Annotated in this window: 103 protein-coding genes; 52 read left to right on the top strand and 51 right to left on the bottom strand. The window is 70.7% G+C overall.

All coding sequences use genetic code 11. The annotated features are described in order from the left end of the window. Positions 1 to 280: 280 nt before the first annotated feature. The 6 genes from ald to ACYVIP_RS30985 form a co-directional block, all read right to left on the bottom strand. Positions 281 to 1396, bottom strand: coding sequence for an alanine dehydrogenase (ald, locus tag ACYVIP_RS30960; RefSeq protein WP_460402738.1), 1116 nt, complete (start codon positions 1394 to 1396; stop codon positions 281 to 283). 130 nt (positions 1397 to 1526) lie between these two features. After that, entirely contained in the window at positions 1527 to 3074 is a 1548-nt protein-coding gene (locus ACYVIP_RS30965; protein ID WP_460402740.1) for a PucR family transcriptional regulator, read from the bottom strand. Between the two features lie 113 nt (positions 3075 to 3187). Then, positions 3188 to 3718 (bottom strand): hypothetical protein, encoded by a 531-nt coding sequence (locus ACYVIP_RS30970; protein WP_460402742.1) that lies wholly within the window; start codon positions 3716 to 3718, stop codon positions 3188 to 3190. A gap of 20 nt (positions 3719 to 3738) precedes the next feature. Next, positions 3739 to 5949: a diguanylate cyclase domain-containing protein gene (locus ACYVIP_RS30975; protein ID WP_460402744.1), complete on the bottom strand. Its 2211-nt coding sequence runs from the start codon at positions 5947 to 5949 to the stop codon at positions 3739 to 3741. A gap of 49 nt (positions 5950 to 5998) precedes the next feature. Then, complete coding sequence (locus tag ACYVIP_RS30980) at positions 5999 to 6799, bottom strand: SAM-dependent methyltransferase (RefSeq protein ID WP_460402746.1); 801 nt, start codon at positions 6797 to 6799, stop codon at positions 5999 to 6001. Positions 6800 to 6921: 122 nt separating this feature from the next. Beyond that, positions 6922 to 7509: an SACE_7040 family transcriptional regulator gene (locus ACYVIP_RS30985; RefSeq protein WP_460402748.1), complete on the bottom strand. Its 588-nt coding sequence runs from the start codon at positions 7507 to 7509 to the stop codon at positions 6922 to 6924. 188 nt (positions 7510 to 7697) lie between these two features. On the opposite strand from ACYVIP_RS30985, the gene ACYVIP_RS30990 reads away from it, so the two are divergent. The 4 genes from ACYVIP_RS30990 (at position 7698) to ACYVIP_RS31005 (ending at position 13347) form a co-directional block, all read left to right on the top strand. Beyond that, positions 7698 to 8489 (top strand): SGNH/GDSL hydrolase family protein, encoded by a 792-nt coding sequence (locus tag ACYVIP_RS30990; protein ID WP_460402750.1) that lies wholly within the window; start codon positions 7698 to 7700, stop codon positions 8487 to 8489. 126 nt (positions 8490 to 8615) lie between these two features. Further along, on the top strand, positions 8616 to 10229 hold the full coding sequence (locus ACYVIP_RS30995; protein WP_460402752.1) for a carboxyl transferase domain-containing protein: 1614 nt from the start codon (positions 8616 to 8618) through the stop codon (positions 10227 to 10229). 2 nt (positions 10230 to 10231) lie between these two features. After that, positions 10232 to 12190, top strand: a complete 1959-nt coding sequence (locus ACYVIP_RS31000) for an acetyl/propionyl/methylcrotonyl-CoA carboxylase subunit alpha (protein ID WP_460402754.1) — start codon at positions 10232 to 10234, stop codon at positions 12188 to 12190. Positions 12191 to 12192: 2 nt separating this feature from the next. Beyond that, the gene (locus ACYVIP_RS31005) at positions 12193 to 13347 is read left to right on the top strand and encodes an acyl-CoA dehydrogenase family protein (RefSeq protein WP_460402756.1); all 1155 of its coding nucleotides are present in this window, start codon (positions 12193 to 12195) and stop codon (positions 13345 to 13347) included. Here the strand turns inward: ACYVIP_RS31005 and ACYVIP_RS31010 are convergent. Then, a complete protein-coding gene (locus ACYVIP_RS31010) occupies positions 13333 to 13968 on the bottom strand; it encodes a hypothetical protein (RefSeq protein WP_460402758.1) in 636 nt (211 codons plus the stop codon). The genes ACYVIP_RS31005 and ACYVIP_RS31010 overlap by 15 nt on opposite strands. A gap of 190 nt (positions 13969 to 14158) precedes the next feature. Here ACYVIP_RS31010 and ACYVIP_RS31015 point away from each other — a divergent pair, with 190 nt between their 5' ends. The 4 genes from ACYVIP_RS31015 to ACYVIP_RS31030 all read left to right on the top strand — a co-directional run bounded on the left by ACYVIP_RS31015 (position 14159) and on the right by ACYVIP_RS31030 (position 19607). Then, the gene (locus ACYVIP_RS31015) at positions 14159 to 16030 is read left to right on the top strand and encodes a Xaa-Pro dipeptidyl-peptidase (protein ID WP_460402760.1); all 1872 of its coding nucleotides are present in this window, start codon (positions 14159 to 14161) and stop codon (positions 16028 to 16030) included. Further along, positions 16027 to 16863, top strand: a complete 837-nt coding sequence (locus ACYVIP_RS31020) for a hypothetical protein (RefSeq protein ID WP_460402762.1) — start codon at positions 16027 to 16029, stop codon at positions 16861 to 16863. The genes ACYVIP_RS31015 and ACYVIP_RS31020 overlap by 4 nt, the downstream gene beginning before the upstream one ends. Before the next feature lie 137 nt (positions 16864 to 17000). Continuing rightward, the gene (locus ACYVIP_RS31025) at positions 17001 to 18359 is read left to right on the top strand and encodes an FAD-binding oxidoreductase (RefSeq protein WP_460402764.1); all 1359 of its coding nucleotides are present in this window, start codon (positions 17001 to 17003) and stop codon (positions 18357 to 18359) included. Positions 18360 to 18377: 18 nt separating this feature from the next. Next, a complete protein-coding gene (locus ACYVIP_RS31030) occupies positions 18378 to 19607 on the top strand; it encodes a class I SAM-dependent methyltransferase (protein ID WP_460402766.1) in 1230 nt (409 codons plus the stop codon). A 1-nt stretch (position 19608) separates the two neighbouring features. On the opposite strand, the gene ACYVIP_RS31035 is transcribed toward ACYVIP_RS31030, so the two are convergent. The 3 genes from ACYVIP_RS31035 to ACYVIP_RS31045 all read right to left on the bottom strand — a co-directional run bounded on the left by ACYVIP_RS31035 (position 19609) and on the right by ACYVIP_RS31045 (position 22358). Further along, positions 19609 to 20418: an SAM-dependent methyltransferase gene (locus ACYVIP_RS31035; protein WP_460402768.1), complete on the bottom strand. Its 810-nt coding sequence runs from the start codon at positions 20416 to 20418 to the stop codon at positions 19609 to 19611. Positions 20419 to 20559: 141 nt separating this feature from the next. Beyond that, positions 20560 to 21708 carry a sensor histidine kinase gene (locus tag ACYVIP_RS31040; protein ID WP_460402770.1) on the bottom strand — a complete coding sequence of 383 codons (1149 nt, stop codon included), beginning with the start codon at positions 21706 to 21708 and terminating at the stop codon, positions 20560 to 20562. After that, positions 21705 to 22358, bottom strand: coding sequence for a response regulator transcription factor (locus ACYVIP_RS31045; RefSeq protein ID WP_460402772.1), 654 nt, complete (start codon positions 22356 to 22358; stop codon positions 21705 to 21707). Before ACYVIP_RS31045 ends, ACYVIP_RS31040 begins: the two co-directional genes overlap by 4 nt. 89 nt (positions 22359 to 22447) lie before the next feature. Here ACYVIP_RS31045 and dacB point away from each other — a divergent pair, with 89 nt between their 5' ends. Both dacB and ACYVIP_RS31055 read left to right on the top strand, forming a co-directional pair. Continuing rightward, a complete protein-coding gene (gene dacB / locus ACYVIP_RS31050) occupies positions 22448 to 23968 on the top strand; it encodes a D-alanyl-D-alanine carboxypeptidase/D-alanyl-D-alanine endopeptidase (protein WP_460402774.1) in 1521 nt (506 codons plus the stop codon). Positions 23969 to 23978: 10 nt separating this feature from the next. Next, a complete protein-coding gene (locus ACYVIP_RS31055; protein ID WP_460402776.1) occupies positions 23979 to 25166 on the top strand; it encodes a serine hydrolase domain-containing protein in 1188 nt (395 codons plus the stop codon). Here ACYVIP_RS31055 and ACYVIP_RS31060 read toward each other — a convergent pair. After that, complete coding sequence (locus ACYVIP_RS31060) at positions 25117 to 25704, bottom strand: GrpB family protein (RefSeq protein WP_460402778.1); 588 nt, start codon at positions 25702 to 25704, stop codon at positions 25117 to 25119. The two genes, ACYVIP_RS31055 and ACYVIP_RS31060, sit on opposite strands and share 50 nt — an antisense overlap. Positions 25705 to 25776: 72 nt before the next feature. Between ACYVIP_RS31060 and ACYVIP_RS31065 the strand changes: the two genes are divergently transcribed. Next, a complete protein-coding gene (locus tag ACYVIP_RS31065; protein WP_460402780.1) occupies positions 25777 to 26136 on the top strand; it encodes a hypothetical protein in 360 nt (119 codons plus the stop codon). A gap of 30 nt (positions 26137 to 26166) precedes the next feature. Here ACYVIP_RS31065 and ACYVIP_RS31070 read toward each other — a convergent pair whose 3' ends face one another. From ACYVIP_RS31070 to ACYVIP_RS31085, 4 genes are all read right to left on the bottom strand, one after another. Continuing rightward, entirely contained in the window at positions 26167 to 27369 is a 1203-nt protein-coding gene (locus ACYVIP_RS31070; protein WP_460402782.1) for an acyl-CoA dehydrogenase family protein, read from the bottom strand. Beyond that, positions 27366 to 28634 carry an acyl-CoA dehydrogenase family protein gene (locus ACYVIP_RS31075; RefSeq protein WP_460402936.1) on the bottom strand — a complete coding sequence of 423 codons (1269 nt, stop codon included), beginning with the start codon at positions 28632 to 28634 and terminating at the stop codon, positions 27366 to 27368. The genes ACYVIP_RS31070 and ACYVIP_RS31075 overlap by 4 nt, the downstream gene beginning before the upstream one ends. A gap of 119 nt (positions 28635 to 28753) precedes the next feature. Then, positions 28754 to 30154 carry an amidase gene (locus tag ACYVIP_RS31080; protein ID WP_460402784.1) on the bottom strand — a complete coding sequence of 467 codons (1401 nt, stop codon included), beginning with the start codon at positions 30152 to 30154 and terminating at the stop codon, positions 28754 to 28756. Then, positions 30151 to 31143, bottom strand: coding sequence for a D-2-hydroxyacid dehydrogenase (locus ACYVIP_RS31085; protein ID WP_460402786.1), 993 nt, complete (start codon positions 31141 to 31143; stop codon positions 30151 to 30153). Before ACYVIP_RS31085 ends, ACYVIP_RS31080 begins: the two co-directional genes overlap by 4 nt. Before the next feature lie 164 nt (positions 31144 to 31307). Between ACYVIP_RS31085 and ACYVIP_RS31090 the strand changes: the two genes are divergently transcribed. The 4 genes from ACYVIP_RS31090 to ACYVIP_RS31105 are packed head-to-tail and all read left to right on the top strand — an operon-like array spanning position 31308 to position 34027. Beyond that, positions 31308 to 31817, top strand: coding sequence for a DUF3830 family protein (locus ACYVIP_RS31090; protein ID WP_460402788.1), 510 nt, complete (start codon positions 31308 to 31310; stop codon positions 31815 to 31817). Positions 31818 to 31829: 12 nt separating this feature from the next. Further along, a complete protein-coding gene (locus ACYVIP_RS31095; RefSeq protein WP_460402790.1) occupies positions 31830 to 32600 on the top strand; it encodes a maleate cis-trans isomerase family protein in 771 nt (256 codons plus the stop codon). Between the two features lie 19 nt (positions 32601 to 32619). Continuing rightward, positions 32620 to 33342, top strand: a complete 723-nt coding sequence (locus ACYVIP_RS31100; protein WP_460402792.1) for a maleate cis-trans isomerase family protein — start codon at positions 32620 to 32622, stop codon at positions 33340 to 33342. A gap of 16 nt (positions 33343 to 33358) precedes the next feature. Next, positions 33359 to 34027: a GntR family transcriptional regulator gene (locus ACYVIP_RS31105; protein WP_460402794.1), complete on the top strand. Its 669-nt coding sequence runs from the start codon at positions 33359 to 33361 to the stop codon at positions 34025 to 34027. Here ACYVIP_RS31105 and ACYVIP_RS31110 read toward each other — a convergent pair whose 3' ends face one another. After that, positions 34028 to 34732, bottom strand: a complete 705-nt coding sequence (locus ACYVIP_RS31110; protein WP_460402796.1) for an ANTAR domain-containing protein — start codon at positions 34730 to 34732, stop codon at positions 34028 to 34030. 360 nt (positions 34733 to 35092) lie between these two features. Here ACYVIP_RS31110 and ACYVIP_RS31115 point away from each other — a divergent pair, with 360 nt between their 5' ends. Together ACYVIP_RS31115 and shbA are read left to right on the top strand one after the other, a co-directional pair. Continuing rightward, positions 35093 to 35317, top strand: coding sequence for a hypothetical protein (locus tag ACYVIP_RS31115; RefSeq protein ID WP_460402798.1), 225 nt, complete (start codon positions 35093 to 35095; stop codon positions 35315 to 35317). A 233-nt stretch (positions 35318 to 35550) separates the two neighbouring features. After that, a complete protein-coding gene (shbA, locus tag ACYVIP_RS31120; RefSeq protein ID WP_460402800.1) occupies positions 35551 to 36159 on the top strand; it encodes an RNA polymerase sigma factor ShbA in 609 nt (202 codons plus the stop codon). Positions 36160 to 36362: 203 nt separating this feature from the next. Here the strand turns inward: shbA and kstR are convergent, their stop codons facing one another. Further along, a complete protein-coding gene (kstR, locus tag ACYVIP_RS31125; RefSeq protein WP_460402802.1) occupies positions 36363 to 37007 on the bottom strand; it encodes a cholesterol catabolism transcriptional regulator KstR in 645 nt (214 codons plus the stop codon). Positions 37008 to 37127: 120 nt separating this feature from the next. On the opposite strand from kstR, the gene ACYVIP_RS31130 reads away from it, so the two are divergent. Genes ACYVIP_RS31130 through ACYVIP_RS31155 form a run of 6 tightly spaced genes read left to right on the top strand, consistent with a single transcriptional unit; the run spans position 37128 to position 43854 of the window. After that, on the top strand, positions 37128 to 39233 hold the full coding sequence (locus ACYVIP_RS31130; RefSeq protein WP_460402804.1) for an acyl-CoA dehydrogenase: 2106 nt from the start codon (positions 37128 to 37130) through the stop codon (positions 39231 to 39233). Beyond that, positions 39233 to 40234 (top strand): acyl-CoA dehydrogenase family protein, encoded by a 1002-nt coding sequence (locus ACYVIP_RS31135; RefSeq protein WP_460402806.1) that lies wholly within the window; start codon positions 39233 to 39235, stop codon positions 40232 to 40234. The genes ACYVIP_RS31130 and ACYVIP_RS31135 overlap by 1 nt, the downstream gene beginning before the upstream one ends. A 2-nt stretch (positions 40235 to 40236) precedes the next feature. Then, the gene (locus ACYVIP_RS31140; RefSeq protein WP_460402808.1) at positions 40237 to 41385 is read left to right on the top strand and encodes an acyl-CoA dehydrogenase family protein; all 1149 of its coding nucleotides are present in this window, start codon (positions 40237 to 40239) and stop codon (positions 41383 to 41385) included. After that, entirely contained in the window at positions 41382 to 42281 is a 900-nt protein-coding gene (locus ACYVIP_RS31145) for a bifunctional MaoC family dehydratase N-terminal/OB-fold nucleic acid binding domain-containing protein (RefSeq protein WP_460402810.1), read from the top strand. The genes ACYVIP_RS31140 and ACYVIP_RS31145 overlap by 4 nt, the downstream gene beginning before the upstream one ends. Next, on the top strand, positions 42278 to 42691 hold the full coding sequence (locus ACYVIP_RS31150; RefSeq protein WP_460402812.1) for a MaoC family dehydratase: 414 nt from the start codon (positions 42278 to 42280) through the stop codon (positions 42689 to 42691). The genes ACYVIP_RS31145 and ACYVIP_RS31150 overlap by 4 nt, the downstream gene beginning before the upstream one ends. After that, a complete protein-coding gene (locus ACYVIP_RS31155) occupies positions 42688 to 43854 on the top strand; it encodes a lipid-transfer protein (RefSeq protein ID WP_460402814.1) in 1167 nt (388 codons plus the stop codon). Before ACYVIP_RS31150 ends, ACYVIP_RS31155 begins: the two co-directional genes overlap by 4 nt. A 131-nt stretch (positions 43855 to 43985) precedes the next feature. On the opposite strand, the gene ACYVIP_RS31160 is transcribed toward ACYVIP_RS31155, so the two are convergent. From ACYVIP_RS31160 to ACYVIP_RS31215, 12 genes are all read right to left on the bottom strand, one after another. Continuing rightward, positions 43986 to 45224 carry an MCE family protein gene (locus ACYVIP_RS31160; protein ID WP_460402816.1) on the bottom strand — a complete coding sequence of 413 codons (1239 nt, stop codon included), beginning with the start codon at positions 45222 to 45224 and terminating at the stop codon, positions 43986 to 43988. Further along, positions 45224 to 46381 carry an MCE family protein gene (locus ACYVIP_RS31165; protein ID WP_460402818.1) on the bottom strand — a complete coding sequence of 386 codons (1158 nt, stop codon included), beginning with the start codon at positions 46379 to 46381 and terminating at the stop codon, positions 45224 to 45226. Before ACYVIP_RS31165 ends, ACYVIP_RS31160 begins: the two co-directional genes overlap by 1 nt. After that, the gene (locus ACYVIP_RS31170; RefSeq protein WP_460402820.1) at positions 46378 to 47571 is read right to left on the bottom strand and encodes an MCE family protein; all 1194 of its coding nucleotides are present in this window, start codon (positions 47569 to 47571) and stop codon (positions 46378 to 46380) included. The genes ACYVIP_RS31165 and ACYVIP_RS31170 overlap by 4 nt, the downstream gene beginning before the upstream one ends. Further along, on the bottom strand, positions 47568 to 48590 hold the full coding sequence (locus ACYVIP_RS31175; RefSeq protein ID WP_460402822.1) for an MCE family protein: 1023 nt from the start codon (positions 48588 to 48590) through the stop codon (positions 47568 to 47570). The genes ACYVIP_RS31170 and ACYVIP_RS31175 overlap by 4 nt, the downstream gene beginning before the upstream one ends. Beyond that, on the bottom strand, positions 48587 to 49621 hold the full coding sequence (locus ACYVIP_RS31180) for an MCE family protein (RefSeq protein ID WP_460402824.1): 1035 nt from the start codon (positions 49619 to 49621) through the stop codon (positions 48587 to 48589). Before ACYVIP_RS31180 ends, ACYVIP_RS31175 begins: the two co-directional genes overlap by 4 nt. Continuing rightward, positions 49618 to 50937: an MCE family protein gene (locus ACYVIP_RS31185; protein ID WP_460402938.1), complete on the bottom strand. Its 1320-nt coding sequence runs from the start codon at positions 50935 to 50937 to the stop codon at positions 49618 to 49620. The genes ACYVIP_RS31180 and ACYVIP_RS31185 overlap by 4 nt, the downstream gene beginning before the upstream one ends. A gap of 100 nt (positions 50938 to 51037) precedes the next feature. Next, positions 51038 to 51868, bottom strand: a complete 831-nt coding sequence (locus tag ACYVIP_RS31190) for an MlaE family ABC transporter permease (RefSeq protein WP_460402826.1) — start codon at positions 51866 to 51868, stop codon at positions 51038 to 51040. Positions 51869 to 51872: 4 nt separating this feature from the next. After that, complete coding sequence (locus tag ACYVIP_RS31195; protein ID WP_460402828.1) at positions 51873 to 52604, bottom strand: MlaE family ABC transporter permease; 732 nt, start codon at positions 52602 to 52604, stop codon at positions 51873 to 51875. A gap of 165 nt (positions 52605 to 52769) precedes the next feature. Then, a complete protein-coding gene (locus tag ACYVIP_RS31200) occupies positions 52770 to 53531 on the bottom strand; it encodes a glucose 1-dehydrogenase (RefSeq protein ID WP_460402830.1) in 762 nt (253 codons plus the stop codon). 7 nt (positions 53532 to 53538) lie between these two features. Continuing rightward, positions 53539 to 55053, bottom strand: coding sequence for an aldehyde dehydrogenase family protein (locus ACYVIP_RS31205; RefSeq protein ID WP_460402832.1), 1515 nt, complete (start codon positions 55051 to 55053; stop codon positions 53539 to 53541). A gap of 30 nt (positions 55054 to 55083) precedes the next feature. Then, a complete protein-coding gene (locus ACYVIP_RS31210; protein WP_460402940.1) occupies positions 55084 to 55971 on the bottom strand; it encodes a 3-oxoacyl-ACP reductase in 888 nt (295 codons plus the stop codon). Positions 55972 to 55986: 15 nt separating this feature from the next. Then, entirely contained in the window at positions 55987 to 57072 is a 1086-nt protein-coding gene (locus tag ACYVIP_RS31215; RefSeq protein WP_460402834.1) for a Zn-dependent alcohol dehydrogenase, read from the bottom strand. A 68-nt stretch (positions 57073 to 57140) separates the two neighbouring features. Here ACYVIP_RS31215 and ACYVIP_RS31220 point away from each other — a divergent pair, with 68 nt between their 5' ends. From ACYVIP_RS31220 to ACYVIP_RS31235, 4 genes are read left to right on the top strand one after another with little or no spacing between them, the layout of a single operon-like run. Then, entirely contained in the window at positions 57141 to 58319 is a 1179-nt protein-coding gene (locus ACYVIP_RS31220; protein WP_460402836.1) for an acyl-CoA dehydrogenase family protein, read from the top strand. 6 nt (positions 58320 to 58325) lie between these two features. After that, complete coding sequence (locus ACYVIP_RS31225; RefSeq protein WP_460402838.1) at positions 58326 to 59438, top strand: acyl-CoA dehydrogenase family protein; 1113 nt, start codon at positions 58326 to 58328, stop codon at positions 59436 to 59438. Positions 59439 to 59453: 15 nt separating this feature from the next. After that, entirely contained in the window at positions 59454 to 61097 is a 1644-nt protein-coding gene (locus ACYVIP_RS31230) for a long-chain-fatty-acid--CoA ligase (RefSeq protein WP_460402840.1), read from the top strand. Positions 61098 to 61101: 4 nt separating this feature from the next. Beyond that, positions 61102 to 61302: a DUF5302 domain-containing protein gene (locus tag ACYVIP_RS31235; protein ID WP_460402842.1), complete on the top strand. Its 201-nt coding sequence runs from the start codon at positions 61102 to 61104 to the stop codon at positions 61300 to 61302. A gap of 63 nt (positions 61303 to 61365) precedes the next feature. Here ACYVIP_RS31235 and ACYVIP_RS31240 read toward each other — a convergent pair whose 3' ends face one another. From ACYVIP_RS31240 to ACYVIP_RS31250, 3 genes are read right to left on the bottom strand one after another with little or no spacing between them, the layout of a single operon-like run. Beyond that, on the bottom strand, positions 61366 to 61854 hold the full coding sequence (locus ACYVIP_RS31240) for an NUDIX domain-containing protein (protein ID WP_460402844.1): 489 nt from the start codon (positions 61852 to 61854) through the stop codon (positions 61366 to 61368). A 56-nt stretch (positions 61855 to 61910) separates the two neighbouring features. Continuing rightward, entirely contained in the window at positions 61911 to 63020 is a 1110-nt protein-coding gene (locus tag ACYVIP_RS31245; protein ID WP_460402846.1) for an NAD(P)H-dependent flavin oxidoreductase, read from the bottom strand. Then, positions 63001 to 64635: an acyl-CoA synthetase gene (locus ACYVIP_RS31250; RefSeq protein WP_460402848.1), complete on the bottom strand. Its 1635-nt coding sequence runs from the start codon at positions 64633 to 64635 to the stop codon at positions 63001 to 63003. The genes ACYVIP_RS31245 and ACYVIP_RS31250 overlap by 20 nt, the downstream gene beginning before the upstream one ends. Before the next feature lie 59 nt (positions 64636 to 64694). Here ACYVIP_RS31250 and ACYVIP_RS31255 point away from each other — a divergent pair, with 59 nt between their 5' ends. Further along, entirely contained in the window at positions 64695 to 65480 is a 786-nt protein-coding gene (locus ACYVIP_RS31255) for a crotonase/enoyl-CoA hydratase family protein (RefSeq protein ID WP_460402850.1), read from the top strand. A gap of 48 nt (positions 65481 to 65528) precedes the next feature. Here ACYVIP_RS31255 and ACYVIP_RS31260 read toward each other — a convergent pair whose 3' ends face one another. Both ACYVIP_RS31260 and ACYVIP_RS31265 read right to left on the bottom strand, forming a co-directional pair. After that, complete coding sequence (locus ACYVIP_RS31260; RefSeq protein ID WP_460402852.1) at positions 65529 to 67082, bottom strand: acyl-CoA synthetase; 1554 nt, start codon at positions 67080 to 67082, stop codon at positions 65529 to 65531. A gap of 21 nt (positions 67083 to 67103) precedes the next feature. After that, entirely contained in the window at positions 67104 to 68144 is a 1041-nt protein-coding gene (locus tag ACYVIP_RS31265; RefSeq protein WP_460402854.1) for an LLM class F420-dependent oxidoreductase, read from the bottom strand. Between the two features lie 88 nt (positions 68145 to 68232). On the opposite strand from ACYVIP_RS31265, the gene ACYVIP_RS31270 reads away from it, so the two are divergent. From ACYVIP_RS31270 to ACYVIP_RS31300, 7 genes are read left to right on the top strand one after another with little or no spacing between them, the layout of a single operon-like run. Beyond that, positions 68233 to 68559, top strand: coding sequence for a DUF6247 family protein (locus tag ACYVIP_RS31270; RefSeq protein ID WP_460402856.1), 327 nt, complete (start codon positions 68233 to 68235; stop codon positions 68557 to 68559). A 2-nt stretch (positions 68560 to 68561) separates the two neighbouring features. Beyond that, on the top strand, positions 68562 to 68819 hold the full coding sequence (locus tag ACYVIP_RS31275) for a hypothetical protein (RefSeq protein ID WP_460402858.1): 258 nt from the start codon (positions 68562 to 68564) through the stop codon (positions 68817 to 68819). 44 nt (positions 68820 to 68863) lie between these two features. Further along, positions 68864 to 69823 carry a Zn-ribbon domain-containing OB-fold protein gene (locus ACYVIP_RS31280; protein WP_460402860.1) on the top strand — a complete coding sequence of 320 codons (960 nt, stop codon included), beginning with the start codon at positions 68864 to 68866 and terminating at the stop codon, positions 69821 to 69823. Next, on the top strand, positions 69820 to 70857 hold the full coding sequence (locus tag ACYVIP_RS31285) for a thiolase domain-containing protein (RefSeq protein ID WP_460402862.1): 1038 nt from the start codon (positions 69820 to 69822) through the stop codon (positions 70855 to 70857). Before ACYVIP_RS31280 ends, ACYVIP_RS31285 begins: the two co-directional genes overlap by 4 nt. Next, a complete protein-coding gene (locus ACYVIP_RS31290; protein ID WP_460402864.1) occupies positions 70858 to 72012 on the top strand; it encodes a thiolase domain-containing protein in 1155 nt (384 codons plus the stop codon). Beyond that, complete coding sequence (locus tag ACYVIP_RS31295) at positions 72009 to 72878, top strand: TIGR03619 family F420-dependent LLM class oxidoreductase (protein WP_460402866.1); 870 nt, start codon at positions 72009 to 72011, stop codon at positions 72876 to 72878. Before ACYVIP_RS31290 ends, ACYVIP_RS31295 begins: the two co-directional genes overlap by 4 nt. Further along, complete coding sequence (locus tag ACYVIP_RS31300; RefSeq protein WP_460402868.1) at positions 72875 to 73312, top strand: nuclear transport factor 2 family protein; 438 nt, start codon at positions 72875 to 72877, stop codon at positions 73310 to 73312. Before ACYVIP_RS31295 ends, ACYVIP_RS31300 begins: the two co-directional genes overlap by 4 nt. A gap of 16 nt (positions 73313 to 73328) precedes the next feature. Here the strand turns inward: ACYVIP_RS31300 and ACYVIP_RS31305 are convergent, their stop codons facing one another. After that, a complete protein-coding gene (locus tag ACYVIP_RS31305) occupies positions 73329 to 73970 on the bottom strand; it encodes an NAD(P)-dependent oxidoreductase (RefSeq protein WP_460402870.1) in 642 nt (213 codons plus the stop codon). Positions 73971 to 74032: 62 nt separating this feature from the next. Here ACYVIP_RS31305 and ACYVIP_RS31310 point away from each other — a divergent pair, with 62 nt between their 5' ends. Then, positions 74033 to 74509 (top strand): MarR family winged helix-turn-helix transcriptional regulator, encoded by a 477-nt coding sequence (locus ACYVIP_RS31310; RefSeq protein ID WP_460402872.1) that lies wholly within the window; start codon positions 74033 to 74035, stop codon positions 74507 to 74509. On the opposite strand, the gene ACYVIP_RS31315 is transcribed toward ACYVIP_RS31310, so the two are convergent. Continuing rightward, positions 74503 to 75726: a cytochrome P450 gene (locus ACYVIP_RS31315; RefSeq protein ID WP_460402874.1), complete on the bottom strand. Its 1224-nt coding sequence runs from the start codon at positions 75724 to 75726 to the stop codon at positions 74503 to 74505. The two genes, ACYVIP_RS31310 and ACYVIP_RS31315, sit on opposite strands and share 7 nt — an antisense overlap. A 111-nt stretch (positions 75727 to 75837) precedes the next feature. On the opposite strand from ACYVIP_RS31315, the gene ACYVIP_RS31320 reads away from it, so the two are divergent. The 5 genes from ACYVIP_RS31320 to ACYVIP_RS31340 are packed head-to-tail and all read left to right on the top strand — an operon-like array spanning position 75838 to position 80323. Further along, on the top strand, positions 75838 to 76956 hold the full coding sequence (locus ACYVIP_RS31320) for a steroid 3-ketoacyl-CoA thiolase (protein ID WP_460402876.1): 1119 nt from the start codon (positions 75838 to 75840) through the stop codon (positions 76954 to 76956). 34 nt (positions 76957 to 76990) lie between these two features. Then, positions 76991 to 77725, top strand: a complete 735-nt coding sequence (locus tag ACYVIP_RS31325) for an enoyl-CoA hydratase family protein (protein WP_460402878.1) — start codon at positions 76991 to 76993, stop codon at positions 77723 to 77725. Next, positions 77722 to 78561 carry a CoA transferase subunit A gene (locus ACYVIP_RS31330; RefSeq protein ID WP_460402880.1) on the top strand — a complete coding sequence of 280 codons (840 nt, stop codon included), beginning with the start codon at positions 77722 to 77724 and terminating at the stop codon, positions 78559 to 78561. Before ACYVIP_RS31325 ends, ACYVIP_RS31330 begins: the two co-directional genes overlap by 4 nt. Next, on the top strand, positions 78558 to 79262 hold the full coding sequence (locus tag ACYVIP_RS31335) for a CoA-transferase subunit beta (protein ID WP_460402882.1): 705 nt from the start codon (positions 78558 to 78560) through the stop codon (positions 79260 to 79262). The genes ACYVIP_RS31330 and ACYVIP_RS31335 overlap by 4 nt, the downstream gene beginning before the upstream one ends. After that, positions 79262 to 80323 (top strand): NAD(P)H-dependent flavin oxidoreductase, encoded by a 1062-nt coding sequence (locus tag ACYVIP_RS31340; RefSeq protein ID WP_460402884.1) that lies wholly within the window; start codon positions 79262 to 79264, stop codon positions 80321 to 80323. The genes ACYVIP_RS31335 and ACYVIP_RS31340 overlap by 1 nt, the downstream gene beginning before the upstream one ends. On the opposite strand, the gene ACYVIP_RS31345 is transcribed toward ACYVIP_RS31340, so the two are convergent. From ACYVIP_RS31345 to ACYVIP_RS31355, 3 genes are all read right to left on the bottom strand, one after another. Then, positions 80295 to 81674: a WS/DGAT/MGAT family O-acyltransferase gene (locus ACYVIP_RS31345; RefSeq protein ID WP_460402886.1), complete on the bottom strand. Its 1380-nt coding sequence runs from the start codon at positions 81672 to 81674 to the stop codon at positions 80295 to 80297. The genes ACYVIP_RS31340 and ACYVIP_RS31345 overlap by 29 nt on opposite strands. Positions 81675 to 81711: 37 nt before the next feature. After that, positions 81712 to 82482 carry an SDR family oxidoreductase gene (locus ACYVIP_RS31350; protein WP_460402888.1) on the bottom strand — a complete coding sequence of 257 codons (771 nt, stop codon included), beginning with the start codon at positions 82480 to 82482 and terminating at the stop codon, positions 81712 to 81714. Between the two features lie 75 nt (positions 82483 to 82557). After that, positions 82558 to 83700, bottom strand: a complete 1143-nt coding sequence (locus ACYVIP_RS31355) for an acyl-CoA dehydrogenase family protein (RefSeq protein ID WP_460402890.1) — start codon at positions 83698 to 83700, stop codon at positions 82558 to 82560. 42 nt (positions 83701 to 83742) lie between these two features. Between ACYVIP_RS31355 and ACYVIP_RS31360 the strand changes: the two genes are divergently transcribed. The 3 genes from ACYVIP_RS31360 to ACYVIP_RS31370 are packed head-to-tail and all read left to right on the top strand — an operon-like array spanning position 83743 to position 86668. Continuing rightward, positions 83743 to 84579 carry an enoyl-CoA hydratase gene (locus ACYVIP_RS31360; protein ID WP_460402892.1) on the top strand — a complete coding sequence of 279 codons (837 nt, stop codon included), beginning with the start codon at positions 83743 to 83745 and terminating at the stop codon, positions 84577 to 84579. Then, positions 84576 to 85715, top strand: a complete 1140-nt coding sequence (locus tag ACYVIP_RS31365) for an acyl-CoA dehydrogenase family protein (protein WP_460402894.1) — start codon at positions 84576 to 84578, stop codon at positions 85713 to 85715. Before ACYVIP_RS31360 ends, ACYVIP_RS31365 begins: the two co-directional genes overlap by 4 nt. Beyond that, positions 85712 to 86668 carry an acyl-CoA dehydrogenase family protein gene (locus ACYVIP_RS31370; protein ID WP_460402896.1) on the top strand — a complete coding sequence of 319 codons (957 nt, stop codon included), beginning with the start codon at positions 85712 to 85714 and terminating at the stop codon, positions 86666 to 86668. The genes ACYVIP_RS31365 and ACYVIP_RS31370 overlap by 4 nt, the downstream gene beginning before the upstream one ends. On the opposite strand, the gene ACYVIP_RS31375 is transcribed toward ACYVIP_RS31370, so the two are convergent. Then, entirely contained in the window at positions 86646 to 88112 is a 1467-nt protein-coding gene (locus ACYVIP_RS31375) for a serine/threonine-protein kinase (protein ID WP_460402898.1), read from the bottom strand. The genes ACYVIP_RS31370 and ACYVIP_RS31375 overlap by 23 nt on opposite strands. 132 nt (positions 88113 to 88244) lie before the next feature. Here ACYVIP_RS31375 and ACYVIP_RS31380 point away from each other — a divergent pair, with 132 nt between their 5' ends. Continuing rightward, entirely contained in the window at positions 88245 to 89231 is a 987-nt protein-coding gene (locus ACYVIP_RS31380; RefSeq protein ID WP_460402900.1) for an acyl-CoA dehydrogenase family protein, read from the top strand. 120 nt (positions 89232 to 89351) lie between these two features. Beyond that, positions 89352 to 90380 (top strand): RNA polymerase sigma factor, encoded by a 1029-nt coding sequence (locus tag ACYVIP_RS31385; protein ID WP_460402902.1) that lies wholly within the window; start codon positions 89352 to 89354, stop codon positions 90378 to 90380. A 7-nt stretch (positions 90381 to 90387) separates the two neighbouring features. Here ACYVIP_RS31385 and ACYVIP_RS31390 read toward each other — a convergent pair whose 3' ends face one another. From ACYVIP_RS31390 to ACYVIP_RS31415, 6 genes are all read right to left on the bottom strand, one after another. Then, entirely contained in the window at positions 90388 to 91248 is an 861-nt protein-coding gene (locus ACYVIP_RS31390; protein WP_460402904.1) for an alpha/beta fold hydrolase, read from the bottom strand. Between the two features lie 52 nt (positions 91249 to 91300). After that, positions 91301 to 95518 (bottom strand): S8 family serine peptidase, encoded by a 4218-nt coding sequence (locus ACYVIP_RS31395; protein WP_460402906.1) that lies wholly within the window; start codon positions 95516 to 95518, stop codon positions 91301 to 91303. A gap of 212 nt (positions 95519 to 95730) precedes the next feature. Continuing rightward, entirely contained in the window at positions 95731 to 96630 is a 900-nt protein-coding gene (gene hsaC / locus ACYVIP_RS31400) for an iron-dependent extradiol dioxygenase HsaC (RefSeq protein ID WP_460402908.1), read from the bottom strand. Then, positions 96630 to 97466 carry a 4,5:9,10-diseco-3-hydroxy-5,9,17-trioxoandrosta-1(10),2-diene-4-oate hydrolase gene (gene hsaD, locus ACYVIP_RS31405; RefSeq protein ID WP_460402910.1) on the bottom strand — a complete coding sequence of 279 codons (837 nt, stop codon included), beginning with the start codon at positions 97464 to 97466 and terminating at the stop codon, positions 96630 to 96632. The genes hsaC and hsaD overlap by 1 nt, the downstream gene beginning before the upstream one ends. Continuing rightward, the gene (hsaA, locus tag ACYVIP_RS31410) at positions 97457 to 98620 is read right to left on the bottom strand and encodes a 3-hydroxy-9,10-secoandrosta-1,3,5(10)-triene-9,17-dione monooxygenase oxygenase subunit (protein ID WP_460402912.1); all 1164 of its coding nucleotides are present in this window, start codon (positions 98618 to 98620) and stop codon (positions 97457 to 97459) included. Before hsaA ends, hsaD begins: the two co-directional genes overlap by 10 nt. A gap of 266 nt (positions 98621 to 98886) precedes the next feature. Further along, positions 98887 to 100470 carry an FAD-binding protein gene (locus ACYVIP_RS31415; protein WP_460402914.1) on the bottom strand — a complete coding sequence of 528 codons (1584 nt, stop codon included), beginning with the start codon at positions 100468 to 100470 and terminating at the stop codon, positions 98887 to 98889. A gap of 34 nt (positions 100471 to 100504) precedes the next feature. Between ACYVIP_RS31415 and kstD the strand changes: the two genes are divergently transcribed. From kstD to ACYVIP_RS31440, 5 genes are read left to right on the top strand one after another with little or no spacing between them, the layout of a single operon-like run. Further along, a complete protein-coding gene (gene kstD / locus ACYVIP_RS31420; protein ID WP_460402916.1) occupies positions 100505 to 102178 on the top strand; it encodes a 3-oxosteroid 1-dehydrogenase in 1674 nt (557 codons plus the stop codon). Beyond that, positions 102168 to 103298, top strand: a complete 1131-nt coding sequence (locus ACYVIP_RS31425; RefSeq protein ID WP_460402918.1) for a Rieske 2Fe-2S domain-containing protein — start codon at positions 102168 to 102170, stop codon at positions 103296 to 103298. The genes kstD and ACYVIP_RS31425 overlap by 11 nt, the downstream gene beginning before the upstream one ends. After that, positions 103295 to 103618, top strand: a complete 324-nt coding sequence (locus ACYVIP_RS31430; RefSeq protein WP_460402920.1) for a hypothetical protein — start codon at positions 103295 to 103297, stop codon at positions 103616 to 103618. Before ACYVIP_RS31425 ends, ACYVIP_RS31430 begins: the two co-directional genes overlap by 4 nt. Then, entirely contained in the window at positions 103611 to 104639 is a 1029-nt protein-coding gene (locus ACYVIP_RS31435) for a 2Fe-2S iron-sulfur cluster-binding protein (protein WP_460402922.1), read from the top strand. The genes ACYVIP_RS31430 and ACYVIP_RS31435 overlap by 8 nt, the downstream gene beginning before the upstream one ends. An 8-nt stretch (positions 104640 to 104647) precedes the next feature. After that, positions 104648 to 105514: a MaoC/PaaZ C-terminal domain-containing protein gene (locus tag ACYVIP_RS31440; RefSeq protein WP_460402924.1), complete on the top strand. Its 867-nt coding sequence runs from the start codon at positions 104648 to 104650 to the stop codon at positions 105512 to 105514. Here ACYVIP_RS31440 and ACYVIP_RS31445 read toward each other — a convergent pair. After that, positions 105498 to 106535, bottom strand: a complete 1038-nt coding sequence (locus ACYVIP_RS31445) for a dihydrofolate reductase family protein (protein WP_460402943.1) — start codon at positions 106533 to 106535, stop codon at positions 105498 to 105500. The genes ACYVIP_RS31440 and ACYVIP_RS31445 overlap by 17 nt on opposite strands. 30 nt (positions 106536 to 106565) lie before the next feature. Here ACYVIP_RS31445 and ACYVIP_RS31450 point away from each other — a divergent pair, with 30 nt between their 5' ends. Continuing rightward, entirely contained in the window at positions 106566 to 107039 is a 474-nt protein-coding gene (locus ACYVIP_RS31450) for a cupin domain-containing protein (protein ID WP_460402926.1), read from the top strand. Here the strand turns inward: ACYVIP_RS31450 and ACYVIP_RS31455 are convergent. From ACYVIP_RS31455 to ACYVIP_RS31470, 4 genes are all read right to left on the bottom strand, one after another. Next, positions 107036 to 107791: a sugar isomerase domain-containing protein gene (locus tag ACYVIP_RS31455; RefSeq protein WP_460402928.1), complete on the bottom strand. Its 756-nt coding sequence runs from the start codon at positions 107789 to 107791 to the stop codon at positions 107036 to 107038. The two genes, ACYVIP_RS31450 and ACYVIP_RS31455, sit on opposite strands and share 4 nt — an antisense overlap. Then, positions 107788 to 108426: a TetR/AcrR family transcriptional regulator gene (locus tag ACYVIP_RS31460; protein WP_460402930.1), complete on the bottom strand. Its 639-nt coding sequence runs from the start codon at positions 108424 to 108426 to the stop codon at positions 107788 to 107790. The genes ACYVIP_RS31455 and ACYVIP_RS31460 overlap by 4 nt, the downstream gene beginning before the upstream one ends. A 68-nt stretch (positions 108427 to 108494) precedes the next feature. After that, positions 108495 to 109847 (bottom strand): acetyl-CoA carboxylase biotin carboxylase subunit, encoded by a 1353-nt coding sequence (gene accC, locus ACYVIP_RS31465; RefSeq protein WP_460402932.1) that lies wholly within the window; start codon positions 109845 to 109847, stop codon positions 108495 to 108497. Positions 109848 to 109857: 10 nt separating this feature from the next. Then, a partial coding sequence (locus ACYVIP_RS31470) for an acetyl-CoA carboxylase biotin carboxyl carrier protein (RefSeq protein ID WP_460402934.1) occupies positions 109858 to 110141 on the bottom strand: 284 nt, incomplete at its 5' end.

Raw genomic sequence — 110141 nt, forward strand, 5'->3', positions numbered from 1 at the left:
GGGGCAGGGGATGGGTCGTGGTGGGGTTGGGGGTGGCTTGAGGGGGAGGGTGAGGTGGGGCTCATGGTGGGTGGGTGGCTGTCGTCTGGTGTGGGGCGCTGTGGACTGGTGCTGGAATCTGTGTGCGGATGCTATTTGTGTGGCAATAATTCTTGCTTTTCTTGTGCTTCTTTCGCTTCTGGGTGCACCTTTTAACTCTCGGGTTTTGTTGTGGGTGTGGGCCATTTGGGTGCGTCGGCCTGAGGTTGTGCTGTGGGTGGGTGGGGGTGGGGGGTGTTGATTAGTTGAGGAAATTGGTCAACGGGGTGTGGGGGAGGGTGTGGGCTTGGGCTACGGGGGCGTTGGTGAGGGTGGTGGCGTGGGTGTTGAGGCCGGGGGCGAGGGTGGGGTCGTCGCGGAGGGCCTGGTGCCAGCCCTTGGTGGCCAGGGCCATGGCGTAGGGGAGGGTGACGTTGGTCAGGGCGTAGGTGCTGGTTCGGGGGACGGCGCCGGGCATGTTGGCTACGCAGTAGAAGACCGATTGGTGTACTTCGTAGGTGGGGGCGTCGTGGGTGGTGGGGTGGGAGTCGGCGAAGCAGCCGCCCTGGTCGATGGCGATGTCGACCAGGACTGAGCCGGGTTTCATCTCTTTGACCAGGTCGTTGGTGATGAGTTTGGGGGCTCGGGCGCCGGGGACCAGGACGGCGCCGATGACCAGGTCGGCTTCGCGGGCGGCTTCCTCCACGGCGAAGCTGTTGCTGGTGATGGTGCGGAGGCGGCCGCGGTACTGGTGGTCGATCTGGCGTAGGCGGTCGACGTTGGTGTCCAGGACCTGGACGTCGGCGCCCATGCCCACGGCGATGGCGGCGGCGTTGATGCCGGCCACGCCGCCGCCGATGACCATCACGCGGGCGGGGAGGACGCCGGGGACGCCGCCGGGGAGCACGCCTCGGCCGCCGGAGGGGCGCATCAGGGAGAAGGCGCCTACCTGGGGGGCCAGGCGGCCGGCCACCTCGGACATGGGGGCCAGCAGGGGGAGGGCGCCGGATGCGGTCTGCACCGTCTCGTAGGCGATGGCGGTGGTGCCGGCTGCCATGAGGGCCCTGGTCAGGGGTTCGTCGGCGGCCAGGTGCAGGTAGGTGAAGAGGATCTGGTCCTGGCGGAGCCTGGAGTACTCCTCGGCGATGGGTTCCTTGACCTTGAGGACCAGGTCGCCTTCTGCCCAGACGTCGTCGGCGGTGGCCAGTACGCGGGCGCCGGCGGCGACGTACTCGTCGTCGGGGATGGCGGAGCCGAGGCCGGCGTTGGCCTCTACCAGGACTTCGTGGCCGTGGGTCACCAACTCGTGTACTCCGGCGGGGGTGAGGGCCACCCGGTACTCGTGGTTCTTGATCTCGCGGGGTACGGCGACCTTCACGACTTCCTCCCGAACTAGGCCACATGGGTGTCTAAGACCACAGTGGGGTAACGGTGTGTCATAGTCATCGTTGCGCTGGCACCATGATGGCGCCATTCGCTCGTGCCGCGGGCACAGAAATCCTCGAGTGCTACGTCCAGCGCAGGGCTGTCAGCTGGGTCAGCAGGGCCAACCGCACGTTCGGGTCGTCGAGGTCGATGCTGGCCAGTTCGGTCAGTTTCGCCATGCGGTACCGGAGCGTGTTGGGGTGGATCCGCAGTGCGCGGCTCGCTGCTCGTGGATCTCCTGGATGGCGCAGCCACTCGTACAGGGTGTCCAGGTACGCGGTGCCTGAATCGTCGTCCTGTGCGCGGAGAAGTGGCAGGGGGCCGAACTCGGTCGCGCCGGTGGCGGCCGCGGCGACGGCCGCCCGGTGCAGGACCAGGACCGGCCAGGCCTGTTCGTGGCTGGTCATCGGGCCTTCGGCCAGGCCGGCGCGGAGCAGGGAGAGCAGTTCCTCGGCCAGTGCTCTGGACTCGGGGAGGTCGGCCAGGCGTACCGGTGGGCCGGCGGCGACCAGGGGTGGGGTGCGGTCCTGGGCCAGTGCGGCGCGCAGGGCGGGCCAGCCGCCGTCGCCGTCGTGGTCGGGCACCACGGCGTAGAGCACGTCGTGCAGTTCGGCCACGGCGGGGCGACGGCCGACGCCGGTGGTGATCCGCTCCCACAGCGCGAGGCGCATGCCCTCGGCGCCGAGGGTGTCCATGGTCTGACTGGCGATGGCCACCACGCGGTGTTCCTCGTCGGCCAGGTGTAGTTCGGCGGCCGCCAGCCGGACGCTGCCCTCGCCGGCCAGGACCGAGCGCACCAGTTCGGCCGACCGGCGGCGTTCGGCGTCCTCGGTGGCGCGGCGGCGCAGCAGGTGCAGTGCGACCACCGGGGCGGTGTCGGCGAACGCGGCCGCTCGTTCGTCGGACACCGGGCCGGTGACCACCGCCCACATCGAGCCGAGCAACTCGCCGCCCATCCGGATGGGCACGATCAGCCTTGGCAGGGTGCCGTCACGCTGGGCGGGTACGAAGATCGTGGTCCGGCCGCGGGACAGCTCCCGGAAGACCCCACGCGAGCGGAACCTGGCCAGCACGTCGTCTGGCACGCGGCGGCCCATGATCGTGGACACCCGCGCGGGGTCGGTGCGGTCCTGGCGGGAGGAGTAGGCGAGCACCCGGGAGTTCGCGTCCTCGATGGTCACCGGGGCGTCGACCACCGCGGCCGCGACGTCGGCGAGCCGGAACAGGTCGCCGAGACCGTTGCGCGTGGTGTCGCCGACCTCGGACTCGTCGGCGGCCGCGTCCAGCACCGAGCGCAGCAGCCACACCACCTGGGCCCAGGCCGCGCTCGCGTGCACCTCGACCAGCGCCAGCTCGCCGGCCCTGGCCGCGGCCAGCACCGCGGCCCTGGTCGGCAGTGGTGGCTTGAGTGCCACCGCGGCCGCGCCCTGTGCCGCGCAGTGGCGGACCAGCTCGACCGCGTCCCGCGCGGTGTGCACCGAGACGCCGAGGACCAGGTCACCGTCGCCGACCTGGTCCCGGCGCCCCGGCTCGGCGATCACGACGTCGCTCACGTGCTGGGTCGTGCCGCCGAGCCGGACGTGCAGCAGCGTCGGACCCATCCGGTCCACCACACCCCGCACGGTGATCATCGCCAGCTCAGTCCCTGTCAGTCCGGTGTGCTCATCCTGCCTCGCCGGCGACCAGGTATGCCCTGAATGACTCATGGGGGACGGTCAACGTCCCGAATGAGTCATTCAGGGCTTCAGGACAGGGCGGTGGTGATCCAGGGGGCTACGGGGAGGTCGCGGGTGCCGCACTCCTGTGACAGCCGGATCGTCCAGCGCAGGGCCTGGATCATCAGCGTGACCATCTCCGCGGGTGCGGCGTTGGTCAGCGCGATCTCGATGTGCGTCCTGGCCGCCTCGCTGTCGCCGTGCACCTCGGCCAGCAACGTCCGCACGGCGGTGCGCACCGGCGGGTCGGCCTCGTCGATCGGGATCTCCTGGCCGTCGTCGTCGTAGACCTGCATCTTGATCGGGGCCGGGCCGCCGTCGGGGCCGATGCTGACCTCGTTCAGCCCGGCCACCATCGCGCTGCACTCCTGGAACAGGAGCAGCATCATCTCCTGCGCGTCTGTCCGGTTCGTCGGGTTCGCCGCGACAGCATCCGTCACCCGGTCGACCGCGCCCTCGTCCGAGCCGGCGTTCATCGCCGCGAGCGCACGGCTCGCGGAGTCGATGATGCGCTGCTGGCGCTCGGGTTCGGGTTGCGGGTCCACGGCCCCATCTTCCATCAGTGTCGGTCGAGCCGGAGTCAACTGGTCGGCACGCGTCTGCTCGGATCGGGCAGGTCGGTCAGGTCCGTCGCGCCGAGCGGCGCGCCGAACAGCCCGCCCTGTGCGGTGACCGCGCCCACCGAGGTCCACCAGCGGACCTCGGTTGGGGTGCTCGGGTCGAGCACCGAGCACTCCCGCCCGCTGGCCACGATCGTCTGCACGAGCCTGGCCACCTCCATCCGCAGCACCTCGCCGGTGCCCGGCTGGCCCGCCGTGCCAAGGCCCTCGGTCGCCAGGGTCACCGAACGCACCGGTGAGGAGGCCATCAGCTCCAGCTCGCGCGGCCCACCCTGGAACCCGCACAGCCCGGTCGACACGCCGATGTCCACCAGTACGTCCAGGTTGTCCCGCGCGTCGCCGACGTCGTCGAGCAACGCGCCGGTGTCCAGCGAGACCTCCAGCAGGCTCGGCGCCTCGACCCCGCGCAGTGCCCGGTCGACCGCGGCCGACAGGTCGGCGTCGGCGGACTGCGCGCGGCTCAGCTGCAGGCGCAGCACCGGCTCCCGCACTTCGGGAAACACCTTGCGCAGCACCGGAAGCTGGGCACACGCCTCCAGCAACATCAACGGCCCGAGCTGGACGGACAGCCCGGTGCGCTCGGCGAGCTCGGTGCAGAACCGGTGGTCGTAGGAGTTTTCCTCGTCCCGCTGCCACACCAGCACCGGCCGCGCGGCGATCGCCGGCCCGGTGCCGACCTCGGCCCCCAGCCGCACCACGGGCTGGTAGCCGACGGTCAGCTGGCCGGTCTCCCAGGCCGATGGCAGCTCCGCGGCCAGCGCGTCGCGCTGTCGGGCCTTGTCGTCCTCGCCCTTGTGGTAGCCGGCCCACTGCCGGCGTCCGGTCGCCTTCGCCTTGCGCAGCGCGGTGTCCGCCGCCCGGAACAGCTCCGTCGGCGACATGTCCGCCGCCCGGCAACGGATCGCGCCGACGCTCGCGCCGATGGCGACCCCGCGGCCGTCGATGTACTCCGGCTCCGCCAGCTCGTTGTTGATCTTCTCGATCAGCTTGCCGATGTCCGGGGTCACCGGCAGATCCTCGATCAGTACGGCGAACTCGTCGCCGCCGAGGCGAGCCACCATCGCCCGCTCGGCGGACATCGCGGTCTCCAGCCGCTGCCCGACCGTGCGCAGCAGCCGGTCGCCGAAGTCGTGGCCGAGACTGTTGTTGATCATCGCGAACCCGTCCAGGTTCACGAAGCACAGCGTGATCGACGCGTCCGGCGCCGACCGGCCGAGCGTGGTCTCCAACTTCGACTGGAAGTGCTGCCGGTTGGGCATCCCGGTGAGCGCGTCGTGCAGCAGCTGGTGGCCGAGCCGGTCGCTGAGCAACTGCAGCTCGCTGACGTCCTGCACCATCGTGACGAAGAACGCCGGCGCGCCGGAACCGTCGCGCAGCAAGGAGATCGCGACGTAGACCCACGCGGTCTCGCCCTCGCCGGTACGCAGCCTTCGCTGCTCGTGCACCCGCTCGACCTCACCGTCGAGCACCCGCCGGTAGGTCTCGGCGAGGTCGCCGGGCACCGGCCGCGGCCCGGCCAGCCCCGAGGTGGGCATCGGGTCCTCGGTGACGAAGAACTCCGGCAGCAGCCGGCCGGCGAGCCGACCCGGCGGGCAGGCCAGGATCTGGCTCAACGCCGGGTTGGTCTCCACGCACATGCCGTTGAGGTCGGTGATCGCGATGCCGACCGCCGAGGCGGTGAACACCTCGTGGAAGCGGTTCTCGGTGGCCCGCAGGTTGTGCTCGGCGCGCACCATTGCGTTGAACAGCGCCTGCTTGAGCCGTTCCTGCTGGGTGAGGGTGTAGTTGCGCAGCCCGTCGGCGTAGCCGGCGGACATCGCGCCGAGCAGGGCCACGGTCCGCCGCGCCAGCGCGGTGTCCGGCGACTCACGCAGGTCGTTGAGCAGGCCGGAGGTGAGCACGTCGATGCTGGCGCGCAAGGCGAACGGGTCGATGAAGCCCTCGTCGACCAGGCGGCCGCCGATGCTCGAGCCGACGGTCACCGGCGCGGTCGGGCTGTCGTCCTGGAGCGAGGTCAGCAGCTCGTCGACCAGTTCGAGCAGCGTCACCTCCAGGTCGTCGACCGACCGGGGGATGTAGGCCGTCGAGGTGGCCGCACTCGCCCATGCCCGCGCCAGTTCCTCCCGGCGCGTGGCCGGGGGCGGGGTGGCTGGCACTGGATTCCTGTCCATCAGTCTGTGATCACGACGATCCTCGGGCGACCAGGAATTCTCGACGGTCTCAACCCTTGCGGGCAACACCAGCGTAGAGCCCGTCGTTGACCGCCTCCGCGGTGTCGGACTCCCGCTCCGGCCGCCACTGGGAGGTGGTCACCAGTCCGGGTTCGACCAGTTCGAAGTCGCCGAACAGCTCGGTGACCTCGTCCCGATCGCGGGTCACGACGGCGTTCTGGGACTGCTTCATGCCTTCAGTGACTTTGCTCATATCGAGGAAGTCGTTGGTGAGGTGGGTGATCGCGAGATAGCTGCCGGGGACGACGGCGTCCCGATAGGTGGCGAACACCGCGCGCGGGTCGTACTCGTCGAGGATGTAGTGCCCGATGGTGATGGCCAGGATCCCGATCGGCTGGCCGAAGTCGAGTAACTCCCTGGTCGTCTGGTCCTGCAGGACCAGCAGCGGCTTGGTGATGTCCGCGTGCACCATCGCCGCGTTCTCGTTGTCCTCCAGGATGAGCTGGCTGTGCGCGACGGCGACGTGTTCGTTGTCGACGTACACGACCTTGGCGCCGGGGTCCACCGACTGGGCGATCTCGTGTGCGTTGCCGACGGTGGGGATGCCGGATCCGAGGTCGAGGAACTGGCGAACGCCCTGGTTGGCCATGAACAGCACCGCGCGGCGCATGAACGCCCGGTTCATGAACGCGAACCGCTTGGCCTCCGGCTGCGCGGCCAGCATCCGCTCGACGAACTCGCGATCGACGGCGAAGTTGTGGTTCCCGCCGAGCACGTAGTCATAAGCCCTGGCCGCACTGGGTTTCTCCAGGTCGACCGAGGTGGGGACCCAGTTGGTCTGTTGCGCCACCGTTCACCTCTCCGTTTGGATCTGTGACCGAAACACTACTGACCGGTTGGTGTCAGTCGGGCGCGGGTTCACCCGGATGTACCAGCATCGAACCGGCGTTTCCCGCGCCGGACCGCGGCGGCTCAGCTGGCCGTGGACAGGCCGGGTTCCGGCAGCCCGGCGCACACCCGAGCCAGCGCGCCCGCGGTCATTTCCCGCAGCATGGTCGCCATCCGGTCGCGCCCGAGGTGCCGGCTGTGCGGCGTGGAGTTGATCAGTCCGAACGCCGCGTGCGCGGCCGTGCGGGCGGTCGGCTCGTCGAGCACCGGCCAGGTGTCCCGGATGGCGCGCACCCAGACCTCGACGTAGCGCCGCTGCAACCCGCGCACCCGGCGCCGGTCGGGATCGGTGAGGTTGCCCAGGTTGCGTTCCTGGACGGTGATCAGCGCCGGGTTGTCCAGTGCGAAGTCGACGTGGAAGCCGATCAGCTCGTCGAGCACGTTGGCCGGGTCGGCGGCGTCGCGGCGTTGCTGGCCGCCGGTGAACAGGGTCTCGCTGATGGAGGTCAGCATCTCCCCGAGCATCGCGTCCTTGCTGCGGAAGTGCCGGTAGAGCGCCGGGCCGGACACCCCGACGGCGGCGCCGATCTCGTCGATGCCGACGCCGTGGAAGCCGTGGCGGGCGAACAGTTCCGCCGCGGCGGCGAGGATCTGTTCCCGGCGAGTGGTCACCCGGCAAGCCTACCCACTCGCTTAACGCTCGCTAACCCCCCTGGTTGACGGTCAGGTGCGGCTGGGCGGAGCAGTCGTCTGGGCTGTTCGCGTATATCTGGCAACGGTTAACGACTAACGAACTGATTTCGGATTTCGTGACTTACTGGTGTGATGAGGAGGTCGGGAATCCCTCCGCGGAGGTAAAAATGCGCCTCGCTCGTCCACTTGCCGTATCCCTGTTCGCCGCTCTTGCCTTTGTCGGAATTGCTTCACCGGCATCAGCGGAAGCGGCCGGAAAGTACGTCGCACTCGGTGACTCCTACGCCTCCGGCACCGGTGCCGGTAGCTACGGCGACTCCGGTGGCTGCAAACGCAGTGCCAACGCCTACGCCCAGCTGTGGGCCAACTCCCACGCCCCGTCCGCCTTCTCCTTCGTCGCCTGTTCGGGGGCGGTGACCTCGGACGTGCTGGCCAACCAGGTCAGCGCGGTCACCTCGGACACCGAGCTGGTCACCATCTCCATCGGCGGCAACGACGCCGGCTTCGCCGACGTGATGACTGACTGCAACCTCGGCTCCGACCAGAGCTGCGTCGACCGCAACGCCGAGGCGCAGGCCTTCGCCCGCGCTGAGCTGCCAGGTCGGCTCGACAGTGTGTACACCGCGATCAGCGACCGCGCGCCCGGCGCGCAGGTGGTCGTGCTCGGCTACCCGCACATCTACGAGCTCGACGGGGACTGCTCGGTCGGCCTCTCGGAGACCAAGCGGGCCGCGATCAACGGCTCGGCCGACGTGCTCGCGGACGTCGTCTCGAGCCGGTCGGGGGCGTTCGGCTTCACGTTCGTGGACGGGCGGTCGGCCTTCGCCGGGCACGAGATCTGTGCGAGTGGCGCCCAGTGGCTGAACAGCATCACCTGGCCGATTGACGAGTCCTATCACCCGAACGTGGGCGGGCACCGGGACGGCTATTACGCGGCATTGGTCGGGGCCATCGGCTGAGTCGCACCCGCATTTCCAGTACCGCTCGAACGAGGCTGGAGTCCACCCGTCACCGCGCTGGACGGTCAGGTTAGAGACCGCTAACATCGGCACCGTAGGTTAACGATGACTAACCTGTGGAGCGAGATGGACGCACCCGTCCTGCGTAGCACGGCCGACCCCGGCGACCCCGCGTTCCAGCGGTACGTCAAGGAGCATGCTGCCCTGGTCGACGACCTGCTTGGCTGTTCCGCCACCGCCGCACGCGGCGGTGGCGAGAAGGCCAGGAAGCGCCACGTCGACCGGGGCAAGCTGCTGCCGCGCGACCGGGTCGAGTCCCTGCTCGACCCGGGTTCGCCGTTTCTCGAGCTGTCCCCGCTGGCCGCCACCGGCATGTACGACGGCGAGGCGCCCGGCGCGGGGATCATCACCGGCATCGGCCGGGTCAGCGGCCGGGAGTGCGTGGTCGTGGCCAACGACGCGACCGTCAAGGGCGGCACCTACTACCCGGTGACGGTCAAGAAGCACCTGCGGGCGCAGGAGATCGCGCTGCACAACCACCTGCCGTGCGTCTACCTCGTCGACTCCGGCGGCGCGTTCCTGCCCCGCCAGGACGACGTGTTCCCCGACCGCGAGCACTTCGGCCGCATCTTCTACAACCAGGCCACCATGTCCGCTCGCGGCATCCCGCAGGTCGCCGCCGTGCTCGGGTCCTGCACGGCCGGCGGGGCCTACGTGCCGGCGATGAGCGACGAGGCGGTGATCGTGCGTGAGCAGGGCACGATCTTCCTCGGCGGCCCGCCGCTGGTGAAGGCCGCGACCGGGGAGGTGGTCAGCGCGGAGGACCTCGGCGGCGGGGACGTGCACGCGCGCCGCTCCGGGGTCACCGACCACCTCGCCGAGGACGACGCGCACGCGCTGCGCATCGTCCGCTCGATCGTGAGCACGCTCGGCCCGCGCGCGCCCCGGCCATGGGAGGTCGCGCCGGTCGAGGAGCCGGTGGTCGACCAGGCCGAGCTGTACGGCGTGGTGCCCACCGACTCGCGCACCCCCTACGACGTGCGCGAGGTGATCGCGCGGGTGGTCGACGGCAGCCGGTTCCGGGAGTTCAAGAAGGAGTACGGGACCACGCTGGTCACCGGCTTCGCCAGGATCCACGGCCACCCGGTCGGCATCGTGGCCAACAACGGGGTGCTGTTCGGCGAGTCCGCGCTCAAGGGCGCGCACTTCATCGAGCTGTGCGACCAGCGGTCGATCCCGTTGGTGTTCCTGCAGAACATCACCGGGTTCATGGTCGGCCGCGCCTACGAGGAGGGCGGCATCGCCAAGCACGGCGCCAAGATGGTCACCGCGGTGGCCTGTGCGCGGGTGCCGAAGTTCACCGTGATCATCGGCGGCTCGTTCGGCGCCGGCAACTACTCGATGTGCGGGCGGGCCTACTCGCCCCGGTTCCTGTGGATGTGGCCCAACGCGCGGATCTCGGTGATGGGCGGTGAGCAGGCGGCCTCGGTGCTCGCCACCGTCCGCCGCGACCAGTTCGAGGCGCGTGGCGAGGAGTGGTCCACCGCCGACGAGGAGTCCTTCAAGGACCCGATCCGCGCCCAGTACGAGGACCAGGGCCACCCGTACTACTCCACCGCCCGGCTCTGGGACGACGGCGTGATCGACCCGGCCGACACCCGGCGGGTGCTCGGCCTCGGGCTGTCGGTCGCGGCCAACGCGCCACTGGAACCGGTCCGCTACGGCGTTTTCAGGATGTGACGATGTTCTCCACGGTGCTGATCGCCAACCGGGGCGAGATCGCGGTGCGGATCCACCGCACCCTGCGCGACCTCGGCGTGCGCGCGGTCGCGGTGTACACCGACGCCGACGACGGTGCCCGGCACGTGCGCGCGGCGGACGCGGCGGTGCGGGTCGAGAGCTACCTGTCGATCGACGCGATCCTGGCCGCCGCCAGGGAAACCGGCGCGGAGGCGGTGCACCCCGGCTACGGCTTCCTGGCCGAGAACGCCGCGTTCGCCAGGGCCTGCGCGGACGCCGGGCTGGTGTTCGTCGGCCCGCCGGCCGACGCGATCGACGCCATGGGCGACAAGATCCGCGCGAAGCGGACGGTCGCCGCGGCCGGGGTGCCGGTGGTGCCCGGCCGGGTGCTGGCCGGCATGTCCGACGCCGACCTGATCGAGGCCGCCGCCGAGATCGGCTACCCGGTGCTGGTCAAGCCGTCGGCCGGCGGCGGGGGCAAGGGTATGCGGCGGGTCGGGGACCCGGCGGACCTGCCGGCCGCGCTGGAGTCCGCGCGGCGCGAGGCCAGCGGCGCCTTCGGTGACGACACGTTGCTGGTCGAGCGGTTCGTGACCAACCCGAGGCACATCGAGATCCAGGTGCTCGCCGACACCCACGGCACCGTGGTGCACCTCGGCGAGCGCGAGTGCAGCCTGCAGCGGCGGCACCAGAAGATCATCGAGGAGGCGCCGTCGCCCCTGCTGTCCGATGTGGACCGGGAGCGGATGGGCGCGGCCGCGGTCGAGGCGGCCCGCTCGGTCGGCTACACCGGCGCGGGCACGGTGGAGTTCATCCTCGCCGGCGACCGGCCGGACGAGTTCTTCTTCATGGAGATGAACACCCGCCTGCAGGTCGAGCACCCGGTCACCGAGCTGGTCACCGGCATCGACCTGGTGGCCGCGCAGCTGACGGTCGCCGCCGGCCAACCGCTCGCGTTCGGACAGTCCGATGTGGACATCAAGGGGCACGCGGTCGAGGCGCGGGTCTACGCCGAGGACCCGGCCCGCGACTTCCTGCCGACCGGCGGCACGGTGCTCGCGCTGGCCGAGCCTGCCGGCCCCGGCCTGCGGGTGGACTCCGCGCTGCTGGCCGGCACCGTGGTCGGCTCGAACTACGACCCCATGCTGGCCAAGGTGATCGCCTGGGGCCCCGACCGGGATACCGCGCTGCGCCGGCTGTCCGGCGGGCTCGCGCACACCACCGTGCTCGGTGTCGGCACCAACGTCGCGTTCCTGCGCGCGCTGCTGGCCGACGAGGACGTGCGCGCCGGCCGGCTGGACACCGGCCTGGTCGAGCGCAAGCTCGCCGATCTGACCTCGGGGCAGGTCCCCGACCTGGTGTTCGCCGCCGCCGCGCTGGCCGAGCTGATCGACCTGCGCCCGACCGGCGCGGTCGTCGACCCGTGGGCGGTGCCCGACGGCTGGCGCCTCGGCGGGGTCGCCGGCGTCCCGTTCCGCCTGGCCTGCGGCGACCGGCAGGTCACCGTCCTGGTCACCGGCACTCCGGCCGGGGCGACGGTCGCGGTCGATGGCGCCGAGCCGGTCCGCGCGGCCGCCAGCCACACCGGCGACCGGCTCGAGGTCACCTTCGCCGGGCGCACCACCAGCCTGCGCCACGCGCGGGCCGGCGGCATCCGCTGGCTGGCCGCCGACGGACATACCTGGGCGGTCGAGGAGCACTCGCTGCTGGAGGGCGAATCCGCCACCTCGGCGGCCGGTGGGCCGGTGACCAGCCCCATGCCGGGCACCGTGCTGGTGGTCAAGGCCGCCGTCGGCGACCAGGTGCTGGCCGGCGCGCCGCTGGTGGTCGTCGAGGCGATGAAGATGGAGCACACCGTCACCGCACCGGTCGACGGCGTGCTCACCGAGCTTTCCGTACGCGTCGGCCAACAGGTCGCGCTGAACCAACCCCTTGCCGTGGTAACCCCACCTGAGGAGTAGCCATGATCGACTTTCGCCTTGACGACGAGCACGAGGCGTTGCGCAAGACCGTCGAGCAGTTCGCGCGGGAGGAGGTCGCGCCGGTCATCGGCGAGTTCTACGTGCGCGAGGAGTTCCCCTACGAGCTGGTCGCCAAGATGGGCCGGATGGGCCTGTTCGGGCTGCCGTTCCCGGAGACCTACGGCGGCATGGGCGGCGACTTCACCGCGCTGTGCGTCGCGCTGGAGGAGCTCGGCCGGGTCGACTCGTCGGTCGCGGTCACCCTGGAGGCCGGGGTCTCCCTCGGCGCCATGCCGGTGTACCGCTTCGGCACCGAGGAGCAGAAGCGCCGCTGGCTGCCGGCGCTGTGCTCCGGCGAGCAGCTCGGCGCGTTCGGCCTGACCGAGCCGGGCGGCGGCTCGGACGCGGGCGCCACGCTCACCACCGCGCGCCTCGACGGCGACCAGTGGGTGCTCAACGGGACGAAGTCGTTCATCACCAACTCCGGCACCGACATCACCGGTCTGGTCACGGTGGCCGCGGTGACCGGCACGAAACCCGGTGGCGGCAAGGAGATCTCGGCGATCATCGTGCCGGCCGGCACACCGGGGTTCACCGTGTCGAAGAAGTACTCGAAGGTGGGCTGGAACGCATCGGACACCCGGGAGCTGTCCTTCGCCGACTGCCGCGTGCCGGCGGCCAACCTGCTCGGCGAGCGCGGCCGGGGCTACGCCCAGTTCCTGTCCATTTTGGACGAAGGGCGGATCGCCATCGCCTCGCTGGCGGTCGGGTTGGCGCAGGGCTGCGTCGACGAGAGCCTGCGCTACGTGCACGAGCGCGAGGCGTTCGGCCACAAGATCGGGGAGTACCAGGCGATCCAGTTCAAGATCGCCGACATGGAGGTTCGCGCGCACACCGCGCGGCTGGCCTACTACGCGGCGCTGGCGCGGATGACCCGCGCCGAGCCGTTCAAGAAGGAGGCCGCGATCGCCAAGCTGGTGGCCTCCAACGCGGCCATGGACAACTCCCGCGACGCCACCCAGATCTTCGGCGGCTACGGCTTCATGAACGAGTTCCCGGTCGGCCGCTTCTACCGCGACGCCAAGATCCTGGAGATCGGCGAGGGCACCAGCGAGGTCCAGCGCATGCTGATCGCCAGGGAACTAGGCCTTGGCTGAGCCGCCGTTGCCGGTGGTGAACCGGTCGTCGATGTCGGGCAGCCAGAAGCACAGCTCCAGGGTCTTGATGCTCGCCCAGTGCCCGTGTTTGCGGCCCTGGGTGACCAGCACGACCGAGGCGACCGCGAGCAGCACCGCGCAGCCGGCGGCGATCACCGGCCGGGACCCGGTGAAGATCTCCACGACGCCGGCCACCGCCGCGATCAGCAGCGGCGGCGCGCAGTTGCGCAGCATCAGCCCGGTCGCGCGTTGCCGGAGCACTTCCGTGCCGGCGTCGATGTCGTGCAGTTGCAGGGCGCCCAGCAGCAGGAACGGGTCGGCCCGCACGTAGGCCCGGTCCTTGGCCGCCGGCGTGCGGCGGACGAACTCGACCCTCGGGTGGTCACGGCGGCGGCGCCGGGGCACCAGCCGGTTGGTCACCGCGCCGAGCGGATAGGACAGGTAACCGAGTAAGAAGCTGAACAGCACGGCGCCGATCAGCAACAACACGCCGGGGACGCCGAACACCGCTGCCGGCTCGGTGAGGTTGAACCGGAACGCCAGATAGCTGAGGAACGTGAGGTAGAGGGACCCGGGGACGGTGTAGGCGAAGAGATCGAAGATGCCGACAGCGATGTTCACCCGGTTGACGATATGTGGGCCCCGGCGGTGGCGGCCGCCGAGGCCGGCGCACCCCCGCCGGCTCGCGCCAGCGGGTTTGCGTTGGCAATGGTAGACCACCCGGACCAATTGACCAATGGTTGACCGGGATCTGGGCGATCCCGACATAGGATGACCTTCCTCTGCCCCGCGCGCTCCCCCGGAGGCCCTGATGCGCCGGTCACGTCGGATGCTCCTGCTCACCGCGATGGTGGCCCCGTTGGTCGGCACGGTGCTCGCCGCGCCGGCCGGTGCGGCCCCGCCGGCGGACGCGCTGCCGGAGACCCCGTCCTGGCTGAAGGTCGAGGACGGCGTGAGCCAGCCCCAGTTCGCCCTGGCCGACGCCATCGAGGAAACCCTGTTCGTGCAGACCGAGGTCGACAGCGACCTCGACGGCAGGCGCGACCGGGTGCGGCTGCGGCTGTCGCGGCCGGGGGAGACCGAGTCGGCCGGCATCAAGGTGCCGGTGGTCTTCGAACACAGCCCCTACCGGTACAACCCGGGCTCCGGGCAGAACCACAACGTCGACTTCCCCGTGCTGCCACAGGAAAGCCTGCAACCAAGGGGTGCGGTCGACGCGCTGAGCGGCCCGGTGCGCGGCCCGAGCCCCGGGCCGGACCTGCCCGGCTCGCTGGACAACTACTGGGTGCCGCGCGGCTACGCGGTCGTGCTCGGCGAGAGCATCGGCACCGGCTTCTCCGACGGCTGCCCGACCATCGGCGACATGAAGGAAACCCTTGGCACCAAGGCGATCATCGACTGGCTGAACGGCCGCGCGCCGGCGTGGAACGAGGCGGGCGAGCCGGTCACCGCGGACTGGACCACCGGTGACGTCGGCATGACCGGCGTGTCCTACAACGGAACCCTGCCCAACCAGGTCGCCACCACCGGGGTCGACGGCCTGCGCACGATCGTGCCGGTGTCCGCGATCTCCAGCTGGTACGACTACTACCGGGCCAACGGTCTGGTCAGGGCGCCGCACTCGAACCGCTCCGGGGTGGGCGAGAACGCCTTCCAGGGCGAGGACCTCGACGTGCTCGCGTTGATGATCGACGCCGACTTCGCGGACTGCCGCTTCCTCACCGACCCGATGCTCCAGTACAGCGACCGCGCCACCGGCGACTACAACGCCTACTGGCACGAGCGGGACTACCTGCACCGCGCGAAGGACGTCGAGGCCAGCGTGTTCGTGGTGCACGGGCTGGAGGACTACAACGTGATGCCCCGGGCGTTCGCGTCCTGGTGGTCCCAGCTCGAACGCCACGACGTGCCGCGCAAGATCTGGCTGCACAAGGACGGCCACGGCGGGCCCGGCGGCGCCACCGACTACCAGCGCACGCTCAACCGCTGGATGGACCACTGGCTGTTCGGCGTGGACAACGGGATCATGACCGAGCCGACGGCCGACGTGCAGCGGCCGGACGGCACCTACGAGAAGTACGCCGACTGGCCGGCCCCCGGCGCTCGGGACACCACGCTGCGGCTGGGCGCGCGCAGCGCCACCGAACCCGGCACGCTCACCACCCGCCCGGCGCCCGGTCCCCGGCCGCGGCAGTCGTTCGTCGACGCCGGCCGGGAGCTGGACACCGACGTGTCGCTGGTGCCCGCCCCGGACACGCCGAACCCGAACCGGCTGGTGTACACCTCCGCGCCGCTGGCCGAGGCGGCGCACCTGAGCGGCACGCCGTCGGTGTCGCTGCGGGCGTCGGTGGACAACCGGTACGCCGCCAACCTCACCGCGGTGGTCGTCGACTACGGGCCGGTCGGGTCGACCGACGCGCCGGTGACGGTCACCCGAGGGTGGACCGACGTGCAGAACCGGGTGTCGGCCGCGCGCAGCACGCCGATCCAGCAGGGGCAGGAGTACACGTTCACCTGGGACCTCGAGCCGGACGACTACGTGTTCCCGGCCGGGCACCGGATCGGCCTGGTCGTCGTGTCCACCGACCTGCACTACACGCTGCGGCCGGCGCCGGGCACCGAGCTGACCGTCGACCCGGCGCGCAGCTCGGTGTCGCTGCCGATCGTCGGCGGCCTGCGGTGAGGCGGCGCTGGCCGCTGGTGCTGGTGTTCGCGCTCGGCCTCGGCGTGGTCTCGCCCGCGGCCGCGCAGCCGGTGCGCACGCCAGCCGAGTGCGCGGCCGAGCTGGACTGCACGGCCGAGGACATCGACCTGATGTCGATGGCCGAGCGGCTGGAGTTCGTGCGCGCGCTGCAGGCCGGGCCGGGGGCCGAGCTGGGGGTCGCGGACCGGTGGCGCAACATCGAGGGCGTCATCACGTTCTTCGGTGACCGGGGGCTCGGCGCCCCCGGCAGCTGGGTGTCCTATGTGGACGCCGGGATCGTGGAGGGGATCGAGCGCGGCCTCGCGATCGCCGGCGGCCGCTCGACCGACGACTTCGGCAACCCGGGCTCGCGGTTGTGGGCCGACTACATCCGGGGCGTGGCGGCCGGCACGTTCCCCACCCGCGCCGCGCACGACCGCGCGTGGAGCCTGGCCGAGCAGGCGTCGACCGAGCACGGCACGGCGATCGCGGCGAGCCACGGCCAGCAGGCGACCGCGGTGGAGCGCCGGTTCTTCCAGTTCTCCGAGGTCTATCGCTGGACGCTGCGCAACCGCCCGGTGGCCATCGACCTGCTGGCCGTCTACGGCGGCCTGATCCACCCCGACCTGGCCCGCCAACGGGTGTCGTTCTACGACTGGTTCACCGACGTCCGCGAGTCCGCCCCGTCCTACCACGGCTGCGAACTCGCCTTCGGCTTCGCCCAACTCCACCCGATCGAGGGAGTCTTCGGCACCGCTGCCCTCTTCCTCGCCTACGTCACCGAACTCTTCGACGCCTACACCCACCCCACCCCGCGAGTCCAACCGTCGTGACACACGCGTGCCCAGCCATCTCGTACGTCCGCGAACGTGCGTAGGTGTCGCGAGCGTTGGACTCGCCGGGCAGGAGCGTTGGACTCGTGAGTGGTTAGCGACGCGAACTTTCTGGTGATCGGGGTTAGCATCGGGGTGTGAGCCGCTCACCTGCACTGATATCTCATGACCAGGCGCTGCGTGTGCTGCGGGCGCAACTCGTGGCGCTGCCGGACGGCAGTCCGATCCGGCTCGCCAAGCCCACCTCCAACCTGTTCCGCTTCCGCGACCCGGCGCCGGCCGCCGCGCTGGACGTCAGCGCCTTCACCCGGGTGCTGCACGTCGACCGGCAGGCGCGGGTCGCCGATGTCGGCGGCATGACCACCTACGAGGACCTGGTCGACGCGACCCTGCCGTACGGCCTGATGCCGACCGTCGTGCCGCAGCTCAAGACCATCACCCTCGGCGGCGCGGTCGCGGGCCTCGGCATCGAGTCGACGTCCTTCCGCGCCGGCATGCCGCACGAGGCCGTGCTGGAGATGGAGATCCTCACCCCCGACGGCGAGATCGTGCTGGCCAGGCCGGACAACGAGCACCGCGACCTGTTCTACGGCTTCCCCAACTCCTACGGCACCCTCGGCTACGCCCTGCGCCTGCGCGTCGACCTGGCGCCGACCCGCCCCTACGTCGCCTTGGCGCACGTCGGCTACGGCTCGGCCGCCGCGTGCGCCACGGCGATCGAGCAGGTCCGCGACGACCCGGCGGTCGACTTCGTCGACGGCACGGTCTTCGCGAACAACGAGCTGTACCTGACCATCGGCACCTTCATCGACTCGGCACCCAGAGTGTCCGACTACACGGGCAGTCAGATCTACTACCACTCGATCCGGGACCGTGCCGAGGATGTGCTCACCATCCGTGACTACCTCTGGCGGTGGGACACCGACTGGTTCTGGTGTTCGAAGGCCCTCGGCGCGCAACATCCGCTCGTCCGGCGGTTCTGGCCGCGCCGGTACCTGCGCTCGGACGTCTACCGCCGGGTCGTCGCGTTGGACCGCCGCTACGGGCTCTCCGCCAGAGCCGACCGCCTGCTCGGCCGGCCGCCGCGCGAGCCGGTCATCCAGGACATCGAGGTCCCGGTCGAACGGCTGGCCGAGTTCCTCGACTTCTTCGACGCCGAGATCGGCATCAGCCCGGTCTGGCTGTGCCCGGTCCAACTGCGCGACTCGCGCGGCTGGCCGCTGTACCCGATGCCGCCGCGGCGGCTGTTTGTCAACGTCGGATTCTGGGCAACCGTGCCACTAAGGCCAGGTCAGGAGCCTGGCCATCACAATCGCCTGATCGAGGCCAAGGTTACCGAGCTGGGTGGTCACAAGTCGCTGTACTCCGATTCGTACTTCGCCGAGGATGAGTTCTGGCTTCGGTACGACGGGGAGACCTATCGGAAGCTGAAAGAGACCTACGACCCACGCGGTCGGCTCCCTGATCTGTACGCGAAGTGCGTCGGCAACCAATAAGACGAGAAGGGAACGACCATGCAGCTGGCCGAGATCTTCGAGCACGCGATCGGCCGCGATGCTCCGCTGGAGTTCAAGGCCTTCGACGGCAGCCAGGCAGGCGACCCGGGCGCCCCGGCGAGGGTGGTCGTGCGCTCGCCGCTGGCGATGTCCCACCTGGCCTCGGCGCCCGGTGAGCTAGGCCTGGCCAGGGCGTACGTCACGGGCACCCTGGACATCGACGGGGACATGTACCAGGTGTTGCAGAGCATGTCCGCCGCGACGCTGGAACACATCCCGGTGTCGTTGCGGCTGGAGATGGCCGCCCGGCTCGGCGGCTACCGCCTCTGGTGGCCGACAAGACGACCGGCGGCCGAAGCGCGGATCCACGGCCGCCGCCACTCCAGGACCCGCGACCAGGACGCGATCGCCCACCACTACGACGTGTCGAACAAGTTCTACGAGTGGATCCTCGGCCCGTCGATGGCCTACACCTGCGCGGTCTACCCCTACGCCGACTCCTCCCTGGAGGAGGCGCAGTGGACCAAACACGACCTAGTGGCCGGCAAGCTCGGCCTGCGGGAGGGCATGCGCCTGCTGGACGTCGGCTGCGGCTGGGGCGGCATGGTCATGCACGCCGCCAGGCACTACGGCGTACGCGCGCTCGGGGTCACGCTGTCACGCAAGCAGGCGGAGTGGGGCCAGAAGGCGATCGCCGAGGCGGGCCTCACCGAGTTGGCCGAGATCCGCCACCTGGACTACCGGGACGTCGCGGAGACCGGCTTCGACGCGGTCAGCTCGATCGGCCTGACCGAGCACATCGGCAAGGCCCAGCTCGGCGAGTACTTCCGCGCGCTGCACGACAAGCTCCGGCCTGGCGGCCGGCTGCTGAACCACAGCATCACCCGCCCGGACAACGACCAGCCGGCCAAGGTCGGCGGCTTCCTGAACCGGTACGTCTTCCCCGACGGCGAGCTGGAGAGCCCGGGGCACCTGGTGTCGGCCATGCACGACAACGGCCTGGAGGTGCGGCACGAGGAGAACCTGCGCGAGCACTACTCCAGGACGCTCGAACAGTGGTGCGCCAACCTGGACGAGCACTGGGACGAGGCGGTCGCCGAGGTGGGGCTGCAACGGGCGCGGGTGTGGCGGCTGTACATGGCAGGCTCCCGGCTCGGTTTCGAGCGCAACACCGTGCAGCTGCACCAGATCCTCGGCGTTCGGCTGGATGGCACGGAGTCCGGGATGCCGCTGCGGCCGGCCTGGTGACTCAGGGTTTGCGGCCGACCCCGGCGTAGAGCAGCGAGTCCTCCGGGCGTTCGTCGACGTCGTCCGGTGACTCCGGGCGCCACTGGGTTGTCCACAGTAGACCGGGCGGGACGAGTTCGGTGCCGGTGAAGAACGCGGTGATCTCCTCGGGCGTGCGCCCGACGCCGGGGCTGGCGCTGCGGTCGTAGAGCTCCCCGGCCGCGACCGTGCTCGCGGTGAGGACCTTGACCGCGTGCGAGACCACCAGATGGCTACCGGGCGCCATGGCGTCGACGTAGCGGGCGACGGCTTGGTGCGGCTCGGCGCTGTCCGGGATGAAGTGCAGCACGGCGACCATCAGCACGGCCACCGGCTGGCTGAAGTCGATCAGCCGCGCGGCGGCGTCGGAGCCAAGGATCGAGTCCGGGTCGGTGAGGTCGGCGCGGATCGCCTCGGCGTTGTCGATGCCGCGCAGGATCAGCTCGCTGTGGGTGACCGCGACCGGCTCGCTGTCGACGTAGAGCACGCGGGTGTCCTGGTCGAGGCCCTTGGCGATCTCGTGCACGTTGCCCGCGGTCGGGATGCCGGAGCCGATGTCGATGAACTGCCGGATGCCCGACTCGACGCAGAAATGGACCGCGCGGCGCAGGTACGCCCGGTTCAGCCGGGCGGCGGTGCGGGCCTGCGGCATGACCTCGAGCACCTGTTCGGCGAACACCCGGTCCTGTGCGAAGTTGGCCGCCCCGCCGAGCAGGTAGTCATAGACGCGAGCGGCATTCGGTCGATCCAGGTCGATGGACTCCGGCGCCCAGTTGGGTCGCTCCGTTGACATGCACGCATAGTAGACACTTGTCTCGCGCGTGGAGGACGGCCCGGCGTGTTTTGTTTCCGTTGACAAAGATTTCCGATATGCCAACTCATCTTGTTTGTCAGCGGCGAAAAGATCGCGCCCGAATTTCCCGGTGTGCTTCGGTTAGGAGTCCGGGAATCTGACTGTGACGGCGAGTCCGCCACCAGGCCGTGGGCACGCGTCGAGCTGCCCGTCGTGCGCGCTGACGATCGCCGCGACGATGGGCAGGCCGAGCCCGAGACCCTCGCCGGTGCGTTCGGCCGCCAGCCGGGTGAACGGCGTGAACAGCTGGTCCAGTTGGTCCGGCCGGATCACCGGGCCGGTGTTGGTCACCGTCAGCGTCGCCACGCCGTCCCCGGTGCCCGTCCGCACCTCGACCCAGCCGGACTCGACGTTGTGCCGGACCGCGTTGTCCACCAGGTTGACCACGAGCCGCTCGGTGAGCCGGCCGTCGCCAAGGGCGGTGGCCGGATCCAGGCGCGTCCGCACGTCCCGGCCAACCGCCCCGACCACCGCCCCGGCGATCGCCCGCAGGTCGACGGGCACGCGCCGGTCGAGGCCGCGTTCGCTGCGGGCCAGCGTGAGCAGGGCCTCGATGAGACGTTCCTGCTGTTCGCCCGCCGCGAGCACGCGCCGGCAGGCCGCCCGCAGCCCGGCGACGGTCGGCGCCGGATCGGCCAGCGCCACCTCCATGACGGTGCGCTGCCTGGCCAACGGCGTGCGCAGCTCGTGCGACGCGTTGGCCACGAACTGGCGCTGCGCGGTGAACGCGGCGTCGAGCCGGCCGAGCAGACCGTCGAACGTGTCACCGAGCTCGGTCAGCTCGTCGCGCCCGCCGGTCATGGCCAGCCGCTGGTGCAGGTCGCTCACGGAGATGCGCCGGGCGGCCGCCGTGATCACCCGCAACGGCCGCAACACCCGCCCCGCCACCAGCCAGCCGAGGCCGACCGACACCACCGTCATGATCGCGAGCGCGGCCCCGGACTGGACCAGGAACCGCCGCAGCATCTCGGCCTGTTGGTCGACCAGCATGGCTCGCGCCTGGTCGGCGCACGCGGCGAAGTCGTCGCCGATGGCGACCGAGCCGTCCAGCCGGGCGCAGATCTCGCCGAGGCCAGCGGTGTCCGCGCCCGGCTGCCGGGTCCGGACCACCGGGAACCCGCCGGCCAGCAACAGGTAGACGATGAACAGCAACGCGGCCCCGGAGACCAGGAACAGCCCGCTGTAGAGCAGCGTGAGCCGCGACCGCACGGTCCGGCGGTGGGTCCTCATATCCGGTAGCCGGCCTGCGGCACGGTCTCGATCGGCGACGGCTCGCCCAGCTTGCGCCGCAGCCGGCTGACGGTCACCTTCACCACGGTCGTGAACGGGTCGGCCATCTCGTCCCAGACCCGCTCCAGCAGCTCCTCGGCCGACACCAGCCGCCCCTGCGCGGCGAGCAGCAGTTCGAGCACGCCGAACTCCTTGGGCCCGAGATCGAGCGGCCGGCCGTCGTGGCTGGCGATGCCACGCGCGGAGTCGAGCACCAGACCGCCGTGGGTCAGCACCGGCGGCACGGCGGGTTGGGCGCGCCGGAACAGCGCTCGCAGCCGGGCGACCAGCTCGGCGAAGGCGAACGGCTTGGGCAGGTAGTCGTCGGCGCCCAGCGCCAGCCCGTCGACCCGGTCGTCGATGGTGGCCGCCGCGGTCAGCATGAGCACCCGGCAGCGGTGTCCGTCGGTGGCCAGCTGCGCGCAGACCTCGTCGCCGTGCCGGCCGGGCAGGTCGCGGTCGAGCACGAGGACGTCGTAGTCGTGCAGCTGGGCGCGCGCGAGCCCGGTGGCGCCGTCGAACACCACGTCGACGGCCATGCGTTCGCGGCGCAGCCCGATCCCGATGGCCTCGGCCAGCTCGACGTCGTCCTCGATCACCAGTACCCGCATGGCGGCAGTGTGCCGACATGCGGGTTGCGTCGCGGTGACACCGCCGGTGTAACCGCAGTGCAACCACGCGGTGGGTACTTCTGGTGATCATGACCAGTTACCCACGCCGCACCGTGCTCACGCTGCTCGGTGCCACGCCGGTCGCCGCGGCCGGGCTGTGGTCGCCGGCCCGCGCTGACGACACGCTCGAGACCAGGATCGCCGCGATCACCGACAGACCCGAGTTCGCCGGTGGCCGGTGGGGCATGCGGTTCCAGGTGCTCGGCCAGGAGCCCGTCTACGCCAGGAACACCTCGGCGCGGTTCGTGCCGGCGTCCGCGGTCAAGGTGTTCATCGCGGGTTCGGCCTTCGCCGCGCTCGGCGCCGATCACCGATTCCGCACGACGGTGCGGCGTACCGGGCCGATCGTCCGCGGTGTCCTGCGGGGGGATCTGGTGGTGGTCGCGGGCGGTGATCTCCTGCTGGGGCCGAGGATCCGGCCGGATGGCACGCTCGCGCTGCCGGTGCCCGACCACACCTACGGCAGCGCGACCGAGCCGGTGCCCGGTGATCCGCTTGCGCCGTTGCGACACCTCGCCCGGCAGGTGGCGCGTCGTGGGGTGCGGCGGATCGAGGGCCGGGTGCACGTCGACGCTGCACTGTTCCGGCAGGCACAGGAGGGCATTCCGCAGGGCAACACGCGGATCGCGGTGTCACCCATGATGCTCAACGACAACGTCATCGACGTGGTGGTGACGCCCGGCGGTCGTGCGGGGGCGCCGGCGGGGCTGCGGGTGTGGCCCGACGTCGGTCACGTCGTCGTGGCCAACGACGTCACCACTGTGGCGAACCCCGTGCGGCGGTTGACGTTCACCGAGTTGTCGACCGGTCCCGACGGTGTGCATAGCGTCCGGCTCACCGGTGACGTGCGGCTGGGTGGTCCGCCGGTCGTGTCCCCGTACTTCCTCCCGGACCCGATCGGTTTCGCCGAGGCCGCCTTCGGCCACGCACTACGGGAATCGGGCATCGAAGTCCGCAATGGACACTCCAGCTCGGACCACCAGCGACCGCTGACAGAGCACGTGTCCCCACCGCTGTCCGAACAGGTGAAGGTCATGCTCAAGCTCAGCTCCAACGTGCACACCATCTACTTTCCTTACCTGGTAGGCGCCATCGCCGGCCGCGACGCAGATACCCCGAAGGCAACCGGGGAGCGATACCAGCGAGCACTGTTCGAACAGGCCGGCCTGAACCCGGACGAGCCGACGGCAGGGGAGTACACAGCGGACTTCTTCGTCCAGTTCCTCAGCCACATGGCACACCAGCGGTACTTCACCGACTATCGCCGCGCGCTGCCGATCATGGGCCGAGACGGCACCCTGGCCGACATCCTGCCCGACTCACCGGCGGCGGGCAGGGTGTTCGCCAAGACCGGCACCGGCAGCCTGGGCACCAGCCTCCACAAGGCGATGGCCGGCTATGTCGTACTGCCGGACGGCAGGTTGGTGGTGTTCGCGGAGTTCCTCGACCAGCCCGTCGCCTCGGTCGAGGAAGCGATGGCGCTGCAGCAGACCGCCGGCATCGCCCAGGGCGAGATCGTCACCGCCGTCTACGAATCACTCGCGAACTGAGGGGAACATCGTGTCCATTGTCCAATCACGACGGTCGATCCTCGGCCTGCTCGGTGCGGCGCCCGCCGGCCTGCTCCTCACCTCTGGCGCCGCGGAGGCCAGGCCAGCCGACTTCCTGCCGGGCGGACGCTTCGACCAGTTCGTGGCCGACCGAGCCGCCGCCGGCGAGTTCTCCGGCACCGTCCTGGTGGCCCGCAAGGGAAAGCCGGTACTCACCAGCTCCCACGGCATGGCCGACGAAGCCAGCGGCATCGCCAACCACCCGAACACCAGCTTCGACCTGGCATCGATGACGAAGTCGTTCACCGCGGTGGCGGTGGCCAAACTCGCCCAGGAGGGCCGGATCGCGTTCCCCGAGCGACTCGGCACCTACCTTGAGGGCTTCCCCCCAGAGGTAGCCGAAGTCACCGTGCACCAACTGCTCACCCACACCGCGGGCGCCGGGCGACCGGGCCTGAGCCACCAACGCCCACCCGGCGAGGACGAGTGGGACAGCGAGGACGACATCTGGCAGGGCATGTCCGCGTACCTGCGCACGCTGCCGCTGCGGTTCACCCCGGGCAGCCAGTTCGGCTACAGCAACGACGGCTACTTCATCCTGGGCGCCATCGTGGCATCGGTGTCCGGACAGTCCTACTACGACTATGTGCGCCAGCACGTGTTCACCCCGTCCGGCCTCACCGACACGGACTTCTACCCCAAGCCAACGGTCATCGCCGACCCCGGCATCGCGCACGGCTACCTGACCCAGCCCGACGGCGAACGGGTGGACATCACGACCACCCCGATGCTGCCCTACCTGGGAAGCCCGTACCACGGGGCGTTCTCCTCAGCCAGGGACGTACTCCGCTTCGCCAACGCGTTACACGGCAACAGCTTGCTCAACCCCGCGTTCACCCGCGTCGTCACCAGCGGCAAACATCCGCTGAACCAGACCGACCGGCCACCGGTAGACGGCGAACTCCAGTTCTACGGCTACGGCCACATCGAGGCGGTAACGGCGAACCACCGCGTCGTCGGACACTCCGGCAGCGGCCCCGGCCGCATGACGAACCTGGACATGTTCCCGGACGCGGGCTGGACGGTGATCGTCCTCAGCAACCGCGACACCACCATCCGCCCCATAGTCGCATTGGGACGGCAGTTGGTCACAACATCCCCGCCGCACGGAAGATCCGGTCATAAATCTCCCGGATGACGTCCTGCTTACGTGCGTTGTAATCCATGACATGCCCCCCACCGGGGATGGCCGCCCGTTTCGCACTCTCGTAGTACGCCCGGTCCTCCGGATGCGCCCGCAACCAGTCCCGAAACATCCGTTGCCGGATGGCCTCCGGACAGTCCGGCCCAAACACATGCAAGTTCACCCGAGGCTCGGCGAACCGCAGGCACCGATGCTCATGAAAGGACGGCTCCCGAATAGTAAGCACATAACCAAGCCGCTCAAGAGCGGGAACGTACAGGTCCTCAGCGCGAGGATCGGCGACCGTGAGATCGATGTCGATGACATCCTTCGCCGCCAACCCTTCGACAGAGGTCGACCCAACATGCTCGACGTCCATGGCCACATCCCCCAACACCGCGCGAATCGCGGACGACATGGCCTGGTAGCGACGCGGCCACTCAGGGTTGTACGGCATGATGACGACCGTCTCGGGCGCGGGCGGCCCGTTGACCCAGGGGTTCTCGGACGGGTCGGAGTCGCTGTGTCGAGTGATCTCCGCAAAGCTGGCCACCGGAGCAAGATAGCGACACCCGATGGAACCGTCGATCCCATTAGGTTCACCGTCCCGTCGGAAGGAGGAAGCGTGACGACGACACGTGTACTGGTGGTCGGTGTCGACCCCGCCAAAATCGAGGGCTGGGACCCCGAGCCGGTCCAGGCGGCGATAGCCCGGGGCCAGGCACGTTTCGGCCACTACGACCTCGAAGCCGACTGGTGCCTGGTCACCCTCGACGACAGGCCCGAGGAAGCGGTCACCGAGGCGCTGACCCGCGAGAACTACGCCTGCGTCGTGATCGGGGGCGGCATCCGCACCCACGAGCCAGCGCTCCTGTTCTTCGAGAACGTGATCAACATCGTCCGCCAGCAGGCCCCCGACGCGGCCATCGCCTTCAACAGCACCCCCGAGGACTGCGCCGACGCCGCTCTGCGCTGGCTGCGCTAGCTAGGTCCCAGCTGGAGGGGCCGGGCGACCTCATTTGAGTTCTGCGCTGGTCTTCCCAAGCAACCGACGGGCGATGATGAGCTGCTGGATCTGTTGGGTCCCCTCGAAGATGTCCATGATCTTGGCGTCTCGGGACCACTTCTCCAGTAGTGCGTGTTCGCCGTACCCGACGGTGCCGCACAGTTCCACGCAGCGCAGCGTGATCTCCGTGGCGCTCCGCCCGGCCTTCGCCTTCGCGTACGACGCCTGGAGGGAGTTCGGCTGGCCGTTGTCGGCCATCCACGCCGCCTGCAGCATCAACAGGTACGCCGCCTCGTAATCGGCCTCCATCTCGATGAACGCGGCCGCGGCGGCGGGTTGGGTGTTCGGCGGTCGGTCATAGTCGATCTCCACGCCGGCCTCGGTCAGCAGGCGGCGGGTTTCCTCCAGCGCCGCCCTGGTGATCCCTACCGCCATCGCGGCGACCAGTGGGCGGGTGTTGTCGAACGTCTGCATCACGCCGGCGAAGCCCTGATCCGTCTTGATTTCCGGGCTGCCAAGGAGGTTCGCGGCCGGGACCCGGGCGTTGTCCAGGCGGAAGTGGGCCGTGTCGGACGCACGGATACCCAGCTTGTGCTCCAGGCGGACCAGCTCGAAGCCCGGCGTACCCCGATCGACCACAAAGGACTTGATGGCCGCTTTGCCCTTACTGCGATCGAGCGTCGCCCAGACCACCACGCAGTCGGCGCGTTCGCCGGACGTCACGAAGATCTTCTCGCCGTTGAGCACGTAGTCGTCGCCGTCGCGGACGGCTGTGGTGCGGATCGCTCCCGAGTCCGAGCCGGTGTCCGGCTCGGTGATCGCCATGGCCGCCCATTTTCCCTTGTATCTGGCCACTTGCTCGTCGTTGCCCACCGACGCGATGGCGGCGTTGCCCAGGCCCTGTCGGGGCATCGCCAGCAGCAGGCCGGCGTCTCCCCAGCACATCTCCATCGTGCCCAGCGCCAATGACATGTTGGCGCCGTTGACCACGCCGGCCTTGGCCTTGGCGGCGCGGCGGACACCCCCCGCGCCCGCCCCACCACCCGACGCGCTCAGGCCGTCCAGCAGCGCGGCCAGCGTGTCCAACTCCTTGGGATAGGTGTGTTCCGCCTGGTCGTACTTGCGCGAGTTCGGTCGCAGGAACGCCATCGCCGCCTGCCTGGCCTGGTCGACCAGCGTCGTCAGCTTCTTCGGCACCTCAAGGTTGATCACACCAGCACCGCACCTTCCAGCACGCCGACTGCCCGCAGGTCCCGGTACCACCGCTCCACCGGGTGCTCCTTCACATACCCATGCCCGCCGAGCAACTGCACGCCGTCGCTGCCGATCGCCATTCCCTTGGTGGCGCACAGCTTCCTGGCCAGCGCCGCCTCCCTGGCGAACGGTTTTCCCTGCTCGGCCAGCGCCGCTGCCCGGTAGGTCGCCAGGCGCATGCCGTCCAGCTCGGTACCGATGTCGGCGACCTTGAACGCGACGCCCTGGCGGTGGGACACCGGCTCACCGAAGGCCACCCGGTCGTTCACGTAGCCGGTCACGTATGACAACACGGCCGCGCCGGTGCCGACCGCCAGCGCGCACCAACCGATTCTGGCCAGGCGCACGCAGTCGGCGTATGCCGAGGCGTCGCCGAGCAGTGCGGTCGAGGGCACCGTCACCTGGGACAGGGTCAGGCGTCCGGTGCCGGCGGCGCGTAGGCCCATGGCGGGTTCTGGCTCTACCGAAAGGCCCGCGGTGGATGACTCCACAATGAACAGTGCGGGTCCTCGGCCCTCCAACTCCGCGGCCACCACGAACAGTTCGGCCGACGACGCCAGTGGGACCATCGACTTCTCGCCGGACAGCACGAATCCGGCTGAGGTGCGGTAGGCCTTGGTGTGCAGGGAGAACGGGTCGAACAGCGGGCGCGCCTCCTGGATCGCCAGCGCAGAGGGCGGCACGTCCTCGCCGACGAACGCCGGCAGGTACGTCGCCTGCTGCGCCTCGTCCCCCCACAGCACCAACGCGTTCGACACCGCGGCGGGCGCGAGGCAGGCCACGGCGAGGCCCATGTCCCCGTGTGCCAACGCCTCGGCCACCAGCACGTTGGTCACCGTCGAGCGTTCGGTGGCCACGCCGCCCAACTCCTCCGGCACGCCGATCAGCGTGATCCCGAGCGACGCCGCGGTGGCCAGCAACGCCGGTGGCGCCGCGCACTTCTCGTCCGCCGCCGCGGCCGAGGGGCGCAGGTGGTCGCCGGCGAACTCGCGGACCGTGTCCGCGATCATCGTCTGCTCCTCGGTCGGCGTCAGGTCGAACACGCCGCGGTCGGTGGCCGGCGGCAGGCGCCGTGGACGGCTGAGCTTCCTGGTGGCCGCGAACGTGCGGTTCACCGCGGTGAAGCCGGCCTTCGTCACCTGGAACAGCGCGCGGTCGACGGGCGCCTTGACGCCGAGCCTGGCCACCAGCCTCGACCCGGCGACCCGGTTGAGCACCGCCATCGTGACGCCAAGCGCGCCCTGCCGGTGCGGTCTCGCGCCAAGCCCCTCACCCGACACGCGCATCACCTCTACCTACTCGGGAGTAGTTACGTTAGCTACTCTAGAGTAGGGTAGCGCAGTCACCCGAGGGCGGGGCGCTTTCCCTGCCAGGGCTGGGCCTGCTCGAACGCGTAACACGCGGTCAGCACCCGGGCGTCGGCGTATTTGGGGCCGACCACCTGCAGCCCGACCGGCAACCCGGCGGCGGTGAACCCGCACGGCACGCTCGCCGCCGGCTGCTGGGTCATGTTGAACGGGTAGGTGAACGGCGTCCAGCCGGTCCACCGGCGCACCCGCGACCCCGGCGGCACCTCCACCCCGGCGTCGAACGCGGCGATCGGCATCGTCGGGGTGATCAACAGGTCGAAATGGTCGTGGAACTCGCCCATGATCCGGCCGACGTCGGCACGCACCGCGGTGGCCGCGACGTAGTCCAGCGCCGACCGGCTCGCGCCTTCCTCGCAGATCTCCAGCAGCCCGGGGTCGAGTTGGGCTCGCCGCTCCGGCGACAGCGCGGCGATCGAGGCCGCCGCGCCGGCGAACCACAGCACGTGGAAGGCCTCGACCGGGTCGTCGAACTTCGGGTCCACGATCTCCACCCGCGCACCCAGTTCGGTGAACGTGCGCACCGCCGTGGCCACGATCGTGGCCACCTCCGGGTCGACCGACGCGAAGCCGAGCGTCGGGCTGAACGCGATCCGCATCCCGGCGACCCCAGCGTCCAAAGTAGACCGAACGGGCCGCTCCGGCCGCGGTCCGGAGGTCCAGTCCCGGTTGTCCGGCCCGGCAAGGACATCCAGCGCGATCGCGCTGTCCTCGACCGTCCAGGACAACGGGCCGACATGCGCGAGCGTGCCGTACGGGCTCGCCGGGAACAGCGGCACCAGCCCATAGGTCGGCTTGATGCCGAACACTCCACTGAACGACGCCGGGATGCGCACCGACCCACCACCGTCGGTGCCGATGGAGATCGGGCTGGTCCCGGTGGCCACCGCCGCGGCCGCCCCACCGCTGGACCCGCCGGCGGTCCTGCCGACATCCCACGGGTTCCTGGTGATCCCGGTGAGCGGGCTGTCGGTCACGCCCTTCCAGCCGAGCTCTGGCGTGGTCGTCTTGCCCACCAGCACCGCGTTGTGCTCCCGCAGCCGCGCCACCGCCGGCGCGTCCACGTCCCACGCCTGGTCGGGGTCGACGGTCAGCGAGCCACGCAGCGTCGGCCAGTCCCGGCTGAGCAGGATGTCCTTGATGGACACCGGCACCCCGTCGAGCAGGCCGCGCTGCTCGCCCCGCCGGTAGCGCTCCGCCGACTCGGCCGCCCAGGCCAGCGTCCGCTCCCGGTCGATCAGGCAGTAGGCGTTCACCGCGCCGTTGACCGCCTCGGCGCGGTCCAGCGCCTCCCGCGCGACCTCCACCGGCGAGAGCCGCCCGGCACGGTACTCGGCCATCAGCTCGGTCGAGGACAGCTCCGCCGTGCTCGTCATGGTGCTCCTTCCCGGACGTAACCGTGCTGCTTGTCCACCACGTTGCGCAGCGGCCGGTCGTCCAGATACCTGGTGAGGTTGTCCAGGAACAGTGCTACCAGTTCCGCCCGCCACCCCACCACGTCTCCGGACATGTGCGGCGAGACGATCACGTTCGCGGTCGTCCACAGCGGGGAGTCGGTCGGCAGCGGCTCGTTGGCGAACACGTCGAGCGCCGCGCCCGCGATCTCGCCCGCGCGCAACGCCGCCACCAGGTCGTCCTGCTCGACCAGCGGCCCCCGGCCGACGTTGATCAGCCGGGCGGTCGGCTTCATCGCGCGCAGCGCGGCGGCGTCGATCATGCCGCGGGTGCCGTCGGTGAGCGGGGCGGCGAGCACCACGTAGTCGGCCGGGGCGAGCGCGTCGGGCAGCTGGTCCATCGCCAGCACCGAGCCGAGGTCGGGGTCCTCGGCGCGTGGCGTGCGGCCGATGCCGGTCACGTGCAGGCCGACGGCGGCGAGCTTGCGGCCGATCGCCCTGCCGATCGGTCCGGTACCGGCCACCAGCGCGCGCCGGCCGCCGAGGCTCTCGGTCTCGCGGTGGCGCCACTGGCGCTCATGTTGCAGTCGAATCGTGGTGGGCAGGTCCTTGGCGAAGGCGAGCACCAGCGCGAGCACGTACTCGGCCATCGGCTCGTCGAACACTCCCCGTGAGTTGGTGATGACGACGTCGCTCACCTTGACAGAATCCGACAACAGGTGGTTCACCCCGGCGCTCGCCGCGTGCACCCAGCGCACCGAGTCGCTCGCCGCGATCGCCCTTGCCGCCGACTGCGCGCGGAAGTCCCAGGCCAGGAGCACGTCTGCGCCGGGAAGTGCCTCGGCGAGCCCGTTCTCGGTGACGTAACGGACCTCGGCCAGCGCCTCGAGCTGGTCGGTGGCGGGCGGTTTGCCGGTGTCGCCCGAATCGGCGTGCAGGACCACCACGGTTGCGGAACGTGTTCGCGTCATGGGGTGATGCTCCCCTCTTCGAATGAAGCTTGCGCGGGGAGCCGCGAGGGATTGACACGCTAGAAGTCGCTCGTATGATTGTCAACAATCGGCGCGGTTGCTGCAGCCCGCGGGAGAGCTAGACCATGAGAACTACAGGTGCTGCATGACCGTGGAGAATGCTGATGTCCAGGTTGATGACGATCACGTTGGAGCGCCGCGGCGTCTCCTGCGTCGCCCAGCTCCTAGACAAGGACGCGCCGCGCACATGTGAGGCCGTGTGGCAGGCCCTGCCGCACGCGGGCCCCGTCCACCACGCCAAGTACGCCCGCAACGAGGTGTACACCATGGTGGAGCGGTTCATCGACGAACCGCTCGGCCTGGAGAACCCGACGGTCACCCCGATCCCCGGGGACGTGGTCTTCTTCGACTTCCATGGCGGCATGCTCGACCGGGCCTTCAAGGAGGAGAAGGGTCTGGAGACCCTGCCCGGCGTGATCGACCTGGCCCTGTTCTACGGCCGGAACAACATCCTGCTCAACGGGGACGTCGGCTGGGTCCCCGGCAACGTCTACGCGACGATCATCGAGGGCCTGCCGGCCATGGCCGAGGCGTGCAACGACGTCTGGCGCTCCGGCAGCGTCGGTGAACGGCTGATCTACCAACGGCACCATTCGTCTCCCGACGCCGGCTGACGGGCGGGCGGCATGTCGGACTTCAGAGACAGGGCCGTGGAGATCATCGGCCCGGAGTTGGTCACCCAGCGCGGGGTCGGTGTGGTGGCCCCGTTCGACTTCGCCCTCGACCGCGAGCTGTGGCGATGGGCCCCCGACGACATCTCGCTCTACCTGACCAGGCTGCCGTTCGTGCCGGTGCCGGTGACCATCGAGATGGCCACCGAGCTCAGCGACCCCGACCGGGTGCGCCGGGCCACCACCGACGTGCTCGCACCAGAACCGCTGGTGGTCACCTACGCCTGCGCGTCGGGCAGCTTCATCGACGGCGCCGCCGGCGAGCAGACGCTGACCGGCAGCATGCTCGCCGCCGGCGCGCCGCTGGCGACCACCACCTCCGGCGGGCTGATCGCCGCCATCCGCGCGCTCGGGCTGCGCCGGATCGCGGTGGTGACCCCGTACATCGACAGCGTCACCCAACGCCTGCTGGCCTTCCTCGACGAGCACCGGGTGGAGGTCGTCTCCAGCGTCGGCCTCGGCCTGCTCGACCACATCTGGAAGGTGGGCTACGCCGAGATCGTGCAGGCGGTCACCGCGGTCGACGTCGCGGAGGCCGAGGGCCTGTTCATCAGCTGCACGAACGTGCCGACCTACGACATCATCGGCCCGCTGGAGCGCTGGCTTGGCAAGCCGGTGCTGACCGCCAACCAGGTCACGATGTGGTCGGCGCTGTCCGCGATCGACTCCCCGATGATGGCCACCGGTCAATGGTTGGCGGAGACCACCCGCACGCACGCCGCCTGACGGTAGGATTGTCGAACACATGAGTCACATCGTTGGTTTCCTCTATCCGGGCTACAGCGCGGAAGACGAGTACCCGACCATGGAGCGCCTGCTGGCCTCCGCTGGTCGGGCCGCGAGCCTGCCCGTGGTGCACACCCTGATGCGCGAGGACGCCCACCGGGTGGACGCCCTGCTCGACATCGGCGGCGAGGACGTCCTTGGCGATGGCGCCAGGGCGTTACGCGAGCTGGGTGCGCAGGCCGCGGTGTGGGCGTGCACCAGCGGCAGTTTCGTGTTCGGTTGGGACGGTGCGACGGCCCAAGTGGACGGTGTGCGGGCCGCGGCGGGGGTGCCGGCGTCGAGCACGTCCTTCGCCTTCGTCAACGCCGTCAAACATCTCGGCCTGCGCCGGGTGGCCGTCGCGGCGACCTACCCACAGGATGTCGCCGACCGCTTCGCGCAGTTCCTGGCCACCGCCGACATCGAGGTGGTCTCCTTGTCCTGCAAGGGAATCATCACCGCGGCCGAGGTCGGCACGCTCGGCCGCGCGGACGTGCTCGACTTCGTCGCGGCCAACGACCACGCCGACGCCGACGCCGTGCTGGTGCCCGACACCGCACTGCACACGGTCGCGTGGCTGCCGGAGCTGGAGCAACGTGTGGGAAAGCCCGTGCTGACCGCCAATCAGGTCAGCGTGTGGGAAGGTCTGCGGCTGGTCGGCGACACCGGTCCGCGTCCAGGGCTGGGCACCTTGTTCGCCTGAACGGAGGACTCTGGGGATGAGTGAGCTCGGCGAGTTGGAACCGGTTGCCAGACAGTCGACCGCGGAGCTGATCGCCGACCAACTGCGCTCAGCGATCATGTACGGCGTGTTCGCGCCGGGCACCCAGCTCGGCGAGGCGGAGCTGGCGGCGCGCTTCGAGGTGAGCCGGGGGCCGCTGCGGGAGGCGATGCAGCGGCTGGTGCAGGAGGGCCTGCTGCGCGGCGAGCGGCACCGCGGCCTGTTCGTCATCGACCTCGACGCACAGGACGTCCAGGACATCTACCTGGCTCGGCTGGCGATCGAGCGGATGGCCTGCGAGCTGATCATGCACGGCAACCGGGGCGAGGCGGTCGCCCACCTGACCGAGGCGCTGACCGAGCTGGTGACCGCCGCGGAGTCCGGCGACCGGCAGGCGATGAGCGACGCCGACCAGGCCTTCCACCTCGCGTTGGTCACCTGCTCCGGCAACTCCCGGCTGGAGCGGATGGCCCAGACCCTGCTGGTGGAGACCAGGATGTGCCTGGCCGCCTTACAGGATCACTACCCGGAGGCCGGCGACCTGGTGGCTGAGCACCGGGTGCTGGTGGACGCGATCGCCGACGGCGACGAGGCGCAGCTGCTCGGCCTGATCGAGACCCACATGCGCGACTCGATCGACCGCCTGAAGCCGAAACCGGCCGAGTAGCTACCGGAGCCGGTCGACGTCGAACTCGCCGGCCACGATCGACGTGGAGAGCTCGGCGATGCGGCTGTTGGCGCTGCGGGCGTAGGTGCGTAGCGCGGCGAAGGCCTCCTCCACCCCCATCCCGAGCCGTTCGCCGATCACCCCCTTGGCCTGCTCGATCACCACCCGGCTGGTCAGCGCGTGCTGCAGTTGGGCCGTCGTCCTGGCCTGCCGGCGCAGCGACCGCGCCTGGGTCAACCCGATGGCCGCCACGTCGGCCAGCGCCTGTGCCACCCGCACCGTGGCGTTGTCGAGTTCGCCTGGTTCTGTGCGAAAGAGCGCCGTCGCGCCAAGCACCTCGTCGCGCATTCGCAGCGGCAGCGTGTGCACCGAGACGAACCCGGCCGCCTTGGCCGCCGCCGCGAACTCTGGCCACCGATCGGACGTGGCGAGCTCGACGGCCGGGATCGGACCGCCCGCCCGGGAACACTCCCGCAGCGGCCCCTCGAGCGAACAGAGCTCGGCCACGTGTTCGTCGGACGCGCCGGTCGCCTGCGGCTCGCCGGCATGGTCCACCAGCAGCAGCCCGGCCGCGGTGATGTCCAGTAGCTGGACCGACCGGTCGGCCAACAGGCCGAGGACGTCGCCGGGATCGAGCTGGTCGGCCACGGCGTCGGCGAGCTCCACAAAGGTTTCCGCCAGCTCTTCCACTGGTGTGCTGGTCACGGGATAAGCCTACGTCCGGCACTATGAGTTATGTGCGTTGTTTGAGATGGCGCGCGGAAACAAGCAAAAACGCAACCAGTGGGGCGACCATCTCGCAGGCAATTTTCCAAAAGTGACCGACCGGATGTGAAGGCGTTGAGACGCAATCGGTCCACTGTCGTCAGCGGAATTCCGCGGGTCCGTCGCGTCGCCGCGACCGGGTGCCAACCGGGTCGTGTCCGGCCGCGGCGGTCGGGCGCGACCGTCGGCGAACCATCGCTGCCGCACGGGGTTGCGCGTCGCCGAGCACGATCGGACGGTGGGTGGACAAACCGAACAGTCCGGTACTGACAGTGGCGACCGGTGGGGCGGGGGTGACCGGTGTCCGATTCGCGGCTGTCCGCGCTGGTGCAGTGTGTGTCGGTGGCGGCCGGCCGGCCGGCGACGTGGTCCGGTGGCGGGCGGTTGCCGGTGTCCCGGTGTGCCTGGTGGTGGTCCGCGCAGGTCCGCGTCTCGGTCACCGATCGGATCGATCGCATACACCAGATGGCGCAACGGGTTCGGTGCCCGAAGCGGGGTGCGGTCCGGCGGCGGGTGCCGGGTTGACCGAGTCGTGTGCGCCGGAAGTCCGGTGATCGACGGCGTACTCTGCGACACATTGCCGGATGCGTACTTTTCGATAGTGGATCACCGTGCTTCAATTCAGATGAGCCGGTTCGGTGGCCGGTGGTGTTTCCCGGAGCGGGCATCTTTCCGGTGTCGGCCTCGGCAACAGTGCTATCCACGTAGGGCCTTTGGACCCTGGCGGAGATCCGGCCCAATTCACGAGTATCACTCACATGCAGGCCATCTCGTCTGATGCCACGGAAATCTTCGCGCGGCTGAAGAGCGCGGCGTTCCATGAGCTCGTCATCTCCTCCATGGCGGGTGAACGGGACGCGATCGCGACCCTCTTCACCTGGATCCGTCCGGCGATTGTTCGTTACTGTCGGTCACGCATCGGTCGCAGCGGATCAGCGTATTCGTCCGCCGATGACGTGGCCCAGGAGATCTGCGTGGCCGTGCTCGGCGCGCTGAGCCGCTACGGCGACGAGCCGGAGTCGTTCCTGCCGTTCGTGTACGGCATCGCCGCGCACAAGGTCGCCGACCACTATCGCCGTGCCGGGCGGGACCGGTCCGACCCGGCGGCCGACGTGCCGGACGGGGTCGACGTGAGCGCGAGTCCAGAGCAGCAGATCATGGCCTCGGACCTGCGGACCCGGCTGGGGAAGCTGTTGGACACGCTGCCGCCTCGGCAGCGGGAGATCCTGCGCCTGCGGCTGATCGTCGGGCTGTCGGCCCAGGAGACCGCGAACGCCGTCGGCCTCACGCCGACGGCCGTGCGGGTGACCCAACACCGCGCGCTCGCGAAGCTGCGCGCCGCGCTGCAACCCACCGAGTGGGTCTGATCCGCACACGGTGGGTTCAGTCGGTCGCGCGGTCGGGTAGGTAGCGCCGCACGTCGGTGCGGTTCAGTTCGGCCGCGGCGCTCTCGGTTCCCACGCCTGCATCGTGCCCGGTGCCCGATGCCCCGTCCACCGACCGTTCGGGTGGTCCGGGCCCCATGCCCTGAATGCCCCATTCAGGACGTTGAACGCCCCCAATGCCTCATTCAGGGCATGGGGGCGGGGGGTGTGGGGTGTTGGATCAGTAGGCGGACGGTCAGTTCGAGTCGGGTGCCGACGTCGCTGGCGGACGCGCGCCGGGTCACCCAGGCGACCAGGTTGGACAGCCACACGTCGCCGATCACCCTGGCGATGGCGCGGTCCTCCTCGGTCGGCTCGCCGTCGTGCAGCGCCCGGGTGAACATCCGCTCGATCTGGGTGGCCACGGTGTCCACCTCGGAGGACGCGGACGCGTCGGCGAACATGAACGCCCTGGTCATCGCCTCGGTGAGGTTCGGGTCGCGTTGCATGGCGCGGGTGATCCGGCCGAGGACGAACAGCAGCCGGTCATACGGCGTGTCGCCGGGGATGGCCGCGCGCTCGGTCCGCTCCTGGCCGCGTTCCAGCTCCCTGGCCAGCCCGGAGACCAGCAGGTGGATCTTGGACGGGAAGTACCGGTACAGCGTGCCGAGCGCGACGTCCGCCTTCTCCGCGACGGCCCGCATCTGGACGGCCTCGAAGCCGCCCTTGGACGCGAGGGTGATCGTGGCGTCCAGGATGCGTTTGCGGCGGTCGCGCTGGGCGGCCGAGCCGAGCTCGTCGTCGGTCAGCACGTTGAGCGCGTTGGCTCCCGAGGTGCGCGGTCTAGCCATGGATCTGAGTCCCCTGTCGAAACATGTTCCAGCCTGTTTTCCCCAGCTTACCGAACCGGAAGCGCAGTACGTCGCTGTATGGCCGTAGCCAAAACTGGAACACGTTCTATAATCAACATCGTGTCCATCGCGCTCACCGGGGAGCAACAGGCTATCCAGGACTCCGTGCGGGAGGTGGCAGTACGCGCCGGTCTGCCGGCAGCGGTGCGTGCGCTCGAGCCGGGGGCGGGCGGCGACTGGCGCACGTACTGGACCGAACTGGCCGCACTCGGGCTGTTCGGGATCGCGGTGCCGGAGCGGCTCGGCGGCCTCGGCGGCAGCCTGGTCGAGGCGGCCGCGGCGGTGGAGCGGGCCGCCGAGTACCTCGTGCCGGGGCCGGTCCTGCCGACCGTGCTCACCGCGCTGGCGCTGGTCGACACCCCGGCGGAGGATCTGGTTCCCCGTCTGGTCGACGGGCGCGCCACGGCCGGGTTCGCGTTGGATCCGGGCACGCTGACGGTCACCGGGGACCGGGTCAGCGGCCGGGTCGAGGTCGTGCTCGGCGCGCACGCCGATGCCCACCTGCTGCTGCCCGCCCGTGCGGGGGACAGCACGGTCTGGGTGGTGCTCGAACCCCGTGCCGTCGAGCCGTTGCCGCCGCTGGACTTCTCCCGGCCGCTGGCCACGGTGACCGTCCTCGACACGCCGGCGATCGTGCTGCGGGGTGTCGACGTGGCCGGGCTGGCGGCGACGCTGTTCGCCGCCGAGGCGGCCGGGGTCGCGCGCTGGTGTCTGCGCACGGCCGTCGCGCACGCCACCGTGCGCGAGCAGTTCGGCCGGCCGATCGGGGCGTTCCAGGCGGTCAAGCACCTGTGCGCGGAGATGTTGTGCCGGGCAGAGCAGGCCGGGGCGTTGGCCTGGGACGCCGCCCGCGCACCGGAGTCGCTGTCCGCGCCGGCCGCGGCGGCGGTCGGGCTGGCCGCGGCGGTGGCCAACGCCAAGGACTGTGTCCAGGTGCTCGGGGGCATCGGCTTCACCTGGGAGCACGACGCGCACCTCTACCTTCGCCGGGCGCTGGCCGCGCGGCAGGTCGCGGGTGGCACCTCGGCCTGGCGGCTGCGGGTGGCCGACCGGGCACTGGCCGGCGAGCGCAGAGGGCTGGGCATCGACGCCGACGACGAGCAGGTCCGTGCCTCGGCGCGCGCGTTCTTCGACGACCTCAGTGGACTGTCCGAACAGGACATCCGGGTGCGGCTGGCCGAGTCCGGTTACCTGGTGCCGCACTGGCCACTGCCCTACGGGCAGGACGCGACCCCCCTGGCGCAGCTGGTGATCGACGAGGAGCTGGCGCGGGCCGGAATCCGCAGGCCGGACCTGGTGGTCGGCGCATGGGCGGTGCCGACGATCCTGCGGCACGGCACGCCGGCGCAGCGGGAGCGGTTCGTACTCGCGACCCTGCGCGGGGAACTGCGCTGGTGTCAGCTGTTCTCCGAGCCCGACGCCGGCTCCGACCTGGCCGCGCTGCGCACCAGGGCCACCAGGGTCGACGGCGGCTGGCAGCTGACCGGGCAGAAGGTGTGGACCTCGCAGGCGGCCGAGGCGGACTGGGGAATCTGCCTGGCGCGCACCGATCCCGACGTGCCCAAGCACGCGGGGATCAGCTACTTCCTGGTGGACATGCGCACGCAGGGGATCACCACCCGGCCGCTGCGGGAGATCACCGGCGAGGCCCGGTTCAACGAGGTGTTCCTGGACGAGGTGTTCGTGCCGGCCGACTGCGTGGTCGGCGAGGTCGGCGGCGGGTGGCGGCTGGCCAGGGGCACGCTGGCCACCGAGCGGGTCGCGTTGGGCACCGGCTCCTCGCTTGGCGACGGGGTGGAGCGGCTGCTCGACCTGGCGGCCCGTCCCGGCCTGCCGGACGCCGACCGGGAGCGGATCGGCGCGCTGGTGGCCGACGGGCTCGCGGTGTCCCTTGTGGACTTACGGGAGACCGTGCGGCAGCTGGACGGCCAGGAGCCCGGTGCCGGTGCCAGCGTGCGCAAGCTGCTCGGCACGCGGCAGCGCCAGGATGTCGCCGAACTGACCGTCGAACTGCTCGGTCCGGCCGGGGCGGCGGTGACCGAGAACACCGAGACGCAGGTGCACGAGCTGTTGTTGTCCCGATGCCTGACCATCGCCGGGGGCACCACCCAGGTGCTGCTCAACCTGATCGGTGAACGGGTTCTCGGCCTGCCGAGGGAGCGCTGATGGACTTCGCCTACGACGCCACCCACCAGACCATCGCCCGGCTCGCCGGGGACGTGCTCGCCCGAGAGTCCGATTCGGACGCCACGTGGAAGGCGTTGGGACAGGCAGGGTTGCTGGCGCTCGCGGTCCCCGAGCGGCTCGGCGGCGACGGGCTGGGGCCGGTCGAAGTCGCCGTGCTGCTCGCCGAGGTCGGCCGGGTGGCCGCGCCGCTGCCCGCGCTGGAGACGTTGGCCATGGGGGTGCTGCCGGTGGCCAGGCACGGCACCGCCGAACAGCAGGACCGGCTGCTGGCCGGGGTCGTCGACGGCAACCGGGTGCTCACCTCGGCCGCGCGGGCCGCCGTTACCGCGTCCGATGAGGACTCGTTGTCCGGCAGGGCGATCGGCGTGCGGTACGCGGGGGTCGCGGACCGGATCCTGGTGCCGGCGGGGGATCGGGTGTACGTGGTCGACCCGTCGGCGGCCGGCGTGACGCTGGTGCCGACCGCGACCTCCAGCGGGGTGCCGGAAGCCACCGTGACTCTCGACGCGGTCACCGCCGAGCGGCTCGGCGGGCCTGGCGCGGCCGAGGATCTGTACCGGCTGACGCTGGCCGGCGCGTGCGCGCTCGGCGACGGGCTGGTGGCCGGCGCGCTCGACCTGACCGCCGCGCACGTGCGCACCCGCGAGCAGTTCGGCAAGCCGCTGGCCACGTTCCAGGCAGTGGCCCAACAGATCGCCGACGTCTACGTCAGCGCACGCACGCTGCATCTCGCGACCTGGTCGGCGTGCTGGCGGCTCGGGTCCGGACGCGCCGCCGACGAGGACCTGGAGGTCGCCGCGTTCTGGCTGGCCGAGGAGGCACCAACGGTCATGCACACCAGCCACCACCTGCACGGCGGACTCGGCGTGGACGCCGGCTATCCGCTGCACCGGTACTACGCGGCCACCAAGGACATCGTCCGGCTGCTCGGCGGGGTCGAGCATCGGCTGGTCCGGCTCGGCGATCGGATCGTGGGGTAACGATGCACATCGAGCTGACCGACGCCCAACGCGCGCTGGGCACCGAACTGCGCGCGTACTTCGCCGGCCTACTGTCCACAGCGGACCGAGAGGCGCTGCTGACCGAGCGGCACGGCGAGCGCTACCGGGAACTCGTGCGCCGCCTCGGCCGGGACGGCTGGCTCGGCGTCGGCTGGCCGACCGAGTACGGTGGCCGCGGCTTCGGTCAGGTCGAGCAGCAGATCTTCGTCAACGAGGCGGCACGGGCCGACGTGCCGTTGCCCTATGTCACGCTGCAGACCGTCGGCCCGACCCTGCAGGCCTTCGGCACGCCAGCGCAACGGGCACGTTTCCTGCCGAAGATCCTCGCCGGCGAGGTGCACTTCGCCATCGGCTACACCGAGCCGACGGCGGGCACCGACCTCGCGTCGCTGCGCACCACCGCGGTGCGCACCGCTGACGGGTACGTGGTGAACGGGCAGAAGATCTTCACCACCGGCGCGCACGACGCCGACTACATCTGGCTGGCCTGCCGCACCGACCAGAACGCGCCCCGGCACAAGGGAATCTCGATCCTGATCGTGGACACCAGCGACCAGGGCTTCGCCTGGACGCCGATCATCACCTGCGACGGCGCGCACCACGTGAACGCCACCTACTACACCGATGTCCAGGTGCCGGCGGAGTCGTTGGTCGGTGAGGAGAACGCGGGCTGGCGGCTGATCACCACCCAGCTCAACCACGAGCGGGTCATGCTCGGCCCGGCCGGACGGATCGCCGCGCTCTACCACCAGGTGTTGGCGTGGGCCTCGGCCAGGGACCTGCTGGCCGAGCCTGCGGTGCGCCGGGCGCTGGCCAGGACGTTCGCCTCGTTGCGGGTCAACGAGTTGCTGAACTGGCAGGTGGCCGCGGCCGGGTCGGCGGTGTCGATCGCGGACGCGTCGGCGACCAAGGTGTTCTCCGCCGGGCGGGCACAGTGGATCGGCCGGGTGCTGGAGGAGATCGTCGGTGCCTACGGCGATCCGGCCGACGAGGAGACCGCCAACTTGGCGCGCTGGCTGGACGTGCAGGCCAAACGCAACCTGGTGCTGACCTTCGGCGGCGGGGTGGACGAGATCCAGCGCGAGCTGATCGCCGTGGCCGGCCTCGACCTGCCGAGGGTGCCGCGATGACCGGCATCGAGGACACCGCCCGCGAGGTGGCCGCCAGGGGCGAGTCGGCCCGCCGGGCCGGTCGGGATCCGGTGAACCTGCCGATGATCCGCAACTGGGTCGAGGCGATCGGCGACCGCAACCCGGTCTACACCGACCCCGACGTGCCTTCCATCCATAATGGACTCGTTGCGCCACCGGCGATGGCCCAGGTGTGGACCATGCAGGGCCTGCGCGGCGCCCGGCCTGGCGACGACCCGTTGGGCGCCATGATCGCGGTGCTCGACGAGGCCGGGTTCACCTCGGTGGTGGCCACTGACAGCGAGCAGACCTACCACCGCTACCTCCGTCCGGATGAGACGGTCGAGGTGGCGTCCAGACTGGCGGGTGTGACCGGCCCGAAGCGGACCGCCCTCGGCGACGGCTGGTTCGTCACCACCACCAGCACCTGGTACGTCGGCGACGAGCCGGTGGCGGAGATGATGTTCCGGGTACTCAAGTTCCGCCCGGCGGCGGTGCCGAAGGGCACGCCGATCCGCCCGGCGGTCAACCGGGACACCGAGTTCTTCTGGGACGGCACCGCGATCGGCGAGCTGCGGATCCAGCGGTGCGGCGGGTGTGGGACGTTGCGGCACCCGCCGGGCCCGATGTGCCCGTCGTGCGGGGAGACCAGGCCGGAGTACGTGGTGGCGTGCGGGGACGGGGAGATCTACAGCTACGTCGTGCACCATCATCCGCCGGTGCCGGGACGTTCGTTGCCGTTCGTGGTCGCGCTCGTGGAGTTGGTGGAAGGGGTGCGGATGCTCGCGGAGCTGGTGGCGGTGCCGGTCGAGGAGGTCCGAATAGGACTCCCGGTGCGGGTCGGGTTCGACCGGGTGGACGGCGAGCTGACGATGCCGGTCTGGCGGGCGCGATGACCGGGGTCGGTGAGGAGCTGCCGGAGCTGGTGATCGACGTGACGCCGACGTTCGTGGTCAGCACCGCGTTGGCCACCAGGGACTTCCAGGACGTGCACCACGACCGGGACCTCGCGCGGTCCCGTGGGTCCAAGGACATCTTCCTCAACATCCTGACCGACACCGGTCTGGTGCAACGGTTCGTGACCGACTGGGCCGGACAGGACGCGCTGATCCGGCAGATCTCGATCCGGCTCGGCGTACCGTGCTACGCCTACGAGAAGCTGACCTTCAGCGGCCGGGTGACCGACCGGGAGGTCACCGACGACGGGACCCACCTGGTGCTCGCGGTGGCGGCCACCAACAGCCTCGGCGACCACCTCACCGGCACGGTCAGGGTGACCGTGCCCAACCGGGAGGCTGACCAGTGAGCATCTCCGGTCAGGCGGCCGTGGTAGGGGTGGGGGCTACCGAGTTCTCCAAGGACTCCGGGCGCAGTGAGCTGCGACTGGCGGCCGAGGCCGGGCGCGCGGCGATCGCCGACGCCGGGCTCACACCGTCCGATGTGGACGGCATGGTGACGTTCACCATGGATGCCAACGCCGAGGTCGCCCTCGCCCGCGAACTAGGCGTGCCGTCGCTGCGGTTCTTCAGCCGGATCCCCTACGGCGGCGGCGCGGCCTGCGCGGTGGTGCAGCAGGCGGCGATGGCCGTGGCTACCGGGGTGGCGTCGGCCGTGTTGTGCTACCGCGCCTTCAACGAGCGTTCCGGGCACCGCTTCGGCCGGGTCCAGACCGCCGCGACCGCGCAGCCGACCTCCGGCGGGCTGGACAACAGCTGGCACTACCCGATGGGCCTGGTCACCCCGGCCGCGTCGGTGGCCATGTTCGCTCAGCGCTACCTGCACGAGTTCGGCGCCACCAGCGCGGACTTCGGCCGGATCGCGGTCATCGACCGGCACGCGGCGGCGACCAACCCGAACGCCTGGTTCCACGGCCGCCCGATCACGCTCGCCGACCACCAGGAGTCCCGGTGGATCGTGGATCCCCTGCGGTTGCTGGACTGTTGCCAGGAGAGCGACGGCGCGGTGGCGGTCCTCGTGACCACAGTGGACAGAGCGCGGGACCTCCCGCACCGGCCGGCGGTGATCGCCGCGGCGGCCCAGGGCAGCGGCACCGACCAGTTCACCATGCACAGCTACTACCGCGACGACCTGACCGGCCTGCCGGAGCTAGGACTGGTCGCCCGACAGCTGTGGTCCCAGTCCGGCATCGGCCCGGACGACGTGTCGGTAGCCGTGCTCTACGACCACTTCACCCCGTTCGTCCTGGTACAGCTGGAGGAGCTGGGCTTCTGCGGCCGGGGCGAGGCCCGCCACCTGATCGCCGACGGGGTGCTGGACCTCGACGGCAGACTCCCACTCAACCCGCACGGCGGCCAGTTGGGGGAGGCCTACCTGCACGGCATGAACGGCATCACCGAGGCCGTCCGCCAACTACGCGGCACCGCGGCCAACCAGGTCCGCGACGTCGACCACGTCCTGGTCACCGCCGGCACCGGCGTGCCGACCAGCGGACTGGTGCTGTCAGGCTGACGCGTCCGGGACGGTTGGCCGCTGTCGGTTTGGTGCGGGACAGCAAGAACCCCGCTGGCCCGACGCTGTCGGCTTCGTTGCCAGCGCTGCTGGACGCGGTGAAGGCAGGCGAACTACACCGCTGAGCGGAGTCAGGACACGGGCAGTCCGAGCAGTTCGGTGAGTGGCATCGGCCGACTGCCGGTGGCGGTCATGGTGCCGGGTAGTGCCGGTACGCCGGACTGGGTTCGTGGAACCGTTGCCGGGGCCGGTACCTCGACCGGTTTGCCGCCGAAGGGCGCGTTCTGCGACCCGCGTACGCCGATCGGGCTGCCGGGCGGCTCGGCGCAGTAGGCCTGTTGGTTGGGCGGCACGTCCCGTACGTCGTTGGCCGAGCGCTGTTGGGTGCCTTCGTAGCCGCGGGTGCAGGAGAACGGGTCGTTGAACGTCAGCACCAGCCCGAGGTGCCCGGTGCCGTCCGGGTTCGCCCCCGGCGCGGTCGCGGTGATCATCGGGAACGCCACCAACAACTGCTCAAGCGAACTGGTCCTGGTGCTGGTGATCTGGGTCGTGGTCAGCAGGTTGGCCACGATCTGCCCGAGATCCTGGCCGGAGTCCCGCAGGAACTCGTTCACCTGCACGGCGACCCCCGGCGTCACGGTGATCAGCCGGCGCAGGTCGGGGTCGGACTCGCGCAGCTGCCCGGCCAGCAGCCGCAGGTTCTCCGCATACGCCGTGATCCGTGCCGACTGTGCCGCCTGGGTTTCCAGCACGGTCCGGCCGTTGGCCAGCAGTGACGTCGTCTGCGGCAGGTGTTCGGCGGCCGTCGTGGTCAGTGAACCCACGTTCGCCAGCAGGCGACGCAGCGCCGGGCCGGCGTCCCGGAACGCCTTGTCCAGCTCGTCTACCGTGGTGCGCAGCGAATCCTTCGGCACGCTGGTCACCAGGTTGTCCACATTGGACAGCAGGCTCTCCGGTGTCGGCGGGAGTTTGGTGGCCGACCGGGGGATGACCGAGCCGTCGGTGAGGTATGGGCCGCCGGCCCGCGCCGGCACCAGATCGACGTACTGCTCACCGACCGCCGAGCGGTTGGCCACGACCGCGGTCGCCTCGGCCGGGATCGGCGGTGCGTCCTGTTCGATGTCCAGCAGGACGTCGATGCCGTCGTCGGACAGCCGCAACCGCTCCACCCGGCCGACGGTCACGCCACGGTAGGTCACCTCCGCGTTCGGGAAAACGCCTCCGGAGTCGGCCAGCTGGACGACCACCTGATAGCCGCGGGTACCGAACAGCCGGTCCAGTCCGGCGTAGGTCCCGCCGACGTAGACGACGCCGGCTACGGCGATCAGCGCGAACAGCAGCAGTCGGATCCTGGTGGCCGTCGGCAGCATCACGTGCCTCCCAGCAGTGCGCCGAGCAGGCCGGTCAGGCCGCCGGCCGGCGGGGTGGATGGCGCGGGCACCACCGGCAGCGGCAGCGGTGGCGCGGCGGTGGGCCGTTCCGACGCCGGCGCCGGGCCGCCGGGCACCGGGAGCAGTGGGGTGCTCGCGTTGCCCAGGTTCTCCAGCAGCACACTCAGGTCCAGGTCGAACTTCACGTCCACGTTCACGTAGTCGCCCTTGACCGCGTTCAGGAAGTAGTCGGTGAACGGATAGGTCACCAGGAACTGCAACGCGTTCGGCAGGTCCGCGCCGGCGTCGGCGAGCTTGCGCAGGGTCGGTGCGAGCGCCCGTAGGTCGGCCACCAGGTCGTCGCGGCTGCGGTCGATCGTGTCGACGGCCACAGTGGACAGTCGGTCCACCGCGCCGAGCATGGTCACCAGCGCGTTGCGCTGCTCGTTCACCACGCGCAGGCCGGGTTCCAGGTCCCTGAGCGCGAGTGCGATGTCGTCGGTCTGTTTGGCCAGGTTGGTGGACAGCCGGTCGAGCGCGTCGATCGCCGCCACGATGTTGTGCTTCTCGGCGTCGAGCACGCCCACCACGGTGTCGATATTGGACAGTGCGGCGCGGATCTCCGGCTCGTTGCCCTCGAGTGCGGCGTTCACCTCGCCGACGATCGTGCGGAGCTGTTCGACCCCGCCGCCGTTGAGCAGCAACGACAACGCGCCGAGCACCTCCTCGATCTCCGGGTTGCGGCCGGTGCGCGCCAGCGGGATCACGTCGCCGTCGCCAAGCACCTCGGCCGGTGACGCGCCCGCCGGGAGGTCGGTGTTCAGCTCGACGAACTTCTCGCCGAGCAGGCTCGACTGGCGCAGCTCCGCCCCGGCCTCGGCCGGTAGCGCGACATCGCCGTTGACCAGCATGGTGACCACGGCCGTGGTGTTGTCCGCCGCCAGCTCGATCCGCTCCACCCGGCCGACCGGCACGTCGTTGACCTTCACCCCCGCCTGGGGCACCAGGTCGAGCACGTCACCGAAGTGCGCCACCACCCGGTACGGGTGCTCGCCGAGATCCGCACCACCGGGCAGCGGCACCTCGTAGAGCCCGGCGAAGCCGCCGGACGAGCAGCCGGTGGCGAACACGGCCAGCAGCGCGACCAGCCGCCTCATCGGGCACCGCCGAGGGCGAACCGCGGGTCGAGCAGCGGTAGCGGCAGCGGTGGCAGCTCGCCTCGGCTGACCGCGGCCAGGATCTCGGCCACGGGGGGCAGGTTCAGCGTCCCGTCGAGGTAGGGCGCCAACTCCTTGCACAGGTCCGACAGCGTCTTGGGCAGCTGGGTCGGCGTGCTCGCCTCGATGGTGCGGCACAGCATCAGCACCGGCGGGTAGGTCAACTCGTTGAGGTTGCCCCGAATGGCGAACGACGCGGACGCGGCGTCGTAGGTGGACAGGAAGTTCGACATCGCGAGCGGCGCGACGTCCAGGACCTCGGCCACCGCCGCCCGCTGGTCGACCAGTGCCTGGGTGATCCCGGTCAGTTTGTCCACATTGGAACTCAGCGCGCCCCGGTTCTGTTCCACGAAGCCCTGTACGTCGGTGAGCGCGACCCCGAGGGAACTCAGCGCGGTGGCCAGCTCGTCTCGGTCCTCGGCCAGGTAGCCGCTCACCCCGGCCAGCTGCTCGTTGAACGCGCGGACCTGGGCGTCGCTGTCGGCCAGCGTCTTGGTGAACCGTGCCAGGTTGTCGACCGTGTCGAACAGGTCGCCTCGGGAGTTGGCGAGTGCCTCGGTCGCCGTGCTCAGCTCGTGGATCGTCGCGTTGAACAGCTCTCCGTTGCCCGACAGGTTCGCCGCCGCGGTGTCCAGCACGTCCGACAGCGCGCCGTCGGCGTTGGCCCCGTTGGGGCCGAGCGTGGTCGCCAGGTCGTTCACGCTCGCGGTGAGATCGTCCAGCTCGACCGGGGTGTTCGTGCGGGACAACGGGATCTCCGCGTCATCGGCCAGCAGGGGACCGGACTCGTAGGCGGGGGCCAGCTGCACGTACCGGTCACTGACCAGGCTCGGTGCGACCACCACGGCGTGCACCTCGGCGGGGATCTCGACGCCGTCGTCGACGGTCATCGCCACCCGCACCCGGTCGCCGACCGGCTCGACCGAGTCGATCCGGCCGACGCCGATGCCGAGCACCTTCACCTCCGAGTCCTGGTACACCCCAACCGCCTTGGTGAAGTAGGCGGTGATCCTGGTGCCCGTCGACGGCATGCCGAGCCACCACAGCGCGCCGGCGAGGACAAGTGCCAGCACGCAGGCGAGCACTCCGACGGTGTAGGCGTTGCGCTGCACCCTGGTGCGGAACGTCATCGCCCACCTCCCTGGTAGGCAAGCGGAGTCGAGCAGCCCTGCGGGTTGATGTCGATGATCCCGAGGTTGGTCGGCGGCGGGATCAGCCCGCAGATGTAGCCCTCGAACCAGCGGCCGTTGCCGACGACGTTGTTGAACATCCGCACGTACGGGGCGAGCGCGGACAGCGACGCGCTCAGGTTCTCCTGGTTGCGCGACAGGATCGTGGTGACCCGGTTCAGCTCGTCCAGCGCGGGCTTGAGCTGCCTGCGGTTGTCCGCGACCAGCCCGGACAGCTCGGCGGCGAGCCGGGTGGTGCCGGTGAGCAGTGCGTGCACCGCCTCCCGGCGCAGGTTCAGCTCGTCGAGCAGCAGCGTCGCGTCGGTGAACAGCTTGCGCAGCTGGGCATCCCGGTCGGCGACGGTCCTGCTGATGGCCGCGGTGTTCGACAGCAGGTGCCGCAGCTCGTCGTCGCGTGTGGACAGTGTGCGGGACAGTTGGGACAGCCCGCCGAGCGCGTCGTGCAGGTGCTCCGGGCTGGTGGCGAAGGTGTCCGCGACGACCTCGAAGCTCTCCGCCAGCTGGCCGGTGTCGATCTCGTCGACGGTCTCGGACAGCTCACCGATCGCCGGCACGATGTCGAAGGGGGTACGCGTCCGTCCGACTGGGATCGTCTCGTTCGGACGTTGCGCGGTGTCCCCGTCGGCGACGACGGCCAGGTACTTGTCGCCCAACAGGGTCTTGATCTCGATGGCGACCGTGCTCCGGTCGCCGACCGCGACGTCGCGCACCCGGAAGTCGACGATCACCTTGTTGCCGGCCAGTTCCACGGCCCGCACGTCGCCGACCTTCACCCCGGCCAGCCGCACCTCGTTGCCCGGCCGCAGCCCGGCCGACTCGGTGAACTCCGCGGTGTAGGTGGTGCCGCCGCCGATGATCGGCAGGTCGTCGGCGTTGAACGCGACCAGCATGGCCAGCGCGAGCATCACCAGCGTGACCGCGCCGACACTCGCCTGATTCCGCTCCCGCAACGGTTTCACGGTTGACACCTCTCCACCGTCGGCGTGCCGGCCAGTGGCAACACGGGCAGGTCCACGACGATCCCGAGGTCGGACACGCCGACCCGGCCGGACGCGCTGCACAGGTAGTAGTTGAACCAGCCGCCGTAGCTGGAGACCCGGGTGATCGTGCGGAGCTTGTGCGGCAGGCCGGCGAGGAACCGGTCCACGGTGTCGCCGTTGTCCGCGAGGTTCTTCGACAGGTCGCCGAGGGCGGCGATGTCGTCGCGGATCGCCGGCCGGGCGACACCGAGCAGGCCGGCGGTGGCCTCGGTCAGCTCGCCGAGCGCGCTGATCGCGTCGCCGATCGGCTCGCGTTGCCCGGCGAGCCCGGTGGCGAGCTGCTGGAGTTGGTCGATCAGCCCGGAGACCTCGGCGGTGCGGCCGTTGACCGTGTCCAGCACGGTGTTCAGGTTGGTGATCACCTTGCCGATGACCTGGTCCTTGCCGGCGATCGTGGTGGTGAGCGACGCGGTGTGCGCGAGCACGCTGTCGATCGTGCCGCCCTCGCCCTGTAGGACCTGGATGAGCTCGGCGGCGAGCTGGTTCATCTCGTTCGGGTCGAGTGCCTCGAACAACGGCTTGAACCCGTTGAACAGCACGGTGAGGTTGAGTGCCGGGCGGGTGCGCTCCGGCGGGATCTCCGCGCCGGGCGCCAGCACCGCGTTGGCGTCGCCACCGGTGCCGAGCGAGACGTAGCGTTGGCCGATCAGGTTGCGGTACTTGATGGTCGCGGTGGTCGACGCCGGCAGTTTGCGCCCGGCCTCGATTTCGAACCGCACCCTGGCGAGCCGGCCGGCCACCTCGATGTCGGTGACCTGTCCTATTCGGACACCCGACATCCGCACGTCGTCGCCCTCGCCGAGCCCGGTGACGTCGGTGAACTTGGCGGCGTAGCCCGCGGTCGCGCCGACCGTGGAGTTGGCGATGGTGAGCCCCAGCAGCGCGGTGAGCGTGACCGTGACGGTCGCGAACACGACCAGCTTGACCAGTGGCGCGAACCAGCTCCTCATCGCAGCGTCACCTCGCTGCCCCGGTACAGCGGCCCGACCAGCAGCGAGCTCCACGACGGCACCTGGTCGGGCGGCACACCGAGCTGGGGCGCGAGCAGCGCGGCGAGCAGCTCCCGTTCGGCGGGCGAGTTCACCATGGTGGGCGCCGAGGCCGCCTGTGGCACGGTCGGCAGGAAGTCCTCCGGTTGGTCCTGGTCAGAACGCGGCGGCGGCGGTTTCGACGAGCCGTCCCTGAGCGGGCCCTCCGCCGGGTACTGCGGGAACCTGGCCGGTGGCTTGGCGACCGGGTAGCAGCGGGGGCCGCGCCGGTCGTCGTAGCGCGGGGTGTCCCTGCCCGGCACGTACTTGCCCCGGCTGGAGGTGATCTCGATGGTCACCCTGGTGACGTTCGGGTGGGCGCTGCCCTTGCCGAACGCCTTGTCCGCGGCGGGAATCGCGTCCACGAGCTGGCGCAGCAGGCAGGGGTACTCCGGCGCGTACCTGGCCAGCAGCTCCACAGTGGACCGCGCGGTGCTCGCCAGGTTGATCAGGTTGTCCTGGTTGACCGCGAGGAAGTTGTGCAGGTCGACCGAGGCAGCGGTGACCGTGCTGTACAGGGTGGCCAGGTTCGTGCGCTGGTCGGCGATCGTGCGGGTGGTGGTGGTGAGGTCGCGCAGCGCGGTGACCAGGTCGGGCCCGGCGACGGCGTAGGTGTCGGCGACCTCGGCCAGTGCCCGGATGTCGGCCCGCAGGTCGGGCAGTGCCGGTTCCAGTTCGCCGAGGTAGTCGCCGAGTTGGACGAGGGTGTCGCCGAGTTGTTCGCCCTGGCCGGCGAGCGCGGTGGACACCGCGCTGAGCGCGCTGGCCAGTTTCTCCGGCTGGACGGTCCGCAGCAGCGGCATCAGGTTGTCCAGCACCTGTTCCAGCTCGATCGCGGTGCTGCTGCGGTCCTGGCCGATGACCGCGTTCTCGGCGATCGGCGGGCCGGGCTTGGCGGGCACCTGAAGCGCGACATAGCGTTCGCCGAACAACGTCTTGGGCAGCAGCCGGGCGGACACGTTGGCCGGGATGTCCGCGGCGGTGTCCGGGTCGAGCGCGAGGTCGAGCACCGCGAGGTCGCCCTCCGGGCGCACACCGCGCACCTCGCCGACGATCAGCCCCCGCAGCTTCACATCCGCGCCGACCCGCAACTGGTTGCCCGCGTGGGAGGTCTCCAGCCGAACCGGCACGACCTCGACGAACGTCTTGCGGTAGAAGGCGATCGACAACATCACGAACAGCGCCGCGATCACCAGGAACACGACCCCGTACAACGGATACCGCACCCGGGCGCTCATGGTGACCCCCAGCCGCTCGGCCAGGAAACGCAGCGAAGGGTCCCTTCGCTGCACTGGGCGCAGTGAAGGGACCCTTCGCTGCGGTAGGCCACTCGGGCGCTCATCCGGCGATCCTTACTGTGGTGGTGGCGCCCCAGATGGCCAGGCTGAGGAAGAAGTCCAGCAGCATCTGCACCACGATCGCGGCCCGCACCGCGCGGCCGACGGCGACGCCGACGCCGGCGGGTCCGCCGGTCGCGGTGTAGCCGTAGTAGCAGTGCACCATGATCACCACGAAGCTGAACACCATCACCTTGAGGAACGACCACAACACGTCCTCAGGCGGTAGGAACAGATGGAAGTAGTGGTCGTAGGTGCCGGCCGACTGGCCGTAGAACCACACCGTCACCTGTCTGGACGCCAGGTACGAGGACAGCAGACCCACCAGGTAGAGCGGAATCACCGCGGCCACCGCCGCGAGCACCCTGGTGGTCACCAGATACGACAGGCTCGGCACGGCCATCACCTCGAGCGCGTCGATCTCCTCGGAGATGCGCATCGCGCCGAGTTGTGCGGTGAATCCACAGCCGACGGTCGCCGACAGCGCCAGCCCGGCGGCCAGCGGGGCGACCTCGCGCGTGTCGAAGTACGCGGCGATGAACCCGGTCAGCGCGGAGGTGCCGAGCTGGTTGAGCGCGGAATACCCCTGCAGGCCGACGATCAGGCCGGTGAACACGGTCATCCCGATCATCACGCCGAGCGTGCCGCCGATGACCGCGAGCGCGCCGGAACCGAAGAACACGTCCGACAGCAGGCGCAGGATCTCTCTCGGGTAGCGCACCAGCGTGCGCGGCACCGAGGCGAGCACCCGGCCGTGGAACGCGAGCTGCTCGCCGAGCGTGGTGAGCAGCCCGAGCGGCCGTGCGCCGGCCGCGAGCACTCGGTTGGCCACGGCGTCACATTCCCTTCGGGGGAACGATTTGCAGGTAGATGCCGGTGATCACCACGTTGATCAGGAACAGCAGCAGGAAGGTGATCACCACGGTCTGGTTGACCGCATCGCCGACGCCTTTGGGGCCACGGCCGGGATTGAGCCCACGGTAGGCGGCCACGATGCCGGCGACGAACCCGTAGAGCACCGCCTTGATCTCGCTGACCCACAGGTCCGGCAACTGCGCGAGCGCGTTGAACGATGACAGGTACGCGCCCGGCGTGCCGCCCTGCATGACCACGTTGAAGTAGTAGCCGCCGACCACACCGACCACGCTGACCAATCCGTTGAGCAGCACGGCGACGATGATCACGGCGAGCACGCGCGGCACGACCAGCCGCTGCACCGGTGACACGCCAAGCACTTCGAGCGCGGCGATCTCGTCGCGGATCGACCGGGAGCCGAGATCGGCACACATCGCCGAGCCGCCGGCGCCGGCCACCAGCAGCGCGGTGATCAGTGGGCTCGCCTGCTGCACGATGGCCAGCGCGCTGGCCGCACCGGTGAACGACTGCGCGCCGATCTGCGTGGTGAGCGACCCGAGCTGCAACGCGATCACCGCGCCGAACGGGATCGACACCAACGCGGTCGGCAGAATCGTCACACTGGCGAAGAACCAGCACTGCTGGATCAGTTCCCGAACCTGAAACGGCCGCCGCGGCACTCCCCGCAACACGTCCCACGCCAGCGAGGTCATCCGCCCAACCTGCGCCAGCCCCCGCGTCGCCCCGCTCACCGCGCCCTCGCCCGAACAGCGATGAAGGCGTCCTTCATCGCGCTCAACGCGACGAAGGACGCCTTCATCGCACTCGACCCGCTCACGCGCATCACCCGTAGTGTTAACGACCAAGCGCCTGCTCGGTTACCCGAAACTGGACAGTGCGTGTGCCGCGGTCACCCCGCCGTCGGCGACGAACTCCGCGCCGGTGCAGTAGGAGCTGTCGTCACTGGCCAGGAACAGCACCAGCGCCGCGATCTCGGCCGGTTGCGCGACCCGGCGCAGTGGCACCCGTTTCGCCACGTAGGACAGATCGACGTCGATCCCGCCCAGTGCCGTTGGCAGCAGTCCGGTCTCGACCACCCCGGGGTGTACCGAGTTGACCCGCACGCCCTCGCTCGCCAGCTCGAGCGCGGCCACCTTGGTCATGCCCCGGATGGCGAACTTGCTCGCCGTGTAGGCGGTCAGCAGTGGCCCGGCGGCCAGACCCTCCACAGAGGACACGTTGATGATCGAGCCGCCGCCGGCGGCGACCATGCCCGGGATCACCGCGCGCATGCCGAGGAACGTACCGGTCTGGTTGACCCGGATCACCCGCTCGTAGTCGGCGAGCGAGGTGGCCGCGAGCGGCGCCATGTGCAGTACGCCGGCATTGTTGACCAGCACGGTCACCGGGCCGTGGCTGGCCACCGTCTCGGCGACCACCGTCGCCCACTCGTCCTCATGGGACACATCGAGGTGGCGGTAGTGCGCGCCGAGTTCGTCGGCCAGCGCCGTGCCCGGCTCGTCGGCCACGTCCGCGAGTACGACCACCGCGCCCTCGGCGACGAACCGCCGGGCCGCGGCCGCGCCCTGTCCGCCGGCTGCACCCGTGACCAGGGCGACCTTCCCGGCCAACCGTCCCATCGCCGCCTCACATCAGCTCGTCGGTCAGCGGCATCATCACGGTCTTCAGCTCGGTGTACGCCTCGAACGCGCTCTGTCCGCCCTCGCGCCCGAGTCCGGACTGCTTGAACCCGCCGAAGGGCAGGTGCGGCTCGATCTGGAAGCCGTTGATGCCGATCGTGCCGGCCCGAATCCTTCTGGCGAGCCGGAAGGCCCGCTTCATGTCCGATGTGTACACCCCGGCGCCGAGGCCGTACTCGGTGTCGTTGGCCAGCCGGATCGCCTCGTCCTCGTCGGTGAACGGCACCACCGCGAGCACCGGTCCGAAGACCTCCTCCCGCGCGATCTCCATCCCGTTGTCCACATCGGCGAACACCGCCGGCCGCACGAAGTTCCCGTCGGCCAGGTCGCCGTCGACCCGGTCGCCGCCACAGACCAGTCGCGCGCCAGCCGCGCGGCCACGTTCGATGAACCCGAGCACCCGTTCCAGCTGCCGCTGGTTGATCAGCGGGCTGGACGTGGTGGTCGCCTCGAACGGGTCGCCGTAGCTGATCAGGCCGGCCATCATCTCGGCGGCGGCGACGAACTCGTCGTACACGTCGCGGTGCACCAGCGCGCGGGTGTGCGCCACACAGGCCTGACCGGACAGTCCCATGGTGACCGTGCCCATGGTGGTCATCGCGGCCAGGCCGATGTCCGGCGCGTCCGGGAACACCAGCGTCGGGCTCTTTCCGCCGAGCTCGAGGGAAACCCGCTTGAGCGTGGCCGCGGACGCCTCGACGATGTGCCGGCCGACCGCGCGGCTGCCGGTGAAGCTGACCTTGTCCACCAGGGGATGGGTGATCAGCGCCTCGCCGGTCGGCGCGCCCGGCCCGGTGACCACGTTGACCACCCCGTCCGGCAGCCCGGCCTCGCCGAGCAGCTCCACCATCCGCAGCACGGTGAACGACGCGAACTCCGACGGCTTGACCACCACGGTGCAGCCGGCACCCAGCGCGGGCGCGAGTTTCTGCGCGAACAGCAGGAACGGCGCGTTCCACGGCAGGATCGCCGCCACCACGCCGATCGGCTCGCGGAAGGTCATCGCCAGGTGGTCCCCGCCCTGGTAGGGCGTCAGGGTCTGGCCGCCGACCTTGTCCACCCAGCCGGCATGGTGGTCGAACACGTCCGCGGCCGCGCCGACCGAGGTGGCGTAGATGTTGGCGCTGAACGTGAGCGGCACCCCGTTGTCCAGCGCCTGCAACCCGCGCAGCTCGGCCGCGTGCGTGCGCAACAGCTCGGCGAACCGGTGCAACACCTGCACCCGGGTGCCGGCCCTGGCCCTCGGCCAGTCGCCGTCGTCGAACGCCGCACGGGCGGCGCGCACCGCGTCGTCCACATCGGACACCGTGGCCACCGGGAACTCACCGATGACCTCGCCGGTCGCTGGATGCCTGTGGGACCAGGTCGCCCCGTCGGCCGCCGGGCGCCACGTGCCACCGACGAGCAGTTGCCCGTCCTTGAGACCTACCTCGTCCCGGTGCGGGCGCAGGGTCAGCGTCATTGCTCCTCCTGGTCCAACCACGATCGGTTGTTACAACGGATGGTCCGACAACGTCGTCAGCTCGGTGGCGGCGAAGGTCCGTTCGGGGTCGCGGCCGGCGAAGTACCCACCGACCACCACATCCAGCTCCTCAGGTGTCCATACCGGACGGTCGAAGCGCTGTTCGACCGTGGCCGGCGCGAGCAGCGCGACCATGCCGCCGTACACCAGGAACACCTGGCCGCTCACCCGGTCGGCGGCCGGCGCGGCCAGATAGGCGACCAGCGGGGCGACGTGCGCCGGCGACAGCGGATCGCGACCGGCCGGCGCGTCGCCGAACACATGCGCGGTCATCGCGGTACGGGCGCGGGGGCAGATCGCGTTGGCGCGCACGCCGTAGCGGGCCATCGCGCGCGCGGTGGACAACGTGAGCGCGGCGATCCCGGCCTTGGCCGCGGCGTAGTTCGCCTGGCCAGGCGGGCCGAGCAGGAACGCCTCCGACGCGGTGTTCACCACCCGGCCGTAGGTCGTCCCGCCGGTGACCTTCGCCTGGTCGCGCCAGTACGCGCACGCGTTGCGGGACAACAGGAAGTGTCCGCGCAGGTGTACCCGAAGGACGGTGTCCCACTCGTCGTCGGTCAGGTTGAACAACATCCGGTCGCGGGTCAGGCCCGCGTTGTTCACCACGATGTGCAGTCCGCCCAAATACTCGACGGCCACCCGCACCAGTTCGGCGGCGGTCGCCGCGTCCCCGGCGTCGCCCTCGACCAGCACCGCCTTGCCGCCAACCGCCTCGATCCGCTCGACGGTGTCCTCGCCGTGCCCCGCCAGGTCGTTGACCACGACCTGGGCGCCCGCCTCGGCCAGCGCCAACGCCTCCGCCCGGCCGAGTCCGGCGCCGGCCCCGGTCACGATCGCGGCCTTGCCGGCCAGGCTCAAGGGGTCCACTGTGGATCAGCCGAACGTGACGATCTGCCGGATCAGGTTGCCACCGGCACGGAGGGTCTGCAGCCCGTCGTTGATCTCCGCCAGGGTGATCCGCCTGCTGATCATGGCCTCGAGGTCCAGCCGGCCAGCCCGCCACAACGCCAGCAGCCGGGGGTAGTCCCGGTGCACGTCCGCGCCGCCGTAGAACGAGCCGAGCAGTTTCTTGTCGTGCAGGAACAACTCCTGCGCGGAGAAGGACACCTGCGCGTCGCCCCGGCCGGCGCCGACCACCACGGCCGTGCCGCCGCGCCGCGCGTTGTCCCAGGCCGAACGGATCGTCGCCGGCGCGCCGACCACGTCGAAGGTGTAGTCGAAGCCCTGGCTCTCGGTCAGCGTCGCGTGCGTCTCGGCCAGCTGCTCCGGGGTGATCGCGTGCGTCGCGCCGAACCGTTTGGCTGTCTCGTGCTTGTCCACCACCGGATCGACCGCGACGATCATCGCCGCGCCCGCCAGCCGCGCGCCCTGGATCGCCGAGACGCCGACCCCGCCGCAGCCAAGCACCAGCACGGTCGCGCCCGGTTCGACCCGGGCGGTGTTGATCACCGCGCCGACGCCGGTCATCACGCCACAGGCGACCAGCGCGGCGATCTCGAACGGCACGTCGTCGGGGATGCGCACCGCGCCGTCGGCCGGCACCACCAGCTCCTCGGCGAACGTGCCGGTGCCGGCGTAGCCGAACGCCGGGGTGTCACCGACGAGGAACCTCGGGTTCACGAACGCGGCGATGGCGTGGATCGCGCACAGATGTGGCCGGCCGCCCCGGCAGTTCAGGCAGGTGCCGCAGGGTGGCACGAACGTCAGCGCGACGTGGTCGCCGACCGCGAGGTGCTCGACCCGATCGCCGATCGCCACCACCTCGCCCGCGCCCTCGTGGCCGATGATGGCCGGCGCCAGCGCGGGCAGCGTGCCGTCCATTGCCGACAGATCGCTGTGGCAGACACCGGTGGCCCGCACCTGGACGCGGATCTCGTGCGGACCGACGTCGGTCGTGCGCACGTCGTCACGCAGCTCCAGCTTGGTATCCCCGATCTGGTTGAGTACCGCGGCCTTCATCGGCGACCTCCCTGGTTCTGCTCGGACTCTAGTACATTTCTAGAACGCGTTCTAGTCATGGAGGGCGAATGCGAGTCGGCTACACACCAGAGCAGGAACGGTTGCGCACCGAGCTGCGGGAGTACTTCGCCACGCTGATGACCCCCGAGCGCCGGGAGGCGCTCGCGGGCAGCGGCGAGTACGGCTCGGGCGAGGTCTACAAGGAAACGGTCAGGCAGATGGGAAAGGACGGCTGGCTCACGCTGGGCTGGCCGGCGGAGTACGGCGGCCAGGCGAGGCCGATGCTCGACCAGCTCATCTTCACCGACGAGGCGGCCGCGGCGGGGGCGCCGGTGCCGTTCCTGACGATCAACACCGTCGGCCCGACGATCATGCGGTTCGGCACGGAGGACCAGAAGGTGTTCTATCTACCCAGGATCGCCGCCGGTGAGCTGCACTTCGCGATCGGCTACTCCGAGCCGGAGGCCGGCACCGACCTCGCGTCGCTGCGCACCAGGGCCGTGCGCGACGGGGACGAGTTCGTGATCGACGGCCAGAAGATGTGGACCAGCCTGATCTCCTACGCCGACTACGTGTGGCTGGCCTGCCGCACCGACCAGGACGCGCCCAAGCACAAGGGGCTGTCGATCCTGATCGTGCCGACCGACGCGCCGGGGTTCTCCTTCACCCCGGTGCACACGGTCGCCGGCGTGACCACCAGCGCCACCTACTACCAGGGCGTGCGGGTGCCGGCGGCGAACCTGGTCGGCGAGCTGAACCGGGGCTGGCCGCTGATCACCAACCAGCTCAACCACGAACGGGTGGCGCTCACCTCGTCCGCGCCGGTGCGCACCGCGCTGGCGGAGGTGATCGAGTGGGCGCGGGCGACCACGCTGCCCGACGGCGGGCGGGTGATCGACCAGGAGTGGGTGCGCGTGCACCTGGCCAGGGTGCACGCGAAGGTCGAGTTCCTCAAGCTGGTCAACTGGAAGATCGCCTGGGGTGTCGGCCAGGGACTGAGCCCCGCGGACGCCTCGGCCACCAAGGTGTTCGGCACGGAGTTCGCCATCGAGGCCTACCGGTCGCTGATGGAGGTGCTCGGCCCGGCCGCCTACGTGCGGGCCGGGTCGCCGGGTGCGGTGCTGCGCGGGCGGATCGAGCGGATGCACCGCGCCGCGCTGATCCTCACCTTCGGCGGCGGCACCAACGAGGTACAACGCGACATCGTGGCCGCGGTCGGGCTCGGCCTGTCGGTCGCGAAGAGGTGAGGGGACATGGACTTCGATCTTGACGAGGACGCCAGGGACCTGGCGAAGCTCACCGCGACCATTCTCGCCGACCACACGTCGCCGCGGCGGCTCGCGGAGGTGACCGAGAGCGGGGAGTACTTCGACCGGACGCTGTGGCGCGAGCTGGCGGGTGCCGGGGTGCTGGCCGGCGCGCTGCCGGCGCGCGTCGGTGGCAGCGGGCTCGGGCTGCTCGCCCGCTGCGCGGTGCTGATCGAGCTGGGCCGGACGATCGCGCCCGCGCCGTACCTGTCCTCGATCGTCGTCGGCGCCGCCGGGATCGCCGAGTTCGGCACGCCGGAGCAGTGCGCGCGGTGGGCCGCCCCGGCCGCCGAGGGCGCGGTGGTGGTGACCGCCGCGTTGGCCGAAGGGCCACTGCCGACTGCTGAACGGGCATCTGCAAGTGCATCTGCAGAATGGCATCTGCACGGAACAAATGCGGTCGTACCTGCAGGAACGGTCGCGGACCTGGTTCTGGTGCCCGCGCGGACCTCCGCCGGCCCGACTGTGTTCCTTGTCACTCCGAAAGATTTCGGCGTCACCATCGAGCGTCAGGAAATCCTCGATGGCGACGCCGAGGCGTTGCTCGAGTTCGATCGCGTGCCGCTCGGCGCGGACCGCGTGCTCGGCGAACCGGGCGGCGGCGCGCGGGTGCTCGACTGGCTCACCGCGCACGCCACGGTTGGGCTCTGCGCACATCAGTTGGGCGTGTGCGAGGCGGCACTGCAGGCTACAGCCACGCATGCAAATAGCAGAGTGCAATTTGACCGAGCAATTGGGACATTTCAGGCAGTGGGACAACGGCTCGCCGACTGTTACATCGACGTCGAGGCGATCCGGCTCACGCTCTGGCAGGCCGCCTGGCGACTGTCGGAAAACCTTCCTTCTCACAAAGAGATTCATACGGCGAAGTTCTGGGCGGCCGACGGCGGGCACCGCGTGGCGCATACAGCGGTACATATTCACGGCGGTCTGGGTATTGACGTGGGCTACCCGCTCCATCGATATTTTGGTGCCGCGAAACGCAACGAGTTCAGTCTCGGCGGTTCCACCACTCACCTGCGCCAGCTCGGTGCGCTCATGACCGTGGAACCCGCCTGACCCGAGGAGGTCCGCATGGCCACGTCAGGGGATTCGTTCCCCACCGTCACCGAGCTGTTGCTCGCCCGTGTGGAGGACGTGAACCCTGGCCTGATCTACGAGGACATCAGATGGACCTGGGCGCAGCACGTCCAGGAGAGCGCCAACTGCGCCGCGCTGTTACAGGCGCTGCGCCGGCCGGGCCCCTTCCACGTCGGCGTGTTGCTGGACAACGTGCCCGAGTTCTCGTTCCTGCTCGGCGGCGCGGCGTTCGCCGGCGCGGTGCTCGTCGGGCTGAACACCAGCAGGCGCGGCGAGGCGCTGGTCAGCGACATCCGGCGGTCGGACTGCCAGGTGGTGCTGACCGACAGCCGCTACGTCGAACTGTTGCAGGGCCTGGACATCGGTGCGCGGGTGCTCGACATCGACTCCGCGGCCTGGCACGTGAGCGCGTTCCGGCACATGCACAGTCCGATCGACCCGGTGCCGGTGACCGCCGACGACCTGCTCATGCTGATCTTCACCTCCGGCACGGCGGGTGAGCCCAAGGCGGTGCGCTGCACCCACGGCAAGATCGCCGTGCCGGGGAACATGCTGGCCAACCGCTACGAACTGGGCGCCGGCGACACCGCGTACGTGTCGGTGCCGATGTTCCACTCCAACGCGATCATGGCCGGTTGGGCGCCCGCGCTCGCCGGCGGCGCGGCGATCGCGCTGCGCCGCCGGTTCTCCGCGACGGCGTTCATCGACGACGTCCGCAAACACCGGGCCACCTATGCCAACTACGTCGGCAAGCCGCTGTCCTACATCCTCAGCACGCCGCCGCGCCCGGACGACGCGGACAACCCGCTGCGGGTGATGTTCGGCAACGAGGGCTCCCCGACGGACGTGGCCGCGTTCGCCGAGCGGTTCGCCTGCCAGGTGGAGGACGCCTACGGCTCGACCGAGGGCGGCATCTCCCTCACCCGCCCGCCCGGCATGCCCCCGGAGGCCATCGGGGTGCTCGCCGACGGGCTCGCGGTGCTCGACCCGGAGACCGGCGCGCCGTGCCCGCCCGCCGTGTTCGACGAGAACGGCCGGTTGACCAACGCGGCCGACGCGGTCGGTGAGCTGGTCAACACCCGCGACCACGGCCAGTTCGCCGGGTACTACAAGGACCAGGAGGCCGAGGCGGACCGGCTGCGGGACGGCATGTTCTGGAGCGGTGACCTGGCCTACCGCGACCAGCACGACTACTGCTACATCGTCGGCCGGGCGGGCGAGTGGCTGCGTGTGGACGGCGAGAACCTGGGCGCGGCGCCCATCGAGCGGATCCTGCTGCGGCACCCGGACGTCGCCGAGGCCGCGGTGTACGCGGTGCCCGATCCCAGCGTCGGCGACCAGGTGATGGCCGCGCTGGTGCTCCGCGGCGACCCGGAGTTCGATCCGGCCGCGTTCGCGATCTTCCTCGCCGCGCAGGCCGACCTCGGACCCAAGCAGGTGCCGCGGTTCCTGCGGGTGACCGCCCGGCTACCGCGCACGGCGACCTACAAGGTGCTCAAGCGCACGCTGACCGCGCAGCGTTGGCGCACGCCAGACCACGTGTGGTGGCGGCCGGGCCAGGAGCTCGCGTTCGAGCCGCTTACCCCGTCGAGCGATCCAATTAGACTCGACTGGGGTGCCCGATCCGTGCGACGCTGACGCTATGCCTGACACACCGGAACCCGCTACGACTGACGAAGAGCCAGAGCCCCAGGTCGACGTGAAGGAGCGATTCCGCGAGGCGCTTGAGCGCAAGCAGGCGTTGGCCCGCAGTGGCGAGGAGCACGCCGACGCCCGGTCGAAGGTGCGCGACGCACACGGCCCGGTGTCCGCCAAGCGCACCTTCCGCCGAAAGTCGGGGTAACTCACCGGCACGATACGACCACGAATGGTGACCCGGTCCCGAGTTGGGACCGGGTCACACTCGTCAGCCGGTGTGCTTCATGGTCAGCAGCAGGTACGCGGCGTAGGTCGAGTCATCGGTGATCACGCCGTCGCGCAGCATCTGTTCGACCTCGGCGCGCGGGAACCACTGCTGGCGCATGTCCTGCTCCTCGACCTCGCGGTCGGGGGTGCCCGGGGTGAGGTCGGTGGCCAGGAAGACGTGGTAGCCCTGACCGCTGAAGCCGTGCGCGGCGTTGAGGTAGCCGAGCAGTTCCAGCCTGCCGGCGGTGAACCCGGTCTCCTCGGCCAGCTCCGCGGCCGCCAACTCCTCCGGTGAGCCGTCGTGGCCCTGCGGGAACGAGCCCTGCGGGAACTCCCAACGGCGCCCGCCGAGGGGATACCTGTACTGCTCGACCAGGTGGAAACCGTTGTTCTCCATGGGAATCACCACGGCGAAGTCCGGTTTGTCGACGAGCCCGTAGATCCCGCGCGAGCCGTCGGCGCGCTCGATCTCGTTCTCGCGGATGGTCATCCACGCGTTCTCGTAGACGACCCGACTCGAGAGGGTCCTGATAGCCGGCTGATCATTCACACGCTCCAGTGTGCCCTGTCCAAACGGGACCGGGCATCGTCGACCTCGGCCAGCAGGCGCGTCATCACCTCGGCCACCGGGCGCACCTCGTTCATCCTGCCGACGATCTGGCCGACCGGCATGGCCACCACCTCCGGGTCGCCGGCCAGCATCATCCGCCGGTGCGCCTCGCCGACCAGCAGGTTCTGCAACGGCATCGGCAGCGGCTCCGGCGCGCCCGGCTCGGCCCAGGCGCTGGTCCACCGGTTGCGCAGCAGCCGCGCCGGTTTCCCGGTGTACACCCTGGACCGGACGGTGTCCGCCGAGCCGGCGCCGACCAGGGCGCGCTGGATGGTGTCCGGGCCGCCGCCGAGCTGGTACTCGGTCGTGGTCAGCCAGTAGGAGCCAAGCCACACGCCGGTCGCGCCGAGCGCGAGCGCGGCCAGGATCTGCCGGCCGCTGCCGATGCCGCCGGCGGCCAGCACCGGCACCCGGTCGCCGACCGCGTCCACGACCTCGGGCACGAGCACCATCGACGCGATCTCCCCGGTGTGCCCGCCGGCCTCGTAGCCTTGGGCGACAACGAGATCGACGCCGTTGTCCACGTGGCGCTCCGCGTGCTCCGCCTTGCCGGCCAGGGCCGCGACCGGCACCCCGGCGTCGTGCGCGAGGGTGATCACGTCGGCTGGCGGTGAGCCGAGCGCGTTGGCGATCAGCGCTGGCCGGTGCGCCAGCGCGATGTCCACATGGGACCGGGCGACCGAGTGCAGCCAGCCGAGCACCCCGGAGTCGGCGGAGTCGTCGGCCAGTGGCGGGACGCCGAGCTTGAGCAGTGTCTGGTTGACGAAGTCCCTGTGGCCGGCGGGAATGAGCGCGGCCAGGTCGGTCGGGGTGCCTTCCGCCGGTATCTTGGCCGGCATCACGATGTCCACGCCGTATGGCTTGCCGTCGGTGTTTTCGTCCATCCAGGACAGTGCGGCGTCCAGCTCGGCCGGGTCGTTGTACCGCACGCAGCCGAGCACGCCCAGCCCGCCTGCCCGGCTGATCGCGGCCGCCACGTGCTCGGACGGGGTGAAGCCGAAGATCGGATGCTCGATGCCGAAGCGGTCACACAGGGAGTTGTGCATGCGTGCCTCCGCCGGTGGCCTGCCAGGTCGGCTCGTGCTGTTCGGTGTACGCCTTCGCCCAGCGGTAGTCGGGTTTCGCGCTCGGCGCCCGGCCGACCTCGGTCACGATCCACAGGCTGCGTGGGGTCTTGTAGCCGGCGATGCGTTCCCGCACATGGTTGTCCAGCGCGGCGAAGTCGATCGTCACGTCCGCGCGGGGCTGGACCAGCGCGGCGACCCGTTGCCCGAGCCGGTCGTCCGGCACGCCGACCACGAGCGCGTCGAACACGTCCGGATGCGACTTGAGCGCGCCCTCCACCTCCTCGGGGAACACCTTCTCCCCGCCGGTGTTGATGCTGACGTTTCCCCGGCCGAGCAACGTGATCGTGCCGTCCTCCTCCAGCCGGGCGTAGTCGCCGGGCACCACGTACCTCGCGCCGTCGATCTCCACGAAGATCCGCGCGCTGGTCTCCTGGTCCTTGTAGTAGCCGAGCGGCACGTGCCCGCCGCGGGCGAGCCTGCCGACCTCGCCCGCCGCCACCGGTCGGTCGTCCTCGCCGATGACGATCGTGTTCGGTCCACTCTGGACTCGCGGGCCACCGCCGCCGCGCGGCGAGTCCTTGGTGATCATCGCCAGGCCGTTGAACCCGGACTCCGACGAGCCGATGGCGTCGGTGATCACCACGTTCGGCAGGATCGACAGGTACTGGTCCTTGACCGAGGACGAGAACAGCGCGGCATGGCTGGAGATCGCGACCAGGCTCGACGCGTCGTAGTCACCCTCCTGGTAGGCCTCGATCAGCGGCCTGGCCATCGCGTCGCCGACGATGGTCATCACCCGGACCTGGTGGCGGGCGACCGTGCGCCATACCTCGTGCGGGTCGAACTGCGGGAGCAGCACGACCTTCTCGCCGTTGAACAGCGACGGCAGGGCCGCCCACTGCGCCGCGCCGTGGATCAGCGGCGCGCACGCGAGCCGGGTGAGCCCGGTGGAGTCCTTGCCCCGCCGCGACTGTGACCACTCGTCGGCCAGCGGCTCGCCGGTGACGAAGTCGATGCCGCCGCCGAGCACCCGCCACACGTCCTCGTGGCGCCACATCACGCCCTTGGGGTAGCCGGTGGTGCCGCCGGTGAACAGCAGGTACAGGTCGTCGGCGCTGCGCTCGCCGAAGTCCCGCTCGCCGGACTGCGCGGCGAGCGCCGGTTCGTAGGCGGTGCCGCCGAACTCGGTGTCGGTGCCGTCCTCGACCACGAGGCGGTGTCGTACGGCCGGGGTGTCCGGCAGCACCGCGTCGACCAGCCGGGAGTAGCGGCGCTCGTGCACCAGCCCGGTCAGGTCGGCGGTGTCGAACAGGTAGCGCAACTCGTTCTCGACGTACCGGTAGTTGACGTTCACCGGTACCGCGCGCAGCTTGTACGCGGCGATCATGGTCTCGATCGCCTGGACCGAGTTGCGGGAGTAGAGCCCGATGTGATCCCCCTGGCCGAAACCCTGCGCTGCCAGGTGATGGGCGAGTTGGTTGGCCCGCCGTTCGAGGTCGGCGAACGTCGCGGTCTGTGCTCCGCAGGCGATCGCGACCCGCTCGGGAAAGGCGTCGGCGGCATGCTCGAAAAGGTCCGCGATGTTGAGTGCCACCAGACCAAACTAGAACGTGTTATCGTTCCTGGCAATCCCCGCTGCCAAGGGAGCCGCGCATGTCCCCAGACTGCTTGGTAGACCAGGAAGATCACGTCCTGATCGTCACGATGAACCGCCCGCACGCGCGCAACGCGTTGTCCGGCGAGATGATGGCGATCATGCGGGAGGCCTGGGACCGGGTCGATCGCGATCCGGAGATCAGGGTCTGCGTGCTGACCGGTGCCGGCGGCGCGTTCTGCGCCGGTGCCGACCTGAAGGCGATGACCAGCGCTCATCCCGGGGACAGTTTCTCCAGCGGGGACTGGGATCTGTCGGTGATCGAGCCGCTGCTCAAGGGCAGGCGGCTGACCAAGCCGCTGATCGCCGCGGTCGAGGGGCCGGCGATCGCCGGTGGCACCGAGATCCTGCAGGCGACCGACATCCGGGTCGCCGGTGAGTCGGCGCGGTTCGGGGTGGCGGAGGCGCGCTGGGGCCTGTTCCCGCTCGGCGGCTCGGCCGTGCGGCTGCCTCGGCAGATCCCGTACACGATGGCCGCTGACCTGCTGTTGACCGGCCGGCACGTCACCGCGGCGGAGGCGTTGTCGCTCGGGCTGATCGGGCAGGTGGTGCCCGACGGTCAGGCGCTGGCGCGGGCGCTGGAGATCGCCGCGAAGATCGCCGCCAACGGGCCGTTGGCGGTGCGGGCGATCCTGGCGACCATGCGGGAAACCGAGGGCATGCACGAGAACGCGGCGTTCGAGGTCGATGCCCGGCTCGGCATGGCCGTCTTCGCCAGCGAGGACGCCCGCGAGGGCCCCAAGGCCTTCGCCGAGAAGCGTCCCCCCGAGTTCCACGGCCGGTAACCGCAGCGAAGGGTCCCTTCGCTGCGTCCAGTGCGGCGAAGGGACCCTTCACTGCGGTGGCTCGGACCGGGCGGCGGCCAGGTACTGGTCGCGGAGCTTGCGGCGGTAGAGCTTGCCGTTCGGGTCGCGGGGCAGCGTGGTCAGGTAGTCGATGGTGCGAGGGAGCTTGAACTTCGCCAGCCGGGCGGCGGCGTAGTCGAGCAGCTCGTCGGTCAACGCGTCGCCTGGGGTGGCGTCGGGCGCAGGCTGGACGACGGCCTTGATCTCCTCGCCCCAGTCGGCGTGCGGGAGGCCGATCACGGCCACGTCGGCGACCTTCGGGTGACAGGACAGCTCGTTCTCGATCTCCGCCGGGTAGACGTTCACGCCGCCGGTGATGATCAGGTCCGCCTTGCGGTCGTGCAGGAACAGGTAGCCGTCCTCGTCCAGATGACCGATGTCGCCCAGGGTGAACAGGTCGCCGACGTGCGCGGCGGTGGTCTTCGCGGTGTCCTGGTGGTACTCGAACGTCGAGGCGCCCATGCGCAGGTAGACCAGGCCGGGTTCGTTCGGGGCGACCTCGGCACCGTTGTCGTCGAGCACCTTCACCACCGAGCCGGGCCACGGCCGGCCGACCGAGCCGGGCTTGGCGAGCCACTCGGTGGCGTCGATCGCCGTGCCGCCGCCCTCGGTCGCCGCGTAGTACTCGGTGACCACCGGGCCCCACCAGTCCAGCATCCGCCGCTTGACCTCGAGCGGACACGGTGCGGCGCCGTGGATCGCGACCCGCAGCGAGGAGACGTCGTAGGCCTCGCGGGTGGCCGCCGGCAGCGCGAGCAGGCGGTGGAACTGGGTCGGGACCAGGTGGCTGTGGGTCACCCGGTGCCGTTCGATCAGTACGAGCATCTCCTCCGGCCGCCAGCGGTCCATCAGCACCGCCGTGTGTCCCAACTGGATCGAGTTGGCGACGAAGTTCAGCACCGCGGTGTGGTACATCGGCGAGCCGCACAGGTGCACGTGCCCGTCGAACGGGTTCAGGCCGAAGATGCCGAAGAACCAGGTCGCCGCCGGTGGCACCTCGTCGGGGTCCGCGCCGGTCAGCCGGCGGCGGACACCCTTGGGGCGCCCGGTGGTGCCGGAGGTGTAGAGCATCGGCGAGCCGGCCGTGCGCACGTCCGGCCGGCCGGTCTCGTCCGCGCCCAACTGGTCCAGCGGGGTGAACCCCGGCACGTCGCCGACCGCGAACCGCGCGGTGGCGGGGAGTCCGGCCAGCGCGGCGGCATCCCCGGCCACCTCGGCGAACCGCTCGTGCGCGACGAAGGCCTTGGCGCCGCTGTCCTCGATGAGGTACGCGACCTCGGCGCCGACCAGATGCCAGTTGACCAGCACGACGTACAGCCCGGTCTGGAACGCTCCGAAGTAGACGGAGGTCAGGTCGAAACCGTTGGGCAGCATGATGACCACGCAGTCGCCGGGGCGCAGGCCGCTGGCCTGGAAGCCCCGGCCGTACCGGTCGGCGGCGCCGGCGAGGTCGTGATAGGTCAGCGCGCGACCGTCCGGGTCGACCACGGCGACGTGGTCTGGCGACTCGCGGGCGATGTTCCAGAGTCCGATCGAGGCCACCGGCCCAATCTAGAACGTGTTTCAGTTATCGGCAAGCACCTCGGCGATGGCGCGCACCTGTGCGGCGCTCTGCGCGCCCACCATCAGCAGGGTCACCCCGCGTTTGGCCCACTCGTCCACCCGGCGGCGGACGTGGCTCGCGTCCCCGATGATGGTGGTCTCGGCGACCAGTTCGTCGGGCACCGCCGCGGCGGCCTCGGCCTTGCGGCCCTCGCGGAACTTCGCGCCGATCTCGTCGACGACCTCGGCGTAGCCCATGCGCCGGAACAGGTCGGCGTGGAAGTTCTTCTTCGCCGCGCCCATGCCGCCGGCGTAGAGCGCGATCACCGGCCGGTGCTTGTCGTACTCGGCCGCCGGGTCGTCGGTGACCGTCACGGTCGCGCCGGCGGCGACCTCGAAGTCCGCCCGCGAGCGCCGGGCGCCGGGGCGGGCGAACCCCTCGTCGAGCCAGGCGTTGTACTGGTCGGCGAGGGTGTCGGTGTAGAAGACGGCCAGCCACCCGTCGGCGATCTCGGCCGCCAGCGCGACGTTGCGCGGCCCCTCTGCGCCGAGCCAGATGGGCAGGTCGGCGCGCAGCGGGTGGGTGATCGGGCGCAGTGGCCTGCCCAGCCCGTCCGCGCCGGAACCGTTGTAGGGCAACGGATAGTGCGGCCCGTCGCTGGTCACCGGGGCCTGCCGGGCGAGCACGTCGCGGATGATCGAGACGTACTCGCGGGTCCTGGCCAGCGGCCGGCCGAACGGCGCGCCGTACCAGCCCTCGACGACCTGGGGCCCGGAGACGCCGAGCCCGAGGATCGCCCGGCCGCCGGAGAGGTGGTCGAGGGTCAGCGCGGCCATCGCGGTCGCGGTCGGTGCCCTGGCCGACAGCTGGGCGACGGCGGTGCCAAGGCGCAGGCGGGTGGTGGCCGAGCCCCACCAGGCGAGCGGGGTGAAGGCGTCCGATCCCCACGACTCGGCGGTGAACACCGCGTCGTAGCCCGCCTGGTCGGCGGCGAGCACCAGCTCGGCCGCGTGCGGTGGCATGCCGGCGCCCCAGTACCCGAGCTGCAGTCCAAGTCTCATGCGGGCATGGTAGGACGGGGCGTCACCCGCGAATAGTTCACCCGTTCGATACCGGAGTGATCACGCGCTGGTCGGTTAGGCTGTCGACATGTCAGCGGAACCCGTCGAACCTCCTCGGTCGTTCGACTTCAGGGAGGCTTCACCCAAAGTGGTTCGGGCTGCTCTCGCTCCAGAGGAGCAGTCGGACTTCGACCGGCAGTGGCGGAACGCCATGACCGAGGCGGTCGAGTCGTTTGATCTGGCCGAAGTGTTGCGGGTCCTGGACAGTTGGCGTCGGCGAGCGTCGATCACTGCCTACCTCGGTCACAGCGGCTACCGGCAGATGCTTGGACAGGCGGAGCGCACCCTGCGTACTGGAGAGCCGATGCCCGGTTCGGTGGCGTGGAGCGAACTCAAGGTGGAGCTCGGGCTCTGAACGTGACTTACAAGATCGAGGTCTATCCCGAAGTCAGGGACCAGATTCAGGCGTTGCCGCCAGAACTGCTGAAAGAGTTCGCCGAGGCTGTGTCGATGCTGGAGTTGACTCCTTGGAACAGCAAGCCGCTCAACGAGGATAATCCGAACGCGGCGGTGCGGCAGATCTCCTTCGGATACAACGGGGCGGTGCTGCTCACCTTCCTGATCCTGGAACTGCAGCGCCGTGTGGATGTCCTTGCGGTGATGTGGCTCGACTGATCGCACCCCTTGCTCGAGAAACTAGAACCTGTTTCACTTGGAGTGTGACGTCAAGTCAGGCACCGCTGTCCGCACCGCTGGACATTGGGTTCGACTACACCCGTTCACTCGGACCCACGCTCACCCGGTTCGCCACCGCGCTCGCCGGGCGGCGCATCCTCGGCGTTCGGGGGGCCGACGGCCGGGTGCACGTTCCCCCGCCCGAATACGACCCGACCACCGGCGACCCGCTGACCGACTTCGTCGAGGTCGCGCACACCGGCACCGTCACCACCTGGGCCGCGCAGCCCGAACCCCTTGCCGGCCAGCCGCTCCAGCATCCCTTCTGCTGGGCCATGATCCTGCTCGACGGCGCCGACACCCCGATGCTGCACGCGGTCGACGTGCCACACGCCACCACCGGTCTGCGCGTCCGCGCACGATGGGCCGCCGACCACGGCAACGGCATTCGCGACCTCGCCTGCTTCGCGCCCATCGACACCGAACCGGCCGTCGAACCGCGACCGGCGGACGAGGTCACGGAGACTGTCTCGACGGTGATCGCGCCGATCCAGTTGCGCTACCAGCATTCCGCCTCCCCCGAGGAGAGCCGGTACCTGCGTGGGCTGGCCGACGGCCGGCTGCTCGGCCAGCGCTGCCCGGCCTGTCAGAAGGTCTACCTGCCACCCCGGGGCGCCTGCCCGACCGACGGGGTGCCCACAGTGGACGAAGTGGAACTCCCCGACCACGGCATCGTCACCACGTTCTGCATCGTCAACGTGCCCTTCCTCGGCCAGCGGATCACGCCCCCGTACGTCGCCGCCTACATCCTGCTCGAGGGCGCCGACATCGCCTTCCTGCACCTGGTGCTCGGCTGCGCGGCCGACGAGGTGCGGATGGGCATGCGGGTCCGCGCCACCTGGAAGCCGCGCGACCAGTGGGGCACCACGCTGGAGAACATCGACCACTTCCGGCCGACCGGCGAACCGGACGCACCATACGAAACCTATGCGGGGCACCTGTGACCGACGTCAGCGTGGTCTCCTTCGCCGCGGCGCCGAACGTGCGCGCGACCAGCGGCACCACCAACGGTGTCGAGATGCTCGTGCCGATCATCGGCGCGGCGCTGGCCTCGGCGAACCTCACCAAACAGGACATCGGGTTCTGGTGCTCGGGCTCGTCGGACTACCTCGCCGGCCGCGCCTTCTCCTTCATCGCCGCGGTCGACGCCATCGGCGCGTTCCCGCCGATCAACGAGTCGCATGTGGAGGCGGACGCGGCCTGGGCGCTCTACGAGGCCTGGGTGAAAATCCGCACCGGCGAGGTCGACACCGCGTTGGTCTACGGTTTCGGCAAGTCCTCCGCCGGCGAGCTGCGGCGGGTGCTCGCGTTGCAGCTCGACCCCTACCACGTCGCTCCACTGTGGCCGGACGCGGTCAGTCTCGCCGGGTTGCAGGCTCGGCTCGGTCTCGACCAGGGGCTGTGGTCCGAACGGGACATGGCCGAGGTCGCGGCCCGCAGCCGGGGCGCCGACCCGACGGCGCAGGTGCACGAACAGGTCACCGCGGACGAGCTGCTGGCCCGGCCCTACCTCGCGGATCCGTTGCGGCGGCACGACTGCGCGCCGATCACCGACGGCGCGGCGGTCGTGGTGCTCGCCAGTGCCGACCGGGCACGCGAGCTCACCGACCATCCCGCCAGGATCACCGCCATCGCGCACCGGGTCGAGACCGCGCAGCTCGGCGCGCGGGACCTCACCACCTCACCGTCCACAGTGGCCGCCGCAAAGGCCGTTGGCGTGGACGGGGTGATGCTCGCCGAGCTGCACGCGCCGTTCAGCCATCAGGAGATCCTGTTGCGCCAGGCACTCGGGTTGGGCGAGGAGGTCACCGTCAACCCGTCCGGCGGACCGCTGGCCGGCAACCCCATGTTCGCCGCCGGGCTCGCCAGGATCGGTGAGGCGGCCACCAGGGTCGCCAGAGGGGAGCGCGCGTTGGCACACGCCACCAGCGGACCCCTGCTCCAGCAGAACCTCGTGTGCGTACTGGAGGGCGAGTAGATGGCCGGCAACCTCGCCGCGGTGCTCGGCGTCGGGCAGACCCACCACCGGGCCAAGCGCACCGACGTCTCGATGGCCGGACTGTGCCGGGAGGCGGTCGACCGCGCGCTCGCCGACGCCGACCTCACCTTCGCCGACGTGGACGCGGTGGTGCTCGGCAAGGCCCCGGACCTGTTCGAGGGCGTGATGATGCCCGAGCTGATGCTCGCCGACGCCATCGGCGCCACCGGCAAACCGTTGCTGCGGGTGCACACCGCGGGCTCGGTCGGCGGCTCGACCGCGAACGTCGCCGCCAGCCTGGTGCACGCGGGCGAACACCAGCGGGTGCTCGCGGTCGCGTTCGAGAAGCAGTCGGAGTCCAACGCCATGTGGGCGTTGTCGATCACCCCGCCGTTCCACATGCCGGTCGGCGCTGGTGCCGGCGGGTACTTCGCGCCGCATGTGCGCTCCTACCTTCGCCGCTCCGGCGCGCCGGACCACATCGGCGCGCTGGTCGCGGTGAAGGACCGGCGCAACGGCGCGCTCAACCCCTACGCGCACCTGAAACAGGCCGACATCACGTTCGAGTCGGTGCGGGCCTCGCGCATGCTGTGGGACCCCATCCGCTACGACGAGACCTGCCCGTCCTCCGACGGCGCGTGCGCGCTGGTGATCGGCGACGAGCGGGCCGCCGCCGGCCGCGGCGCGGCGTGGATCCACGCCACCGCGATGCGCACCGAGCCGACCACGTTCGCCGGCCGCGACCAGGTCAACCCGCGTGCCGGGCGGGACGCGGCGGCCGCGCTGTGGCGGGCGGCCGGGATCGACGACCCACTGTCCCAGGTGGACGTGGCGGAACTGTACGTGCCGTTCTCCTGGTTCGAGCCGATGTGGTTGGAGAACCTGGGTTTCACCGCCGAGGGCGCCGGCTGGAAGCTGACCGAGGCCGGCGAGACCGCGCTCGGCGGCCGGCTGCCGGTCAACCCCTCCGGCGGGGTGCTGTCCTCGAATCCCATTGGCGCGTCCGGCATGTTGCGGTTCGCCGAGGCGGCGATGCAGGTGATGGGCCGGGCGGGCGAACATCAGGTCGACGGCGCCCGGCGGGCACTTGGCCACGCCTACGGCGGTGGCTCGCAGTACTTCTCGATGTGGGTGGTCGGAGCGGAGAAACCATGAAGTTCACCATGGGCGTGGCGATGAGCCAGCTCGACCAACTCGGCGAGCTGGCGCGTACGGCAGAGGAGTGCGGCTACGCGTCGATCGCGTTGCCGGACTCGCTGTTCTACTCCGAGAAGGTGTCCGCGTCCTATCCGTACACCCCGGACGGCAGCCGGTTCTGGGACGAGCACACGCCGTGGGTCGACCCGTTCGTCGCCGCCGCGGCGATGGGCGCGGCCACCTCCACGATCCGCTTCTACACCCAGGTACTCAAGCTCAACCCGCGCAACCCGGTGCTGCTCGCCCGCCAGGTCGCCTCGGTCGCCGTGCTCACCGGCAACCGGTTCGGGCTCGGCGTCGGGCTTGGCTGGTCGCCGGAGGAGACTCGGTGGTGTGGCGGGAACTACGACCACCGCGGCGCCCGTGCCGACGAGGCGATCGACATCCTCGGGTTGATCCTCGGCGGCGGAATGGTGGAGTACCACGGGAAGTTCTACGACTTCGACCGGCTGCGGATGAGCCCGGAGCCGACCGAACCGGTGCCGGTGTACGTCGGCGGGCACACCGAGGCCGCGCTGCGCCGTGCCGCGCGCGTCGGCGACGGGTGGTCCTCGGCGATGATCCGGTTCGACGACCTGCGCACGGTGATCGGCCGGCTGGCCGAGCTGCGTGCCGAGTACGGCCGGGACGGGAAACCCTTCGAGATCCAGGCCGTCTGTGTCAACCGGTTCGGTGTGGACGGTTATCGTGCGCAGGCCGAGATCGGCGTGACCGACGCGATCGTGGTGCCGTGGATGTTCTACGGCGTCGGGTTCGACGGTCCGTTGCGGGACAAGCAGGACGGCATCAAGCGGTTCGCCGACGAGATCATGGGGCAGCTATGACGACAGTGACCTGGAACGGCCCGGACACCGCACACCCGGCGCGGGTGGCGTCGCGGCGCTCGATGGACGCGGTGTCCCGTGGTGCCAAGCAGGAGTGGTTGGCGTTGTTCGCCGAGGACGCCGTGGTCGAGGACCCGATCGGGGTGTCGATGTTCGACGAGGCGGGCACCGGCCACCACGGCCGGGCGGCGATCGGCGCGTTCTGGGACCTCGCGATCGCGAACGTGGAACGGTTCGAGTTCGTCATGCGCGACTCGTTCGCCGCCGGGAACGAGGTGGCCAACGTCGGCACCATCACCGCGTTCCTGCCCGGTGGCTCCAGAGTGGACACCGAGGGCGTTTTCGTCTACCGGGTGGGCGAGGACGGGTTGATCCGGTCGATGCGCGCCTTCTGGGAGACCGAGCGGGCGATCGCCACCCTGCGGCGGGTGTGAGGGTTGGGCTCGCCGGTCAGTTGGCGATGCCGACGGGTTGGGTGATGGTGTCGGGGTTGGTCAGGGCGGCGAGCATGGCGTCGGCCACGTCCGCGCGGGCGACGGTGGTGCCGTTGGGCACGTTCGCGCCGACCACCGTGCGGTACCTGCCGGACAGGGGTGCGTCGGTCAGTCGCGGTGGGCGCAGGACCGTCCACTCGGTACCGCTGCGGGCCAGGTCGGCCTCGACGGTGCCGAGGTCGTCGTAGACCGGGCGGAACACCTTGCTGATCAGCGGGTAGGCGATCCGGCGGCCGACGAAGTGCTCGCCGGGCGGTGGCGGGCCGACCGGCATCGCGCTCACCAGGACGATCCGGGTGACCCCGGTGGCGGCCATCGCCCCGAGGATGCTCCTGGTGGCGATCGTGGCCACGCCGGCGTCGCGGCGGCCGGCCGGGCCGACGCCGGAGAGCACCGCGTCCGCGCCGCGCACGGCGGGCTCCAGCGCCGCCGCGTCGGTCAGCCCGGGCACCGGGAACACGTGCAGCGACTCGTGCGCCGGCACCGCCAGCCTGCTCGGGTCGCGCACCACCGCGGTCACCGTGTGGCCATGGTCGAGCGCCTGGCGCACCAGGTGGCCGCCGATTCTCCCGGTGGCCCCGAACACCGTCAGCTTCATGGGTTCCCTCTCCGACGGGGTACATTGACCCCGAGGCGCATACGATATGGAAGTCATACTATATGAGCAACGTACCAGAAGATCGGCGTCGGTGGCGGCGGGCCGTGGTCGCCGTGCAGGGCTCCCTGCGGGAGATGACCAGCCAGCTCTCGCTGCTCAACCACCGCGTCGGTGCGCGGATCGCGCTCAAGGACGTCGACCTGGACTGCCTCGACCTGATCAGTCGCAACGGCCCCATCAGCCCGAGCGCGCTGGCCAAACACGCCGGCCTGCACCCGGCGACCATGACCGGCGTGCTCGACCGCCTCGAACGTGCCGGCTGGGTCGTGCGGGAGCGTGACCAGCAGGACCGCCGCGCCGTCGTGGTCAGCCTGCGGCGCGAGCGCGGTGGCGAGCTGTACCGGCTCTACGGCGGCATGCGGTCGGCCCTGGACGACATCTGCGCCGACTACGACCAGGACCAGCTCGCCACGATCGCCGAGTTCCTCGGCCGGGTCGCCGCGGCGGGCGGGCAGGAGGCCGAGAAGCTCGGTCAGTAGCGGACCTGTAGCTCCTTCATCCCGTTGAGCCAGGCCGAGCGGAGCCTGCGCGGCTCGCCGGCGGCCCGGATGTCGGGCATCTGGTCGGCCACCGCGTTGAAGATCAGGTCGATCTCCACCCTGGCCAGGTTCGCGCCGATGCAGTAGTGCGCGCCGGTGCCACCGAAACCCAGGTGTGGGTTGGGATCCCGGGTGATGTCGAACTTCTCCGGCGCGTCGAACACCGTCGTGTCGAAGTTCGCCGAGCTGTAGAACAGGCCGACCCGTTGACCCTCGCGGATCTCGGCGCCGCCCAGGGTGGTGTCCCGCGTCGCCGTGCGCTGGAAGGACATCACCGGGGTGGCGTACCGGACGATCTCGTCGGCGGTGGTCGCCGGCCGGGTTTCCTTGTACAGCTCCCACTGTTCGGGGTTGGTCAGGAACGCGTGCATGCCGTGGGAGATCGCGTTGCGCGTGGTTTCGTTGCCCGCCACGGCAAGCAGCAACACGAAGAAACCGAACTCGTCCGAGCCCAGCCCGTCGCCGTCGATGTCGGCGTGCACGAGCGTGGTGACGATGTCGTCCATCGGGCAGCGTTTGCGTTCCTCGGCCATGTTCCAGGCGTAGCCGAGCAGTTCCGCGGAGGCCAGCTCGGGGTTGACCGAGTACTCCGGGTCGTCGTAGGCGACCATCTGGTTGGACCAGTCGAACACCTTGTGCCGGTCGTCCTGCGGGATGCCGAGCAACTCGGCGATGGCCTGCAGTGGAAGTTCGCACGCCACCTGGGTGACGAAGTCGCCGCCACCCGTGGCCTTCGCGGTGGCCGCGATCCGCTCGGCCCGCTCGGCGAGCTTGTCGCGCAGCCTGCTGATCGCCTTGGGGGTGAAGCCGCGGGAGACGATGCCGCGTACCTTCGAGTGCTGCGGCGGGTCGATGTTGAGCATGATCAGCTGCTGGGCGCGGATCTTGTCCCTGGTCATGTCCCGGTTGAAGCGGATGATCGCGGTGTTCTCCGCGCTGGAGAAGACCTCGCTGTTGCGGGAGACCTCGCGGACCTCCGCGTGCCTGCTCACCACCCAGTAGCCGTCGTCCTCGAAACCGGCGAGACCGTGTGGCTGCGCGTTCCACCACACCGGTGCGGTGGCGCGCAGTTCGGCGAACTCCGCGATCGGGATGCGGTTGGCGTAGAGGTCGGGATCGGTGAAGTCGAAGCCGGCTGGGAGGTGCGGCGTGGCCACCTGATTGCCTCCAGAGCTTACTGGAACACGTTCTACTCGATTGAAACACACGATCTAGTAGTAAGTGAAGTGTGCCTTGCTCGGTCAAGGAACGGGTTCTATTTTGTGGTGATGGGAAATCCGGTGATAGTGGCGGCCGTGCGGACCCCGATCGGCAGGCGCGGCGGTGTCCTGTCCGGACTGCACGCGGCGGAGTTGCTCGGCGCCGCGCAACGTGCCGTGCTCGATCGGTCGGGTGTCGACGCCGAGGTGGTCGAGCAGGTGATCGGCGGCTGCGTCACCCAGGCGGGGGAGCAGTCGAGCAACATCGCCAGGGTCGCGTGGCTGCACGCCGGGCTGCCGGCATCGGCCGGCTGCCAGACCGTGGACGCCCAGTGCGGCTCGGCCCAGCAGGCCATGCACCTGGTCGCCGGGCTGATCTCGGCGGGCGCCATCGAGGCGGGCATCGCGTGTGGGGTCGAGGCGATGAGCCGGGTGCCGCTGCGGTCCAACCTCGGCGTGGACGTCGGGCGGCCCCGGCCGGACTCGTGGTCGATCGACCTGCCCGACCAGTTCGGCGCGGCCGAGCGGATCGCGGTCCGTCGCGGACTGTCCAGAGTGGATCTTGACCGGTTCGGGGAGCGGTCGCAGCGGTTGGCCGCGGCGGCCTGGGAGGCCGGGCACTTCGCCAGCGAGGTCGTGCCGGTCGCCGGGGTCGAGCGGGACGAAGGGCTGCGGGCGACCAGCCTGGACGGGTTGGCCGGGCTGCGGTCGGTCGTCGACGGTGGGCTGCACACCGCGGGCACCTCGTCGCAGATCTCCGACGGGGCCTCGGCCGTGCTGCTGCTGTCCGAGGAGAAGGCGCGTGCGCTGGGGCTGGCGCCGCGAGCCCGGATCCTGGCGCAGTGCCTGGTCGGCGCTGAGCCCTACTACCACCTCGACGGGCCGGTGTTGGCCACCGAGCGGCTGCTGGCCAGGACCGGGATGAAGCTCGGCGACCTGGACCTGTTCGAGGTCAACGAGGCGTTCGCGGCGGTGGTGCTGTCCTGGATGTCGGTGCACGAGCCCGATCCCGACCTGGTGAACGTGAACGGCGGCGCGATCGCGCTCGGCCACCCGGTCGGCGGCACCGGCACCCGGCTGATCACCACCGCGCTGCACGAGCTGGAGCGGCGGGATCGCTCGACCGCGTTGGTCACCATGTGCGCCGGTGGCGCGTTGGCCACCGGGACCGTGCTGGAGAGGTGCTAATCTCAACCAAGCAACTGCTAGGTTAGGCGGTCGCATGGGTGTGTCGAGCAGTCCGGGTGGGCCAGGGATCACGGTGGTGACGATCGACTTTCCGCCGGTCAACGCGCTGCCGGTGCGCGGCTGGTTCGAGCTGGCGGACGCGGTCACCGCCGCCGGGCGCGATCCGGCGACGCGGGTCGTGGTGCTGCGCGCGGCCGGTCGCGGGTTCTGCGCGGGGGTCGACCTCAAGGAGATCCAGCGCGAGGGCGTCATCGTCGAGGCCAACCACGGCTGTCACGCGGCCTTCGGCGCGGTGTACGACTGCGCGGTGCCGGTGGTCGCGGCGGTGCACGGGTTCTGTCTTGGCGGGGGCATCGGGCTGGTCGGCAACGCGGACGTGGTGCTGGCCACCACCGACGCCACCTTCGGGCTGCCCGAGGTCGACCGGGGCGCGCTCGGGGCCGCCACCCATCTGGCGCGGCTGGTTCCCCAACATCTGATGCGGGCCATGTACTACACCGCGACCACGGTCACCGCCGCGCAGCTGCACCACCACGGCTCGGTGTACGAGGTCGTCGAGGCGTCCGAACTGGACGGTGCGGTGGCGAAGCTGGCCGCCGACATCGCGGCGAAGGACGCGCGGGTCATCCGGGCGGCCAAGGCCGCGCTCAACGGGATCGACCTACAGGACGTGCATCGCAGCTACCGGTACGAGCAGGGGTTCACCTTCGAGCTGAACCTCACCGGGGCGGCGGGACAGGCCAGGCAACGGTTCCTGGAGGAGCGGTGAGGGACAAGCGGATGACCGCCGACGAGGTGGTCGGCACGCTCACCGACGGGATGACCGTCGGCATCGGCGGCTGGGGTTCGCGGCGCAAGCCGATGGCGCTGGTGCGCGCGATCCTGCGCTCACCGGTGCGGGACCTGACGATCGTGTCCTACGGCGGCCCGGACGTCGGCCTGCTGTGCGCCGCGGGCAAGGTGCGCGAGGTGGTCTACGGCTTCGTGTCGCTGGACACCATCGCCTACGACCCGTGGTTCCGGCGGGCGCGGGAGTCGGCCTCGGTGTCGGCGCGCGAGCTGGACGAGGGGATGCTCCAGTGTGGACTGCGGGCGGCCGCGCACCGGTTGCCGTTCCTGCCGATCCGGGCCGGGCTCGGCTCCGACGTGCTCACCACGAACCCGGACCTGCGGACCGTGCGCTCGCCCTACGCCGACGGCGAGGAGATGATCGCCATGCCGCCGATCCGGCTGGACGTCGCGCTGGTGCACCTCAACCGGGCCGACCGGCACGGCAACGCCCAGTACCTCGGACCAGACCCGTACTTCGACGACCTGTTCTGTCTGGCCGCGACCAGACGCTATGTCTCCTGCGAGTCCGTTGTGGACACAGCGGAGCTGACAAAACTGGGGCCGCCGCAGTCGTTGCTGCTCAACCGGATGATGACCGACGGCGTGGTCGAGACGCCGAACGGCGCGCACTTCACCAGCTGCGTGCCCGACTACGGCCGGGACGAGGACTTCCAGCGCCGGTACGCCGAGGCGGCCGGCGACGGCTGGTCCTCCTTTGTGGACCGATACCTGGCCGGTAGCGAGGCGGACTACCAGGCGGCGGTGCTGGCATGACCAGGGCCGAGGTGTGTGTCGCCGCGTGTGCCGACCTGTTCCGCGACCAGGGTGAGATCCTGGCCAGTCCCATGGGTCTGGTGCCCGCGCTCGGCGCCCGGCTCGCCCGGCTGACCTTCGCGCCGGACCTGCTGCTGTCCGACGGTGAGGCGACCCTGCTCGACCCGGCGGGGGTGGCCGAGGGCTGGCTGCCCTACCGCGCGGTGTTCGACGTGGTGGCGCACGGCCGCCGGCACGTGGTGATGGGCGCCAACCAGCTCGACCGCCACGGCGGCCAGAACATCTCCTGCATCGGGCCGCACGCGCGGCCGACCAGACAGCTGCTCGGCTTCCGGGGCGCACCGGGCAACACCGTCAACCACCGGACCAGCTACTGGGTGCCCCGGCACACGACCAGGGTGTTCGTGCCGGCCGTGGACGTGGTGTCCGGGGTCGGCTACGACCGCGACGGCGGCCGCTTCCACGACGTGTACCGGGTGGTGACCGACCTGGCGGTACTGGACTTCGGCGGCCCGGCGCACTCGATGCGGTTGGTGTCGGTGCATCCCGGCGTCTCGGTCGCGGACGTGGTGGCCAGGACCGGGTTCGAGCTGGCGATCGACGACGTGGTCCAGACCCGGCTGCCGACCGAGGCCGAACTGCGGCTGCTGCGCGCGGAGCTGGACCCCGCCGGGCACCGTGAGCGGGCGGTGCCCGGCTGATGGACACCGCGTTGACCAGGCTGGTCGGCATCCGGCATCCGGTGGTGCAGACCGGTATGGGCTGGGTCGCCGGCCCGAGGCTGGTGTCCTCGGTGGCCGAGGCGGGTGGCCTTGGCATTCTGGCGTCGGCCACGATGACCATGGCCGAGCTGCGCGCGGCCGTGGCGGAGACCCGGTCGCGCACCACGGCGCCGTTCGGCGTCAACCTGCGCGCGGACGCGCCCGACGCGCCCGGCCGGGTACGGCTGCTGATCGACGAGGGCGTCCGGGTGGCGTCGTTCGCGTTGGCGCCCAAGGAATCCCTGATCGGTCAGCTCAAGGACGCCGGGGTGCTGGTGATCCCGTCGGTCGGCGCGGCCAGGCACGCGCGCAAGGTCGCCGGCTGGGGCGCCGACGCGGTGATCGTGCAGGGTGGCGAGGGCGGCGGGCACACCGGCCAGGTGGCCAGCACGCTGCTCCTACCGTCCGTTGTGGACGCGGTGGACATCCCGGTGGTGGCGGCCGGCGGGTTCTACGACGGCCGTGGGCTGGTTGCCGCGCTGGCCTACGGCGCGGCCGGGGTGGCGATGGGCACCCGCTTCCTGCTGACCGAGGAGAGCACGGTGCCCCTCGCGGTCAAGCAGGCCTACCTGGCGCACGATCTGACCGGCACGGTGGTCACCACCCGCGTCGACGGCATGCCGCACCGGGTGCTGCGCACCGAGCTGGTGTCCTCTTTGGAGCGTTCGGGCCGGCTGGCCGGGCTGGTGCGCGCGGTGCGCAACGCCGCCAGGTTCCGCCGGCACATCGGACAGTCGTGGCCCGGCATGATCCGCGAGGGCATCGCCATGCGCCACGGGCGGGAGCTGAGCTGGTCGCAGGTGCTGATGGCGGCGAACACGCCGATGTTGTTGCGCGCCGGGCTGGTCGACGGCCGCACCGACGCCGGGGTACTGGCCGCCGGTCAGGTCGTCGGGGCCATCGACGACCTGCCGACCTGCGCGGAGCTGGTCGACCGGATCGTGACTGAGGCGGGCGAGATCATCGCCGCGCTCAGCACAGTGCCTTCTCCAGGTCGGTGAGCGACTCCTCCAGCAGGCCGAGCAGGCGTTGCAGGTGGGGGACCGTGCGCCGGCAGCCGGTCAGGCCGAACTCCAGGCTGTCGGCGTAGCTGGTGACCGTGATGTTGAGCGCCTGGCCCTCGTAGGGAATGGACAGTGGGTACACGCCGAGCATCCGCGCGCCGTTCCAGTACAACGGTTTCTGCGGCCCCGGCACGTTGGAGATCAGCACGTTGAACGCGGGCGGGGTGATCGTGGTCATGCCGGGGATGGTGCCGATCGCGAGCGGGATCAACGGGATCGCGCTCAGCGCGGTGACCTGCAGCCTGCTCATGCCGTGGTAGACCTGCTTGCCCCGGCGCATCGAGTCGTGGATGGTGGCCAGCCGGGTGGCCGGGTCGGCGGTGTCGGTGGCCATGTTGCACAGGATCAGGCCGATCGCGTTGCCGCCGAGGGAGCTCTCCGCCGCCTTGCCGGTCCGCAGCGACACCGGGACCGCGGCCACCAGCGGCTTGTCCGGCAGCTGACCGAGGTCGATCATGTACTGGCGCAGCGCGCCCGCGCACATCGCCAGCATGACGTCGTTCATCGTCGCGTCCGCCGCCCGGCCGACGGCCTTGATCCGCTCCAGCGGCCAGCCCTGCGCGGCGAACCGGCGGGCGCCGGTGATCGGCACGTTGAACATCGACTTCGGTGCCTGGAAGGCCAGGGTCGCCGACTGCTCGCGGAAGGCCTCGTTGGCCACCCGTAGCGCCGCCGACCCGAGACCGGCGACGTCCCTGACGAACGAGGACACCGCGCGGAACGGGTCGCCGCCGTCGTCGCGGCGGGGCGCGCGGTCGAAGACGTTGGTCCGGACCGGGGGCGACCACGGCGGGCGCACGCCGAGATCGGCCGGGTCCTCGGACAGCGAGCTCTGCAGCAGGCGTAACGCGGAGACGCCGTCGAGCAGCGCGTGGTGGATCTTGCTGTAGGTGGCGAACCGGTTGCCCTGTAAGCCCTCGATGATGGTGAACTCCCACAGCGGGCGGTGCCGGTCGAGCAGCGTGCCGTGCAGTCGGGAGGTCAGCTCGAGCAGCTCGCGGACCCGGCCGGGACGGGGCAGGCCGGAGTGGCGCACGTGGTACTCGATGTCCAGCTGGTCGTCGTCGGTCCAGGCGAACTGGCCGAGCACGCCGACCGGGCCGCGCGGGCGGCGGCGGAACAGCGGCCGCACGTCCACGATCTCCAGCAGCTGGCGGTGCAGGTCGCTGACGTAGTCGTCGCCGGCGCCGGCCGGCAGCTCGAACAGTTGCAGCCCGCCGACGTGCATGGGATGTTCGCGGGCCTCGGCGAGCAGGAACATCGAGTCCGTCACGGGCATGATCGCCATCGGGCACCTCCTGCGCGTGACACTAGACCCAGAGAGGTCATGGGTGCTGGCTGCTCACCGAGATCACCTCGCCGGTCAGGTAGGAGGCGTAGTCGCTGGCCAGGAAGGCGATGACGGTCGCGACCTCCCACGGTTGCGCGGCGCGACCGAACGCCTCCTGGGAGGCGAGCGTGGTCAACAGCTCCTCGCTGGTGACCTTCGCCAGGAACGGGTGCGCGGCCAGGCTGGGCGCGACCGCGTTCACCCGGATGCCGTGCGCGGCGACGTCCATCGCGGCGCACCGGGTCAGCGCCATCACGCCCGCCTTCGCGGCCGCGTAGTGGGCCTGGCCCTCCTGCGCCCGCCAGCCGACGACCGAGGCGTTGTTCACCACCGCGCCGCCGGTGCCCTGGTCGATCAGGTGCCGCAGGGCCGCCCTGGTGCAGCGCATGGTGCCGGTGAGGGTCACGTCCAGCACCCGGGACCACTCGTCGTCGGTCATGTCCAGCACCGACGCGGTCCCGCCGAGCCCGGCGTTGTTCACCAGCACGTCCAGCTGCCCGAAGTGCCCGACCGTCCCGTCGACCAGCCGCCGCACCTGGTCCTCGACGGTCACGTCACAGCCGATCGCGTGCACCGCGTCCCCGTACTCCGCCGCCAGCCCCGCCGCGGTCTCGGCCAGCCGCCGCTCATGCCAGTCGCTGACCACCACCCGCGCGCCCTCCGTGAGACACCGCCGCGCGGTCGCCGACCCGATCCCCGTCCCCGCCGCGGCCGTCACCACCACGACCTTCCCCACCAGCAATTCCCGCCCCACCGGCTCACTCACCACACCACTCCTCCCAGCTCACCTGCGAGTTTGACGTTCGGGACATGCGAGTTCGGCGCTCCTGACGAACGGGGGTCATGGGCGGGGTTCTCGGGGGAGGCCGAGGGTGCGTTCGGCGATGATGTTGCGCTGGATCTCGTTCGAGCCGCCGTAGATGGTGTCCGCGCGGCTGAACAGGAACAGCCGTTGCCACTCGGTCAGCTCGCCGTCGGGGGCGACCAGGCCGGCCGCGCCGAGGACGTCCATGGCCAGCTCGCCGAGCGAGCGGTGCCAGGTCGCCCAGACCAGCTTGGTCACCGACGCCTCGTCGCCGGTGCCGCCGATCGTGCGCCTGGCGTGCGCGCCCATCACCTCCAGGCCGAGATACGCCCTGGCCAGCCGGTCGCGCAGCAACGGGTCGGCCAGCACCCCGGTCGACCTGGCCAGCTCGATCAGCGCGTCCAGCTCCCGCCGGAAGCCGACCTGCTGGCCCAACGTCGACACCCCGCGCTCGAACCCCAGCGTGCGCATCGCCACCCGCCAGCCGTCCCCCGGCTCGCCGACCACCAGGTCGGCGGCCGTGCGGGCGTCGTCGAAGAACACCTCGTTGAACTCCGACCCGCCGGTCAGCTGCTCGATCGGGCGCACCGTCACCCCCGGCTGGGACATCGGCACCAGCAGGTACGACAACCCGGCATGCCGCACGGACCCCGGTGTCGTGCGCGCCAGCACGAAGCACCACTGCGCCACGTGCGCCAGCGAGGTCCACACCTTCTGCCCGTTGAGCACCCACTCCCCGTCACGCGGCCGAGCGGTGGTGGACACCGACGCCAGGTCCGACCCCGCACCCGGCTCCGAGTACCCCTGGCACCACAGCTCGTCGACCGTCCGGATCGGCGGTAGGAACCGCGCCCGCTGCGCCGGTGTGCCGATGGCGATCAGCGTCGGCCCGAGCAGCTCCTCGCCGATGTGGCTCACCCGCGCGGGCGCCGCGGCGTTGGCGTACTCCTCGTGGAACACCACCTGGTGCTCGAGGTCGAGGCCGCGTCCGCCGTGCTCGACCGGCCATCCGAGGCAGGTCCAGCCGGCGGCGGCCAGGTGCCGGTCCCAGGCCAGCCGCTCGGGGAAGGACTCGTGTTCGCGCCCCGGTCCGCCGAGCCCGCGCAGTGCCGCGAACTCGCCGGAAAGGTTGTCGCCCAGCCATTCGCGCACCGTCGCGCGGAACTCCGCGAGGCCCATGAGGTGTTACCCTACCAAGCAATTGCTTTGGAGGTGGTGGACGTGCCGGAGGAGGTTGTCCGTTACGACCGCGACGGCCCGATCGCGACCGTGACGATGAACCGCCCGGAGTACCGCAACGCGCAGAACTCGGCGATGACCTACGCCATCGACAGCGCGTTCACCAGAGCGGTGAACGACGACGAGGTCAAGGTCATCGTGCTCGCCGGCGCCGGCAAGCACTTCTCCGCCGGCCACGACATCGGTACGCCCGGCCGGGACGTCGACACCAGCTTCGAGCGCCGCGCCGTGCAGTGGTGGGACCACGTCGGCCGGCCGGGCGGCGACGGGCGCTACGCCCGCGAGCTGGAGGTCTACCTCGGCATGTGCCGGCGCTGGCGGGAGATCCCCAAGCCGACCATCGCCATGGTGCACGGCGCGTGCATCGCGGGCGGGCTCATGCTGGCCTGGGTGTGCGACCTGATCGTCGCCGCCGAGGACGCGTTCTTCGCCGATCCCGTGGTGGCGATGGGCATCCCGGGCGTGGAGTACTTCGCCCACCCGTGGGTGCTCGGGCCGCGCGCGGCCAAGGAGTTCCTGTTCACCGGCGACCGGTTCGACGCCAACCGGGCACTGGAGCTGGGCATGGTGAACCGGGTCGTGCCGCGCGACCAGCTCGTCGAGCAGACCACGGCGCTGGCCGGGCGGATCGCGCGGATGCCGAGTTTCGGCCTCGCGCTGACCAAACGCGCGGTCAACCAGGCCGAGGACCAGATGGGGCTGCGCAACGGTATGGAGTCGGTCTTCGGCCTGCACCACTTCGCGCACGCGCACAACGCCGAGACCTCGACCGACTCCCTCGCCGGCCTGGACGCGCGCGCCATGCGGGACCGCCCGTGACCGAGAACCGCAGCGAAGGGTCCCTTCACTGCACGGCGTTCCGGGCGGAGGTGCGGGGGTGGTTGGCCGAGAACGTGCCGGCGGAGGCGTTGCCGGCTATGGATACCGAGGCGGGGTTCGCGGCGCATCGGCGGTGGGAGCGGCGGCTCGCTGACGCTCGGCTGTCGGCGGTGTCCTGGCCGGCGGAGTACGGCGGCCGGGACGCCACGCTGCTCGAGTGGCTGGCCTTCGAGGAGGAGTACTGGGCCGCCGGGGCGCCGGCCAGGGTCAGTGGCAACGGCATCGCGCTGCTCGGGTCCACGCTGCTCGCCAACGGCACACCTGAACAGCGCCAACGCATCCTGCCCAGGATGGCGCGCGCCGACGACATCTGGGCCCAGGCCTGGTCGGAGCCAGAGGCCGGCAGCGACCTCGCCGCGGTCCGGAGCCGGGCCACCAGGACCACCGACGGCTGGGTCCTCAATGGACAGAAGACCTGGAGTTCCCGGGCGGCCTTCGCCGACCGCGCCTTCGGCCTGTTCCGCGACGACCCGAGCGCGCAGCGCCACCGAGGGCTCACCTACCTGATGTTCGACCTGCGCGCCCCCGGCGTGACCGTCCGCCCGATCCCGCAACTGGACGGCACCCCCGGCTTCGCCGAGATCTTCCTCGACGGCGTGTTCGTCCCCGACCAGGACGTGATCGGCGAGCCGGGCGACGGCTGGCGGGTGGCGATGAGCACGGCCGGCAACGAACGCGGCCTCACCCTGCGCAGCCCCGGCCGCTTCCTGGCCACCGCGCGACGCCTGGTCGAGCTGTGGCAGACCCGCCAGGACCCCGCGCTGCGCGACCGCGTGGTGGACGCCTGGATCGGCGCGCGCGCCTACCACCTCTACACCCTCGACACGATCAACCGCCTCGCCGAGGGCGGCACCCTTGGCGCGGAGGCCAGCCTCAACAAGGTCTTCTGGTCCGAACTGGACATCGCGCTGCACGAGACCGCGCTCGACCTGCTCGGCCAGGACGCCGAACTGGACTCCGGCTGGCGCGCGGGCCACCTGTTCGCCCTCGCCGGCCCGATCTACGCCGGTACCAACGAGATCCAGCGCAACGTCATCGCCCAGCGACTGCTCGGCCTGCCACGGGGCGACCGATGAACGACGAGCGGCGCCAGCTGGCCGCGAGCGTGCACGACCTGCTCACCGACGCCGATGTGCCGGCCGTGACCAGATCCTGGGCCGCTGGCGACTCCGCGCCCGGCCGCGAGCTGGTGGCCAGGATGGCGAAGGTCGGGGTCTGCGGCCTGGCCGTGCCGGCCAGGTTCGGCGGTCTCGGCGCCGGTCCGGCCGAGCTGGCGGTGGTCTTCGAGGTACTCGGCCGGCACGCGGTGCCCGGCCCGCTCGTCGAGTCGTTCGCCGTCGTGCCGGCGATGGTCGGCGGGCTGCCCGTCGCCGAGGAGTTGTTGCCCAGCCTGGTCGAGGGCGCGCTGGCGACCGCCGCGCTCCCGCCACACGTGCCGACCGCGCTGGACGCGGACACCGCGACCACGGTCCTCGTGCACGCCGGCCAGGAGGTCTACACAGGACTGCCCGGTGACCGGCTGGACTCCGTGGACGCCACCAGACGGCTGTTCCAGGTCGACCGCGCGGAGTCGCTCGGCGTGGCCGGCGACGCGTTCGACCTCGGGGTGCTGTGCGTCGCGGCCCAGCTGCTCGGCCTCGGGCGCGGCATCCTCGACCAGGCGAGCGCCTACGTCCGATCCCGGCGGCAGTTCGGCCGGCCGGTCGGCCAGTTCCAGGCCGTCCAGCACCAGCTGGCGAACGTGTTGGTGGCACTGGAGTTCGCCCGCCCGCTGGTGCACGACGCGGCGACCACGTTGGCGCCACTGGACATCTCGGCCGCCAAGGTCGCCACCGCCGAGGCCGCCTACCTGGCCGCCCGCACCGCGCTCCAGGTGCACGGCGCGATCGGCTACACGCTGGAGTACGACCTCGGCCACCGGCTGACCAAGGTGCGCGCACTGCGCGAGGCGTGGGGCACCCGGTCCTGGCACCGCGCCCGAGTCCTCGACAAACTCACCGGCGAACTCACTCCGCGCGCGAGTCGATGACGACCTGGCCGTTCTCCCTGGTGACCCGCACCTGCCGTTTCAGCTGTTGGGAGCCGTCGCCGGTGGTGTAGGTGACGTCCACCGGCACGTTCAGCGAGCCGTCCGCGTTCGGCGTGACCCCGTTGGCGTTCTTCGAGCTGACGTTGGTGTACTGCGACCAGTACTCGGTGAACGCCGCCTGGTCACCGAACTGGGCCTTCGCGTTGGAGGACAACATGTTCCAGCGCAGGGCCGGGTTGGCGAAGTTGTTGTAGTAGTCGATCACCTTCTGCCCGCCCTCGGTGTAGGCGATCGGTGCGCTCGGCGGGATCGGTTGCGGGGTCGGTGTCGGCTCCGCGGTGTCCGACGGCTTCTCGTCCGGTGCGCTGCTCGACGTCACGGGCGGCTGGCCCTGCGGCGGCGGCTCGGGGTCGTCCGACGAGTTGATCAGCAGCACGGTCACGACCGCGGTGGCCAGGACGAGCACCGCGGCGACCGCGACGATCATCAGGTTGCGCTGCGGCTTGGGCGGCGGGGCCGGTCGGATCGGGGCCGCCGCCGATGGCATCGGCAGCGCGGCGGTGGCGGTGGCCGGTGTGGGGATGGCCGTGACCGGCCGAGGCGGGGTCGGCGGTGGGGTCGGCGCGGCCGGCGCGGTGGCCGGTGCGGACTTGACCGCCGCCAGCGCGGTGACCGCCTCGCGCATGCTCGGTCTGCTCGACGGGTCGGTGCGCATCAGCGTGGTCAGCGTGCCGGCCAGCGGCCCGGCGTTGCGTGCCGGCGGCACGTTGCCGGAGGCGACCGCGTGCAGCAGCGCCAGCGGGTTGGTGTTCGTGCCGAACGGTGGCTTGCCCTCGACCGCGTGGTAGAGCGTCGAGCCGAGGGAGAACACGTCCGAGGCCCTGGTCGGATCCTCGCCACGGGCGATCTCCGGCGCGAGGTAGGCCGGGGTGCCGGCGATCCCGGTCTGGGTGGTCACCGTGCCCTCGTCGAGTGCCTTGGAGATGCCGAAGTCGGTGATCTTCACCGTGCCGTTCTCGGCGATCAGGATGTTGCCCGGCTTGACGTCGCGGTGCACGATGCCCACCGCGTGCGCGGCGGCGAGCGCGGAGGCGGCCTGGGCGCCGATCTCGGCGACCTCGTGCGGCGGCAGCGTGCCGCGCTCGGCGAGGACCGCCGACAGGCTGTGCGACGGCAGGAACTCCATCACCAGGCACGGGTCGCCCTCGTGCTCGGCGACGTCGAACATGGCGATGGCGTTTCGGTGTTGTAGGCGGGCGGCGATCCGCGCCTCCCGCATCGCCCGCCTGCGGGTCTCCCCGGAGTTGGTGTCGGACAGCGCGTAGCGGACCACCAGATGTTTGATGGCCACCGTGCGACCGAGGCGCTGGTCCTCGGCCTTCCACACCACGCCCATCGCGCCGCTGCCGATCTGTTCCTGCAACCGATAACGGCCGGCGATCACTGAACCCTTCTCGATCAGGAACTCCTCGTGTCCATGCTGCGCCCGACCCCGACCCGCTAGGGAGGATATCGAACTCACCTGATCGTGCGGCGCACTATGCATACCAAGCAAGTGTTTGGTTAGATGGATCGTATGCGGTTGACCGAGGACCAGGTGGCGTTCCGTGCCGTCGTACGCCGGTTGTTGGCCGCGTCACCCGCTGACCTGTGGTCGCGGCTGGTCGAGCTCGGCGCGCCGGCGCTGACCGTGCCGGCCGAGCACGGCGGCCTCGGCGCCGGCCTGGCCGAGGTGCACGTCGTGCAGTACGAGCTCGGCCGCACCATCGCCGCGACGCCGATGCTGTCCTCGGTGCTCGCCACCTCGGCGCTGCCGCCGGGCGACCTGCTGGCCGCCGTCGCGGCCGGCACCACCGTGGCCGCGCTGGCCTGGTCGGAGCCTGACGGCCGATGGTCGGGCTGCGCCACCGCGTGCCCGGACGGCACGCTGACCGGGCACGCCGCCTACGTGCTCGACGGGGACACCGCCGACACGCTGCTGGTGGTGGCCGCGACCGGGGACGGCCCGGCGCTCTACCAGGTGGATCCGACGACCGTGCGGCGCACGCGCACGCCGGCGATGGACCACACCCGCACCCTCGCCGAGGTGGTCCTGGACCGCACGCCGGGGGTCCACCTCGGCCCGTTCGACGCCGCGCGGGTCCGGGACGTGGCATGCGCGGCGCTGGCCTCCGAACAGGCGGGCACGGCGGCCAGATGCCTGGAGCTGACCGTCGAGCACACCATGCGGCGAGTCCAGTTCGGTCGCCCGATCGGCGGGTTCCAGGCGCTCAAGCACCGGATGGCCGACCTGCACGTGCTGGTCGAGACCGCGGCGTCGGCCGCGCTCGCGGCGGCGACCGCCGGACCGGCCGACCTGCCGGCCCGCGCGGCGGCGGCCAAGGCCTACTGCGCGGAGGCGCTGCGCACGGTGGCCGGCGAGATAATCCAGCTGCACGGGGGCATCGCGATCACCTGGGAGCACGACGCACACCGGTACTTCAAGCGCGCGCACGGCGGCGCGCAGCTGTTCGGCGCGCCGTCGACCTACATCGACCGCCTGGCCACCCTGGCCGGTTTCTAATGCCCTGAATGAGGCATTCAGGACGTTCAGCGTCCCCAATGCCTCATTCAGGGCTTGTGCGATCCTGTCAGCGTAGCGAGGGGACTACCCTCCGTGGCTTTCGTCGGTCACCATGGAGGCATGGCGCCAGCTCAGCGCGGGGACGACGAGTTTTTCAGCCAGCTGGGGTACCTGCTCAGCGGAGACCACGACCGGGCGGCGCGGCTGGTGCGGGCTGCCCGGTCCTCGCCGGGCGGGTCTCCGGTGGCCGCCCTGGTCCAGGAGTTCCTCGCCGATCCGGGCGAGGGGCACGGGCGCGACGACGTGCCCGAGTTGGCCGGGTTGCCGCCGCGCCGGCGGGCGGCGGTGGTGCTGCGGTACTGGGCCGGGCTGTCGGCCGCCGAGGTCGCCTGGACGCTGCGGTGCACCGAGGCGGAGGTCGACGAGCCGGGCGACTGGTCGCCGGCGGCGTTGCGGACGGTGGCCGCCGAGGCCGTTGGCGGGCGTCGGCGGCGACGGTTGCGCGCGGTGGCGGTCGCGGTCGGGGTGCTGGTCGCGGCCGGGGTGTTCGCCACCATGCTCAGCGCGGGCTCGACGGAGTCGGCCCCCGAGGCGGCGGTGTCCCGGCCGCCGTGGACCGCGCCCGCGGACGGGCGGCTGACCACACTGGCGCCCGGCTCGGGGGCGGTGGTGATCGACGCGCGGGCGCGGAAGCTGACCGAGCAGCTGACCACGGTCGTCGACCGGGAGTTCCCGGAGCTGACGAAGGTCCGGGCCGGACCGTCCGGGCCGATGACCGGGTACACGGTGCGCCCGCCGCTGGAGTTCTACACCCGGGCCGAGACCTATCCGCCGGACACCTACTTCGCCCAGGCGATCGTCGACGCGCACGGCAAAGGAGTGTTGGTACTGCTGGAGTTGCGCCGGCAGGTGGTCGAGGAGCAGGGGTGGCAGCCGTGCCGGCCGGAGTTCGAGCAGGACTGCGTCTACCGGGAGTTCCCCGACCGGACGCGGGCGGTGGTCGAGGGCTACCTGGACCCCGGTTCGCGCGATGTCGTCCGCAGGTTGACGTCGTTGCGGCCGGACGGGACGCTCGCGCGGGTCACCGCCTACGGGTCGCCGATCAGCGTGGCGGAGTTGTTCCGGTTCGCGCTGGTGTTCACCTGGTGACGGGTGTCTACCGGTCGAACCAGTCCAGCACCAGCCGGGCCACCTCGGCTGGCCGTTCCAGATGCATGAAGTGGCCGGCGTCCTCGAGCACCGCGATCTCCGACCCGGGCGCCAGTCCCTGCTGGGTGAACCACTTCGTGTCGATGCACCCGTCGTCCGCGCCGGCGAGCAGCAGCATCGGCGCCGGCGCGGGGGCCTCGGTGCGCACGGCCAACCCGGCCAGCACCGGATCGTGCAGGCTGGTGTCGAAGTTCCCCCGGTAGATCCGCAACGCGTTGCCCGACAGCACCGGATCGCCGTACAGCGCGTGCACCCGCGCGCGATGCGCCCCCAGGTCCGTCAGCCCGGGCGACCAGGTCGCCCACAGGTAGTCGATCAGTGCGCGGTCGGCCGCCAACATCTGCTCGGGGATGCCGGGCAGCTGGAACAGGAACATGTAGAACAGCTGCCGCAACTGCGCGGGGTCGGTGAACATCGCGCTCATCGCGGCCGGTGCCGGTACCGCCCCGGTCGCGGCCCGGCGCACCAGCTCCGGCCACGCGGCCGCGACCCGGTGCACGACACCGGCGCCGATGTCGTGCCCGAACAGGTCGACCGGCGGGCCGAGTGCCTTGGCGACCGCCGCGCCGTCGGCGGCCAGGGTGAGGCCGTCGGCGTAGGTCAGCTCGTTCGCGGTGGCCGGGTGATGCCCGCGCAGGAACGGCGCGACGACTCGGCGGCCGGCGGCCACCAGGTGTTCGGCGAGCGGGCCGAAGGTCGCCGGATGGTCGGGAAAACCGTGCCAGCACACGACAACCGGCCCGTCTCCGGCCGCGAGTGCCGGGAAGGCGAGCCGGTCGGTCTCGATGACGATGTCCTCGAAATCCATGTGGCGATCCTACGGTCCCACGGCGCCGCCACGCCGTGGGACCGTGGGGGATTTACCGTACGCCGACCGGTTCCGCCACGCGGAGCTCGTCGGCGTTGTGCACCGAGATGCCGTCACCGGTGAAGGTGTCGGTCACCGCGAAGGTGCCGGGAACCCGTAGCAGCAACGACATCCGCCAGGTCGACACCGCGCCGGCGGCCACCGCGGCGTCGGTGACGACGGTGCCGGTCAGCGCGCCCGCTTCCCGGGTGAGCGCCACCCGTTGCCAGGTGTTGCCGACCCGCAGCCGAAGCACGACGTCCTTTGGCGCCAACGCTTCCGCCGCCTCGACCCGGACCGTCCAGGACATCGGGCCGGAGTCGGCGGTGCCGCTGTTGGTCGCCGTCACGTCGTACTGCGTGTGCACGCCGACCGGGAACGCCCCCCGAGTGTCCGAAATGGACACATCGGGAACCGCGGGCTCGCCGACCCGCAGGGTGGCCTCGGCGGTGATGTCCCCGGAGTAGCCGCCGGTGTCCACGTCCAACGACAACCGGTAGGCGCCGTCCGGCGCGTCCGGATCGACGGTGAACGTGTACGGCTGGGCGTTCCAGTTGACCGAGCCGGCGCGTACCGGCGTCCCGTTCGGGTCGAACAGGCGCAGGATCGGCTTGAACTCGTTGGGTGCCGCCGCGCGGACCAGGCCCTCGACATCCTCCAGCTTGGCCCGCTCCGGCAGGGACAGGAACGGCCGCACGTTCGACGCGATCACCGTGGCGAACGGCAGGCCGTGCGCGTCGGTGACCGACCAGTCCACAGTGGCCGTGCCGTCGTCGCTGACGGCCACGTCACCGAGCGACACCGAAGCCGGGCCACCGAAGGAGAAACTGGTGTCGAACGGGTCGACCCAGTCCAGGCCGCCGACGATCCTGCTCGGCAGGAACCAGTCCTGCTCGAGGTAGTGCACCTCGTGCACGGTGACCGCCTCGTACCGGTCCAGGCTCGCGATCAGCGTGCCCGGCTGGTAGCGATACCCGTGCGGCGCGATGGTCGCCGGGCGCAGGAACACCGAACCGGTGTGCCGCGCGTCGGCGGCCGCCAGCTCGATGTCGGCACGCACGGCGAAGTCATCGCCGATGCCACTGGTGGCCGCGGCTCCGGTGGCGAGCACCCGGGGCGCGAACGTGATCGCCTCGTCGTCGATCACGGTGATCTGCCGGTGCAGCAGGTAGGCGTCACCGCCGTCGGCCGGTGTCGGTTTGCGCACCACCAACGTGTAGCGGCCGACCGGATCCGGAATCTCGAACGAGAGCTTGCCATCCGCGCCGGTCGTGCCAAGTGGACGGACGGTCTCGCCGCTGACCAGCTCGACGGTCGCGCCGGCCAGCGGTCCGACCGCGGCCGCGCCCGGGGCGCTCGCGGTCACCGCGGCCAGGTCGACCTTCGGCGCCCGCACCCGGAACGATCCGGTGAGGTTGCCGACCTGGACGCTGAACGTGCCGAGCGCGTCCGGGTCGACGGTCCAGGTCAGCGTCCTGGACACGCCGGGGTTGAGCTGCACCGGGGTGGTCGCCTCGACCGCGCCGCCGACCAGCAGCGTGGCGGTGTAGGTGCCGGCGGCGGTGCCGACGTTCTTCACCTGCGCCGAGACCGTGACGTTCTCGCTGGCCTTCACCACACCGGGCGACACGCGCAGGTCGTGCAGCGCGAAGTACGGCTGGTCCGGTTGTGGCGCCGGGGATGCCCAGGTGATCGCGTTGAGGAACAGGTCGGTGGCCGCCGGGGTCCAGTCGGCCGGGCCGCGGGTCGCCGAGATCCCGTGCGTGGACAGCAACACGTGCCGGTTGTTGGCCCGCTGGTCGATGCCGATGCCACCACCGAGCACCCCGTCCGCGGTGCGGCCGAGGCTGCCGATGGTCTGCCGGCCATCGCCGTCGTAGCCGTCGAACCAGGCGACCCACTTGGCCTGCGTGCTGTTGTCGATCACGATCCGGTCGCCGACGGCGTGCCCGGCCAGCAGCGGGTGTTCGGCGGTGACCTCGTAGTAGGACTCGGCCGAGCCGCTGGCGGTGCTGCTGCCGTACGCGGCTGGCTGGCCGGTGTGCTCGGACAGTTGCTTGATGCCGTTGCCGGAGCCGAACGCGTGGTCGGTGAAGATCACGCCGGTGCCGTTGGCATCGGTGGCGTTCAGGAAGGCCTGGAACCGTGCCTGGTCGTAGTCGATGCTCAGCGTGCCGTAGCCGAGCAGCACGGTCTTGTGCCGCGCGGCCTCCGCCAACTCGTCCCAGCCGTAGATCACCGACGCGATGCCGCGCGGCTCGAACACGACGTCCTGGTACTGCGTTGCCCTGGTCGCCGAACTGTCCACAATGGCCACCGTCTCGGCTGGTCGGCCGAAGGTGAAGTTCGCGGTGGTCGCCTGGCCGGCGGTCACCGTGAGGTCGACCGGCTCCGGTTCCCGGAACGCGGAATGCGCCGCGGCGACCTGGTAGTCGCCCGCCGGCACCCCGGTGATCGTGTAGCCGCCGCCGGTTCCGGTCACCGCGGACAGGTCGGCCGGCACGCCGAGCACCTTCACGGTGACGCCGGGGATGCCGGTGCCCGACACGTCCAGGGTCGCCGTGCCGGTGATCTGGCCGCTCGGCTGCGCGGTCAGCGCGATGTCCGCCGTGGCAAAGGAACCAGCCACGACCTCCACGCTGGCCGAGGCGCCGTCCTGGTAGCCGAAGGACTTCGCGGTGACGGTGTAGGTGCCCGGTTCGAGTCTGCTGACGAACGTGCCGTCGGCACCGGTGGTCGATCCCCGGCCGCCGGGGTCGATGGTGAGCGAGGCGTTCGCCACCGGTGCGCCGGTGGCCGCGTCGGTGACCGTCCCCTGTAGACCGGAGTTCAGCGCGACGTACCGGACGGCCTCGAAGGCGTTGATCCGGCCGGCGCCGTAGCGGGTGTCCGGTGGCGCGGTGGCGTACCGGTCCTCCCAGAAGCCGGTGTCGGCCAACACATCCAGCGTTTCGGCGACCGGCAGGTCGCCGGCGGCCGAGAGCATCAGCGCGACGACGCCCGCGGTGTGCGGGGTGGCCATCGAGGTGCCGGACAGCGTGCGGTAGCCGCCGCCGGGCGAGGCCGAGTACACGTCCGCGCCAGGCGCGGAGATGTCCGGCTTGACCCAGGTCTCCGGCCACTCCGCCGGCGGGTCGGTCCACTGGTTCTTGCGTACGACGCCGCCGCAGGAGAACGACGCGACGTTGTCGGACACGTCGGTGGCGCCGACGCCGACCGCCTCGAACACGTTGCCCGGGCTGCCGGTGCCGCCGGTGGCGCAGTTGTTGCCGATGGCGAAGGCGGGGAAGATGCCGGCCGCGCGCATCGCCCTGGTCGGGGCGATCATCTCCTGGTGGAAACCGTTGGCGCCCAAGGACATGTTCACCACGTCGGCGGGCCGTCCCGCCGGGTTGCCGGCCGCGTCGGTCGGCGCGACCGCCCACTGCATGCCGGCGGCGACCTGGGCGAACGAGCCACTGCCGCCGGGGATCACGATGCCGTGCATCAGTTCCGCGGCGGGGGCGACGCCGATCGCGGTGCCGGAGGTCGCGGCGCCGTGGATGGTGCCGGAGACGTGGGTGCCGTGGTAGGCGGAGTCATGTGGGTTCGAGGCGACCAGTCCGCCGGTGGCGTTGAACTCCATCCAGCCACCGGGGTGCTGGGGGTCGCTCGGGTCGTCGGTGACCATCTTGCCGGCGAGGTCGGGGTGGCTGATGTCGACGCCGGTGTCGAGGGTGGCGACCCGGACGCCGGAGCCGTTGACGCCGAGCTCGTTCCAGACCCGGTCGGCCTCGATCTTGTCCAGGCCCCAGGTCAGCTCCGCGTTGGGGGCGACATCGGTGGCGCCCGGCGTCGGTGCCGGTGCGGTGAGCTCGAAGTTCGGGATGAGACGTTGTACGCCGGGCGCGTCGGCGAGCGCGTTCACGGCGTCGGTGCTGGCGGGGAACTCGACCAGCAGCATGTTGGTGATCCAGAAGCGGTTGACCACGGTGGCGGTCTCGCCGATCGACGCGACGACCTCGGCCTGCGTGCCGGCGGCGTGGTCGCGGAGGGTGGCCAGGACGTCGTCCCGATCGCCGCCGAGCTCGGGGGCGTTGGACAACATCATCAGGGCCTGTACGGGTGCGCCATCCTCGGCGGCCTCGACCTGAGCGATCAGCTCGGGCGCGATCTGGGCGGTGGCGGGGGTTTCCGGTTGGAAGGCGGGGGCGATGGTGACGAACAATCCTGCCGCGGCGGCGATTGCCACCCAGGGTCTGGCCGCGCTACGCGGCCAGGGTCTGTTGACGGATGAGCGGGGCATGCAAGCCTCCTCCAGAGCGAAATTTTCGCTCTCTTGAGGATGGTTGTAATTTGCCCACACCGTCAATGCCCTGCATGGGCTATCACCGCAGGTCCGTCTGCCGCCGAGGGACAGTTGTCGCCGGCACCCACGTGTCGGGAAGTGGTGGACTCCCGCGGTCAGCGGGTGGTAATGGAGAAGTCGTGGCCCCACAAGGAGACCGCGGTGCTCTCGCGCGCGATCCAGGACTCGTCCTCGACCTGGCGGCCCTCGCAGCCGAACTCGACGTCGAAGCCGCCGGGGGTCTTCATGTAGAACGAGAGCATCAGGTCGTTCACGTGCCGGCCGAGGGTCGCCGACATCGGCACCTCGCGGCGCAGGGCGCGGTCGTGGCACAGGCCGACGTCGTCGGTCGACTCGACCTCGACCATCAGGTGCACGATGCCCGACGGGGTCGGCATCGGGAGGAACGCCAGGCTGTGGTGGCGGGGGTTGCAGCCGAAGAACCGCAACCAGGCCGGCTCGCCGTCGGCCGGGCGGCCGACGAGCTGTGGCGGCAACCGCATCGAGTCCCGCAGCCGGAAACCGAGGACGTCACGGTAGAAGGCCAACGCCTCCGCGTCGTCCCGTGTGGACAGTACGACATGCCCGAGCCCCTGCTCACCGGTGACGAACCGGTGTCCGTAAGGGGAAACCACCCGCCGGTGTTCGAGTGCCGCGCCGTGGAACACCTCGAGGGTGTTGCCGGACGGGTCCTCGAAGGTGATCATCTGGTCGACCCGGCGGTCCGCGTGCTGCTCTGGCGTCCCTTCCTTGTAGGGCACGCCGGCGGCTTCCAGCCGCCCGCAGACCTCACCGAGTTCGGCGACATGCGCGACCTCCCAGCCGGAGGCCGCCAGCCGGTCGGTTTCCCCCGGCAGGATCACCAGCCGCGCGGGGAAGTCGTCCATCCGCAGGTACAGCGCGTCCTGGTTGGGGCCCTTGCCCTCGACCATGCCGAGGACCTTGAGGCCGAACTCCCGCCACCGTGCGACGTCGGTCGCCTCGATGCGCAGGTAACCCAGCGACCGGATGCCCATCACTCACCTCCGAGGAAGTCCAGGACAAGTCGGTTGAACTCGGCGAACCGCTCCAGCTGCGCCCAGTGTCCACATCGGCTGAACACGTGCAGCTGGGCGCGCGGGATCGTTTTGAGGGCAACGAGTGCGCCGTCGAGCGGGTTCACCCGATCCTCCCGGCCCCAGATCAGCAGCACCCGCTGGCGCAGCCGATGGGCCTCGCGCCAGAGCATGCCCTGCTCCGGGTGCGCGGCGAAGGAGGCGCCCATGGCGGCCATCGCCGCGATGGCCCCCGGGTCGGCGGCGTTGGCGTACCGTTCGTCAACGAGCTCGTCGGTGACCAGAGCCTGGTCGTGCACCAGGGTGCGCAGGAAGCTCGCGAGCTTCTCCTTGCTCGGCCCGGGCGGCGCGGCGAACTGGTAGAGCCGTTTGATGCCCTCGGTCGGGTCGGGGGCGAACACCGAGAGGTTCAGCCCGCCAGGGGCCATGAGCACGAGCCTGCCCGCGCGGTCGGGATGGTCGAGCGCGAGGCGGACCGCGGTGCCGCCGCCGAGTGAGTTGCCGACCACGTGCGCCCGCTCGATGCTGCGCTCGTCCAGCAGCCGCACGAGCGCGTCGGCGGCGAAACCGTAGTACTGCTTGGTGATCGCGGGCCGGTCGGAGTCGCCGTAACCCGGCTGGTCGACCAGCAGCGTGCGGAACCGCTTGGCGAACACGGGCAGGTTGGGTCCGAAGTTGCTCCACCCGGAGGCGCCCGGCCCGCCGCCGTGCAGCAGCACCAGGGCCTCGCCGGTGCCCTGTTCGTAGTAGTGCAGCCGAAAACCACCGACGTCGACGTTGTCTTCCCTCAGATCCACGCGTCCTGCACCTTCAGTTCGAGCTGTGCCTGGCCGTACATGGCGAGTGCCTTCTCCGGGTCGTTGATCGCGTGCACCCGGCCGGCGTGCGCGTCGCGCCAGAACCGCTGGATCGGCGTGCCGGCCTTCAGCGCGCGGCCGCCAGCGCTCTCGAAGAGCCGGTCGACGGCGGCGATGGCCGAGCTGGTCGCGTTGACCTGGTCGCGCCGGGTGCGAACCCGAAGGGGGAACGGGATCTTCTCGCCGGCGGTGGCCAGTTCCATCTGCTGGTCGAGGTTCCGCTCGATCTGGAGCACCGCGGCATCGATCTTGCTTGCCGCCTCGGCGATGCGCACCTGGTTGAACGTGTCCTCCGCGGCCCGGCCGCCGGTCGAGGCGCGTACCCGCGCGCGGGTGTGCTCGACGTAGGCGTCGTAGGCGCCCTGCGCCATCCCGACCACCGGCACCGAGATCGAGCAGGAGAACACCGAGGCGAACGGCAGGCGGTAGAGCGGGCCGGGGTTGACGGCCTGGCCGGGTCCCTGGCAGCGCCCGGTCTCGGTGAACGAGAGGGTGCGGTACTCCGGCACGAAGACCTTGTCGACGATGATGTCGTTGCTTCCGGTGCCCCGCAGGCCGATCGTGTCCCAGACGTCGTCGATCGCGTAGTCCGCGCCGGGGAGCAGGAAGGTGCGGAAGTCGGTCGGGTTGCCATCGTCGTCGAGCACGAGGCCGCCGAGCAGCACCCAGTCCGCGTGGTCGCAGCCGGAGGAGAACGACCAGCGTCCGGTGAACTGGAAGCCGCCGTCGACCGGGGTGGCCCGGCCCATCGGTGCGTAGGAGGAGGAGACGAGCGTGTCCTCGTTCTCGGCCCAGACCTCTTGCTGGGCACGGTCGTCGAACAGCCCCAACTGCCACGGGTGGCACCCGAGCACGGCGGCGACCCACCCGGTCGAGCCGCAGGCGCCGGCGATGTCGCGGACGGCGCGGTAGAAGAGGTTGGGATGGGACTCGAGGCCGCCGTAGCGGATCGGCGCCAGGAGCCGGAAGAACCCGGTCTGGCGGAGGGTCTTGATCGACTCCTCGGAGACGCGCCGGGCGTCCTCGGTGTCCTGCGCGCGGTCGCGGAAGGCGGGGAGCAGTTCCCGGACGTTGGCGAGCACCTGTTCGGTCACGTGACGAGACTAGAACACGTTCTTGTTTTTGTCGAATGTTGCCCTGTGGACAACCTGTGGACAACCATTTTGCGTTCGTCCGGAGCTCGTGCAAGATTGGCGGCGCAGCTGATCGAAAGGGGGGTCCGCATGACGGAGTCCGTTGAACTCCACGAGCGACTGGCGCGCGTGGAACGGAAGGTGGACGAGCCGGTCAGGACCGGATCACCGAGCTGTTGACGAAGCATCTCGACGGGTCGGTCGGAGGCGAAGCATGAGCTGACCGCTCAGCTCGCGAGATCGGCCTGAGCCTGTCCCGCGTGGCGGCCCGCTCTCCGGCCGGAGAACACACAGTCCGCCAGTGACAGGCCGCTCACATACGAGTTGGCGCACACGCCGACGGCGTTGCGGCCAGCGGCATACAGCCCCGCGACCGCGGCGCCGTCGGCGTCCAGCACCTGCCCACTCGCCTCCGCCACCACCAGCCCGCCCAACGTCAGGATCGGGCACGGATTCCCCAGCTTCGGCCCGAAGGAGAAGTCGATCAACGTGTACGGCGGCGTCGCCAACGGCGCGACCAGCGCCGGATCCTTGCCGAACTCGTCGCGCCCGCGCCCGTAGGCCGCGACGGTCTCGGCCAGCCCCGCCGCCGACACCCCGGCCCGCCGGGCCACCTCCGCCACGCTCGACCCGCGAACCCGCCCCCACCCCAACAGATACCGCGCCTGCCACCGCTGGAACCACAGCGTCTCGGCCCGCAGCTCCCGCCGCGCCCGCGACACGATCGGTTGATCAACCAGCAACCACGCCCGCCCACCTCCGGCCACCAACCGCGAACCGATCGCCGCCCCGTAACTCGACTCGTCGACGAACCGGCGCCCGGTCTGGTCGACCAGCGCCCCGCGCAGGAACGCGCTCGGCGGGGTGAGGAACCGCCAGGCGGACACCGACGACATCCGTGCCGTCGCCCCACCCGCCTCGACCCCCAGCCGGATACCGGCACCGTCGTCGCCCTGGGTGCCGAGCGGGAGGCCGCCGCGGTAGCCGGGGGCGTTGGCGCGCATCAGCTCCCGGTTGGTCACGAACCCGCCGGCCGACAGGATCACGCCGCGCCGGGCGGCCACGAAGTACGGCTTGGACCACCGCTCCTCGATGGCCGCGACGCGCCGGCGCAGCCGCCTGGCCAGCGCCGGGACGTACAGTCCCGGCTTGGTGGCCAACCGGGTCAGCCGGTCGAACCGGCGCACGACCCGGCGCGGCGCGGCCAGCGTGCGGCACTCGACGCCGACCACCCGACCGGCCGCCAGCACCAACCCCACCACCCTGGTGCGCGGGCGAAACCGGGCCACCGACGTGGCCGCCGTGGACAGCGCGGCGAACAGCGCCCGGCCCGACGTGCCCCGGCCGTTGGCCCGGTGGCCTCGGGGCGCCGGCTCGGCCAGCGACCGAAAAGGCCAGGCCAGCTCGCTGCCCGAGTAGTAGAGGTAGTAGTCGTTCGGCGGATAGGAGGTCTTGAACGGGCACAGGCTCGGGTCGAACGGCACGCCGTGGTCGGCCAACCAGTCGATCATCGCCGCGCTCGACGCGCAGAACTCCCGCAACGTCGCCGGCGACACCGCGTCGCCGACCTCCTGGGCCAGGTAGTCGTACATCGCCGGCACCGAGTCGGACACGCCGGCCGCCTGCTGTACCGCCGTCCCGCCGCCGGCGTACACCACTCCGCCGGACACCGCGGTGGCCCCGCCACCGGTGAACCGGTCCAGGATCAGGACCTCCGCGCCGGTCCCGGCGGCCTCGATCGCGGCGCACGCGCCGGCGCCGCCGAAACCCACGATGACGACATCCGCGTGCTCATCCCAGTCCTGGGGCATGTGAAAAACTATAACCTGTTCTAATATGGGCCTCATGAGCACAGCTGGAACGACCGTGGACGTGGTCGTCGTCGGCGCGGGCGCGGCCGGGATGACCGCCGCGCTCACGGCCGCGCGCCACGGCCTGGACACCCTCCTCATCGAGAAGGGCAGCCACTTCGGCGGCTCGACCGCCCGCTCCGGCGGTGGGATGTGGGTTCCCAACAACGCGGTCATCCGCGCCGCCGGCATCGCCGACACCCCGGAGAAGGCGCACGCCTACCTCAGCCACATCACCGGCGGCGACGACGTGCCGGCGGAGCTCCGGCGCGCGTTCCTGGACGCCGGTCCGGAGATGGTCGACTTCGTGCTGGCCAACACCCCGCTGCGGCTGCGCTGGGTCACCGACTACCCCGACTACTACCCCGAGGCCCCCGGCGGCCTGCCGACCGGCCGTTCCATCGAACCCCGCCCGCTGGACGCCAGAGTGCTCGGCGAGGACATCGACACCCTCGCCCCGCCCTACCTGCGCGCGCCGACCGGCATGGCCGTCACCCAGGCCGACTACCGCTGGATGAACCTCATGGCCCGCCACCCGCGCGGCCTGCTGCGCACCGGCCGGGTCGCCGCGCGCCGGGCGTTCTCGCTGCTGACCCGCAGGCGGCTGCTGACCATGGGCCAGGCGCTGGCCGCCGGCCTGCGCGCCGGCCTGCGCGCCGCGGAGGTCCCGCTGTGGCTGGACACCGCGTGCACCGACCTGCTGGTCGACGACGGCCGGGTGGTCGGCGTGCGCACCGCAAAGGGGCCGATCACCGCGCGCCGGGGCGTACTGCTCACCACCGGCGGGTTCGAGCACAACGAGCGGCTGCGCAAGGAGCACCAGCGCGCCCCAATCGGTACTGAGTGGACAGTCGGTGCGGCCGGGAACACCGGCGACGGCATTGATGCCGGCATGCGCCTCGGTGCGGCGGTCGCGGTCATGGACGACGCCTGGTGGGGGCCGTCGGTGATGTTGCCGCGCGGGCCCTACTTCTGCCTGGCCGAGCGCACGCTGCCCGGCTGTGTGCTGGTCAACCAAGCGGGTGCGCGGTTCGTCAACGAGGCCGCGCCCTACGTCGACGCGGTGCATGCCATGTACGACAACCACTCCGACGAGGTGAGCCACATCCCGGCCTGGCTGATCGCCGACCAGCGCTACCGCAACCGCTACACCTTCGCCGGACTCGGGCCACGGCAACCGTTCCCGCGCCGCTGGTACGAGTTCGGCGCGATCCACCGGTCACCGACGATCGGTGGACTGGCCGAGGCGATCGGCGTGCCTGGCGACGCGCTCGCCAGTACGGTCGCCCGGTTCAACGGGTTCGCTGAGTCCGGTGTGGACAGCGACTTCCGGCGCGGGGAGAGCGCCTACGACCGGTACTACGGCGACCCACGCAACCGGCCGAACCCCTGTCTCGGCGCGATCGGCAAGCCGCCGTTCTACGCCATCCGGATCGTGCCGGGCGATCTGGGCACCAAAGGCGGGCTGCGGACCGACGGCACCGCCAGGGTGCTGCGGGCCGACGGCACCGTGATCCCCGGTCTGTACGCGGCGGGCAACGCGAGCGCGCCGGTGATGGGCCGGTCCTATGCCGGGCCGGGCGCGACGTTGGGCCCGGCGATGACCTTCGGATATCTCGCCGTGCGGGATATCCTGCAGCGAGATCAGGAGCCCGACGATGACCAGTAGCGTGCGCACCATCGACGTCGGCGCCCCGCGGACCAGGTTCGCCCGCGGCTGGCACTGCCTCGGCCTGGCCGAGAGCTTCCGCGACGGCAAACCCCATGCCGTGGAGGCGTTCGGCACCAAGCTCGTCGTGTTCGCCACCGACGACGGCACCCTCAACGTGCTCGACGCCTACTGCCGGCACATGGGCGGCGACCTGTCCCAGGGCACGGTCAAGGGGGAGGCGATCGCCTGCCCCTTCCACGACTGGCGCTGGGCGGGCACCGGTCGCTGTGTCGGCATCCCCTACGCCAAGCGGATTCCGCTGCGAGCCAAGACCAGGTCGTGGCTGAGCCTCGAGCGCAACAAGCAGCTGTTCGTCTGGCATGACCCGCAGGGCAACCCGCCGCCCGACCAGCTGGCGATCCCCGAGGCGCGCGGAGCTTCCGGTCCTGAGTGGAGCGAGTGGACCTGGGACACGGTGCGCATCGAGGGCTCGAACTGCCGCGAGATCATCGACAACATCGTCGACATGGCGCACTTCTTCTACATCCACTTCGCGTTCCCGACCTACTTCAAGAACGTGTTCGAGGGCCACGTCGCCACCCAGTACCTGAACTCCCGCGCCCGCCCGGACATCGGGTCCGGGTCGAGCTACTCGGCCGACGGCGTCACCCTGAAGTCGGAGGCCTCCTACTACGGACCCTCCTACATGATCAACGACCTGTGGCAGGACTACCACGGCACCACCATCGAGACCGTGCTGATCAACTGCCACTACCCGGTCACCGCCGACTCGTTCGTCCTGCAGTGGGGGGTGAGCGTGCGCAGGTTGCCCGGCCTGCCGGACGAGCAGGCGGCCAAGATCGCCGGCAAGCTCGCGCGCAGCTTCGGCGTCGGTTTCCTGCAGGACGTGGAGATCTGGCGCAACAAGACCCGCATCGACAACCCGCTGCTGTGCGAGGAGGACGGCCCGGTCTACCAGCTTCGCCGCTGGTACGAACAGTTCTATGTGGACGTCGAGGACGTGACCGAGGAGATGACCAACCGCTTCGAGTTCGAGGTGGACACGACGCGGGCCAACGAGGTGTGGGAGCGGGAGGTCGCGGAGAACCTTGCCCGCCGGGAGGCCGAGGTCTCGTGACCAGGTGGGCGAAGGCGCCGGCACACCGCGACCCAGCGGCCACCTCGGCCGACACCAGGGAGTTCCTGGAGTCCGGGCTGACCCCGGTGCGCTGCGGCGGTTGCCCGAGCGAGGTGCTGGTGCGCAAGTCGAGTCACCGGCAGACCAGCGTGCAGTGGCGCGGCGCGCCGGCGGCGTCCTGTCCGGAGTTCGCGCAGCGGGTGGCGGCCGGCGAGCTGAGCGCCCGGATCGACACCTGCGAGAAGCTGCGCCGGGCCATCGAACACGCGGTGGCCGCCGGGGTGTTGCCGGTGCCGGACGGGGAGAACGGACATGGCTGAGCAGCGGGCCTACCGGTTGCGGGTGGCCGAGGTGGTCACCGAGACGGCCGACGCGTGCACCCTGGTGTTCGATGTGGACACCGAGGACGCCGACCGGTTCAGCTACCGGCCTGGCCAGTTCCTGACCGTGCGGATTCCCGACGACGGCAGCGGTTCGATGGCCCGCTGCTACTCGCTGTCCAGCTCGCCGCACACCGACGACCGGCTGCGGGTCACCGTCAAGCGCACCGGGTACGGCTCGTCCTGGATCGTCGACCAGGTCCGGCCGGGCACCGAGCTGGACTGCCTGCCCCCGGCCGGCGTGTTCACCCCGAAGTCACTTGACGACGACCTGCTGCTGTTGGCCGCCGGCAGCGGGGTCACGCCGGTCATCTCCATCGTGAAGTCCGTGCTGGCGGCCGGCTCCGGCCGGGTGACCCTGATGTACGCCAACCGCGACGACCAGTCGGTCATCTTCGCCGGTGAGTTGAACCGGTTGGTCGCCGAGCACCCGGAGCGGTTCGCGGTGCTGCACTGGCTGGAGTCCGTGCAGGGCCTGCCAAGCGTCGGCGCGCTGGCCACGCTGGCCGCGCCCTACCGGGAGCGCGCGGCGTTCGTCTGCGGGCCGAAGCCGTTCATGGACCTGGCCCGCTCGGCACTGGCCGGGCTCGGCATGCCGTCCGGCAGGGTGCATCTGGAACGGTTCACCTCGTTGGGCGGCAACCCGTTCGAACGGTCCGAAGTAGACTTCGCGGCCGACGACCGGGCGCCGGGCACGGTCGAGGTCTCCCTGGACGGCACCACCCACCGGCTCGACTGGCCGGCCGGGCGCAAGCTGTTGGACCTGTTGTTGGACAATGACCTGGACGCGCCCTACTCGTGCCGTGAGGGCGCGTGCAGTGCGTGCGCGTGCCGGCTGGTGTCCGGGGAGGTGAAGTTGCTCAACAACGGTGTGCTGGAGGACGAGGACATCGAGGAGGGCATCATCCTCGCCTGCCAGGCGGTGCCGGTGACCGACGCTGTCGAGGTCAGCTACGAGTAGGGGTCAGCTTGCCCATCGATCCGACTGTCGCCATCGGCGCCGATCTCGGCGAGACGGCGTTCTCCTGGACCAGTTCCGACGTGCTCCTGTACCACCTCGGTCTCGGCGCGGGCGCGCTCGCGACCGACCCGCGCGAGCTGCGCTACGTGCTCGAGGACCGGCTGGTGGTGCTGCCGACCTTCGGGGTGGTGGCGCCGGGAATCCGCGACTTCTCCCCGCCGGCCGTGCGGTTCCCCGGCATCGACGTCGACCTGCGCAAGGTGCTGCACGGCACCCAGTCGATCACCGTGCACGGCCCGATCCCGGCCGCGGGTGACGCGGTCGCCAGCAGGCGCATCGTCGACGTGCTGGACAAGGGCAAGGCCGCGGTGATCGTGCAGGAGACCTCGGTCAGCTCGGCCGACACTCCACTGTGGACCGCGTTGTCGAGCATCTTCGTCCGGGACGAGGGCGGGTTCGGCGGCCACCGGGGCCCGGCGACCGAGCCGGTGGTGCCCACGCGCGCGCCCGACGAGGTGCTGGAGGTGCCGACGCTGCCGCAGCAGGCGTTGCTGTACCGGCTGTCGGGCGACCGCAACCCGCTGCACGCCGACCCGGAGTTCGCCGCGCTCGCCGGGTTCGCCCGGCCGATCCTGCACGGCCTGTGCACCTACGGCGTCGTCTGCAAGTCCATTGTGGACTCGGTGCTGGCCGGCGCGGTCGGCCGGGTGGCCGGGGTGGCGACCAGGTTCGCCGGCGTGTGCTACCCCGGGGAGACGCTGCGCGTGCGCGTGTGGGCCGAGAGCGACCAGCTGGTGGCCACCGCGACCGCTGTGCAGCGCGACGACGCGCCGGTACTCACCGACACCGTGCTCACGCTCACCCCGGCTGGTTGATCTCCCGTACCGCGTCGGCGAGATCGGGCCGTTCGACCACCGTGCGCCCGGCGGCGGCGAGCAGTTCGGCACCCTCGCCGTCGACGAACGTCGGCGGCTCGCGCAACGCGAACACCACCCGGGGGATGCCGGCGTCCAGGATCAGCTGGGTACAGGTGCGCGGCCGGGAACTGCGCCGGCTGCACGGTTCGAGCGAGCTGTAGATGGTCGCGGTCGCCAGCCGGGGGTCGGCCGGGTCCAGCTTGGCGAGCGCGGCCTCCTCGGCGTGCACCCGGTCGTCGGTCTCCCGCGAGTAGCCGCGCGCGATCTCCTCGCCGCGCGCGTCCACCACGACCGCGCCGACGGCGAACGCGGTGTCCGACGGCGGGCACGACCTGGACAGCTCGACCGCCAGCGCCAGCCAGTGACGATCCACTTCGGACTCACTGAGCAGGTAGCGGTGCAGCACCACGTTCCCGATCTTGCGGACCTCGGCGAGGGTCGCCGGATGTCCGGCCGTCCACCTGAACCGTCCATCGTGGACCAGCCGGGGCGCGGCCGGGTCGCCGACGAAGAACGGGGCGACCACCAGGTGCAGCTCGTCGGCAAGGCCCCGGGTGAGGAACTCGGTGTGCATGGTCGTGCCGCCCTCGACCATGAGCCGCCGGACCCCGCGCGCGGCCAGGTCGCCGAGCAGCACGTCCAGGTCGGCGTACACCAGCTTCTCGCCGTCCCCCACGGTGAAGAACGCCGCGTTCGGATCGAGGTCGCCCGACCGGCTCAGGGTGACCTTGATCGGGTCGGCCGGCAGGCCGTCGGCCACCCGGCGCGCTCGCCTTGCCGGCGAGCGGATGACCAGCCGGGGATTGTCCCTGCGGATGGTGTTGGCCCCGACGAGGATCGCGTCGCAGCTCGCGCGGACCTCGTCGACCCGGTCCCAGTCGGCGTCGTTGGACAGCACGAGCCGCTCGTCGGTAGCGTCGTCGAGGTGGCCGTCGATCGACATCGCGGCGCTGAGCAGCACATATGGACGGTTCATGATTCGTCCATAGAACCAGATGACGGGAGTTCCATGACCTACCTGGGGGAGGCCGGCGAGGTCAACGCGACCTACCGGCCGATCGGTGAGGTGGAGACGTTGGTCCGGCCGACGGTGCGCAACGCGTTCGTGGCCACCGGCGAGGTGACCAACGGCGAGTTCGGCATGTTCCAGTACGACATGGCTCCACAGGCCGGTGGCCCGGCGGCCCATTTCCACCGGACCTTCTCGGAGTCGTTCTTCATCATGGAGGGCACCGTGCGGCTGTTCAACGGCGAGTACTGGGTGTCGGCGACCAAGGGCGACTTCCTGTACGTCCCCCAGGGCGGCATCCACGCCTTCGGCAACAACTCCGACGAGCCGGCGTCGATGCTGATCCTGTTCGCCCCGGCCCCTCCTCGGGAGCGGTACTTCCGCGCGCTGGCGGAGCTGGCCGACTCCGGCCGCCAGCTGACTCCCGAGGAGCGGACCGAGTTCCTGGCCAGCCACGACCAGTACATGGTCTAGCTGGCGGTGCGCCGGATGCGTCCCGCGTAGTGGGCTTCGAGGGTGAGGTTGCGTTCGTGGCCGCCGGGGACGTTGTTGGAGACGTAGACCGGCGGCGTGACCCCGGCCTCCAGCAGCAGCCGGACGGTGTCCGCGACCACCAGCTGCACCAGCAGCGCGGCCGACAGCGACGACACCGCACCCGCGGAGGTGCCGTCCGGCAGCTCGAGCAGCGTGTCACCGAACGGCGCGCCGTTGTCCAGGGTGACATCGGCCAGGTCGGCCAGCCGCTTGCCGGACTCGTGCTTGGCCGCGACCCGGGTGCTGTGCTGCACCGAGGTGATCACCACCAGCTGGTGTCCCGCTCGCTTGACCACGTGCGCCATCTCCACCACCGACGGGTTCACCCCGGAGCTGGAGGCGATCACGAACAGGTCCTGCGGGTGGGGCGCGGCCAGCTCGTAGAGCCGCGCGGCGACATCGCCCCGGCGCTCGAGCATCGGGTCGGCCAGCACCGACGGGTCCTCCCCGCCGAACTGCACCAGGTCGGCCAGCGCGATCCGGTTGGTCGGAATCAGCCCGCCCGCCCGGCCGGCGACCTCCAGCGCGGTGCCCTGCGAGTGGCCGGTGCCGAACGCGTGGATCACCCCGTCGGCGCGCACGCAGTCGGCGAACAACGTCGCCGCCCGCGCCACCGAGGTCGTCGACGAGTCGACCACCAGGCCGAGCAGCCGTAACAGTTCTGCGGCACTTGTCTGCGCGGACAGGGTCACGGGGCCGTCACCGCCGCCATCGCGACCCGCACGATCTCGGCGATCACCGCGTCGAGCGAACCCTGCCCGCCGCTGATCGACCAGTGGTGCACCAGCTCGTTCACCGAGCCGATCAACGCCACCACCGCCAGCTCGAACGAGCGCGGCGCCGCCTCACCGCGGACCACCGCGCGGTTGGCCTCGGACTCGAGGAACTCCGCCCACCGCTCGCGCCAGGCGATCCGGTGTTTCTCGACGGTGTTGCTGACCCCGATCACCTCCACATAGGACAGCCGAGCCCACCGGGGATCACTCGCGGTCGTGGTGATGAACGCCCGTACCGCCAACTCGAACCGCTCCCGCAGCGGCGCGTCCTCCCCATCGGACAGTGCGTTGAGTACCGCCTGGAACGCCTGCTCGATGATTCGGTCGTGCAGCGCCATCAGCAGGTCCTCGCGGCTGGCGAACTCCTCGTAGAAATTCCGCGTGGACACGCCGGCGTGCGTGCACAGTTTCTCGATCGACGCCGCCGCGTAGCCAGCGGTGCCGAACAGCTCCAGACCGGCGTCGAGCAACCGTTCCCGGCGCTCGGCTCGTCGGTCGGCAGCCGAACGCCCCGCATATGTGCGGCGCGCGACAGTGCCGTTTCCCGCCATTTTCCAACCCCCAATCGGTACCGATTCGATTCAGGGTAATGGCAGGCCGACCGGGGGGACAATGAAGGTCAGGAGCCCTCGAGCAGGCGTGCTACCAGCGACGTGTCGTGCTTGCCCTCGGCAAAGTGCTGATCGGCGAGCACGCGGTCGAGGAATTCCCGGGTGGTGTGCACTCCGGGCCCGTCGATCGTGAACTCGGCCAACGCCCGGCGCATCCGCGCGATCGCGCCGTCCCGGTCCGGCGCCCAGGTGATCACCTTCGCGAGCAGCGAGTCGTAGTTGGCCGGCACCTTGTAGCCGGTGTACCCGTGGGTGTCGACCCGCACGAACGGCCCGCCGGGCGGGGTGAACTCGGTCAGCCGTCCCGGTGCCGGCGCGAAGTCGCGCCGTGGGTCCTCGACGTTCACCCGGCACTCGATCGCCGCGCCGCGCAGCACGACGTCCTCCTGGCTCAGCCGCAGCCGCTCGCCGGCGGCCACTCGCAACTGCTCGGCGATCAGGTCCACCCCGGTCACCATCTCGGTCACCGGGTGTTCCACCTGGATCCGGCAGTTGACCTCCATGAAGTAGAAGTCGTTCTCGGTGTCCACGAGGAACTCGAACGTGCCGGCGCCGACGTAGCCGCTGGCCCGCACCCCGGCCACGGCCGCGGCGCCCATCCGCGCGGTCAGCTCGGCCGGCAGTCCGGGCGCGGGGGTCTCCTCGACCAGCTTCTGGTGGCGGCGCTGCACCGAACAGTCCCGCTCGCCGAGGTGGATCGCGTTGCCGTGGGTGTCGGCGAGCACCTGGATCTCCACGTGCCGCGCCGATGGCAGATACCGCTCGACGTAGACCCGCGCGTCGCCGAACAGCTGCAGCGCGGTGGCCCTGGTGGTCTGGTAGGACCTGGTGAACTTGGCCGCGTCGTCCACGATGGACATGCCGCGCCCGCCACCGCCCGCCGCCGCCTTGATGATCACCGGGTAGCCGATCTCGTCGGCCAGCCGCTTGGCCGACTCCGCGTCGGCCAGCGGCTCGACGCTGCCCGGCAGCAGCGGCAGGCCGGCGGCGGTCATCGCCGCGCGGGCCGAGGTCTTGTCCCCGAGCTGGGCCATCACCGGGGGCGGCGGGCCGATGAACGTGATCCCCTCCGCGTGACACACCTCGGCGAAGTCGGCGTCCTCGGACAGGAAGCCGTAACCGGGGTGGATCGCGTCGGCGCCGGTGATCCGGGCCGCCTCGATCACCGCGGCCGCGTTGAGGTAGCTCTGCCTCGGCGGCGCCGGGCCGATCTGGACGGCCTCGTCGGCCATCCGCACGACCGCCGAGTCGGCGTCCTCGGTGGAGTGGACGGCGACCGTGCGGACGCCGAGCTCGCGGCAGGCTCGCAGCACTCGCACCGCGATCTCACCTCGGTTGGCGATCAGGATCTTGGCGAACATCGGGCACCCTTCAGGCTGCGAGCTCGGATTCCGCTTGCTCAGACTCCCCGGCGGTCAGCCGGAACAACGGCTGGCCGTACTCGACGCCCTCGCCGTCGGCGACCAGCACCTCGGCGATTCGCCCGCCGCGCTCGGCCTCCACCGGCAGCATCAGCTTCATCGCCTCGATGATCGCCACCTGCTGGCCGGGCGAGACCTCGTCGCCCTCGGTCACGAACGGCGGCGCGCCCGGCGCGGGTGAGCGGTAGAACGTGCCGACGGTGGCCGCGTTCAGCGGCGGCCCGGCCGGCGCGG

This window comes from Actinophytocola sediminis, from assembly GCF_054779715.1.

Coding starts and splice junctions, on each gene's coding strand:
- ACYVIP_RS30965 (WP_460402740.1), bottom strand. CDS start 3,074: ATGATCACCGTGCGGGGTGTGGTGGACCGGATGGGTCCGACGCTGCTG.
- ACYVIP_RS30970 (WP_460402742.1), bottom strand. CDS start 3,718: ATGGAAGATGGGGCCGTGGACCCGCAACCCGAACCCGAGCGCCAGCAG.
- ACYVIP_RS30975 (WP_460402744.1), bottom strand. CDS start 5,949: ATGGACAGGAATCCAGTGCCAGCCACCCCGCCCCCGGCCACGCGCCGG.
- ACYVIP_RS30990 (WP_460402750.1), top strand. CDS start 7,698: ATGCGCCTCGCTCGTCCACTTGCCGTATCCCTGTTCGCCGCTCTTGCC.
- ACYVIP_RS30995 (WP_460402752.1), top strand. CDS start 8,616: ATGGACGCACCCGTCCTGCGTAGCACGGCCGACCCCGGCGACCCCGCG.
- ACYVIP_RS31000 (WP_460402754.1), top strand. CDS start 10,232: ATGTTCTCCACGGTGCTGATCGCCAACCGGGGCGAGATCGCGGTGCGG.
- ACYVIP_RS31005 (WP_460402756.1), top strand. CDS start 12,193: ATGATCGACTTTCGCCTTGACGACGAGCACGAGGCGTTGCGCAAGACC.
- ACYVIP_RS31015 (WP_460402760.1), top strand. CDS start 14,159: ATGCGCCGGTCACGTCGGATGCTCCTGCTCACCGCGATGGTGGCCCCG.
- ACYVIP_RS31030 (WP_460402766.1), top strand. CDS start 18,378: ATGCAGCTGGCCGAGATCTTCGAGCACGCGATCGGCCGCGATGCTCCG.
- ACYVIP_RS31035 (WP_460402768.1), bottom strand. CDS start 20,418: ATGTCAACGGAGCGACCCAACTGGGCGCCGGAGTCCATCGACCTGGAT.
- ACYVIP_RS31040 (WP_460402770.1), bottom strand. CDS start 21,708: ATGAGGACCCACCGCCGGACCGTGCGGTCGCGGCTCACGCTGCTCTAC.
- ACYVIP_RS31045 (WP_460402772.1), bottom strand. CDS start 22,358: ATGCGGGTACTGGTGATCGAGGACGACGTCGAGCTGGCCGAGGCCATC.
- dacB (WP_460402774.1), top strand. CDS start 22,448: ATGACCAGTTACCCACGCCGCACCGTGCTCACGCTGCTCGGTGCCACG.
- ACYVIP_RS31075 (WP_460402936.1), bottom strand. CDS start 28,634: ATGGCGGTGCTCAACCGGGTCGCCGGGTCGAGGCTGGTGGCCAGGCTC.
- ACYVIP_RS31080 (WP_460402784.1), bottom strand. CDS start 30,154: ATGACGAGCACGGCGGAGCTGTCCTCGACCGAGCTGATGGCCGAGTAC.
- ACYVIP_RS31085 (WP_460402786.1), bottom strand. CDS start 31,143: ATGACGCGAACACGTTCCGCAACCGTGGTGGTCCTGCACGCCGATTCG.
- ACYVIP_RS31090 (WP_460402788.1), top strand. CDS start 31,308: ATGTCCAGGTTGATGACGATCACGTTGGAGCGCCGCGGCGTCTCCTGC.
- ACYVIP_RS31095 (WP_460402790.1), top strand. CDS start 31,830: ATGTCGGACTTCAGAGACAGGGCCGTGGAGATCATCGGCCCGGAGTTG.
- ACYVIP_RS31100 (WP_460402792.1), top strand. CDS start 32,620: ATGAGTCACATCGTTGGTTTCCTCTATCCGGGCTACAGCGCGGAAGAC.
- ACYVIP_RS31105 (WP_460402794.1), top strand. CDS start 33,359: ATGAGTGAGCTCGGCGAGTTGGAACCGGTTGCCAGACAGTCGACCGCG.
- shbA (WP_460402800.1), top strand. CDS start 35,551: ATGCAGGCCATCTCGTCTGATGCCACGGAAATCTTCGCGCGGCTGAAG.
- kstR (WP_460402802.1), bottom strand. CDS start 37,007: ATGGCTAGACCGCGCACCTCGGGAGCCAACGCGCTCAACGTGCTGACC.
- ACYVIP_RS31135 (WP_460402806.1), top strand. CDS start 39,233: ATGGACTTCGCCTACGACGCCACCCACCAGACCATCGCCCGGCTCGCC.
- ACYVIP_RS31140 (WP_460402808.1), top strand. CDS start 40,237: ATGCACATCGAGCTGACCGACGCCCAACGCGCGCTGGGCACCGAACTG.
- ACYVIP_RS31145 (WP_460402810.1), top strand. CDS start 41,382: ATGACCGGCATCGAGGACACCGCCCGCGAGGTGGCCGCCAGGGGCGAG.
- ACYVIP_RS31150 (WP_460402812.1), top strand. CDS start 42,278: ATGACCGGGGTCGGTGAGGAGCTGCCGGAGCTGGTGATCGACGTGACG.
- ACYVIP_RS31160 (WP_460402816.1), bottom strand. CDS start 45,224: ATGCTGCCGACGGCCACCAGGATCCGACTGCTGCTGTTCGCGCTGATC.
- ACYVIP_RS31165 (WP_460402818.1), bottom strand. CDS start 46,381: ATGAGGCGGCTGGTCGCGCTGCTGGCCGTGTTCGCCACCGGCTGCTCG.
- ACYVIP_RS31170 (WP_460402820.1), bottom strand. CDS start 47,571: ATGACGTTCCGCACCAGGGTGCAGCGCAACGCCTACACCGTCGGAGTG.
- ACYVIP_RS31180 (WP_460402824.1), bottom strand. CDS start 49,621: ATGAGGAGCTGGTTCGCGCCACTGGTCAAGCTGGTCGTGTTCGCGACC.
- ACYVIP_RS31185 (WP_460402938.1), bottom strand. CDS start 50,937: ATGAGCGCCCGGGTGCGGTATCCGTTGTACGGGGTCGTGTTCCTGGTG.
- ACYVIP_RS31195 (WP_460402828.1), bottom strand. CDS start 52,604: ATGACCTCGCTGGCGTGGGACGTGTTGCGGGGAGTGCCGCGGCGGCCG.
- ACYVIP_RS31200 (WP_460402830.1), bottom strand. CDS start 53,531: ATGGGACGGTTGGCCGGGAAGGTCGCCCTGGTCACGGGTGCAGCCGGC.
- ACYVIP_RS31205 (WP_460402832.1), bottom strand. CDS start 55,053: ATGACGCTGACCCTGCGCCCGCACCGGGACGAGGTAGGTCTCAAGGAC.
- ACYVIP_RS31215 (WP_460402834.1), bottom strand. CDS start 57,072: ATGAAGGCCGCGGTACTCAACCAGATCGGGGATACCAAGCTGGAGCTG.
- ACYVIP_RS31220 (WP_460402836.1), top strand. CDS start 57,141: ATGCGAGTCGGCTACACACCAGAGCAGGAACGGTTGCGCACCGAGCTG.
- ACYVIP_RS31225 (WP_460402838.1), top strand. CDS start 58,326: ATGGACTTCGATCTTGACGAGGACGCCAGGGACCTGGCGAAGCTCACC.
- ACYVIP_RS31230 (WP_460402840.1), top strand. CDS start 59,454: ATGGCCACGTCAGGGGATTCGTTCCCCACCGTCACCGAGCTGTTGCTC.
- ACYVIP_RS31235 (WP_460402842.1), top strand. CDS start 61,102: ATGCCTGACACACCGGAACCCGCTACGACTGACGAAGAGCCAGAGCCC.
- ACYVIP_RS31240 (WP_460402844.1), bottom strand. CDS start 61,854: ATGACCATCCGCGAGAACGAGATCGAGCGCGCCGACGGCTCGCGCGGG.
- ACYVIP_RS31245 (WP_460402846.1), bottom strand. CDS start 63,020: ATGCACAACTCCCTGTGTGACCGCTTCGGCATCGAGCATCCGATCTTC.
- ACYVIP_RS31255 (WP_460402850.1), top strand. CDS start 64,695: ATGTCCCCAGACTGCTTGGTAGACCAGGAAGATCACGTCCTGATCGTC.
- ACYVIP_RS31265 (WP_460402854.1), bottom strand. CDS start 68,144: ATGAGACTTGGACTGCAGCTCGGGTACTGGGGCGCCGGCATGCCACCG.
- ACYVIP_RS31270 (WP_460402856.1), top strand. CDS start 68,233: ATGTCAGCGGAACCCGTCGAACCTCCTCGGTCGTTCGACTTCAGGGAG.
- ACYVIP_RS31290 (WP_460402864.1), top strand. CDS start 70,858: ATGGCCGGCAACCTCGCCGCGGTGCTCGGCGTCGGGCAGACCCACCAC.
- ACYVIP_RS31295 (WP_460402866.1), top strand. CDS start 72,009: ATGAAGTTCACCATGGGCGTGGCGATGAGCCAGCTCGACCAACTCGGC.
- ACYVIP_RS31300 (WP_460402868.1), top strand. CDS start 72,875: ATGACGACAGTGACCTGGAACGGCCCGGACACCGCACACCCGGCGCGG.
- ACYVIP_RS31305 (WP_460402870.1), bottom strand. CDS start 73,970: ATGAAGCTGACGGTGTTCGGGGCCACCGGGAGAATCGGCGGCCACCTG.
- ACYVIP_RS31310 (WP_460402872.1), top strand. CDS start 74,033: ATGAGCAACGTACCAGAAGATCGGCGTCGGTGGCGGCGGGCCGTGGTC.
- ACYVIP_RS31320 (WP_460402876.1), top strand. CDS start 75,838: ATGGGAAATCCGGTGATAGTGGCGGCCGTGCGGACCCCGATCGGCAGG.
- ACYVIP_RS31325 (WP_460402878.1), top strand. CDS start 76,991: ATGGGTGTGTCGAGCAGTCCGGGTGGGCCAGGGATCACGGTGGTGACG.
- ACYVIP_RS31335 (WP_460402882.1), top strand. CDS start 78,558: ATGACCAGGGCCGAGGTGTGTGTCGCCGCGTGTGCCGACCTGTTCCGC.
- ACYVIP_RS31340 (WP_460402884.1), top strand. CDS start 79,262: ATGGACACCGCGTTGACCAGGCTGGTCGGCATCCGGCATCCGGTGGTG.
- ACYVIP_RS31345 (WP_460402886.1), bottom strand. CDS start 81,674: ATGGCGATCATGCCCGTGACGGACTCGATGTTCCTGCTCGCCGAGGCC.
- ACYVIP_RS31355 (WP_460402890.1), bottom strand. CDS start 83,700: ATGGGCCTCGCGGAGTTCCGCGCGACGGTGCGCGAATGGCTGGGCGAC.
- ACYVIP_RS31370 (WP_460402896.1), top strand. CDS start 85,712: ATGAACGACGAGCGGCGCCAGCTGGCCGCGAGCGTGCACGACCTGCTC.
- ACYVIP_RS31380 (WP_460402900.1), top strand. CDS start 88,245: ATGCGGTTGACCGAGGACCAGGTGGCGTTCCGTGCCGTCGTACGCCGG.
- ACYVIP_RS31385 (WP_460402902.1), top strand. CDS start 89,352: ATGGCGCCAGCTCAGCGCGGGGACGACGAGTTTTTCAGCCAGCTGGGG.
- ACYVIP_RS31390 (WP_460402904.1), bottom strand. CDS start 91,248: ATGGATTTCGAGGACATCGTCATCGAGACCGACCGGCTCGCCTTCCCG.
- hsaC (WP_460402908.1), bottom strand. CDS start 96,630: ATGGGCATCCGGTCGCTGGGTTACCTGCGCATCGAGGCGACCGACGTC.
- ACYVIP_RS31415 (WP_460402914.1), bottom strand. CDS start 100,470: ATGCCCCAGGACTGGGATGAGCACGCGGATGTCGTCATCGTGGGTTTC.
- kstD (WP_460402916.1), top strand. CDS start 100,505: ATGAGCACAGCTGGAACGACCGTGGACGTGGTCGTCGTCGGCGCGGGC.
- ACYVIP_RS31425 (WP_460402918.1), top strand. CDS start 102,168: ATGACCAGTAGCGTGCGCACCATCGACGTCGGCGCCCCGCGGACCAGG.
- ACYVIP_RS31435 (WP_460402922.1), top strand. CDS start 103,611: ATGGCTGAGCAGCGGGCCTACCGGTTGCGGGTGGCCGAGGTGGTCACC.
- ACYVIP_RS31450 (WP_460402926.1), top strand. CDS start 106,566: ATGACCTACCTGGGGGAGGCCGGCGAGGTCAACGCGACCTACCGGCCG.
- ACYVIP_RS31460 (WP_460402930.1), bottom strand. CDS start 108,426: ATGGCGGGAAACGGCACTGTCGCGCGCCGCACATATGCGGGGCGTTCG.
- accC (WP_460402932.1), bottom strand. CDS start 109,847: ATGTTCGCCAAGATCCTGATCGCCAACCGAGGTGAGATCGCGGTGCGA.